Raw genomic sequence first — 112897 nt, 5'->3', positions numbered from 1 at the left:
CTCCGTGAAGGGCTTCACCGCCACCCTTCTCGCCAAGTGGGAACGCTTCACCGACGACCAGAAGCGGCTCATGCTGGAGACCGTCGACGCCGACGCCGACCGTGTCACCCGCCTCATCGCCGAGCTCCTCGACATCTCCCGCATCGACGCCGGACGCCTGGAGGTGCGCCGCCAGCCCGTGGACATCGGGGCCGCCGTGTCCCGGCACATCCAGGCGTACGTCGCCGCAGGCCAGCCCGCCGACCGCTTCCTGCTCCGCGTCGAACAGCCGCTGCCCGCCCTGTGGGCCGACCCCGACAAGATCGACCAGGTCCTCAGCAACCTCATCGAAAATGCCGTGCGGCACGGGGCGGGAACCGTCACCATTGACGTCACGCCCTCGGCGTCCCCCCGCGAGGGCGAGGACGGCGAGCACGCAGCCACGTCGGTCACGGTGAGCGACGAGGGGCCCGGCATCCCGGAGGAGTCCATGAACCGCGTCTTCACCCGCTTCTGGCGGGGCAGCAAGCGCGGCGGCACCGGCCTCGGGCTGTACATCGTCAAGGGCATCGTCGAGGTCCACGGCGGCACCATCACGGTCGGCCGCGCCCCCGGCGGCGGCGCCGAGTTCCGCTTTACGCTGCCCGTGGCGGCCCCGGCGTATCTCGCCTAGTGGCCCACGGGCGCATCCGCACACCTCCACCCCGTTAGACTCGGCCTTTGGCACCTTTGTGTCCCAAAGGCCAGACGCACTGTCCATCAGCCGGTGACGGGGACCATCCGCCAGCCAATCGGAAGTACGGGAAGAGATGTCGGCACCGAATAAGTCGTACGACCCTGTCGAGGTCGAGGCGTTGAAACCGGAAGAGATCGAGCGCATGCGGGACGAGGCGCTCGCCGCCTTCGCCGCCGCGGACTCCCTCGACGCGCTCCACGAGGCGAAGGTCGCCCACACCGGCCCGGCCTCCCCGCTCGCCCTCGCCAACCGCGAGATCGGCGCCCTGCCCCCGCACGCCAAGGCCGAGGCCGGCAAGCGCGTCGGCATGGCCCGCGGCGCCGTGAACAAGGCCCTCGCCGCGCGCCAGGTGGAGCTGGAGGCCGAGCGGGACGCCCGCGTCCTGGTCGAGGAGGCGGTGGACGTCACACTCCCGTACGACCGCGTCCCGGCCGGCGCCCGGCACCCGCTGACCACCATGATGGAGCGGGTCGCGGACGTCTTCGTGTCCATGGGGTACGAGATCGCCGAGGGCCCCGAGGTCGAGGCGGAGTGGTTCAACTTCGACGCCCTCAACTTCACCCCGGACCACCCGGCCCGGCAGATGCAGGACACCTTCTTCGTCGACGGCCCTCAGGGCGAGAACGGCGACTCCGGTGTCATCCTGCGCACCCACACCTCGCCCGTGCAGGCCCGCGCCCTGCTGGAGCGCGAGCTGCCGGTCTACATCGTCTGCCCCGGCCGCGTGTACCGCACCGACGAGCTGGACGCGACCCACACCCCGGTCTTCCACCAGATCGAGCTGCTGGCCGTGGACGAGGGCCTGACCATGGCCGACCTCAAGGGCACCCTGGACCACATGGTCCAGTCGCTGTTCGGGTCGGACATGAAGACCCGGCTGCGTCCGAACTACTTCCCCTTCACCGAGCCGAGCGCCGAGATGGACATGCTCTGCTACGTGTGCAAGGGCGAGTCCGTCGGCAACCCCGACCGGCCCTGCCGCACCTGCTCCAGCGAGGGCTGGATCGAGCTGGGCGGCTGCGGCATGGTCAACCCGCGGGTCCTCACCGCCTGCGGCGTCGACCCCGAGAGGTACAGCGGCTTCGCCTTCGGGTTCGGCATCGAGCGGATGCTGATGTTCCGCCACAACGTCGAAGACATGCGAGACATGGTCGAGGGTGACGTCCGGTTCACCCGGCCGTTCGGGATGGAGATCTGATGCGGGTCCCGCTTTCTTGGCTGCGGGAGTACGTCGACCTGCCGGCGACGGAGACCGGGCGCGACGTCCAGGAGAAGCTGATCTCGGTCGGCCTCGAGGTCGAGACCGTCGAGCAGCTCGGCACCGACCTCAAGGGGCCGCTCGTCGTCGGCCAGGTGCTCACCATCGAGGAGCTGGAGGGCTTCAAGAAGCCGATCCGCTTCTGCACCGTCGACGTCGGCCGGGCCAACGGCACCGGTGAGCCCCAGGAGATCGTCTGCGGCGCCCGCAACTTCGCCGTCGGCGACAAGGTCGTCGTGGTTCTCCCGGGCGCCGTGCTGCCCGGCGGCTTCGCGATCTCCGCGCGCAAGACCTACGGCAGGACCTCCCACGGCATGATCTGCTCCGCGGGCGAGCTGGGCATGGGGGACGACGGCACGCACGGCATCATCGTGCTCCCGCCGGAGTACGAGGCGGGCACCGACGCCATCGAGCTGCTCGAACTGGTCGACGAGGTCCTGGACATCGCCGTCACGCCCGACCGCGGCTACTGCCTGTCGCTGCGCGGCGTCGCCCGCGAGACCGCCATCGCCTACGGCCTCCCGCTGCGCGACCCGGCCCTGCTGGACGTGCCCGCGCCGAACGCCTACGGCTACCCGGTCCAGGTCTCCGACCCCTTCGGCTGCGACCGGTTCACCGCCCGCACCGTCTCCGGTCTCGACCCCGAGGCGCGCTCCCCGATCTGGCTCCAGCGTCGGCTCCAGAAGGCCGGCATGCGCCCGATCTCCCTCGCGGTGGACGTCACCAACTACGTGATGCTGGAGCTGGGCCAGCCCCTGCACGCGTACGACCGCGCCCGCGTCCAGGGCCCCATCGGCGTGCGGCGCGCCGAGGCCGGCGAGCAGCTCACCACGCTCGACGGCGTCACCCGCACCCTGGACGCCCAGGACCTCGTCATCACCGACGAGCGCGGCCCCATCGGCCTCGCCGGCGTCATGGGCGGCGCCCACACCGAGATCGACGACACCGAGGGCAGCACCAGCGAGGTCGTCATCGAGGCCGCGCACTTCGACGCGATCTCCATCGCGCGCACCGCCCGCCGCCACAAGCTGTCCTCCGAGGCCTCCCGCCGCTTCGAGCGCGGCGTCGACCCGCAGGCCGCCGCGGCGGCCGCCCAGCGGACCGTCGACCTGCTCGTGCTCCTCGCGGGCGGCACGGCCGACGCGGGCGTCACCGAGGTGCTCGCGCCCTCCGCGCCGCGCACCATCACCATCCCCGCCGACCATCCCGACCGGGTCGCGGGCGTGGAGTACGGCCGCGAGACCGTGGTCCGCCGCCTCCAGGAGATCGGCTGCGACGTCTACGGGCAGGACGAGCTGGTCGTCACCGTGCCGTCCTGGCGTGGCGACCTGACCGACCCGAACGACCTGGCCGAAGAGGTCATCCGCCTGGAGGGCTACGAGAACCTGCCCTCCACGCTGCCCAAGCCCCCCGCGGGCCGCGGCCTGACCGAGCGGCAGCGGCTGCACCGCCGTGTCGGCCGCGCGCTGGCCGGCGCCGGCTACGTCGAAACACCGAACTACCCGTTCATCGGCGAGCAGGTCCTGGACCGGCTGGGCCTGGCGGCGGACGACCCCGAGCGCGCGGTCGTCACGCTGGTCAACCCGCTCTCCGACGAGGAACCGGCGCTGCGTACGACGCTGCTGCCGGGCCTGCTGAGCGCGCTGCGGCGCAACGACGGCCGGGGCTCGCACGACCTGGCGCTCTTCGAGACGGGCCTGGTCTTCCATCCGCGTGCGGAGGCGAAGGCCGCGGTCCGGCTGCCCGTCGACCGGCGTCCCACGGCAGAGGAGATCGCCTCCCTGACCGAGGCGCTCCCCGTCCAGCCCCGGCACGCCGCCGTCGTCCTCGCCGGCGCCCGCGAGCAGGCCGGCTGGTGGGGTGCGGGCCGCCCGGCCGGCTGGGCCGACGCGGTCGAGGCGGCGCGGTTCATTGCCCGGGAGACCGGCACCGAACTGATCGTCCGCAAGGGCCAGTACGGGCCGTGGCACCCCGGCCGCTGCGCCGAGCTGGCGGTCACGGCGGACGGCACCGAGCGGGTCGTCGGGTACGCCGGCGAGCTGCACCCGCGGGTCGTACAGGCCCTGGGCCTGCCGGCGCGCACCTGCGCCATGGAGCTGGACCTGGACGCGCTGGAGGAGGCGAGCGCGGGTCCGGTGAAGGGGCCGCGGATCTCGGCCTTCCCGGTGGCCACGCAGGATGTCGCCCTCGTGGTCGACGAGTTCGTGCCGGCCGCCGACGTCGAGGCCGCGCTGCGTGAGGGCGCGGGTGAACTCCTCGAGTCGATCCGGCTGTTCGACGTGTACGAGAACCTCGAGCAGCTGGGTGACGGGCGGAAGTCGCTGGCGTACGCGCTGCGGTTCCGGGCGTCCGACCGCACGCTGACCGTGGACGAGGCGTCCGCCGCGCGGGACGCGGCCGTCGCCCTCGCGGGCGAGCTGACCGGAGCAACGCTGCGCAGCTGAGCACGCACACCGACGCGGCCGGCCACGGGTTCCCCGTGGCCGGCCGCGTCGTTCGCCACCCCCTCCGGGAGCGCGCGGAACCCCCTGTCAGCTGCATAAATGCGGCCCGGCCCGCGGAGTCTCACTCGTTCGGGTGGGAATCGCAGGTGATCCGGTCCCACCGGCTCATGGCGTCGACAGAATCGGACCGGCCTCACGGGGCCGGTCCGTCTGCTCTGTCAGGGCCCATATGGGGGACCAGAGGCATGATCCGCATCAAGGCACGGGCGCCCACCGCGCGAGGAACCCTACTGCCCACGCTCTGGGGAGCGGTGGCCGTCGGCTACAGATACGGCTGCCCGCTCGCCCGGCAGGACGGGCTCGGGGCGCGCCTGGTCACCAGCGCCGTGTTCGTCGCCGTCGGCACCGCCCTCATCTTCCACGTCCGGTGCGCCCTGCTGCGGGAGCTGCGGTTCGCCCGGCGGGCGGCGTGCGCCGCGCAGAGCGTCGTCCTGCGTCCGCTGCCGCCCTGGCTGGACGGGCTCAACGTCGGCGCCGCCCAGCTGTCCGCCGACCGGGGCGCGAGTGTCGGCGGCGACCTGTACGAGGCCATCGCCACCGAGCACGGGGTGCGGGTGGTGATGGGGGACGTACGGGGGCACGGTCTGGCCGCCCTCGGCACCGTCGCCGCCCTCCTCGGCAGCTTCCGCGAGGCCGCGCACGACGAGCCCCGGCTCGGCGGGGTGCTGCACCGGCTGGACCGCACCCTCGGCCGCCATCTGCACGAACGCGCCCGCGCCGAACACCCCGCGTGCGGCATTCCCGCCCCGGACAGCCCGGTCGCCGAGGAGTTCGTCACCGTCCTGCTCCTGGAGATCGACCGGGACGGCACGCTCCGCGCCCTCAACTGCGGCCATCCATGGCCGTACGTGCTGCGGGGCACGCGGGTCGAGCCGCTCACCCGCACGGATCCGCTGCCGCCGCTGGGTCCGTTCCCGCCGCCCGCGGAGCCGGTGCCCCAGCCCTGCGGCCGGCTGCTGCCGGGCGAGTCCCTGGTCCTCTTCACGGACGGCGCGGAGGACGCCCGGGACGGCCGGGGACGGTTCTTCTCCCTGCCGGACGTGCTCAGCGAGGCGGTGCGCGACCAGCCGGCCTCCCCGCAGGCGGTGCTGCGTACGGTCTTCGGCGCGCTGCTGCACCACACCGGCGGAAGACCCACGGACGACGTCGCACTCCTGGTCCTGCGCAACGACCGGAAGGACAGACGGCCGCCGGGCGCGCGGGGAGCCGCCTGCCCGGCCTCGACGCGTCCGCAGCCGACGACGCGCCGTTGACGCCCGGCGCGCGCACTGACGTCCGGCGCGCACTGACGTCCGGGGCGCCGCCCGGCCGGGCCGCCGCTGTCTGAGGGGGAGCCGGCGGCCCGGCCGGTCTCTCGCGAGGCAGCCCAGTGAACCGGCGCGGCCCCCGCGGCGACAGCGCGTGCGCCCCGCGGACGCGGGCACTGCGTTCACACCCCGTGTGAAGGCGTACCCACTACGCTGACGGCACCAGGTCACTCGGGGGGCATCCCATGCAGCCCAACACTCTGCTCGACGCCATCCTGGACGAGGCGGGGATCTCGCACGCCGGTCTAGCCGCCCACGTCAACCAGGCGGGACGCGCCCGCGGTCTCGCGCTGCGCTACGAACACACCGCCGTCGCCCGGTGGCTGAAGGGGCAGCGGCCCCGCGGCCAGGTGCCCGACCTGATCTGCGAGGTGCTGGCGGCACGGCTGCACCGGTCCGTCACGCTCGACGACATCGGCCTCGGGGTGCCCGGCGGGCCGAGCACCCCGCACACCGGTTCCCTCAACGGGTTCGTGGAGCGGGCCACCGCGTTGTGGCGGTCCGACGAGCAGCAGCGGTCCCACGTGCTCGGCGCGCCCGCCGTCACCGGGACCCCGGCCGTGATGCCGGTGTGGGAGTGGGAGAACCCGCCCGAGGACGTCGACGTCTCGCGGGGCGGCCGGCACGCGGTCACCGCGTCCGACATCGAGATGCTCCGGGCCGCCCGCGCGCACTACGAGCAGATGTACCGCAAGGCGGGGGGCATCGCGACGCGGAGCCGGGTCGTCGGCTTCCTCAACGCCGAGGCCGCGCCGCTGCTGCGCGGCGGCTACACCGACGCCACCGGCCGCCAGCTGCACCGGGCGACCGGCGGGCTGGTGGCGATCGCGGGCATCTGCGCGTACGACTCCGACGCGCACGGACTCGCCCAGCGCTACTTCCACCAGGCGCTGCGCCTGGCCAAGGCCAGCGGGGACCGGGGACTGGGGGCGTACGTGATAGCCCTGCTGGTCAACCAGTCGCTGTTCATGCGGGAGTACCGGCAGGCCGTCGCCTTCGCCGAGGCCGCGCTGCGCACCGCCGGCCGGCACATCACCCCGGCGCTCGCCTCCGACCTGTACGCGATGCAGGCCAAGGCGTACGCGCACCTCGGGGACAGCGGCAGCGCGCTGTTCTGCATCCGGCGCGCGGAGACGGCGGCCGGGCGGATCCGGCGGGGGCACGAGCCGGCCGAGACCGGGTACGTCCAGCCGGGCCTCGTCAACGTGCAGGTGGCCGAGGCGCTCCTCAGTCTCGGGGACCTCAGCGGCGCCCGGGAGCACGCGGCGGCGGCCGTCGACAACCCCGCGCACGACCGGGGGCGGGTGCACCGGCTGGCGATGCTGAGCACCATCGAACTGCGCCGGGGCAACGCCGACCGGGCGGCGGCCACCGCCGTGCAGATGGCCGAACAGGCCCGCGGGATGGAGTCCCAGCGGCTGCGGGACAGACTCCGCGCGGTGCGTGACCACCTGCTGCGCTGCGGCTCGGCCGGCACCGCCGAGGCCGCCGAACTCATCGACGGAGCACTGCGCGTGCCGCTGTAGGCGCACTGTAGGCGCACCGTCCCTGCTGCGATATTGCCACTTACTCAGCGGAAGGTGGCAATACCGTGCAGTGGACGAAACAGAACGAACAAACTGTGTACGAGAACCGCTGGTTCAGCGTCAATCTCGCCGATGTCGAGCTGCCGGACGGCCGGCACCTCGACCACTTCGTCATCCGGCTGCGGCCCGTGGCGGTGGCGACGGTCGTCAACGAGGCGAACGAGGTGCTGCTGCTGTGGCGGCACCGGTTCATCACCGACAGCTGGGGGTGGGAACTGCCCGCGGGCGTCGTCGAGGACGGCGAGGACATCGCGCGCGCGGCGGCCAGGGAACTGGAGGAGGAGACCGGCTGGCGGCCGGGACCCCTGCACCACCTCATGAGCGTGGAGCCGTCCAACGGCCTCACCGACGCCCGGCACCACATCTACTGGTCGGAGCGGGGCGAGTACGTCGGACACCCCGTGGACGACTTCGAGTCGGACCGGCGGGAATGGGTGCCCCTCAAACTCGTCCCCGACCTGATCGCCCGCGGGGAGGTCCCGGCCGCCAACATGGCGGCCGCGTTACTCCTGCTGCACCACCTCAGGCTCGCCCAGGACTAATGGGCCGTCAGCGCCTGCCAGATCGTCGCCGCGAGCGCGCCCAGCGCGGTCAGCGCGGCGAGCGAGGGCAACGGCCAGCGCGCGTGTTCCAGCGAGGCCAGCCGGGAGTTCAGCTCGTCCAGTTCCTTGGCGGTCTCCTCGGTACGGTGACGCAGCAGCGCCAGTCCGCCCTCGACGCGGGCGTAGGCCACGTCGAGGCGGCGCCGTAACTCTGCGAGTTCTCCATGGATCACGGGATGCTCCGGATCGACCGTCACGGGTCCGTTCCTCTCGGTAGTCGAAATGGATGGTTCCGCTTCCCTTGCATGCGCATGGAGAGTCAACTCGCCTGGTGGGCGCGTGGGGAGCGTGTGCGAGGGGCATATGCGTGCCCGGCGCGCACACGGTGTGTGAAACAGACGGGCCCGGCACCGCATCCGGTGCCGGGCCCGCAGGGCGTCGCTCTGGGTGATCAGCCGTAGGTGTAGAAGCCGGAACCGGCCTTCCGGCCCAGCCGGCCCGCCTCGACCATGCGCTGGAGCAGCGGGGGAGCGGCGTACAGCGGCTCCTTGTACTCGGCGTACATGGAGTTGGCGATGGAGACGATGGTGTCCAGACCGATCAGGTCGGACAGCTTCAGCGGGCCCATCGGATGGGCGCAGCCCATCTCCATGCCGTTGTCGATGTCCTCGCGGCTCGCGATGCCCGACTCGAACATCCGGATCGCCGACAGCAGGTAGGGCACGAGCAGCGCGTTCACCACGAACCCGGAGCGGTCCTGGGCGCGGATGGCGTGCTTGCCCAGCACCTTCTCGGCGAAGAGCTGGGCGCGGCTGAGGGTGCCCTCGGAGGTGGTGAGCGCCGGGATCAGCTCGACCAGCTGCTGCACCGGGGCCGGGTTGAAGAAGTGGATGCCGACGACGTGGTCCGGCCGGGAGGTGGTGACCGCCAGCTTCACCAGCGGGATGGAGGAGGTGTTGGAGGCCAGGATCGCGTCGGGCCGGGTCACCACCTGGTCGAGCACCTGGAAGATCTCGGTCTTGACCTGCTCGTTCTCGACGACGGCCTCGATCACCAGATCCCGGTCGGCGAACTCGCCGAGGTCGGTGGTGAAGCTCAGGCGCGCCTGCGTGGCGTCCCGGTCCTCCTCGGTGATCTTGCCGCGTTCGGCCGCCTTGCCCAGGGAGTTGAACAGCCGGGTGCGGCCGATCTCCAGGGCCTCGCCGGTGGTCTCGGCGACCTTCACGTCCAGTCCCGCGCGGGCGCACACCTCGGCGATGCCCGCGCCCATCTGGCCGCAGCCCACGACTCCGACGCGTGCAATGTCTCCCCCTGGGATGCCCGTCACATCGTCCCCTTCGCTTCTCCGGCTCGCTCGACAGGCCTCCGGGTTCGGTGCCTGCTCCGATCGTGCACGTTACCGCCAAGTATCGATGATCGATCGCTCGGGTGGGGGCATTCTGGAGCGCGGAACGATCCGTGACGAGGCGGATCCGAAGGGTATGGGGGTGTGCGGATGGGACGCATGTCACGGCGAACCTTCACGCTGGCCGCGCTGTCCACGCTGGCCACGGCATCGGGCGGCGTCGCGAGCGCCGAGGGAGAGGCCGCCGCCCCGGGGCCGGGCGCGCACCCGGCGCCGTACCGCCTGCCGCGCGCCGGCGCCGAGATGCGCGGCGTCTGGCTCGCGACGGTCGCCAACCGGGACTGGCCCTCGCGGCCCGGCCTCCCGGCGAGCACCCAGCGCAAGGAGCTGATCGCCCACCTCGACCACGCGGCCCGCCGCCGGCTCAACACGGTCGTCTTCCAGGTGCGGCCCACCGCCGACGCCCTCTGGCCGTCGCCGTACGAGCCCTGGTCCGAGTACCTGACCGGAACCCAGGGCGGGAACCCCGGCTGGGACCCCCTCGGCACCGCCGTGCGGGAGGCCCACGCCCGGGGCCTGGAACTGCACGCCTGGTTCAACCCGTACCGGATCGCCAACCACACCGACCCCGGCCGGCTGGCCCCGTCCCACCCGGCCCGCAGGCACCCGGACTGGGTGGTGCCCTACGGCGGCCGGCTGTACTACAACCCCGGTCTGCCCGAGGTCCGTGCCTTCGTGCGGCGGGCCATGCTCGACGCGGTCGCCCGGTACCCCGTCGACGCCGTCCACTTCGACGACTACTTCTATCCCTATCCGGTCGCCGGCCAGACCTTCGACGACGAGGACGCCTACGACCGGTACGGCGGCGCCTTCCCCGGCCGGGCCGCCTGGCGGCGGGACAACATCGACAAGCTGGTGCGGGAGACGGCGGCGGACATCCGGCGCGTCCGGCCCGGCACCCGGTTCGGGATCAGCCCCTTCGGGGTGTGGCGCAACGCCTCGACCGACGCGCGCGGCTCCGAGACGCGGGCGGGGGTGCAGACGTATGACGACCTGTACGCGGACACCCGCAAGTGGGTCCGCGGCAACTGGATCGACTACATCGTGCCGCAGCTGTACTGGCACATCGGCTTCGCCGCCGCCGACTACGCCGAGCTCGTGGCCTGGTGGGCGGAGGTCGCCCGGGGCACGCGGACGCGGCTGTACGTCGGCGAGGCCCTGTACAAGGCGGGTGCCGCCGGGCAGCCCTCGCCCTGGCAGGACCCGGTCGAGCTGTCCCGGCACCTCACCCTCGCCGCGCGGTACCCGCAGGTGCGCGGGCACGTGTTCTTCGCCGCCGAGGAGGTCGCGGCCGACCCGGTCGGGGCGATGGCGCGGGTGGTCGCCGACCACTACCGGCGGTCGGCGGTGCCACCGCGCTGACCTACTGCTGTGTCCGGTCCTGCGGATGACGGACCTCGCAGTCGGGGCCGGGGGACATGACGGCCTCCCGCCCGTCCGCGAAACGGACCCGGTAGGGCGGATTGCCCTCCTGGCCCATCACTTCGACGACTTCCGTGACCTGGTCGTGCTGGCCGACCACCCTGCCGTGCTGGACAAGGCGGTCGCCCTTGGATGCGTGCATGGACGGGCCCTCCTCACGATCACGACCGCTGTGTGACGGCGATGCACACGAGCACCGCGACGGCGGTCAGCGGAGCGGCCGCCGTGAAGCGCTCGCCCAGCAGCAGCGCCGACCACACCAGTGTGAGCAGGGGCTGTGCCAACTGCAACTGGCTGGCCCGGGGGATGCCGATGGCCGCCATGCCCCGGTACCAGACGACGAGCCCGAGGAACTGCGAACCCAGCGCCACCCACAGCAGACCGGCGATGCCGTGCCCGGTGAGGTGCACGGGCTCGTAGGCCAGCGCGAGCGCGACGGCCGGCAGGCTGAGCGGCAGGCACAGTACGAGCGCCCAGCCGATGACCTGCCAGCCCGGCATGACCCGGGCCAGCCGGCCGCCCTCGGTGTAGCCGGCCGCGCACACCAGCAGGGCCGCGAAGAGGAAACCGTCGGCGACGGTGAGCGTGCCGCCGCTCTGGGCGAGGGTGAAGGCGATCACGGCCGCCGCGCCGGCGACGGCCGCCAGCCAGAACCGGCGGGAGGGGCGGGCGCCGGTGCGCAGGGCCGAGAACACGGCGGTGGTCAACGGCAGCAGCCCCACCACCACGGCCGCGTGCGCGGTGGTGGAGGTCTCCAGGGCGAGCGTGGTCAGCATCGGGAAGCCCAGCACCACGCCGGCGGCGACCACGGCGAGACCGGCGAGGTGGCGGCGGGCCGGAAGCCGTACCCGCAGGGCCAGCAGGCAGCCGCCGGCCACGACCGCGGCCAGGACGCCGCGCACCGCCACCAGGGACCAGGGACCGAAGCTCTCCAGCCCCCAGGCGGTCGAGGGGAACGTCAGCGAGAAGGCGACCACACCGAGGGCGGCCTGGAGGGTGCCGAGGCCCCCGGACTCCTCCCGGGGAGCGGTGACTGCTATCGGGCTCGCCGTAGTAGCGCTACTCTGGGTTCTCATGCATCAGCGTAGCAGTGTGGCGGAACTGGCCGAGCAGTTGCGGGGAGAACTCAACCGCTATCCGCTGGGTGGAAAGCTCCCGTCGAGCCGGGCGCTCGTCGAGCGGTTCCGGGTGAGTCCGGTGACCGTCTCCCGGGCCCTCGCCCAGCTCGCCGCCGAAGGCCTCGTGGTCACCCGGCCCGGCGCCGGCGCCTTCCGGGCCCGGCCGCACTCCGCGCAGACCCCCGCCGGGGACACCTCCTGGCAGGAGGTGGCGCTGAGCGCCGACGGCGCCGCCGACCTCGTCCCCCGCACGGTGGACGCCGCCGGGGTCACGGTGTCGCTGGCCGCGCCGCCGCCCGGGGTGCTGGAGTTCAACGGCGGCTACCTCCACCCCTCGCTGCAACCCGAGCGGGCCATGGCGGCGGCCCTGGCCCGGGCCGGGCGGCGGCCCGGCGCCTGGGGGAGGCCGCCCCTGGAGGGACTGCCCGAGCTGCGGGAGTGGTTCGCGCGCGGGATCGGCGGGACCGTCGGCGCGGCCGAGGTGCTGATCGCGGCGGGCGGCCAGGCCGCGCTGGCCACCGCCCTGCGCGCACTCGCCCCGCCCGGCGCCCCGGTCCTCGTGGAGTCGCCCACCTACCCGGGCATGCTCGCCCTGGCCCGCGCGGCAGGCCTGCGCCCCGTCCCGGTGCCCGTGGACCCCGACGGGGTACGCCCCGGCCTGCTCGCGGACGCCTTCCAGGCCACCGGCGCCCGGGTCTTCGTCTGCCAGCCGCTGTTCCAGAACCCGACCGGCGCCGTGCTGGCACCCGACCGGCGCGCCGAGGTGCTGCGCATCGCCCGCGAGGCCGGCGCGTTCGTCGTCGAGGACGACTTCGTCCGCCGGCTGGTGCACGCCGACGCGGGACCACTGCCCCGCCCGCTGGCCGCCGACGACCCGGACGGCGTGGTCGTCCACGTCGGCTCGCTGACCAAGGCCACCTCACCCAGCTTCCGGGTCAGCGCCCTGGCGGCCCACGGCCCCGTCCTGGAGCGCCTGCGCGCCATCCAGGTCGTGGACAGCTTCTTCGTGCCCCGGCCGCTCCAGGAGGCCGCCCTGGAACTCGTCGGCTCCCCGGCCTGGCCGCGCCATCTGCGCGCCCTCTCGGCCGAGCTGCGCACCCGCCGGGACGCCATGACGGGCGCGCTCGCCCGGCAGCTGCCCGAGCTCGCCCTGCCGCACATCCCCTCCGGCGGCTACCACCTGTGGCTGCGCCTGCCCGACGGCGGCGCCTCCCCGGCGCTCGGCTCCGGGGTGGAGGCGGCACTGGCCGCCGCCGCCCTGCGCGCGGGCGTCGCCCTGACCCCCGGCCGCCCCTACTTCAGCGCCGAGCCCCCCGCCGCCCACCTCCGCCTGAGCTTCGCCGCGGTCGCCGGCACGGGGGAGATCGCGGAAGGGGTACGGCGGCTGCGGGCGGCCTGCGACGAGGTGCTGGGCTGACCCGCCGGCCCGGCACGGCCGCACCGGTGAGATCACCGCGCCCCGGCACCCGCGGGACCGGCGGGCGGTGCGCGTGCGCGGGTGACCGGCCGAGCGCGTGCTGTTCGCCCGGCTCGCGGACGGGTGCGTCGACCCGTCCCCGCGCGGCGGGGCATCGGCACGGTGTTCGTCGGCCGGGTCCGCGGCCACCGGGCGCTCCTCGGCGTGCGCCGGCCGCCGCTCGCGGCGCGGGGCGCGCACGGCGGCCGGCGGAAGCTTGGATTCCGGGAACTGGACCGTCCCGGTGGGGTGGATGGTCCACCCCTTCCGGCAGGAAGCCGGGCAAAGTGCCGTGCCCTTCGGTAACTCCCGGGTAACCCCTCTTGACCCGCCCCCCGGCGCGGCTCACCATCACCGCATGCCACTCAGGGTCACGTTCGTCGCCGCCGCGCGCAGTGCCTCCCTGCTCGCGGAGCGCTTCGAGGACGACCGGCCGCTGGACGGGGCCGGCTGGGACGAGGTGCAGCGCGTCGCCGGGGACCTGCTGCCGCTGGCGGCGGCCGAGCTGCGCTACTGCTCGCCGACCCCGCGCAGCCGGGCCACCGGCGACGCCCTGGGGTACGCCCCGCTGGTCCAGCCGGCCCTGCGGGACTGCGACATGGGCCGCTGGCGCGGCCTGACGCTGGGCGAGGCGATGGCCCGGGAGCCGGCCGCGGTCGACGCCTGGCTGGCCGATCCGTGCTCCACCCCGCACGGCGGTGAGTCCCTGCTGGTGTTCATCTCGCGGGTCGGTGGCTGGCTGGACACCCGGCCGGCGGACGACGGCGGCCGGATCGTCGCGGTGGCCGAACCGTCGGTGATCCGCGCGGCCCTGGTCTACGCCCTCAAGGCGCCCCCGTCGAGCTACTGGAACATCGACGTCCGCCCGCTGTCCACGACCACCGTCACGGGCCGCTCGGGCCGGTGGAACCTCCGCTTCGACGGGGGCGGCGTTCAGGGCTCGCGCACGTAGTCGGTGACGAGGACCAGGTCCTTCGCCGGTCCGCCGACCCGCCACACCGTGCGCCAGTGGCCGGCGTCCCGCACGGTGAACTCGCCCCGGTAGAGGTCGGCCGCGCAGGGGTGGTCGGCGACGTGCCGCCCGGAGGTCAGGTCCAGCGCGTGGAAGGGCCGCCCGTCCGCGAACCGCACGTCCGCCCGGCCCGGCGTGGCCCCCGGCAGGAACCGCAGGGTCCGTGTGGCCGGCCGCGTCACGCCCTGCCAGGTGAAGGTGCCGGACTCGGTGTGCAGCAGGCCGCCGCCGTCCAGCGGACCGAAGACGGTCTCCCCGGTGAAGTGTCCCGTGTCCCCGCTCGCCAGGTCCCGCACGCTGCGCTCGGCCCGCCAGCGTCCGGCGAGATGGGCCAGCAGGTCGGCCACGGGCCAGAACTCGTCCATCGTGATCCCTCTCCGCCCGTCCCTCCGGGCCCGCCCCGTCCACGTGTTCATGCCCCTCGGTCCGCACCGAAGCCGCCGGCCGGTGCGCGTACACCTCCTCGGGGCGCCCCGTCACCTTCCTCGGGATCAGGGAGAAGCGGGCGACCCGTCCGCGGTCTGCTGCCGCCCCGCCGGCAGCAGACCGCGCTCGGCGAACACCTTCTTCGCCACGAAGGTGGCGTTCAGCGCCCGGGGGAAACCGCAGTAACCGGCCGAGTGCAGCAGCGCCTCCACGATCTGCTCCGGGGTGAGTCCCACGTTCAGGGCCGCGTTGACGTGCACCTCCAGCTGGGCCTCGCAGCCGCCGAGGGCGGTCAGCATGCCCAGGGTGACCAACTGGCGGTCCCGGGGCGCCAGCTGGGGCCGGGCGTAGATCTCGCCGAACCCCCAGGCGACGATCTGGTGTCCCAGCTCGGGGCTGATGTCGGCGAGCGAGTCGACGACCCGCCGGCCGGCCTCGCCGTCGACGGACTCCAGTACCTCCAGGCCATGGGCGAAACGCTCGTCACGGGTGGTGCTGCGCTCGTTGCTCATGACCGGAACCGTAGAAGGTGGAGCCCACTCCAGGTCAAGCCCGCCGTGGCGCCACTGTCCGCCGGCCCCCGCTTCACCCCGGGAACACCTTCCGTAAATCCCCGGTTCTCCGGAGCGGCGCGGAATTCACACACTGTTCTCCTTGTCCGGAAGATCCCGCCCCACTTTTCGATGAGTACACAACCATCGGGAAATGCCTCCCGTCTCACTCGGCGAAAACCGCGAAGTGAATTCCGCTGGGGGCCTTGCCGCAATGGACCGTCCGACCCCGCCCGACGTGCCGCGCCGGGCCGCCGCGCTGCTCGCCGCGGCCGTCACCGTCACGGCCCTGTGCGCCGGTGACACGCTGGCCCGCAGCTACCCCTTCGGCCCCCGCACCCGCAGCGTCAACGACCTGGGCAACCAGTACGTGCCCTTCCACGCCCACCTGTGGGACCTGCTGCACGGCAGGGCCGACGGCGGCCTCCTCGTCAACTGGCAGTCCGGCTACGGCACCAGCTTCCTGCCCGACCTGGGCACCTACCTCGGCAGCCCCTTCGCCCCGCTCGTCGCCCTCTTCCCCCGGGACCGGATCGACCTCGCCGTCTACGCCGTCACCCTCCTGAAGACCGCGTCCGCCGCCGCGGCCATGGCCTGGCTGCTGCTCGCCCTGCGGCCCGGCCGCTGGTGGGCGGCGGCCCTCCTGGGCAGCTCCTACGCGCTGTGCGGCTGGAGCGTGGCCGACGCCTCCTACAACCCGATGTGGCTCGACGGCCTGATCGCCCTGCCCCTGCTGTGCCTGGCCGGCGAGTGGGCGCTCGACGGACGCCGGCGCGTCCTCGGTGTCCTGACCGTCGCCCTCGCCTGGACCGCGAACTTCTACACCGCCTACATGGCCACCCTCGGCGCCGCCCTGGTCCTGCTGCTGCGCCTGCTGCTGGCCCGTCCGCCCCGCCGGCAGGCGCTCGCGGCGGCCGGCCGCGCCACCCTCACCACCGTGCTCGGCGTGGGCCTGGCCGCCCCGCTCGTGACGGTCGTCTACCTCGGCACCCGGCACGCCTACCCCGGCCGCGTACGGCGGTTCGCGCCGGTCCCCACCGAGGACGTGGCGGCCCGGCTGCTCCCCGCCACCTACGGCTTCGGCTCCCCGGCCCTCTACGTCGGCGTCACCGCCCTCCTCCTCGCCCTCGCCCTGCCCTTCCACCGGGCGGTCCCCGTACCCGTCCGCACCGGCTGGACCACGCTGGTGCTCGCGGTGGCCCTGTCCCTCCAATGGGGCCCCACCCACCTGCTCTGGCACGCCTTCGCCACGCCGCAGGGCAGCTCCTACCGGCAGGCGTTCGTGCTGTGCGGGCTGCTGGTCCTCGCCGCCTGGCACGCCCTGGCGTACGGCCTCCCGGACCGGCGCGCCCTCGGCGCCGCGACCGCGCTGCTCGCCCTGATCACGGCCGTCGCGGCCCGCAGCAGCCTGGTGCGGGTCTGGACCTGGCCGGTGCTGCTGCTCGCCGTCGCCGGGTCGCTGGGCGGGCTCCTCCTCCTGGCCCGCCCCGGGCGGCGCGCCCGGCTCGCCGGGCTGGCCGTCGTCCTGCTGCTCGGCGCACAGTGCGGCGAGGCCGCCGCCACCTCCGCCGTCGCCGCCCGGCTGCGCCTGGGGCACCTGGACGACTACGCGCCCTGGGGCGGGCGGCAGGAGCGGCAGGCGGCGGCGGTCGCCGGGGCCGACGGCTGGCCCCGGTACCGCACCGACCCCGGCCGCGAACAGACCGTCGGCAACGACCCGATGCTGGTGGGCGGTCAGGGCGCGGCCTACTACAGCAGCCTGACCCCGGACGTCCTCAGCCGCACCCTCACCGCCCTCGGCGGCGGCTGGACCTCGCGGGGCCGCAGCGTACAGAGCCTGGACAACGCGGTCACGGACGTGATCTTCTCCGTCGGCGCCCGGGTGCACTCGCCGCCCGACCCGCACCGGACGCGTCTGCCGGAGGACGGCGGCCCGGTGACCGTGACCCGGCAGGACGTGCCGCCCCTGGTGACCGTCCGGGCCGCCCCCGACACGAGGGCGTTCGGGCCGTCGCCGTACCGCAACCAGGAACTGCTGCTCGGCAGCCGTGTCTACACCGTGCCCCGCGTCACCGTCCACGACGACGGCGGGCGGCCGGTGCGGTCCGGCCGGGTCGGCACCGGCACCGCCGTGTCCGCGCCGACGCTCACCGCCCGGTGCCCGGCCGGCACCCGGGTCCACCTGTGGGCCCCGCACTTCTCCGGCACCGCACGGCTCACCGGCGCCGGGAGCACGGTGCCGTTCCGCTACGTGTTCCCACGCAACCGGGCCGCCATGGCACCCCTCGGCCGGGCCCCGGCCACCGGACGGGTCCGTGTCGAGCTGACCCCGGACCGGCCGGGGCGCGTCCCGGCCGGTGCCGTCGGCTGCCTGGACACCGCCCGGCTGCGCACCGCCGCCGCCCGACTGACGGCCACCGGCGCCACCGAGGTCACCGTCACCGACGGCACCGTACGGGCCAGGCTGCCCGCCGGCAGCAAGGGCGTCGCGGTCCTCGCCGTCCCCCGGATCGCCGGCTGGCGGTGCGCCGCGGGCGACGGCCCCGAGCGGCCCGCCGCCGGCTTCCACGGCCTGACCGCCGTACCGCTCGACGCCCACTCAACGCGTTTGACCTGCACCTTCCACCCACCCGGCCTGCGGCTGGGCGCGACGGCCGGGGCCGCCTCGCTGACGGCCCTCGTCCTGCTCACCGTCCTCACCGCCGTCCGCCGCCGGCGCGTCCGGGCACCGGCCACGACCACATCACCGCGCGAGCGCGTGACCACCGCTCTCCGACCGCGCCCAGGGGGAGACCCGCCATGCTGATATCGATCGTCGCGCCCTGCCACAACGAGGAGGACGTCCTCGCCCGCTTCCACGAGGAGGTCCAGCGGGTCGCCGAGGAACTGCTGCCGCTCGGCCACGACATGGAGTTCGTGTACGTCGACGACGGCAGCCGCGACCGTACCCTCGCCGTCCTGGAGCACCTGGCCACCGCCGACTCCCGGGTGCGCTACGTCTCCTTCAGCCGCAACTTCGGCAAGGAGGCGGCCCTCCTCGCCGGTCTCCGGCACGCCTCGGGCGACTCGGTCGTCGTCATGGACGCCGACCTCCAGCATCCGCCGGCGCTGATCCGGCGCATGGTGGAGCTGCGCGAGCAGGGCCACGACCAGGTCATCGCCCGGCGCACCCGCACCGGCGACGGGCTCACCCGCACCCTGACCGCCCGCCTGTACTACCGGGTCGTCAACCGCCTGGTCGACGTCGAACTCGTCGACGGCGTGGGCGACTTCCGCCTGCTGTCGCGCCGCGTGGTGGACGCCGTCCTCGGCCTCACGGAGTACAACCGCTTCTCCAAGGGGCTGTTCGCCTGGGTGGGCTTCCCGAGCGTCACCTTCACCTACGGGAACGCGGCCCGCGGGGCCGGCCGCAGCTCCTGGTCGATGCGCGGCCTGCTCAACTACGGCCTCGACGGCCTGCTGTCCTTCAACAACCGCCCGCTGCGCGCCGCCCTCTGGCTCGGCCTGGCCCTGCTGCTGTGCGCGGGCCTGTACACGGCCTGGATCGTGGGCGCGGCGCTCGTCAACGGGGTCCGGACGCCCGGGTATGTCACCATCATCACCGCGGTCACCGCGCTCGCCGGGGTGCAGATGGTCATGCTCGGTGTCATCGGCGAGTACACCGGCCGCATCTACTACGAGGTGAAGGGCCGCCCGCACTTCCTGGTGAAGGCGACCAACGTGGAACGGACAAAGGACCTCATCCCCTGATGCCGAGTCGCTCGCTGTCCCGCCAGATAGTGGCGTTCGCCGTGGTCGGTGTGGTGAACACGGCCACCTACTACGGGCTTTACCTGCTGTTCCTGATATGGCTGCCGTACCTCGCCGCGCACACCCTGGCATTCACGCTCAGCATGACCGGTTCCTTTTTCCTCAACGCCCGTTTCACCTACCGGACGCGGCCGACCTGGCGGAAATTCCTGATGTTCCCGCTGACGAACGTGACCAATTTCGTGATCACGACGGCCGGGGTCTATGTGATCGTGGACGTCCTCCGCGCCGGCCACCGCTTCGCCCCCCTCCTGGCCTCGGCCGCGGCGATCCCGGTGACGTTCGTCGTGTCCCGCCGGGTGATGCTGCCGGGAGCGAGGCCCGCCGCGCCCGTCACGACCGGTGACTGCGGCACGCGGCCCGACACGGCGGGCGACTCCGGAGAGGTCCGCGGCACCGCCGACGCCGCGTGAGCGGACCGCGGGCTACGGGCCCGGGCGTGTCACGGCCGTCCGGTTGCGCCCGCGGCGCTGGCACCGTTCCCCCCTGTCGCCTTGCCGAAGCGTCCCCGCACACCTTGTGCCGAAGCGTCCCCGCACACCTTCCACGGGCTGCTCCCGGTCTTCGCGCTCCCCCTGCTCGCGGTGCGTTGCATACTCCTGCATGGTTGCGTATAGTCATGCCATCCTGAGGAGGGTGGACATGGCGGTACGTGTGGCAGTGGCCGGAGCGAGCGGATACGCGGGCGGAGAGGTCCTGCGCCTGCTCCTCGCACACCCCGAGGCGGAGATCGGCGCGCTGACCGGAAACTCGAACGCCGGGCAGCGGCTCGGCGCGCTCCAGCCGCACCTGCTGCCGCTGGCCGACCGCGTCCTGACCGAGACCACGCCCGAGGCGCTCGCCGGACACGACGTGGTCTTCCTGGCGCTGCCGCACGGGCAGTCCGCGGCCGTCGCCGAACAGCTCGGCCCCGATGTCCTCGTGGTCGACATGGGCGCCGACTTCCGGCTCGCCGACCCGGCCGACTGGGAGGCCTTCTACGGCTCCCCGCACGCCGGGACCTGGCCCTACGGCCTCCCGGAACTGCCGGGTGCCCGCACCGCGCTGGCGGGGTCCCGGCGCATCGCGGTGCCCGGCTGCTACCCCACCGCCGTCACCCTCGCCCTCTTCCCGGCCTACGCGGCCGCACTCGCCCGGCCGGAAGCGGTGATCGTCGCCGCGTCCGGCACCTCCGGCGCGGGCAAGGCGCCCAAGCCGCACCTCCTCGGCAGCGAGGTGATGGGCTCCATGTCCCCGTACGGCGTCGGCGGCGGCCACCGGCACACCCCCGAGATGATCCAGAACCTCAGCGGCGTCGCGGGGCAGCGGGTCGCGGTGTCCTTCACGCCGACCCTCGCGCCGATGCCCCGCGGGATCCTCGCGACGTGCAGCGCCGCCGCGGAGGAAGGAGTGAGCGCGGAGTCCCTGCGGGCCGCGTACGAGAAGGCCTACGCCGACGAGCCCTTCGTCCACCTGCTGCCCGAGGGCCAGTGGCCCGCCACGGCGTCCGTCCACGGTTCCAACGCCGTACAGGTGCAGGTCGCCTACGACGCCGCCGTGGGCCGCATCATCGCGATCAGCGCCATCGACAACCTGACCAAAGGCACCGCGGGCGGCGCCGTCCAGAGCATGAACCTTGCCCTCGGTCTCCCCGAGACCACCGGCCTTTCCACGATCGGAGTCGCACCGTGAGCGTCACGGCAGCCAAGGGATTCACGGCGGCGGGCATCGCCGCCGGGATCAAGGAGAACGGCAACCCCGACCTGGCCCTCGTGGTCAACAACGGGCCCCGCCGTGCCGCCGCCGGCGTCTTCACCTCCAACCGTGTGAAGGCCGCGCCGGTCCTCTGGTCCGAGCAGGTCCTCAGCAGCGGCCAGGTCTCCGCCGTCGTCCTCAACTCCGGCGGCGCCAACGCCTGTACGGGCCCCAAGGGCTTCCAGGACACCCACGCCACCGCCGAGAAGGCCGCCGAGGTGCTCGGCCGCGGCGCCATCGAGGTCGCCGTCTGCTCCACCGGGCTCATCGGCGTGCTGCTGCCCATGGACAAGGTGCTCACGGGCCTGGACACGGCCGCCGCCCAGCTGTCCGAGCACGGCGGTGAGAAGGCCGCCATCGCCATCAAGACCACCGACACCGTCCACAAGACCGCCGTGGTCAGCGGGGACGGCTGGACCGTGGGCGGCATGGCCAAGGGCGCCGGCATGCTCGCGCCGGGCCTCGCCACCATGCTGGTCGTCCTCACCACCGACGCCGACCTCGACAGCGCCGCCCTGGACAAGGCCCTGCGCGCCGCCACCAGGGTCACCTTCGACCGGGTCGACTCCGACGGCTGCATGTCCACCAACGACACCGTGCTCCTGCTCGCCTCCGGCTCCGCCGGCGTCACCCCCGGGTACGCGGAGTTCGCCGAGGCCGTACGGCAGGTCTGCGACGACCTCGGCCGGCAGCTCATCGGCGACGCCGAGGGCGCCGCCAAGGACATCAGGGTCGAGGTCGTCAACGCGGCCAGCGAGGAGGACGCCGTCGAGGTGGGCCGCTCCATCGCCCGCAACAACCTCCTCAAGTGCGCCCTGCACGGCGAGGACCCCAACTGGGGCCGTGTGCTCTCCGCGATCGGCACCACCCGGGCCGCCTTCGAGCCGGACCGCCTGAACGTGGCCATCAACGGCGTCTGGGTCTGCAAGAACGGGGCCGTGGGCGAGGACCGCGACCGGGTCGACATGCGCTACCGCGAGGTGCACATCGTCGCCGACCTCGCCGCGGGCGACGAGACCGCGACCATCTGGACCAACGACCTGACCGCCGACTACGTCCACGAGAACAGCGCCTACTCCTCATGAGCACTCGCAAGCACACGGCCCTGCCGAAAGCCCAGATCCTCGTCGAGGCGCTGCCCTGGCTCACCCGGCACCACGGCAAGACCGTCGTCATCAAGTTCGGCGGCAACGCCATGGTGAACGAGGAACTGAAGGCCGCCTTCGCCCAGGACGTCGTCTTCCTGCGGCACGCCGGCCTCAAGCCGGTCGTCGTCCACGGCGGCGGCCCGCAGATCAGCGCCGCTCTCGACCGGCACGGCATCGTCAGCGAGTTCAAGGCGGGCCTGCGCGTCACCACCGAGGAGGCCATGGACGTCGTCCGCATGGTCCTCGCCGGGCAGGTGCAGCGCGAACTGGTCGGTCTGCTCAACCGGCACGGCCCGCTCGCCGTCGGCATCACCGGCGAGGACGCGCACACCATCACCGCCACCCGGCACACCCCCGAGATCGACGGCGAACTCGTCGACATCGGACGGGTCGGCGAGATCACCGCGATCGACACCGGCGCGATCGAGGCCCTCCTGGCCGACGGCCGCGTCCCGGTCGTGTCCTCCATCGCCCGCTCCCAGGACGACGGGCACGTCTACAACGTCAACGCCGACACGGCGGCCGCGGCGCTCGCCGCGGCACTGGGCGCCGAGACCCTCATGGTCCTCACCGACGTCGAGGGCCTTTACGAGGACTGGCCGCGCTCCGACGAGGTGATCAGCCGCCTCACCGCTTCGCAACTGGAGAAACTGCTGCCGGACCTCAGCGCCGGCATGGTGCCGAAGATGGAGGGCTGCCTGCACGCCGTACGCAACGGCGTGACGACCGCCCGCGTCATCGACGGCCGGGTCCAGCACTCGATCCTGCTGGAGATCTTCACCGACGAGGGCATCGGCACCATGGTCGTGCCGGACGAACAGGGGGAGTCATGAGCAACCAGGAGCTGACCGGGCGCTGGCAGGGCGCGCTCATGAACAACTACGGCACCCCGCGCCTGCCCCTCGTCCGTGGCGCGGGCCTGAAGGTGTGGGACACCGACGGCCGGGAGTACCTCGACTTCGTCGGCGGCATCGCCACCAACGCCCTCGGTCACGCCCACCCGGCGATCGTCGAGGCCGTCAGCGGACAGATCGCCTCCCTCGGCCACATCTCCAACTTCTTCATGGCCGAGCCCACCGTCGCCCTCGCCGAACGGCTCCTGACGCTCTTCGGCCGGGAGGGCCGCGTCTTCTTCTGCAACTCCGGTGCCGAGGCCAACGAGGCCGCCTTCAAGATCGGCCGGCTCACCGGGCGCACCCACATGGTCGCCACCGGCGGCGGCTTCCACGGCCGTACGATGGGCGCCCTCGCGCTCACCGGCCAGCCCGCCAAGCAGGACCCGTTCATGCCGCTGCCCGGCGACGTCACCCATGTCCCCTACGGCGACGCGCAGGCGCTCGCCGCCGCGGTCACCGAGGACACCGCCCTGGTGATCCTCGAACCGGCCCAGGGCGAGAACGGCGTGGTCGTGCCTCCGGCCGGCTACCTCAAGGCGGCCCGCGCGATCACCGCCGCCACCGGTGCCCTGCTCGTCCTGGACGAGGTGCAGACCGGCGTCGGCCGTTCCGGGAACTGGTTCGCGTACCAGGCCCACGAGGGCGTGCTCCCCGACGTCGTCACCCTCGCCAAGCAACTCGGCGGCGGACTGCCCCTCGGCGCCACCGTGGCCTTCGGCCGGGCCGCCGAACTGCTCCGGCCCGGCCAGCACGGCACCACCTTCGGCGGCAACCCCGTCGCCTGCGCCGCCGGGCTCGCCGTCCTGGACACCATCGCCGACGAGGGACTGCTGGACAACGTCAAGCGGCAGAGCGAGAAGTTGCGGGACGGCATCGAGTCCCTGAACCACCCGTTGATCGACCATGTCCGGGGCGTGGGCCTGCTCCTGGGTATCGTGCTCACCGGGCCGCGCGCACCCCAGGTGCAGCAGGCGGCCCAGGACGCCGGGTTCCTGGTGAACGCGCCCGTCCCCGACGTCGTACGGCTCATGCCGCCGCTGAACCTCCGCGACGACGAGGCGGGTGCCCTGCTCCAGGCACTGCCCGGCATCCTCGAGCAGGCCAACGGGGACGGACTATCCGGGGAATGAGACGACGATGAGCCACGCGCAGGACCACGAGCAGGCGGCGGGAGCCGGACCCGGCGTGCCGCAGACCCGCACCGCACGGCACGGCCGGATCGTGGACATCCTCAACCGGCAGCCCGTGCGGTCGCAGAGCCAGCTGGCGAAGCTGCTCGCGGACGACGGGCTGAGCGTCACGCAGGCGACGCTGTCGCGGGACCTCGACGAACTGAACGCGGTCAAGATCCGCAACGCCGACGGTGACCTGATCTACGCGGTGCCGAGCGAGGGCGGCTTCCGTACGCCGCGGGCTCCGCTGGGCGGGTCGGCGAAGGAGGAGCGGATGCGGCGCCTGTCGCAGGAGCTGCTGATCTCCGCGGAGGCCTCGGCGAACCTCGTGGTCCTGCGTACGCCGCCCGGCGCGGCCCAGTTCCTCGCCTCGGCGATCGACCAGGCGGAGCTGCATGACATCCTCGGCACGATCGCCGGGGACGACACGTTGCTGTTGATCAGCCGGGATCCGGGTGGGGGGCAGGCGTTGGCGGACCATTTGCTGCGGCTGGCCCAGAACAGCCACTGAGCGCTCCGCGGGGTGGCGGGGGCGGGGGTGGCTGTTTGTTGCCGGGTGCGGGTCCGTGGGGGCTGGTCGCGCAGTTCCCCGCGCCCCTGGGGGGTGGGCGTCCGTTTTCGGGTGCGGGTCGTTGTGGGCTGGTCGCGCAGTTCCCCGCGCCCCTGTGGGGGTGGGCGTCCGTTTTCGGGTGCGGGTCGTCGTGGGCCGGTCGCGCAGTTCCTCGCGCCCCTGAGGGGGGTGGGGGTCAGCCTAGTTTTGTGGGGAGGCCTGCTGTGCAGCGGACCTCGTCGCCTGCTGTGATCAGGAGGGCCTCTGTGTCCGGCAGGGACTCCAGCCAGGTCAGGGCCGCGCGTGAGCCCATCGCGAAGGCCGCCGTGGCCCAGCAGTCGGCCCAGGTCAGGCGTGGTCCGACCACGGTCACGGCGACCAGGTCGGTCACCGCCGGCCGGCCCGTGCGCGGGTCGATGATGTGCGCGCCCCGTTCCGCCGTACCGGACGTCGCCACCGACAGCTCCTCCGCTCCGGCAGCCGAGATCACCGCCGCCAGCCCGCCGGGCCGCAGCGGATCGGCCACTCCGGCCCGCCAGGGCCGCCGCGGCTCCGGCGCGCCCAGCATCTGTACGTCGCCGCCCCCGTTGACGCTGACCCCGCACACCCCCTCGACCGCGCCGATCAGCCGCGCCGCCCGCTCGGCGGCCCAGCCCTTGACGATCCCGGTGGGGTCGAGGGAGCCCTGGTACCGGGTGCTGAACCACCCCTCGCTCACCCGTTCCGCCTCGGCCGCCAGCTCCAGCACCTGGGCCACCTCGGGAGCGCACCGGGCGACGTCCAGCTCACCGCGGGCCAGCCGGGACACCTCGCTGTCCTCCCGGTACGTGCTGAAGAGCGTGTCCGCCCGGTGCAGCCCGGCGACGGCCTCGTCGAGCGCAGCCCGGACCGCGGACGGTGCCCCGCCACGGATGTCGAAGGAGAAGACGGTCCCCATGACCTCCTCCGCGTGACGCACCGCGGCGGGGGTCCGCGCCGGCCCGGTCACCGTGTCAGCCACCGGCCTGGTCCAGGGCTGACTGGAGCGATGTGCGGTAGCCCTCGCTGGTGTAGGTGGCGCCGGAGACGGTGTCGATGTGTGCGGTGCCCGCGGTGACGGCTTCCTGGTTGAGGCGGGGGACGGCGAGCTGGGTCTTCTGGTCGCTGAGGCCGCCTTTGGGGGCCTGGACCGCCTCGGCTTTGGTGATCTTCCCGCCGGTCACGGTGATCCGTACCTGCACGGCCCCGTACTGGGTCTGTGCCGCCTTCCCGGTGACCGTACGGGCCTGCGCCGAGCCGGTGGCGCCCGGGGACGCGGACTTCATCCGGTCCAGGGCTGACTGGAGCGATGTGCGGTAGCCCTCGCTGGTGTAGGTGGCGCCGGAGACGGTGTCGATGTGTGCGGTGCCCGCGGTGACGGCTTCCTGGTTGAGGCGGGGGACGGCGAGCTGGGTCTTCTGGTCGCTGAGGCCGCCCTTGGGGGCCTGCACCGCCTCGGCTTTGGTGATCTTCCCGCCGGCGACGGTGATCCGTACCTGCACGGCCCCGTACTGGGTCCGCGCCGCGTCCCCGGTCACCGTGCCGGAGCCCGCCCGGGCCTGTCCGCCGCCCTGCGGCTCCTGCCCCGCCACCGGCTGCCGCGGGGCCGCGCCCGCCGCCGACGCGGCGGCCGGGTCCGACGCGGGTTTCAGCGCCAGCAGCAGCACGACACCGGACACGGTCGCCGCGGTGGCCAGTACGACCCGCCGAACGGGATGGCTCTTCCTCATCGCTTCGCTGCTCCGCTCACATCTCGAACGACTCGTGGTGGATACGGCGGGCGGGAACCCCGGCGCCGCGCAGTGCCTCGTACACCGACTGCGCGAACCCCGGCGGGCCGCACATGAACACGTCGTGCCGGTCGATGTCCGGGATCTTCCGCTGGAGGCTCTCCGCGGAGATGTCCGGCCGCTCGCCCTCCGGGCTGTTCACCGCGTACATCAGCCGGGCGTCCCGCTCCGTGGCGATCGACGCCAGCTCGTCCCACAGGGCCAGGTCCTGGGTGGTGTTGGCCCGGTAGAGGAGGGTGATGTCACCGGCGGCCCCGGGCAGCGTCTCGAACAGCGCGCGCATCGGCGTGATGCCCACCCCGCCCGCGACCAGCAGCACCTTGCCCCGGCTGCGGCGCTGGGCGGTGAGCGCGCCGTACGGTCCCTCCGCCCACACCTTCGTCCCGGGCGTCAGCTCGCGCAGCCGGGCGCTGTGGTCGCCGATCGCCTTCACCGTGATCCGCAGCATGCCGGGACGCGGCGCGGCGGAGAGGGAGTACGGGTGGGAGCTGAAGCGCATCCCGGGGGCCAGGAACCGCCAGCGGAAGAACTGGCCCGCCTCCGCGCCCATCCGGTGCAGTCTCCGCCCGCCGATCAGCACCGACACGATGCCGGGCGTCTCCTCGATGACGGCCTCGACCCGCATGCGGTGCCGGAGGTTCAGGCGGAGCGGGGTGAGCACGCGGTACCAGAGGACGAGCGCGGTGACCACGCCGTACAGCCCGTACCAGAAGGTCTTGGCGGCGGGCTCGACCGCGAAGTCGTTGCCGGTGGTGATCTGGTGCCAGAACGTCAGGAACACGGCCGCGTACGTCAGCAGGTGCACGTGGTACCAGCCGTCGTACGGCAGCCGGCGGCGGACCGGGCCGACGGACGACAGGCCGATGACGACGAACAGGCCCGTGCCGATCGCGGCCTTGCCCATGTCCGGCAGCTGTTCGACTGAGTCGACGGTCTGCCGCACGATGTCACCGAGCGACCTGCCGGCCTGGAGCGCGTACCCCCACATGGTGAGGAAGACGTGCGCGACGATCAGGCACAGCGTGTACCGGCCGCTCATCGCGTGCCAGCGGGCCACCCGGTCGGAGCCGACCCGCCGCTCCAGGGCCGGGACCCGCGCCATCTGGAGCACGACCAGCGCCATCAGATAGCCGGCCAGCAGGCCGGTGATCCGGCCCGCGTTGAGGATCCGGCCGGTGTCGTCGCCGATGGCGGGCGTGTCGTGCCACCAGAGCCACAGCACGGCCGCCGCGCCCGCCCAGACGGCGAGCAGCAGCGGGACGGCCGGGGAGCGGCGCGGACGGATGCGGCGCATGGTCTGTCGGCGGGCGGCACGTCCGCCTGCGAGCGTGGTGGTCACTGTTCCTCCGTGGGGACTTGACCCTTGGCCCACAGATACGTGCCGGCTGCGCCGGGTGTTCAGAGGCCCGCCGAGTCCAGCGCGGACTGGAGTGACTGGCGGTAGCCGTCACTGGTGTACGTGGCTCCCGATACGGTGTCGATCTGCGCGCTCTGCGCGGTCAGCGCCTCCCGCCGCAGCTGGGGGAGGGCGTAGCCGTTGATCTCCTGGTCGCGCGGGTTGTCCTGCGGGTAGCTGACGGCGGTGACGTCCGTGAGCCTGCCGTTCCCCAGCGTCACGCGCACCTGGACCGGACCCCAGCGGGTCCGGACGGTGTCGCCGGTGACGTTCCTCGTGCCGGTGACGGGCGCCCGCGTCGCCCCCGGGGAGGCACCGGCGGCGCTGCTCACCGGCGCCGGTGCGTGCGAGCCGGCGGTGAGGACCGGGCTCGTGTGCGGCTTCAGCGACAGCAGCAGCACCATCCCGGAGACGGTCGCGGCACCGGCCAGCACGATCCGGCGGAACGGACGGTTCTTCCTCAGCGGATGCACGGTGTCTGCCTCACAGTTCGAACGACTCGTGGTGGATACGGCGGTCGGGCACCCCGGCCGTCCGCAGTGCCCGGTACAGGTCCTGCGCGAAGCCGTGCGGGCCGCAGAGGTAGACGTCGTGGCCGGCCAGCCCGGGGAAGGCCGCGCTCAGCGACCCGGCGGTCAGGTCCGGGCGCTCGCCGTGGGGGCCGTTCAGCGCGTACCGCACCCGCGCCCCGCGCCGGCGGGCGATCGCCTCCAGCTCGCCGCCCAGCGCCAGGTCCTCCACCGAGCGCGCCCGGTAGAGCAGGGTGACCTCGCCGGGCAGCGTCTCGAAAAGCGCCCGCAGCGGGGTGATGCCGACACCGGCCGCTATCAGCAGGGTGGGCCGGCCGGTGGCCCGGTCGGCGGTCAGGGAACCGTACGGGCCCTCGGCCCACACCCGGGTGCCGGGGCGCAGCAGGCAGACGGCCGCGCTGTGGCCGCCGAGCGCCTTGACGGTGATGCGCAGCAGCCCGGGGCGCGGCGGCGCCGACAGGGAGTACGGCGTCGACGTCCGGCTCAGGCCCTCTGCCAGGAACCGCCAGCGGAAGAACTGCCCCGGCCGCGCCCCCAGTTCCTCCAGGAACCGGCCGCGTACGACGACGGAGTACACACCCGGTGCCTCCTGGTGCACCGAGTCCACCCGCAGCTGGTGGCGCAGGTTGAGCCGGACCGGGGTGAGGACGCGGAACCACAGCACCAGGGCGGCCACGCCCAGGTACAGCGCGTACCAGGCGGCGGTGGCGGCCGGCCCGCCGCTGAACTGCTCACCGAGCGCGAGCTGGTGGCCGAAGGCGAGGAAGACGGCCGCGTACGTGAGCAGGTGGACGTAGTACCAGAACTCGTAGCCGGTGCGGCGGCGCACCGCACGGGCCGAGGTGACGCCGGCCGCCAGGAGCATGACGGTGCCGGCGGTGGCCTTCAGCATGTCCGGGTAGTCCAGGACGACGGTGACCGTCTCGTGCCAGAGCGAGGCCCGGTCCTGGGCGGCGTATCCGGCGAGGATCAGCACGATGTGCACGACGAGCAGGCACACCGTGTACCGGCCGGCCATCGCGTGCCAGCGCGCCACCCGGTCCGAGCCGACCCGCGTCTCCAGCAGCGGGACCCGGGCCATCAGCCCGACCAGCACCGCACAGGTGTACCCGCACAGCAGCCCGGCGATCCGCCCGGCCCCGGTCAGCCCGCCGGCCGCGCCGACCACCGCCCCGGTGTCCGTCCACCACAGCGCGATCACCGCCGCGGCCCCCGCCCACAGCAGGGCCAGCACGGCTCCCGCGGGGGAGCGCCGGCCCGTCACGAGCGGCGGCGGAGCCGTCCGCCGCGCATCCACCGTCGTCATCGGCCCTCACCGTCCGTCGTCATCCGTCCTCGCCGTCCGTCGTCCGTCCTTCCGGGCCACTGTGCGGGCCGAACCTCTCAGGGACCTTTGAGCGGGCCTCTCCTGAGCGGACTCAGAGGAAACTCAGAGGGGGCCGGCCCGCCCGCGCCATCGGCGACGAGCGATGCTGGAGACGCGATGAACACCACCCGCTCCGGCCGCCCGGCCCTCACCCGCCCCGACGGCACCCCGTTGCGCGTCCTCGTCGTCGATGACGACCCCGACCTCGCCGAGGTCCTCACCGGCGCCCTGCGCTACGAGGGCTGGCAGGTCCGCGCGGCCGGTGACGGCGCCGCCGCCCTAGCCGCCGCCCGCGAACTGCTGCCCGACGCCGTCGTCCTCGACGTGATGCTCCCCGACACCGACGGCTTCGCGGTGCTGCGCCGTCTGCACGAGGTCAAGCCCGACGTGTGCGTGCTCTTCCTGACCGCCCGGGACGCGGTGGAGGACCGGATCGCCGGGATCACGGCGGGCGGCGACGACTACGTCACCAAACCGTTCAGCCTGGAGGAGGTCGTGGCCCGGCTGCGGGGCCTGCTGCGCCGCGCCGGCATGGCCCGCCGGCCGGACGAGGGACCGCGGCTGACCGTCGGCGATCTCGTGATGGACGAGGACGCCCGCGAGGTGACCCGGGCCGGAGAGCTGATCGAGCTGTCGCCGACCGAGTTCGAACTCCTCCGCTTCCTCATGCGCAACCCGCGCCGGGTGCTCAGCAAGGCGCAGATCCTCGACCGGGTCTGGTCCTACGACTTCGGCGGCCGGGCCCATGTGGTCGAGCTGTACATCTCCTACCTGCGCAAGAAGCTCGACGCGGGCCGCGACCCCATGATCCACACGGTGCGCGGCGCCGGTTACGTCCTCAAGCCGGTGACCAGGTGAACGCCGTACGCGGGCTGCCCCGCGCCGTACGCCGCCTGCCCCGCCCCCGTTCCCTGCGGGCCCGGCTCACCGCCGGCCTGGTGGTCCTGCTGGCCGTGAGCTGCGCGGCCGTCGGACTGGCCGCCGTCGTCGAACTCGACGGCTTCCTCACCCAGCGCCTGGACGAGCAGCTCAGCCAGGTCGGCACCCGCTTCCCGGCCAGCCTGGAACACCCCGGCCGCCTCCCCGACGACCACGACGGCGACGAGAACGCCGACACCCGCCGGACGGCGACCGGCACCTTCGGCGCCCGTCTGGTGAACGGCACGGTCACCCACCGGGGGCTGATCCGCTCCGGCGACCCCTCCGCGGACCTGCGCGTCGACCTGACCGCCGGGGACGCCGCGCGGCTGGCCCGGGTGCCGGTCGACGGCAGGCCCCACACCGTCCCGCTCTCCGCCCTGCACGACTACCGTGTCGTCGCCTCCGCCGGCCGGGACGGCGACGTGCTGATCGCCGGGCTGCCGCTGGAGCCGGTGGAGGCCACGGTCCACCGGCTGGAGCTGGTCGCCGGGATCGTCTTCGGCCTGGCCCTGGTGGTGACCGGGGTGGCCGGGGCGTGCTGGGTGCGCTGGTCGCTCCGGCCGCTGAGCCGGGTCGCGGCCACCGCCACCCGGGTCAGTGAGCTGCCGCTGGCCAGCGGCGAGGTCACGCTCCCGTCGCGGGCGCCGGACGCCGATCCGCGCAGCGAGATCGGGCGGGTGGCCACGGCGTTCAACCGCATGCTCGGCCACGTGGAGGACGCGCTGACCAAGCGGCACGCGGTCGAGGAGCGGCTGCGCCGCTTCGCCGCCGACGCCAGCCACGAACTGCGCACCCCGGTCGCCTCGGTCCGCGGCCACGCCGAGCTGGCCCTGCTGCACCCCGGCCCGGTGCCGCCCGAGGTGTCACGCGCCCTGGAACGCATCGCGGCCGAGTCCGCCCGCATGGGCGGGATGGTCGACGAGCTGCTCCTGCTGGCCCGCCTGGACGCCGGCCGGCCGCTGGAGCGCGACCCGGTCGACGTGACCCGTCTGGTCCTGGACGCGGTCACGGACGCCCGGGCCGCGGGCCCCGGCCACCACTGGGTCCTGGACCTGCCCGAGGAGCCGGTGACGGTGCCGGGGGACGCGCACCGCCTCCACCAGGTGTTGGCCAACCTGTTGGCCAACGCGCGTGGGCACACACCCGTGGGCACGACGGTGACGGTCACCCTGGCGACCGACGGGGCGACCGACGCGACCGACGACGCGACCGACGCAGGCACGGTCCGCCTCCGCGTCCACGACGACGGGCCCGGCGTCCCCGACGACATCCGGTCCGCCGTCTTCGAGCGCTTCACCCGCGCGGAACACCGCCGCCACCCGGACGCGTCCGGCGGGGGAGCGGGACTCGGCCTCTCGATCGTGTCGGCGGTGGTGGAGGCGCACGGCGGAAGCGTGGACCTGGACAGCGCCCCGGGCACCACGACGTTCACGGTCCGCCTGCCGGCCTGAGAACCGCGCCGGGCGACGCTGTCGGGACGGCACCGGGTGTCGTCAGCATCCGGACGGCGCCCTCGACGCCCGGTGGCCGGCACCTCAACGACCGATGACCGGCACCTCAGTACCGGGTGACCGGCACCTCGGCGCCGGGTGACCGGCACCTCAGTACCGGGCGACCGCCGTCGCCCCGCTCACCGTGCTGATGGCGAGGTGCGGGCGTTGGTCCGGCCGGGCCCACCGCAGGATCTGCCGCATGGCGTCCTCCGGGACCGACACACAGCCGGCCGTCGCGCCCTGCCCGTTGACGTGCAGGAAGATGCCGGCGCCCCGGCCCCGCACCGGCCGGTCGTAGTTGAAGCCGACGACGAGGCCGTACGCGTACTGCGTCCCGTAGGAGATCAGATGCTCGGACCGGTCGGCACGGCAGTCGTCCGGCAGCGGGTCCGTCCACCGGTTGTACGCCGCCGACTCGTTGTCCTCGCACCACCAGGAACTCTCCCGCACGCGACGGTAGGTGACGCTCGTCCCGGCCGGTGCCGGCTCGATCCCGAAGCCGAAGGGGAGGCCGTACAGCCCGGTCGGTGTGGTGTTCGTGCCCTGGCTGCGGGCGCCCCCCGCCACCAGCCCGTGGGCCCCGAACCGCGCCGGTGCGGACCCGGCCCGGATCCACTGCCCCTCCCGCAGGTCCCACCAGGTGACCGTGCCCGCCGTGGCGTCGGTGTCCGGAGCCTCGGCGGTGATCAGCTGGCCGCCGCCGCCCGTGTCGGCCATCCGCGCGGGCAGCGGCACCGGCCCGGGCACGGGCGCGACGCCGAGCAGGGCGAGGCAGGAGGCCGGGACGAGGGCGAGGACCACACCGGGGCGCATGGCTCAGACGGTAGACGGCGGCAGCGGCAACGGCAGCCCGGGTAGTCCGTCCAGGCTTGTAGCGATGTGTTCCTTCTTCGCGAAGTAGGCGCTCAGGGAGGTGTCGTCCTCGCGCGCGAACCGCTTTCCGTGCAGCTCGCGGTCCTCCTCGTACGCCATGTGGGGGACGGCGTAGCCGCAGCTGTCGCGGATCCGTTCCGCGTGGACGACGATGACCGCGCGCAGGCCGTGCGCGCTCGGGTCGATGTCGGGGAAGCGGGCGAGCAGCTCCGGGAAGCGCGGGTCGTCGCGGAAGACCGGCTCGCCGCGGCCGTGCACGCGCACGATGTTCGGCGGCCCCTGGAAGGCGCACCACATCAGCGTGATCCGCCCGTTCTCCCGCAGGTGCGCGATCGTCTCGGCGGTGGACCCGGCGAAGTCCAGGTAGGCCACGGTGAGTTCGTCCAGCACGACGAAGGAGCCCCGCAGGCCCTTGGGGGAGAGGTTGACCGTGCCGTCGCCGGAGAGGGGGGCGGTCGCGGTGAAGAAGAGGGGCTGCCGTTCGATGAACGTGCGCAGCCTGCCGTCTATGCGTTCATAGGTTTTTCCCATGGCAGCCGAGTATCGCCGTGAGGCGTCTGCCTGTCAGAGGAATTGACCGGCCGGCGAGGGGTCCCGCCACGGCCGCCCCGGCCGGCGTTCGTCGGGGCGGCCACGCTCTGCGCTACCTCACTTCGTGAGGGTGCAGGCGGCCAGGGAGCCCAGGCCGGTGGGCTTGGTGCTCTTGCGGCCGATGCTGATGGCGATGCGGTCGATGGTGGAGGCGCGTTTGTCCTTGAGGGGTCCGAGGATGGCGTTGTCGACGAAGTTGGGTCCGCCCTGGCCGACGGTGTTGCGCAGGCGTGTGTTCGCTTCCTGGATCTGGGTCTGGAGGAGGGTGAGGTTGCGGTCGACCTCGGCCTTGGCGGAGGCGGGCACGGCGGGAAGCTTCGAGGCGACGTCCGGGCACGTGATCGTGCCCGCCCCGGTGCTCCCGCCGGAGCCGGCCGTCGCCCCGGTGCCCGCGCCGGTGTCCGCCTGCCCGGTGCCCGACTGCCCGGTCGCGCCCGTGCCGGGCGTGGCGGCACCGGTTCCCGCGCCGCCGGCCGTGTCGGTGCCGCCCGCGTTCAGCGCGCAGGCGGCCAGGGGGTCCAGGCCGGTGGGCTTGGTGCTCTTGCGGCCGATGCTGATGGCGATGCGGTCGATGGTGGAGGCGCGTTTGTCCTTGAGGGGTCCGAGGATGGCGTTGTCGACGAAGTTGGGTCCGCCCTGGCCGACGGTGTCGCGCAGGCGTGTGTTCGCTTCCTGGATCTGGGTCTGGAGGAGGGTGAGGTTGCGGTCGACCTCGGCCTTGGCGGAGGCGGGCACGGCGGGAAGCTTCGAGGCGACGTCCGGGCACGTGATCGTCCCGGGGCTCGCGAGGGTGCGCGCGCCCGTGGCGCCGTCGCTCTTGGCGGGGGTGCCGGCGAGGGCCGAGCCGGCGATCACCGCGCCGGACAGCACCACGGCGGCAGCGCCGCCGATGACCGCCACGCGACGCTGGTTGTACTTCGGGAGAGCCCTGGACATGCGATGCCTCACTCGGGTCGGAGGTGGGTCGGGTCGGCCCCTGGTGACGGGGCCCGGGCAACGCGGCGCCTGCGTGCGCAGGGGAGTACGGGAAAGCGGTTTCATCCGTTCAGCCTCCCCGGCGATCTCTCTCAGCGGTCGTGCTCATTGACGAATCATGCAGAACACTGCATACTCATGCAGGTAGTCAGCGAAAGCAGTGTGAGGAGAAACCCGTGACCGAGCGCGTCGTACTCGCCTACTCGGGCGGTCTGGACACCTCCGTCGCCATCGGCTGGATCGCCGAGGAGACGGGTGCCGAGGTCATCGCCGTCGCGGTGGACGTCGGCCAGGGCGGCGAGGACCTGGACGTCATCCGCAAGCGCGCCCTCGCCTGCGGGGCCGTCGAGGCCGAGGTCGCCGACGCCCGGGACGAGTTCGCCGACGGGTACTGCCTCCCCGCCATCAAGGCCAACGCCCTCTACATGGACCGCTACCCGCTGGTCTCCGCCCTGTCCCGGCCGGTGATCGTCAAGCACCTCGTCGCCGCCGCCGAGAAGCACGGCGCCACCACGGTCGCCCACGGCTGCACCGGCAAGGGCAACGACCAGGTCCGCTTCGAGGCCGGCATCGCCGCCCTCGCCCCCGGCCTCACCTGCATCGCCCCGGTCCGCGACTACGCGATGACCCGCGACCGGGCGATCGACTTCTGCGAGCGCAAGCAGCTCCCCATCGCCACCACCAGGAAGTCCCCGTACTCCATCGACCAGAACGTCTTCGGGCGCGCCGTCGAGACGGGCTTCCTGGAGGACATCTGGAACGCCCCGACCGAGGACGTCTACGAGTACACCGCCGACCCGGCCGTCCCGCGCGAGGCCGACGAGGTGGTCATCACCTTCGAGGCGGGCGTCCCGGTCGCCCTCGACGGCCGGCCCGTCACCGTGCTCCAGGCCGTCCAGCAGCTCAACGAGCGCGCCGGCGCCCAGGGCGTCGGCCGGATCGACATGGTCGAGGACCGCCTCGTCGGCATCAAGTCCCGCGAGGTGTACGAGGCGCCCGGCGCGATCGCCCTGATCACCGCCCACCAGGAGCTGGAGAACGTCACCGTCGAGCGGGAACTCGCCCGCTACAAGCGCCAGGTCGAGCAGCGCTGGGGCGAACTGGTCTACGACGGCCAGTGGTTCTCCCCGCTCAAGCGCGCCCTGGACGGCTTCGTCGACGAGGCCAGCCGGCACGTCAGCGGCGACATCCGGATGACCCTGCACGGTGGCCGCGCGGTCGTCACCGGCCGCCGCTCCGAGGCCTCGCTGTACGACTTCGACCTCGCGACCTACGACACCGGTGACACCTTCGACCAGTCCGCGGCCAAGGGCTTCATCGACATCTACAGCCTGTCGTCGAAGATCGCCGCCAAGCGCGGCCCGGCGTAACCGCCGTACGGCCTTCGGGTCGTCCCGCACGCAACAGCCTGACAGCCGCCCGACCGCCTGGAAGAGTCGGGAGACGGTGGCCCACCGAGACTTCGAGGAGCAACGCAAGTGAGCAGCAACAGCGGTGACGTACGGCTCTGGGGCGGCCGTTTCGCCGACGGTCCCGCCGAGGCCCTGGCCAGGCTGTCCGCGTCCGTCCACTTCGACTGGCGGCTCGCGCCCTACGACATCGCCGGTTCGCGTGCCCACGCGCGCGTGCTGCACACCGCGGGGCTCCTCACCGAGGACGAGCTGGCCCGCATGACCGACGGTCTCGACCGGCTGGAGGCGGACGTGGCCTCAGGCGCCTTCGTGGGCACCGTCGCCGACGAGGACGTCCACACGGCGCTGGAGCGCGGGCTGCTGGAACGCCTCGGTCCCGACCTCGGCGGCAAGCTGCGGGCCGGACGGTCCCGGAACGACCAGGTCGCCACCCTCTTCCGGATGTACCTGCGCGACCACGCCCGGATCATCGGCGGCCTGATCGCCGACCTCCAGGACGCGCTCGTCGGCCTCGCCGAGGCGCACCCCGACGTGGCGATGCCCGGCCGCACCCACCTCCAGCACGCCCAGCCGGTGCTCTTCGCCCACCACGTCCTCGCCCATGTGCAGTCCCTGTCCCGGGACGCCGAGCGGCTGCGTCAGTGGGACGAGCGGACGGCGGTGTCGCCGTACGGCTCCGGCGCCCTCGCGGGTTCCTCCCTCGGCCTGGACCCGGAGGCGGTCGCGCGTGACCTCGGCTTCGAGCACGGCAGCGTCGGCAACTCCATCGACGGCACGGCCTCCCGGGACTTCGTCGCCGAGTTCGCGTTCATCACCGCGATGATCGGCGTGAACCTCTCCCGGATCGCCGAGGAGATCATCATCTGGAACACGAAGGAGTTCTCCTTCGTCACCCTGCACGACGCGTTCTCCACGGGCTCGTCGATCATGCCGCAGAAGAAGAACCCCGACATCGCCGAGCTGGCCCGCGGCAAGTCCGGCCGCCTGATCGGCAACCTGACGGGCCTGCTGGCCACGCTGAAGGCACTGCCCCTCGCCTACAACCGCGACCTCCAGGAGGACAAGGAGCCGGTCTTCGACTCCTGCGACCAGCTGGAGGTGCTGCTCCCCGCCTTCACCGGCATGATCGCCACCCTCACGGTGCACCGCGAGCGCATGGCGGAGCTGGCCCCGGCCGGCTTCTCGCTCGCCACCGACATCGCCGAGTGGCTGGTCCGGCAGGGCGTGCCGTTCCGGGTGGCGCACGAGGTGGCCGGCGAGTGCGTGAAGGCGGCCGAGGCCGAGGGCAAGGAGCTGGACGACCTCACGGACGAACAGTTCGCGAAGATCTCAGCCCACCTCACCCCGGAGGTCCGCACGGTCCTCAGCGTCCCCGGCTCCCTCGCCTCCCGCAACGGCCGCGGCGGTACGGCGCCCAGCGCGGTCGCCGTCCAGCTGGCCGAGGTCAAGGCGGACCTCGCGCGCCAGCACGCCTGGGCGACGGCCGGGAAGCAGGGCTGAGGACGGCGCCGCCCCCGGCACGCGCCGAGCCGCACACCCCGCGTCCCCGAGCCGCACGCCCCGCGTCCCCGGGCCGCACCACCCCGTCCCGAGCCGCGCACCACCCCCCGTCCCCGAGCCGCACCACCCCGTCCCGAGCCGCACACCACCCCGTCCCGGGACGAACCGCGCACGCCCCGGGCGGCACGGCGGCCGTACCAAGGTCATCGCGGGTTACGTTGGTCGAAAGCCCCTCCCGGAGCCGACCCCACGGAGCCCGCGATGCCCTTCGCCCGTCTCGCGACCGCCACCACGCCGACCTGCCACCTGGGGCTCGGCCTGGCCGCCGTCGGCCGCCCCGGCTACATCAATCTCGGCCGCGAGGAGGACCTCGGCCCGGACCGCGGTGTCGAGGCGATGCGCGCCCGCACCCACGAACTCCTGGACGCCGCCTACGCACAGGGCGTGCGCTACGTCGACGCGGCCCGCTCCTACGGCCGCAGCGAGGAGTTCCTCGCCGACTGGCTGAACGCCCGCCCCGGCACCGACGACGTGGTCGTCGGCAGCAAGTGGGGCTACACCTACACCGCCGGCTGGTCCACCGACGCCGACCGGCACGAGGTCAAGGACCACAGTCTCGCCGCCTACGAACGTCAGCGCGCCGAGACCGACGCCCTGCTCGGCGACCGGCTCGACCTCTACCAGATCCACTCGGTGACCCCGGACAGCCCGGCCCTCACCGACAAGGATCTCCACGCCCGGCTGGCGGACGCCGCCGCCGGCGGTCTCACCGTCGGCTTCTCCACCAGCGGCCCCGCCCAGGCCGACGCGGTCCGCGCCGCGCTCGCCGTGACGGTCGGCGGCGAGCCCCTCTTCCGTACCGTGCAGTCGACGTACAACGTCCTGGAGACCTCGGCCGGTCCGGCCCTCGCCGAGGCGCACGACGCCGGGCTCACGGTGATCGTCAAGGAGGGCATGGCCAACGGCCGGCTGGCCGGACCGCACGCCCCGGACGCGCTGAGGGAGGTGGCCGCCGCGACGGGACTGGGCTGTGACGCCGTGGCCCTCGCCGCGGTCCTGCGGCAGCCGTGGGCCGGCGTGGTCCTCTCCGGCGCAGCGACCGTCGCCCAGCTGACGTCCAACCTGCACGCCCCCGCCGTCGACCTCGGCGAGGAGCGGCTCGCCCGCTTGGCCACGCTGGCGGAGGACCCGCGCGCCTACTGGGAGCGGCGCGGACAGCTGCCCTGGCACTGACCGCGACCCAATGCGCGACCCACCGGGATGAGCCGCGCGTGCCCATGGTGAGACATTCATGTCTCATGTGGGCTACTCTTGTCTCATGGCCCTCGACCGTGACCATGTGCTGCGCAGCGCAGCCGCCCTGCTGACCCGCAAGTCCACCGCGACCATGGACGAGGTCGCCCGCGCCGCCGGGATCAGCCGGGCCACGCTGCACCGCCACTTCGCCGGCCGCGACGCGCTCGTCCGGGCGCTGGAGTCGCTCGGCATCGCGGAGTGCGAGGCCGCGCTGGAGCGGGCCCGGCCCGAGGAGGGCCCCGCGCCCGAGGCCGTGCGCAGGCTGCTCCGCGAGATCCAGCCGGCCGCCGGACTGCTCGCGTTCCTCTACGGCGAGAACCAGCTGTGGGAGGGCGACCGGCAGCACGACGGCTGGCAGCGCCTGGACACCCGCATCGGCGCCCTGTTCCAGCGCGGACAGCGCGACGGCGCCTTCCGTATCGACCTCACCCCGGCCTGGCTCACCGAGGCGCTGTACGGCCTGATCGCCTCCTGCGCCTGGGCCACCCTGGACGGCCGGGTGGCCGCCCGCGACTTCCCGACCATGATCGCCGAGCTGCTGCTCGGCGGCGCACTGCGAAGAGAGGAACCATGACCAGCACCCTGCGGCCGGCCGACGTGACCGAGGCGGTGAAGCGCCCGGGCCGCTGGCTCGCGCTCTCCGTCCTCGTCCTGGCCGTGCTGCTGGTGGCCGTCGACGCCACCGTCCTCGGCCTGGCGACCCCCTACATCAGCGAGGACCTGCGCCCCTCCGGCACCCAGCTGCTGTGGATCGGCGACGTCTACTCCTTCGTCATCGCCGGTCTTCTGGTCTCCATGGGCAGCCTCGGCGACCGCATCGGCCGCAAGCGGATCCTGCTGTGCGGCGCCACGGCGTTCGGCGCCCTGTCCGTCCTCAACGCCTACGCCACGACACCCGAGCTGATGATCCTCGCCCGGGCGCTGCTCGGCGTCGCGGGCGCCACCCTGATGCCCGCCACCCTGGCCCTGATCCGCAACATCTTCCACGACCCGCGCGAGCGCAGCCTCGCCGTCGGCGTCTGGGGCGCCACCGCCTCGGCCGGTACGGCGGTCGGCCCGATCACCGGCGGTTTCCTCCTGGAGCACTTCTGGTGGGGGTCGGTCTTCCTCATCAACCTGCCGGTGATGGCCGTCCTGGTCCTGGTCGGCATCCGCACCCTGCCGGAGTCCCGCAACCCCCGCCCGGGCCCCTGGGACCTGAGCAGCGTCCTGCTGTCGCTGACCGGCATGATCGCCCTGGTCTACGCGGTCAAGGAGGCCGCCACCCACGGCTTCGGCCCGACCCCCCTCGCCGCCGGCCTGCTGGGCGCCGCGGCCCTGTACGGCTTCGTCCACCGCCAGCTCACCATGCCGATGCCGCTGCTGGACATGCGCCTGTTCCGGCGCCGGGGCTTCAGCGGTGCGGTCCTCGCCGACCTGCTGACCGTCCTCGGCATGTCCGGCCTGGTGTTCTTCCTCTCCCAGTATCTGCAACTCGTCCAGGGCCGCCGCCCGTTGGAGGCGGGTCTGGCCGAACTGCCCGCGGCCGTGGGCGCGGTGGCGGCCGGCCTGGTCGCCGGCCGCGCCGCCCGGCGCTTCACGGTCCGTACGGTGGTCTCGGGCGGCCTGGCCGCCGTCGGCATCGCCCTGGCCGTCCTGACGATGCTCGGCCGGTCCACCGGTTACCCGGTCCTCGGTGCCGCCCTGCTGGTCGTGGGCGTCGGCGCGGGCTTCTCGTTCACGGTGACGGCCGACGTCATCCTCTCCAGCGTCCCCAGGGACCAGGCGGGCGCCGCCTCGGCGGTCTCCGAGACGGCGTACGAACTGGGCGCGGCCCTCGGCATCGCCCTGCTGGGCTCCATCGTGACCGGCGTCTACCGCGGCTTCGAGGGCCCGGCCGGCACCCCGGCCGAGGCCCACGAATCCCTCGGCGCTGCCACGCAGGCGGCGGCGCACCTGGCCCCGCACCAGGCGGAGGCGCTGCTGGACGCCGCCCGGACGTCCTTCGTCCACGGCCTGCACCTGGCCTCGGCGGCGGGGGCGGTGGTCCTGCTGACGGCGTCGGCGGTGTCCTGGTTCCTGCTGCGACACCAGGAACTGGAGACCACCGGCTGAGGCCACCCGTCCGGGGCGCGGGGCGCCGCGCGGCCGGCTTCCCGGCGCCCGCGCCCCGTCAGCGCCGGTATCCCAGCACCGTCATCATCCCGGTCTCCGAGTGGTACTGGTTGTGGCAGTGCAGCATCCACAGCCCGGGATTGTCGGCGTCGAACTCGACGACCAGCTTGCGGTGCGGCAGCACCACCGCCGTGTCCTTGAGCGCCCCGGCGGCGTCCAGCCCCTTCATCGAGAACGTGTGCCCGTGCAGATGCAGCGGGTGCCACATGTCGGTGGCGTTGATGAGGGTGAGCCGCACCCGCTCACCTGCCTTGACCGGATGGCGGCGGCGCACGTCGAAGCCCTGGTGGTCGAAGCCCCAGTCGTACTTCTCCATCGTGCCGGTCACCCGGATCCGCAGTTCCCGGTCGGGCTTGCGGTCGCGCAGCGCCACGGACTCGGCCGGCACCAGGCGCCGCGCCGGGACGACCTTGCCGTCCAGCTCGTCCGGCCGGACGTCCGGCTTCGGCACCTCCCTGCCCTTGCCGGTGCGCAGGACGGCGAGTGCCTGGCCCTTCTTGCCCTCGGCGAGCGCGACGAGGGGGAAGACGCCGTCCTTGGCGGTGACGAGGACGTCGTAGCGCTCGGCCATGCCCACGAGCAGGGCGTCGGTCTCCTTGTGCCGTACGGGGTAACCGTCGGTGTGCGTGACCGTCATCGTGTGGCCGCCGAGTGCCACCCGGAAGGCGGTCTCGGAACCGGCGTTGATGATGCGCAGCCGGATGCGGTCGCCGGGACGGCAGCGGAACGCCGAGGGACTGGTGTTCACGCGCCCGTTGACCAGGTAGTGGGGGTAGTCGACGCTGCCGCCGTCGCCGTGCAGGATGCGGCTGTGGGACTCGCGCAGCACCCGGGAGGGGCCCGCCGATTTCCTGGACGGGGACGCGTGCGGGCTCGCCGACCGGTGCGGGCCCGGACTGCCGTGGCCCGGACCGGCCATGCCGGCCATGCCGGCCATGGACATGGAGCCGTCCGCGCCGGGCTTGAGCTGGCGCAGCACCTCGTCGGGGGTGGAACCCTGCACGCCGTCGACCCAGTCGTCCAGGACGACGAGCCACTCCTTGTCGTAGGACAGGGGCTCCTTGGGGTCGTCGACGACGAGCGGCGCGTACAGCGCGCGGTCGGGCTGCATCCCGACGTGGGAGTGGAGCAGATAGGTGCCCGGATGGCGGACGGTGAAGCGGTAGCGGAAGTCCGCCCCGGGCTTGATGCCCGCCTGGGTCACGTCCGGGGTGCCGTCCATGTCGCAGCGCAGCCGCACCCCGTGCGAGTGCAGCGTGGTCGTCGCCGGCAGCCGGTTGGTGAGCGTCAGATCGAGCACGTCACCGGCGGTGACCCGCACCAGCGGGCCGGGGAGCGACTCGTTGTACGCCCAGCTGCGCACGGAACGCCCGCCCAGGTCCAGCGTGCTCTCGGCAGCGGTGAAGCGGTGCGTGCGTACGGGGCCGGAACCGCGTTTCCGCTCGGCGGCACGCACTTCCGGGTCCGAGGGGTTGACGTAACCCCGGGGACCCGGCGGGACGAAGGGAGCCTGGACGCCGCTGTCTTCGGGGCCCGAGCGGGGCCCGGAGCCGGACCGGGAGCTGGTGCAGGCTGCCAGGAGCCCCGCGCCCGCGCCGGCGACGGGTGCACGGAGCAGGGTACGCCGAGAAGGAGTGGACATATCTGAATGAGACATGTCGTGTGGTCATATGGCCGGGAAACAGGGCCGAATGCCCCATGTGTCGGGGGAAGATTCCTCCGGCAGGCGGACGGACGCGTGTCGCCGCGCCCCCTCGGGCCGGAACCCGGCTAGGCCGCCTTCGCCTTCGTGGCGTACATGTCGACGTACTCCTGACCGGACAGCCGCATCACCTCGGTCATCACGGAATCCGTCACCGCCCGCAGCACGTACCGGTCCCGGTCCATGCCCTCGTAGCGGGAGAACTCCATGGCCTCGCCGAACCGGACGGTGACCCGCCCGGGCCGCGGGATGCCCTTGCCGCCCGGCTGGAGCTTGTCCGTGCCGATCATGGCGAACGGGACCACCGGCGCACCGGTCATCAGCGTCAGCCGCGCGATGCCGGTGCGCCCCCGGTACAGCCGGCCGTCGGGCGACCGCGTGCCCTCCGGGTAGATGCCGAAGACCCGGCCCTCCTCCAGGATCCGGCGCCCCGTCATCAGCGCGGCCACGCCGCCGTTCGCCCCGTCCCGGTCGACCGGGATCATGCCGACGCCGGTGAAGAACCACGCCATCAGCCGGCCCTTGAGGCCCTTGCCGGTGACGTACTCGTCCTTGCCGATGAAGCACACCTGCCGCTTGGTGACCACGGGCAGCACGATCGAGTCGATGAAGGTGAGGTGATTACCGGCCAGGATCACCGGCCCGTCCCCGGGGATGTGCTCCGCGCCCTCCACCTGTGGGCGGAACATCAGACGCATGATCGGTCCGAGCACTGCCTTGATGAGCGCGAAGCGGGACAACGGGTCCTCCGACGGCGAGGGAAGCGATATGAGTCTGTGCAGGTGAGGACATTACTCGCGGGTCCGGCCCGGGCGCACATCGGGAAGGCCCGGTTCACCGAGGCCTTACGAAGAGTTGACGCGGGTTTACCTGCGGTTGCGTGCCGGTGGCGGCCCGTCACACCCCCGCGCCGGTGTGACGCACATCGCGCGCTCCGGGGACCCGCCACGCCGACGCTCCGTCACCCCGAGCCGCCCGAGCGGACAGACGACCGCACCCCGGTGTTCGCGCCGGGGTCTCCCTCCCGTCATGTGCCCGCCCCTACGATCGGGCCGCACCGAGGCGCGGCCCGGCAGACGGAGCGCCGAGATCAGGACACAGGGCGAAGGCGGCAGGAGAGCGCTCATGGACAGCGACCAGGCGAACGGGCAGACGCGGGGAACGGGACGGCGGGCGCTCCTCGGCGCCGCGGTGCTCGGCGCGGGCGGAGCGGCCCTCGGGCTGCCCGGCACGGCCCGGGCCGCCGGGACCCGGACGGCGGGGCACGGGGGCCGCGGGCTGAAGAGCCTGCCGGTGCCGACGATCATCGGCCACCGGGGTGCCAGCGGCTACCGCCCCGAGCACACCTTCGGCTCGTACGAGCTGGCCCTGGACCTGGGCGCCGACGTCGTCGAGGCGGGCGACCTGGTGCCCACCAAGGACGGCCATCTGGTCTGCCGGCACGAACCGGAGATCGGCGGCACCACGGACGTCGCCTCGCACCCCGAGTTCGCCGACCGCAGGACCACCAAGGTGCTGGACGGCGTCTCCACCACCGGCTGGTTCACCGAGGACTTCACGCTCGCCGAACTGAAGACGCTGCGCGCGGTCGAGCGCATCCCGGCCAACCGGCCGCACAACACCCTCTACAACGGCCGCTGGGAGATCCCCACCTTCGAGGAGGTCCTCCAGTGGCAGGACGAGCAGACCCGCAGGCGCGGCAGGCAGGTCTGGATCTATCCCGAGACCAAGCACCCCACCTACTTCCGCGGGCTGGGCCTCCCCCTGGAGGAGCGGGTGGCGAAGCTGCTGCGCAAGTACGGCAAGGACGGCAGGAACGCGCCGGTCATCCTCCAGTCGTTCGAACCGACCAGCATCCAGCGGCTGAACCGGCTGGTCGACAACCCGCTGGTCGTCCTGCTCTCCTCGGCGGACAGCCGCCCGTACGACTTCGTCGCGGCCGGCGACCCGCGTACGGTCGCCGACCTCGTCACCCCCAGGGGCCTGCGGGAGATCGCCGGCTACGCGCAGGGCATAGGCCCGACCCTGGACCTGGTCATCCCCCGGAACACGGACGGCACCCTGGGCCGGCCCACCACGCTGGTCACCGACGCGCACAAGGTGGGCCTGGTCCTGCACCCCTACACCATGCGCAACGAGAACCCGTTCCTGCCCGCCGAGTACCGCAAGGGCGGCGCGGCCGACGGGTACGGCGACGTCTTCGGCGCCTTCAGGACGTACTTCGCGACCGGCATCGACGGCGTCTTCACCGACAACGCCGACACCGGGCTCCTGGCCCGCGAGGACTTCCTGAACCACTGAGCGCGTCAACCTGGGCACGCGCCGGCCCCCCGTTCGGGGTCACTCCGAGCCGCCCCGGCAACCTGCCGCCGGGGCGGCTCGTCGTTCCGCATATGACGCCCGACCTGGTAGCCGCCCTGCACCCCCTGCTGACTGCCGAGGCCTCCGCCGAGGCATATGCCTCCGGGAGCGAGCCGGGCGATCTGGAACAGGCCGTCTGGCTCCGGCTGCTGGAGCGGCTGGAGAGCGACGGGCCGCCGCCGGACCCGCACGGCTGGCTGCGCAGGGCCGTGCGCGCGGAGGCCCGCCGTACCCGCCGCACCACCCGCCGCGAACGTCCGTACGGCGTCGAGCCGGCCGACGACGCCCGCCCCGGCCCCGAGCAGGACGCCCTCACGGCCGCCCGGTACCGCGCGCTGCGGGACGCCGTCCGCCGCCTGCCCGGCCGCTGCCCCCGCCTCCTGGAGGCCCTGCTCTCCCCGAAGGACCCCACCTACCGGGAAATCGCGGGGGAGTTGGGTATCTCACAGGGCAGTCTCGGGCCGGAACGCTCCAGATGTCTGGGATGTCTTCGGCGTTTGCTCAGCCCGGAGGTTGCTTCCCGTGGAGCGCGGGGATAGGAGTGAGGGACGACAGGTGATCAGGTGAGCGGGAGGCGTGCGCACATGGGCATGAGCGTGACCATCTCGGTGGCGACCGGGCAGGACGCGGAGCAGATCTTCAGGCTCCAGTACCTGTGCTTCCAGAGTGAGGCGGCGCTGTACGGCAACTACCGCATCGACCCGCTCGTCCAGACCCTGGAGTCCGTCCGCCAGGAGGTCGACGGCGACTGCGTCTTCGTCGCCCGGCTCGGCGAGGAGGTGGTCGGCTCCGTGCGCGGCAGGGTCACCGACGACGGCGCCGCCGCCATCGGCAAGCTCTGCGTCCACCCGCGTCTCCAGGGCCACGGCATCGGCGCCCGGCTGCTCCGCGCGGCCGAGACGGCACTGGCCGGGGAGCGCGGCGCCACCCGGTTCCGCCTCGTCGCCGGCCACCGCAGCGAGGGCAACCTGCGGCTGTACCGCCGGGTGGGATACGAGACGGTGGGCAGGGCCAGGGGCGCCGACGGCGTCGACATGATCATCCTGGAGAAGCCGGCCGGGGAGTACGCGCAGACGGCCTGAGGCGCGGCGCCCCGCGAGGGGCGCGGAATCGCGCGGCCCGGCCCGTACGGCCTCCGGGCCGTCGCCCTCAGGCGCCCCTGCGGTCCCGCGCCCTGCGCAGCCAGTACAGGGCGGACAGCGGCAGCAGCACGGGAATGAAGACGTAGCCCATGCCGTAGTCGGACCACACGGTGGCGTCCGGGAAGGCCGAGCGGTCGACCAGCGTCCACGTACCGACGATCAGCACCCCGGCCAGCTCGGCGGCGCAGCACACCGACGCCGCCCGCCGGGCCGTCTCCCCGCCCCGCACCAGCGTGTACGTGATGAACGCGTACACGACGCCGGCCACGGCCGACAGGGAGTACGCCAGCGGCGCCCGGTCGAACTCCGTGGCGATCTGGTACGCCGACCGCGACAGCGCGCCGACCACCATCACGCCGTAGAACCAGACGAGCAGCAGGCCCGGCCCGCTGATCAGCCGGACCGGCTTCTCCTCCACCGCGGTCACCTCAGCCTCCCCAGATGTCGTAGAGCCGCACTTCCAGCACGGCCAGCACCACACCGCCCGCCGCGACCGTCACCGAACCCCAGCGCGTGCGCTCGGCCAGTGACATGAAACCCGCCGCCGGGACGCACGCGAACGCGCCCAGCAGATACGACACGAAGATCGTCGTGCCCTGTTCCGGCTTCTCGCCCCGGGCCAGCAGCACGATCCCGGCCACCAGCTGGATCACGGCCAGCAGCGACACCACCGCCATGCCGATGAAATGCCAGTCCTTGGTCGGCTGGTCGCGATACGCGGCCCAGCCGCACCAGGCGGCGAGCAACAGCGCGGCGACCCCGGTCACCAGCATCAGGACGTTGAGCATGCCGTGACCCTATTACGGCGGAAAAGGCCCACCGCCGCCGACCCCGGCGTACACCGTAGGGTCGGAACCATGACGATCCACGCACACGCCCTCCTGTTCGACAACGACGGCACCCTCGTCTCCTCCCTCGACTCCGTCGAGCGCTGCTGGACGCGCTGGGCGCGGGAGTACGGGATCACCGCGGAGGAGTTCGGGCGCGTGGAGCTGCACGGACGCACAGCGGTCGAGATAGTCGGCGACCTGCTGCCCGCCCGCCTTGTCCCCGAGGCCGTCGCCCGGGTCGAGCAGCTGGAGGTCGAGGACGTGCCCGACGGCGGTGTGCGCCTGCTGCCCGGCACCCGGGCCTTCCTGGACTGCCTGCCGGCCGACCGCTGGGCCGTGGTCACCTCCGCCACCCGCCGCCTGGCCGAGGCCCGCCTGGACGCCGTCGGCATCGCGCCGAAGGCCCTGGTCTCGGCGGACGACGTCACCCGCGGCAAGCCCGACCCCGAGCCCTATCTGCTCGCCGCCCGGCAGCTCGGCGTAGACCCGGCCCGCTGCGTCGTCTTCGAGGACGCCCCCGCCGGACTCCGGGCGGGCCGCGCGGCCGGCATGACCACCGTGGCATTGGCCACAACCCACCCGGCGCACGAGCTGGACGCCGACCTGGTGGTACCTGACCTGTCGGCCTTGTCGGCCCTGGTCAACGACGAAAGCGTGGAGATCGCCGTCCGCGGCTGAACCCTGTCCGCGGCTGTCCACTATCCGGACAGCGGCGACCGGTCAGGACCGTACGTCTGCTTTACTGATCGCATGACCACGACGAGCAGCCGCATCCTTGCGACCGAGGCGACCGGCACGCCCGGTGCTCGTTGTATGTGTCCGTGTCGAATGTGCGCCTTCTAGAGGGCCCCCGCACCAGCCGAGCCTCGCGCCCCGAAGCGAGAGCCGTGGCCCGTCCCGCGCCGGCACCCCGGCGTACGTGACCGAGGCCGCCGCGCGCACACTCCGTTCTCCCCGGTTCCCCCGCCACCCGAGAACCGTGCCGCGTCCCTGACCGAACGCACACCACGCATTCGTGCCCGGGCACACCCGCGCCCGCGCACTCGACAGTGACGGAAACCCACGTGATCACCACCTCGGGCCTGACCAAGGTCTACCGCTCCCGCGGCCGTGAGGTCACCGCCCTCGACGGCGTCGATCTGCACGTCCGCGAAGGCGAGGTCTACGGCGTCATCGGCCAGTCCGGCGCCGGCAAGTCCTCCCTCATCCGCTGCGTCAACCTGCTGGAGCGTCCCACGTCCGGCACCGTGACCGTCGCCGGGCAGGACCTCACCGCCCTGGCCGGCCGCGGCCCGCGCGCCGGCCGGGAACTGCGCCGCGCCCGCAGCCGGATCGGCATGGTCTTCCAGCACTTCAACCTGCTCTCCTCGCGGACGGTCCAGGACAACGTCGAACTGCCGCTGGAGATCCTCGGCACGTCCGGCAGGGAACGCTCCCGCAAGGCCCTGGAACTGCTCGACCTGGTCGGCCTCGGCGACAAGGCCAAGGCTTTCCCCGCCCAGCTCTCCGGCGGGCAGAAGCAGCGCGTCGGCATCGCCCGCGCCCTCGCCGGCGACCCCAAGGTGCTGCTCTCCGACGAGGCCACCAGCGCCCTCGACCCCGAGACCACCCGCTCCATCCTCCAGCTGCTGCGCGACCTGAACCGGCAGCTCGGCCTCACCGTCCTGCTCATCACCCACGAGATGGACGTCGTGAAGTCGGTCTGCGACTCCGCCGCCCTGATGGAGCGGGGCCGCATCGTGGAATCCGGCACGGTCGGCGAACTGCTGGCCACCCCGGGCTCCACGCTCGCCGCCGCGCTGTTCCCGGTGGGCGGCGAGGCCACCGGCACCGACCGGACCGTCCTCGACGTCACCTTCCACGGCGAGGCCGCCACCCAGCCGGTCATCTCCCAGCTCTCGCGCACCTACAACATCGACATCTCGATCCTCGGCGCCGCCATCGACACCGTCGGCGGCCTCCAGATCGGCCGGATGCGCATCGAACTGCCCGGCCGCTACGAGGACAACGTGGTGCCCGTCGGATTCCTGCGCGAACAGGGCCTTCAGATCGATGTCGTCGGCCACGAGGGCGACGAGTCCCCGCTGGTCAAGGAGGGTGCGAAGTGACCTGGTCCGAGATGTGGGAGCTGCTGGAGCCCGAGTGTTGGAACACCCTCTACATGGTCGGGTGGTCCACGCTCATCGCCGTCGTCGGCGGTCTGCCGCTCGGCATCCTGCTCGTCCTCACCGAACGCGGCGGCCTGCTCCAGAACGTCGTGGTGAACAAGGTCCTCGGGCAGGTCGTGAACATCACCCGCTCGATGCCGTTCATCATCCTCATGGTCGCGCTGACCGACGTCACCCGCTTCGTCACCGGCACCAGCATCGGCCGTGACGCGGCCATCGTGCCGCTGGCCATCGGCGCCATCCCGTTCTTCGCCCGGCTGGTCGAGACGGCTGTCCGCGAAGTGGACGGCGGGCTCGTCGAGGCCGTGCAGTCGATGGGCGGCAGCACCTTCACCATCGTCCGCAAGGTCCTGGTGCCCGAGGCCCTGCCCTCCCTGATCGCCTCGGCCACCACCACCCTCGTCGCCCTCATCGGCTACTCCGCGATGGCCGGCACCGTCGGCGCCGGCGGTCTCGGCGACCTCGCCGTCCGCTACGGCTACCAGCGCTTCGAGACCGGGCTGATGTGGGTGATCGTGGCGATCCTCGCCGTCGTCATCACCGTCATCCAGTTCGCCGGCGACCTCGCGGCCCGCTCGCTGCACCGCCGCGGCGCCCGCTCCGGCCCCGGCCCCAGGCTGCGCCTGCTCAAGGCCAAGGAGCCCGCGGCGGCCGACATCGGCAAGGTCGCCTGACCACACCCCGAAGACCCCCCGTAACCCGACACGGGGTCGCACCACCCATAAGGAAAGGCACTTTTCGTGCGTAACACCGCCAAGCTCACCACCGCCGTCCTCGCCGCCGGAGCCCTCACTCTCGGGCTCACCGCCTGCGGCTCGGACAAGGACTCCGGCTCCTCCGACCACAACGGTCCGCTGGTCGTCGCCGCGAGCCCCACCCCGCACGCCGAGATCCTCGACTACGTCAAGAAGAACCTGGCGAAGAAGGCGGGCCTCGACCTGGAGGTCCGGGAGTTCACCGACTACATCACGCCGAACACGGCGACCGAAGACGGTGACGTGGACGCCAACTACTTCCAGAACCAGCCCTACCTCGACGACTTCAACAAGAAGCGCGGCACGCACATCGTGCCCGTCGTCACGGTGCACCTGGAGCCGCTCGGCCTCTACTCCCACAAGATCAAGAAGGCCGACGCCCTCAAGAGCGGTGCGACCGTCGCCGTCCCGAACGACGCCGTCAACGAGGCCCGCGCCCTCAAGCTGCTCGCCTCCCACGGGCTGATCACCCTCAAGGACGGCGTCGGCACCGAGGCCACCCCGCAGGACATCGCCAAGAACCCCAGGAACCTCAAGTTCAAGGAGGTCGAGGCGGCCCAGACCGCGCGCTCCCTGGACGACGTTGACGCGGCCGTGATCAACGGCAACTACGCCATCTCCGCCGGCATCAAGCCCGCGAAGGAGGCCCTGGTCCTGGAGTCCGCGAAGAACAGCCCGTACGGCAACTTCCTCGCCGTGAAGAAGGGCAACGAGACGGACCCGCGGGTCAAGAAGCTCGCCAAGCTCCTCACCTCGCCCGAGGTCAAGAAGTTCATCGAGGACAAGTACCAGGGTTCGGTCATCCCCTCCTTCTGATCTCCCGGTTCCGGCCCCCGGATCTGATCCGTCGCGTCCGGTCCCCCGCTTCCGATCGCACGGGCGGTGGCACCCTCGGCCCCTCGGCCGCCGGTGCCACCGCCGTCCTATGCTGGCAGTTCAGCAGGCCTGACGGTCTTTCGAGAACCACCGAAGGTTACGGAGCGGCGCATGACGAGCACCTTCCCCAACATCTCCATCAGCACGGAGCGGTTGGTGCTGCGCCCCTTCGACGAGGACGACATCCCCGCCCTGGCCGAGATGATGAACGACGAACAGGTCATCGCCTGGACCACCGTCCCGCACCCCTACACCGAGGCCCACGCCCACGAGTGGATCACCCGGTCGGCCCCCGACGAGCGCACCGAGGGCCGCGGCATCGTCCTCGCCGTCACCGAGTTCCTCACCCAGCGGCTCGTCGGCACCGTGCACCTGAAGAACACGGACCGGCGCATCCGCTCCAGCGAGATCGCCTACGTCATCGCCCCTTGGGCCCGCGGCGAGGGGTACGCCTCCGAATCCGTCCTCGCCATCGCCGAGTGGCTCTTCCACGACCAGAAGTTCGAACGCCTCGAACTGCGCACCGCCGCCGGCAACACCGCCTCCCAGCAGGTGGCCCAGCGGATCGGCTGCATCAGCGAGGGCGTGCTCCGCAACGCCTGGATAGCGCGCGCCAGGACCGGGAACGGTCACTGGACCGAGGTGCGTACGGATGTCATCCTCTGGAGCCTGCTGCCGGAGGACCTCGCCGGAGTCGGTGAGCAGCAGGCGGCCGCCGACGGATTCACCTCGTACCCGGACTGGAACTGAGCCTGCCGGCGCCCGGCCCCCGCACCCCACCGGGTACCCTCACGGAGCCCGCCCCGGGCCCTCTTGGAAGAGCCGCACAACCCACTGGAGACTGACGACGATGGCCGACCGGGTCACGGTGATCGGCTGGGACGGCTCGCCGCTGACCGCCGCGGCACGCGCCGCCCTCGGCGCCGCCACACTGGTGGCCGGCGCCGCCCACCATCTGGAACTCCCCGAACTGCCCCCCACCGCCGAACGCGTCCGCCTCGGCAGCCTCGCCCTGGCCGCCCGCCGCATCGCGGCCCACCGCGGCACCGCGGTCGTGCTCGCCGACGGCGACCCCGGCTTCTTCGGTGTCGTACGCAGCCTGCGCGCGCCGGAGTTCGGCCTCGAGGTCGAGGTCGTCCCCGCGGTCTCCGCCGTCGCCGCCGCCTTCGCCCGCGCCGGCATGCCCTGGGACGACGCGCAGGTCGTCGTGGCCCACCCGCGCACCCTGCGCCGGGCGGTGAACGTCTGCCGCGCCCACACCAAGGTCGCCGTCCTCACCGCGCCGGGCGCCGGACCCGCCGAACTCGGGCTCCTGCTGGAGGGCGTGCACCGCACCTTCGTCATCTGCGAGGAACTGGGCACCGCGCGCGAACAGGTCAGCGTCGTCACCTCCGACAAGGCCGCCGACCACATCTGGCGCGACCCCAACGTCGTCATCGTCATCGGCGGCGGACCGGCCGGCGCAGGGGAGGGCGGCGGCTGGATCGCCGGACGCGACCCGGGCGCCGGCCCGCGCGGCTGGGTGCAGCCCGACGAGACCTACGGCGGCGGACTGGGCGAGGGCGAGACGGAACTGCTGCGCGCCGCCCAACTCGCCCGGCTCGGGCCCCGGGCCGGCGACCTCGTCTGGGACATCGGCTGCGGCAGCGGCGCGTTCGCCACCGAGGCCGCGCTCGCCGGAGCGGCCGTCATCGCCGTCGACCGGGACCCGGCGGCCTGCGCCCGCACCGAGGCCGCCGGCCACCGCGCCGGCATCCAGCTCCAGGTCGTCCACGGCAGCGCCCCGCACGTCCTCGAGGACCTGCCCGAACCCGACGTCGTGCGCGTCGGCGGCGGGGGACCGGCCGTCGTCTCCGCGGTCGCCGACCGGCGCCCGCAGCGCATCGTCACGCACGCCGCGACCCGCGACGCCGCCGAACGCGTCGGCCGCGACCTGACCGAGCACGGATACCGGGTGGAATGCGCCCTGCTCCAGTCCGTCGAACTCGACACCCGGGCCTGGACGGAGACCGAGCGGAGTGTCGCGTTCCTGCTCAGCGGGGTACTGCCGGATCGCGCCCCGTGATCGGGTTGTCGTACCGCGCGCGGTAGGCTGGCCGATCGTTGTACCGCACCGGCGGCCCGAACTTCGTTCACCAATGTCCGGAACGCACGCCCGTTTTGGGGTGGGTGTGGTATGGCGGACCGGAGGACGCGCAACGTGGCGCAGTCCACAGCGGGCTGTCGCGGATCACGCTGTCGCGACGGCGCGACGGCCGGGACAATGCCACTGAATGGCTTTGTCGCCTTTTCCGGCGGGTCGTTCGTGCCGCTGGGCACGGACGCTCGTTCTTCACTGCGGGGCGGGCGGTGCGCCGTTCCGGGTGAGCGGGTCGTAAGAGCATCAACCGATGGGCGAGGGGTACGCATGACGGACACCGGCCAGGTCCCGGGCGAGGGGCAGCCGGAGAGCGCAGGCATGGTGGAGCAGCCGGGCGTTCCCCCGCACGGTGCGTACACCTACCTCTCCGAGGCTCCCGCCGAGGACGAAGACCTGCTGCTGCCGGGTGCCCAGGGCGCGTGGGGCAACGAAGTGCCGCCTCCCGCCCCGGAACCGGTGGTGGAGGCCGTCCATGAACCGGGCCCGCACGAGACGGCCGGCCGGGACACCGGCTCGGTCGACCTCAACGGTGTGCGCCTGCCCAGTTCGGGCCCGGCGTCCGTGCCGCCGTCGCCCATCCTCTCGGCGCCGCACGACCCCGCGTCCGCGTCCCAGCCGCCGCGCCGCCCGCTGCACCTCGGCCCGCCGATCCCGGACGCCTCCGCGAGCCCGGTCCGCTCCCTCGCCGACCGGGGCCCCGCGGGAGCGCCGGTACGGCAGCCGGGGCCGGCCGTCGCCGCCGGTCCCGAGTACCTCGACGCACAGCCGCTGCGGGACATGGTTCCCCAGCCCGCGGCTCCCTGGGGGGCGGCACCGGCCCAGGTCCCGGCTGCCGAAACGGTTGACCCGGCCGAGCCGGCCGACGCGGCCCAGGCCGCGATGGCCCGCCTCGCCGGCCAGGCGGCGGCCCGGACCCAGCCGGCCGACGCCCACCGGAGCCCGGAGCAGGCATCTGTCGTGCACGCCCACGACGGCGTGCAGCCGGCGCACGGCCACGACGGCGTGTCCACCACGACCGCCGGTCAGGACGGCGGGGACGCACAGGCACCGGTGGCGGCTGGTCCCGAGGGCGCGCAGCTGCCCCCGGCGGAGGCTGCCGGCGGGGTTCAGGCGCCGGTGGCGCAGGACGCCGAAGGAGTCCACGCGCCGGTGGCGCAGACCGTCGGCGTCCCGGTCCCGGTGGCGCAGGGCGTCGACGCTCCCGTCGCCGAGGCCGCGCACGTGCCGACGGCGCCGGACGCCGACGGCGTGCACGCCGCCGACGATGCGCAGACGCCTGTGGCCGGTGCGGAGGTGCCGGACGGCACCCTCCCGGCCGAGGTGTTCCCGGCGGCCCGGACCGAGCCGGCTGCCGGTGGCGCCGCGACCGAGGGCCCGGGGTCCGCGCCGGACGAGGCCGCCGAGGCGCCGGGCGGCGCTCCCGGCCCGGTGCACGTTCAGGGCGCCGGGACGGCCGCCGGGCAGGAGACCTCCGGCCAGCTGCCCCCGGTCGCGCAGGCGCCCGTGGCGGAATCGACCGCCCAGGACCTTCCCGTCGAGGACCTTCCCGCCGAGGACCTTCCTGCCGAGGAGGTGCCGGGACACGCCGTACCGGCCGAGGCGCCGGACAGCGCGCAGCCGGCGCAGTCCCCGGAGGCCGCTCCGGTTGCCGCGGACGCCTCGGAGGCCGCCCCGGTGACCGAGACGGCCCCGGCCGGACCGGCCCCGGCCGAGACGGTGGCCGCCGAGGCGGTGGCTGCTGAGGCGGCTCAGCCCGTCGCACCGGCCGAGCCGCACGAGGAGACCCGGCCGGACGCCGGTACGGAGCACAGCGACGCCGCGCCGGCCGAGGCCACCGGGCACATCGACGGCGCCGCGCAGCCCACCGGCGATTTCCAGCCGACCGACGCCGAGCAGGCTGCCCACGCCGGGCAGGCCGCCGAAGCCGCGCACGCCGCCGATGCCACGCAGCCCCGGCTTCCCGCCGCCGCCCAGGCGCAAGCCGACACGCAGGCACCGCCCGTCGCCGTCGAGGCCCTGGTGGAGCCCGCCGAGGCGGCTGGTGCCCGCCATGCCGCCCAGGTCCCCGACGCGGTGGCAGCCCCGGGCGTCGCCCAGATCCCCGGCACGGCTCCCGCACACGAGGCTGCCGGCGTCGCCGACCCGACGGCCGCCCAGGCTGCCGAGGCCGTCGCCCCGCAGGGTGCGGCCGGGAACCCCGGGGCGTCCGCTGCGGACCAGCCGAACCCGAACCAGGCCCCGCAGGCAGTGGAGGCAGTGGAGGCAGTGGAGGCAGCGGAGTCCGTGGCGCCCGCGCCTGCCGCCCCGGCCCAGGACGCCGTACCCGCCCAGGCCATGGGCGACAGTGCCCCCGAGGCCGCCGCCCCGGCCGAGCCGGTGGAGCCCGAGCCGGTGGAGCCCACCGTGTTCCAGGCGCAGGGACCGCAGCTCGTCGAGTACGCCCCGCACGGCACCGGGACCCCGGCCGCCCCGGCCGCCGACCGGCCCGCCGGCCCGCAGCCTCTGCCGCAGGTTCCGGACACCGCTGTACCGGACACCGCGCACCCCGAACCCACGGACCCCGCCCCGGCCGCCGCGCACACGCAGAACCCGGAGCAGCCGCTGGCCCCCGCCGTCCCGGACCAGCCGCAGCCCCCCGCCGTCCCGCAGCAGCCGTACGCGGACCAGCCGCTGCCCCCCGCCGTCCCGGACCAGCCGTACGCGGACCAGCCGCTGCCCCCCGCCGTCCCGGAGCAGCCGTCGCCCCCCGTCATCCCGCAGGACACGCACCCGGAGCAGTCGTTCGGGCAGTTCGTGCCGGTGCAGGGGCAGGTGCCCACCACCCCGCACCTGGCGCCGACCCCGCCCCACCCCCTCGTCGTGCCCAGCGACGAACAGGCCCCGCAGGGGCCACAGGAGCAGCCGGAGGCGGTGGCCACCGTGCCCGCGCCCCGCGAGGGTGAGCCGGCCGCGCCGGAGACGGAGCCCGCCCCCGATGTCGTACAGCACGCGGAGGACCTGCCGACCAGGGCCGCCGACCAGGAAGAGAGCACGGCCGCAGTGGCAGAACCACGACAGTCCACCGGCCCGGCCGCCCCCGGCTACGCCGACGCCGAGCGCGAGGCCGTCCTGAAGGTGATGCGCGAGCGCCGCGACATCCGCAACGGCTTCCGCAGCGACCCGATCCCGCACGAGGTGCTGCTGCGCGTCCTGGAGGCCGCGCACACCGCGCCCTCCGTGGGGCACTCGCAGCCCTGGGACTTCGTCGTCATCCGGTCCGCCGAGACCCGCCGGACCATGCACGAACTGGCGATGCGCCAGCGCGAGGCGTACGCCAAGTCGCTGCCGAAGGGCCGGGCGAAGCAGTTCAAGGAACTGAAGATCGAGGCCATCCTCGACACCCCGGTCAACATCGTCGTCACCGCCGACCCCACCCGCGGCGGCCGGCACACCCTCGGCCGTCACACCCAGCCGCAGATGGCGCCCTACTCCTCGGCGCTCGCGGTGGAGAACCTCTGGCTCGCCGCCCGCGCCGAAGGCCTCGGCGTCGGCTGGGTCAGCTTCTTCGACGAGCGGGAGATGGTCCGCGCGCTCGGCCTGCCCGAGCACCTGGAGGTCGTCGCCTACCTGTGCGTCGGGTACGTCGACGAGTTCCCGGACGAGCCCGAGCTGATGCAGGCCGGCTGGTCCAAGAGACGCCCCCTGTCCTGGGTGGTGCACGAGGAGACGTACGGCCGCCGCGCCCTGCCCGGAGAGGACCCCCACGACCTGCTTGCCGAGACCGTCGCACAGATCCGCCCGCTCGACGCCAAGGCGCTCGGCGAGGCGTGGGAGCGGCAGAAGCGCATGACCAAGCCGGCCGGCGCCCTCGGCATGCTGGAGATCATCTCCGCGCAGCTGTCCGGGCTGTCCCGCCAGTGCCCGCCGCCGATCCCGGAGCCCGCCGCCGTGGCGATCTTCGCGGGTGACCACGGCGTGCACGCCCAGGGCGTCACCCCCTGGCCGCAGGAGGTCACCGCCCAGATGGTGGCCAACTTCCTGGGCGGGGGAGCGGTCTGCAACGCCTTCGCCGCCCAGGTCGGTGCCGAGGTGTGCGTCGTGGACGTGGGCGTCGTCGCCGACCTGCCCGCCACCCCCGGCCTGCTGCCCCGCAAGATCCGCGCCGGCACCTCCGACATGACCACCGGCCCCGCGATGAGCCGCGAGGAGGCCAGGGCGGCCATCGAGGTGGGCATCGAGACCGCCCGCGACCTGGTGGCGGCCGGGAACAAGGGGCTGCTCACCGGCGAGATGGGTATCGCCAACACCACCGCGTCCGCCGCGCTGATCTCCGTCTTCACCGGCGCCGACCCGGCGGAGGTGACCGGCCGCGGCACGGGCATCAACGACGAGACCCTGGCCCGCAAGACCGAGGTGGTCCGGCGCGCGCTGGAACTGCACCAGCCGGACCCGGCCGACCCGATCGGCGTCCTCGCCGCCATCGGCGGCTTCGAGCACGCGGCCATGGTCGGCCTGCTCCTCGGCGGCGCGTCGCTGCGTACGCCGGTGATCCTGGACGGCGTCAGCGCCGGTGCCGCCGCGCTCGTGGCCCGCGCCATCGCCCCCGAGGTGCTGGCGGCCTGCATCGCGGGCCACCGCAGCGCCGAGCCGGGCCACGTCGCCGCGCTGAACAAGCTGGGCCTGCGCCCGCTGGTCGACCTGGACCTCCGCCTCGGCGAGGGCACGGGCGCGCTGCTGGCCCTGCCGCTGGTGCAGAGCACGGCCCGGGCGATGCACGAGGTGGCCACGTTCGACTCGGCGGGAGTCACCGAGAAGTAGGCGTCACGGACATCACGGGTGGTCCGGTGTTCAACTGCCGGACCACCCGTGTCGCCTGCCCGGCCCACACCGTAAAATCCGCACGTCAGGGCCGCTCCGCAGTCGCAGCGGGCCCACCGCACCGCCGCAGGAGGAGCCGCCCCTCATGGCTGAACACCCCGCCTACCCCGTAGGCCTCCGCCTCTCCGGCCGCCGCGTGGTCGTCCTCGGCGGCGGCCAGGTCGCCCAGCGCCGGCTCCCGGCGCTCATCGCGGCCGGCGCGGACATCGTCCTCGTCTCCCCGCAGGCCACCCCGTCGGTGGAGGCCATGGCGGACGCGGGCGAGATCGCCTGGCTCCGGCGCCCGTACGAGGACGGCGACCTCGCCGAGGCCTGGTACGCCCTCATCGCCACCAGCGACTCCGGAGCCAACACGCGGGCCTCCGCCGAGGCCGAACGGCACCGGGTCTGGTGCGTGCGCTCCGACGACGCCGAGCAGGCGACGGCGTGGACCCCGGCGACCGGTCACAGCGAGGGCGTCACCGTCGCCGTGCTCACCACCCACGCGCGCGGACGCGACCCCCGGCACACCGCCGCCATCCGGGACGCGGTCGTCGAGGGCCTGCGCGACGGCACCCTCGTCGCCCCGCACCACCGCACCCGCACCACCGGTGTGGCCCTGGTCGGCGGCGGTCCCGGCGACCCCGACCTGATCACGGTCCGCGGCCGCCGGCTGCTCGCCGAGGCGGACGTCGTCATCGCCGACCGGCTGGGCCCGCGCGACCTGCTGGCCGAACTCCCGCCGCACGTCGAGGTGATCGACGCGGCGAAGATCCCTTACGGCCGGTACATGGCACAGGAAGCCATCAACAACGCGCTCATCGAGCACGCCAAGCAGGGCAAGGCGGTCGTCCGGCTCAAGGGCGGCGACCCGTACGTCTTCGGCCGGGGCATGGAGGAGGTCCAGGCGCTCGCCGAGGCCGGCATCCCGTGCACGGTGGTCCCCGGTATCTCCAGCTCGATCTCGGTGCCGGGCGCGGCCGGCATCCCGGTCACCCACCGGGGCGTCGCCCACGAGTTCACCGTGGTCAGCGGCCATGTCGCCCCGGACGACGCGCGCTCCCTGGTCGACTGGCCGTCGCTGGCCAGGCTCACGGGCACCCTGGTGGTCCTGATGGGCGTCGACAAGATCGGGAAGATCGCCGAGACGCTCGTCGCGCACGGCAAGTCCCCCGAGACGCCGGTCGCCCTGGTCCAGGAGGGGACCACGGCGGCGCAGCGGCGCGTGGACGCCACCCTCGCCACGGTCGCGGAGACGGTACGGACCGAGGACGTCAGGCCCCCGGCGGTCATCGTCATCGGCGAGGTCGTGCGCGCCGGCTCCAAGCCCGGAACATGACAGTAGCCGGATCACCCCCCTGACCCGCGGTAGCCCCAGCCGTTCCCAGCCGTTCCCACCCCACTCAGGACGAGGCAGTATCACCCTGTGGCCGAACTCATCACCCTCGACGATCCGGACGACCCCCGCCTGGCCGACTACACGGGCCTGACCGACGTCGAACTGCGCCGCAAGCGTGAGCCCGCCGAGGGCCTGTTCATCGCCGAGGGCGAGAAGGTCATCCGCCGGGCCAGGGAAGCGGGCTACGAGACGCGCTCGATGCTGCTCTCGGCCAAGTGGGTCGACGTCATGCGCGACGTCATCGACGAACTCCCGGTCCCGGTGTACGCCGTGAGCCCCGAACTCGCCGAACGCGTCACCGGCTACCACGTGCACCGCGGCGCCCTCGCCTCCATGCAGCGCAAGCCGCTGCCGACGGCCGCCGAACTGCTCCGCACCGCCCGCCGGGTCGTCATCATGGAGTCGGTCAACGACCACACCAACATCGGCGCGATCTTCCGCTCGGCGGCGGCCCTCGGCATGGACGCGGTGCTGCTGTCACCCGACTGCGCCGACCCCTTGTACCGGCGCAGCGTCAAGGTCTCCATGGGCGCGGTGTTCTCGGTGCCGTACGCCCGCCTGGAGGCGTGGCCGAAGGGGCTGGAGTCCGTCCGCGAGGCCGGCTTCACACTCCTCGCCCTCACCCCGGACGAGAAGGCCCTCACCCTCGACGAGGCCGCCCCGCACACCAGGGACCGGGTCGCGCTGATGCTGGGCGCCGAGGGCGACGGGCTGTCCGGGCGGGCGCTGGCCGCCGCCGACACATGGGTACGCATCCCGATGTCGCACGGCGTCGACTCGCTCAACGTGGGCGCGGCCGCCGCGGTCGCCTTCTACGCGGTGGCGACAGGCCGACCGGGCGTCTGATCCGTCGGGGCGGTGATCAAGGCGGACCGGCCGTCACCTGCCGTGCCCGGCGGGCCACCGCGAAGCCTCTCTCCGGCGGCCCTTCATGCCTGGCGTGACCGCAGGGCAGCCGGCGTCCGGGCGGGCCGTCATGCCGGGGCGGCCGTCATGCCTGGCCGGTCGCCCGGGAGTCCCGCCTGCGACGGCCGTCCGCCCTGCCCGACCGCCAGGAAGCCATGCCGGGGCGGCCCGTCACGCCTGCCCGACCGCCTGGGAGCTTCTCCGGCGGCCGTCCGCCGTCCCGCCCCGGGGCCGCTGTTCCGGGAGGCGCTCACTTGCCGGCGTCGCGGCTCAGCGTCGACGTGTACCGGTCGGACATGAGCTTGCCGTTCTCCAGCGGCGGGTAGCTCGGCTGCGCGTCCTGCTGCCGCTGTACGCCGCCGTCACGGCCGTCGCCGCCCAGTCCGCGCGCCGGCCCCTGGCAGCCCTGGGCCACCGCGATCCCGAGCGCCACCAGCAGCGTCACCACCACGAACACGAACAACCGCTGCCGCAGCAGCCGCGGATTGGCCGGCCGCCGCCCGGTCCGCGACGGACGCTGCCCCGGCCGCCGGGAATCGCCGCGCGGAGCGGGCCGGCCGCCACTGCCGGAGCGCGGGGCACCACCGCGCGGCGCCGGCGTGGGGCGTGCCCTGCCCGGCCGGGCTGCTGCCCCCGCGCCGCGCGCACCACTGCCCCCGCGCGAGGCGACCCCGCCGCGGAACGGCACGTCTCTCCGCGAGGGCATCCCGCCGCGCGCCGGCTCACCGCTCCGGGAGGGGGCGCCTCCGCGCGGCAGCGGCGTACCGGAGGAGGTACGCCGCTGGACGCGCTGCTGTTCGGGATAGGTGTCGGTGAGCCGCCCGGTGGGCCGGTCCGCCTCGGCGGCGCGCGGCGCGGGCGGCCGTGCGCCGTCCAGGCCCTGCGCCTCCCGCGCGGCGATCTCCTTGAGCCGCAGCGACAGCTGGAGGGTGCTGGGCCGGTCCTCGGGATCCTTGGCCAGGCAGGCCCGGATCAGCGGGGCCAGGGCGTCCGGTACGCCGTGCAGCTGCGCCTCCTCGTGCACCACCCGGTACAGCATCACCTCGGAACTGCCATGCCCGAAGGGCGAGTCACCGGTCGAGGCGTACGCCAGGGTCGCGCCGAGGGAGAACACGTCCGTCGCCGGGGTGACCGCCGCGCCGCGGACCTGCTCGGGCGCGAGGAAACCGGGGGAGCCGACCGCGGTGCCCACGTGGGTGAGGGTGGAGGCGCCGGTGGCCCAGGCGATGCCGAAGTCGATGATCCGCGGCCCCTTGGGGGACAGCAGAATGTTGGACGGTTTCAGATCCCGGTGGACGACACCCGCCTCGTGCACGGCGACCAGCCCCTCGGAGAGGGCCGCGCCGACCGCCGCGGTGTCCACCGCGGAGAGGGGGCCCTCGTCGGCGACCTTGTCGTGCAGGGAGGGGCCGGGCACGTACTGGGTGGCGAACCAGGGCCGCTCGGCCTCCAGGTCCGCGGCGACCAGCCGGGCCGTGCATCCGCCGCGGATCCGCCGGGCCGCCGACACCTCGCGCGCGAACCGCGACCGGAACTCCTGGTCCTCCGCCAGGTCGGGCCGGATCACCTTCAGCGCGACGCGCTGCCCCTTCTTGTCGGAGCCGAGATAGACCACGCCCATCCCACCCGCGCCGAGCCGTCGGTGAAGCCTGAACGAGCCGACGACGCGCGGGTCCTCGCGCCTCAGGCGCATCATCGCCATGTTCATCCCCGCTGCCCGGTCCCTGTGACGTGGCACAGCTTACGTTTCCACGGCCGCCCGCGCGCAGAGGCCGCGCCCTCTCGACCCGGCGGATTGTGTACGCCGTTCGGGGGAGGTGAAACCCGGTCAGCAGACCCCGGGGCGCGGCCCGTTGACCGTGCGTACCACAGCAACCCGCGCGTACGGCAGGGAAGTTGGGTTCCTGTCAGGGTGCCGGGTGTCGCGCGGTACGGTCGCCGGTGAGGTGCCGCGGGCAGCCCTCGGGCCGCGCCGCGCACCGGATCACGCTGCACCTCCCGCCCCCCTCCGAGCCCCGTCAGGGGTGATCGAAGTCTCACTCCACCGGGCGTGCCGGACGCGTCGGACATGCCCGGACACAGCGGGCAGTCCCCTCCGGGAAGACCCCGAGACGCGCCCCCGCGCCTCCACCCAGGGGAGTAGTCCGCAGGTCGTGGCTCATCCTCGGGGAGGCCCGGCAATCGGTACGAGGGCATGACGCCCGGTGTCCGCCGCGCGCCTAGATTTGAGGTCAAGCGGCGGGTGCAGCACTCGTCCCCCGAGGTCAGACACCCGCCGCTGCCGATGACAACCGAAACGGTCAGGAGAGGGACCATGGCCCACCCGGCACCGCGACGCACCGCGTTCGCCTCCCGCCGGACGGGCCGTCGCCACCCACTGGTGGCGACGCTCATGGCCCTTCCCCTGGCGGCCCTGCTCCTGCTCGTCTTCGACGGCTGGGAGACGGTGGCCACACAGGCGTCGTCCGTGGGTGCGATGCTGGGGCGCTGAGCGGCGCCCCCAGGCCCGGAAGAGCGGTCCGGGCGGGGACATCTATCCATGAAACCCCGTGGGGACGGGGGTACGGCGGACGGCACAGATGCCGGCGCAGCTGGGGAGCTGCGCCGGCATTAGCCGTTCCCCGGCACACGAACAAGCGGCGCCGACATCAGCGATCCTCGTGCCCGAACGAGGCGCACCGCCATGACCGTCGCTCGCCCGCGCGAGCGAGCTGCGCCGCCTGAGCCGCTTCCCCTCCCACGAGCGCGCCGCGTCGGCGTCGGCCTTCACCCCTCCCGCGCCTCCCGTGGCAACGGGGCACCGGCCCAGACACGCCGGCCCGGTGACGGTCGCCCCTCCGCATCCCGCCTCTGTCCCCGGCGGCGCCCGCTGCTCCGTGAGCGACACCCCGTCCGGCGAGGCCGGCTGCCGGGCAAGACGCCTCTGCCTGAGGCGCCCCCCGGCCCTGCGAGCCGTTATCTGTCTGCGGGCACCCGGAGCTGCGAGCCGTCTTCTGCCTGCGGGCACCCGGAGCTGCGAGCCGTTCTCTGTCTGCGGGCACCCGCAGCTGCGAGCCGTGTTCAGTCCGGCGGGCCCCGCCCAGGAAGCCGCCTTCCTCCTGGCAAGGCCCGCTCCGCTGCAAGCCGCCTGCCCCCGGGACGTCCGCCGTCCCGCCGTCGTACCCCCGCCCGGACAACCCGTTGTCCCGACGGTGATCTCCTGAGGCGGGGCCCGACTCCGCTGGTGAGCCCCCTTCGCCCGGTGAAGCCCGGCCGTCCCGCCGTCGTACCCGACAATGATCCCCCGAGGCGGGGCACGGCTCCGCTGAAAGCCGCCCCCACCCCGCAAGCCCCCGCCCATCGGACGCGGCCCCCGCCAAGCGCGCCAGCACCACCCGCCACCCCCCGGCGATCTCCCGCCCAGTACCCTCGGCCGAACAGCTCACCCCCCGAGGCAGCCTTGACCGCAGACGCGTCCGCCCCCTCCCTGCTGACCGCGCTGGCCGCGGAAGCGACAGCCGCGGCCCATCCCCGCGTCCTCACCACCCCGTGCGCCTGCGTCAGCACCCCCCTGGCCGAGCGGGAGGACGCCACGGTCGTGCGGCATGCCGGTACCGTCGCCAAGGCCCACGCCCCGGACACCGACCGTGCCGCGCTGGTCCGGCGCCTCGCCACGGCCGCCGGTCACCCGGACGTGCTGCTTCCCCCGCTCACCCTCACCCCGGCCCCCCTGCGCGACCGCCCGGTGACCTTCTGGCCGTACGGCGTACCGGTGGACCCGGAGGATCCGGACGCGGCCCCCTGGGAGGCCGCCGCCACCCTCCTGGCGAACCTGCACCGCAGACCCCTCCCCGCCGGCCTGCCCCCGATGCGCGGTCCGGCCAAGGCCGCCCGCGCCCTCGCCCGGCTCCACGCGGCCCTCCGTACCGCCGCCCCCACCGGTCATCCGGCCGCCCGTCCCGTCCTGGACGCCTGGGCCGGCCTGCCCGCCTGGGCCCGCGGGAGGGCGCCGATGCCCGGCCCGCAGTCCCTCTGCCACGGTGATCTCCACCTCGGCCAGCTGGTCCGGCACCCGGCACCGGACGGCCCCTGGAAGCTGATCGACGTCGACGACCTGGGGTCCGGCGTCCCGGCCTGGGACCTCGCCCGCCCCGCCGCCTGGTACGCCTGCGGGCTCCTTCCGCCCGACGAGTGGACCCGCTTCCTGACCGCCTACCGGCATGCCGGCGGCCCGGCCGTACCCGCGGACGGCGACCCCTGGGCCGCCCTGGACGTGCCGGCCCGCGCCCTCACCGCGCAGACGGCCGCGCTCGCGCTGACGAAGGCGCTCGCGGCGGACCGCCCGCTGGACGAGGTGGAGCAGGCCCTGGTCGACGCCTGCGCCCGGATGCCCTCCGTACCCCCTCGGCCCGCGCCCGTTCCGCCGGACTAGGCTGCAACCGCCCGGGGCCGGACGGAGTCTGTCCTGGGGAAACGCGAAACAGGACCGACCGGCGAGGAGTTGAGCCGACCATGCAGTGTCCGAAGTGCCATGCGCCGATGCACACCTACAACCGCAACGGCGTTCAGATCGAGCAGTGCAGCGGCTGCCGCGGCATCTTCCTCGACTACGGCGAGCTGGAGGCGCTGACCCGGCTGGAGAGCCAGTGGTCCCAGCCCGCTCCGCCGCCCCCGCCGGCCCCGCAGTCGTACCCGGCCCCGTCCGCGCCCGCCTGGGGCGCCCCGCACGGCGGTCACCACGGTGGCGGTCACGGTCACTACGAGCACCACCGCCACAAGAGCTTCGGTCACATGCTCTTCTCCAGCTGAGCGCACGAAGAAGCCCCCGGCCGTACGAGACGGTCGGGGGCTTCCTGCTGTGTGGACGATACTGGGATTGAACCAGTGACCTCTTCCGTGTCAGGGAAGCGCTCTCCCGCTGAGCTAATCGTCCGCGGGCCGTGACTGACGTGTCACAGACGGTGCGCGATACTGGGATTGAACCAGTGACCTCTTCCGTGTCAGGGAAGCGCTCTCCCGCTGAGCTAATCGCGCGGGACGGATCATGCCGTACAGACCGGCGGATCCAGTGGACGATACTGGGATTGAACCAGTGACCTCTTCCGTGTCAGGGAAGCGCTCTCCCGCTGAGCTAATCGTCCTTGGAGGTGGAGACGGGATTTGAACCCGTGTAGACGGCTTTGCAGGCCGTTGCCTCGCCTCTCGGCCACTCCACCAGGAGTGTAGGGGATCGGGACGACCCCTTCTTCCTTCGAGCGGACGACGAGGCTCGAACTCGCGACCTCAACCTTGGCAAGGTTGCGCTCTACCAACTGAGCTACGTCCGCCTGTCGTTTCGGGGCGCTCCCGCGTCCCGGCGACGTGTTGAACTCTAGCGGATTCCCGGGCCAGTACAAAAACGCGTTTGCGCAGCGTGCCGCGGTGCGCCCGCCGGAGCCGCCGGTCCCGGCCCCCTCCGGGACATCCCGAGGTCGGCTTTCGGATACCCGTCCTAGACTCGACCACGTGTCCCACCACCCTCCTCTGGCCCGCTTCGGCGACCGCGTCGCCACCGGCCTCCTCGACGTCACCAGCGATCCGGCCGCCCTGGACTCCGCCGGCTTCTGGGCCGTGTGCGCGGACTTCGAGGGCCGGCTGACCTGCGCCCGCTTCGCGGAGGTACGCGAGGAGCCGGTGCCCGCCCCGGTGCCCGGCGTCTGGCGCGGCCCGGCACCGGGGGACTGGACCTCCTCCCTGGACCGCGCCGCGTACACGGCGGCCGTCCGCGGGATCCGCGAGCGCATCGCCGCCGGCGACGTCTACCAGGTCAACCTCTGCCGGGTGCTCGGCGCGCCCGTCGCCCCGGACGCCGACGTGGACGCCCTGACCGCCCTGCTGGCCCGCGGCAACCCGGCGCCGTACGCGGGCACGGTCCGCCTGCCGGAGCACGGTGTGGAGATCGCCACCGCCTCGCCCGAGCTGTTCCTGCGCCGCGACGGCCGCGTCGTCGAGTCGGGGCCGATCAAGGGCACCGCGCACACCGAGGCGGACCTCCTGGAGAAGGACTACGCCGAGAACGTGATGATCGTGGATCTCGTCCGCAACGACCTCGGGCGCGTCTGCGCGACCGGCAGCGTGACCGTCCCCGACCTGTGCGCCGTGGAGAAGCACCCGGGCCTCGTCCACCTCGTCTCCACCGTGCGCGGCGAGCTGCGCGAGGACGCCGGCTGGCCGGAGCTGCTGGCCGCCGCCTTCCCGGCCGGCTCGGTCACCGGCGCGCCCAAGCCGAGTGCCCTGGGGATCATCGCGGAGCTGGAGCCGGCACCGCGCGGTCCGTACTGCGGCGGGATCGGCTGGGTCGACGCCGACCGCGGCACCGGCGAGCTGGCCGTGGGCATCCGCACCTTCTGGATCGACCGCGCCGACGGCACCCTGCGCTTCGGCACCGGTGCCGGCATCACCTGGGGCTCCGACCCCGAGGGGGAGTGGGGAGAGACCGAGCTGAAGGCGTCCCGGCTGCTCGCGGTAGCGTCGGGATCGTACGAGGACACGGAAAGGGCGCTCACATGAGGATCTGGCTGGACGGCGGGCTGCGGGACTCGGACGCCGCCCGGGTCTCCGTCTTCGACCACGGGCTGACCGTCGGTGACGGCGTCTTCGAGACCGTGAAGGCGGTCGACGGCAGGCCGTTCGCACTCACCCGGCACCTCGACCGGCTGACCCGCTCGGCCCGCGGCCTCGGCCTGCCCGACCCCCGCCACGACGAGGTCCGCGAGGCCTGTACGGCCGTGCTCGCGGCCAACCCGATGCCGCTCGGCCGGCTGCGGATCACCTACACCGGCGGCCACGGCCCGCTCGGTTCCGACCGCGGCGCGCACGGCCCGACCCTCGTCGTCGCCCTCGGCGAGGTCACCCGCCGCCCGGACACCACCGCGGTGATCACCGTCCCGTGGACCCGCAACGAGCGCGGCGCCCTCACCGGCCTGAAGACGACCTCGTACGCCGAGAACGTCGTGGCCCTGGCCCGCGCCCACGGGCACGGCGCCTCCGAGGCCTTGTTCGGCAACACGGTCGGGCAGCTCTGCGAGGGCACCGGGTCCAACGTCTTCGTCGTCCTCGACGGCGAGATCCACACCCCGCCGGTCGCCTCCGGCTGTCTGGCCGGCATCACCCGCGCCCTGACGGTCGAGTGGACGGGCGCCAGGGAGACGGACCTGCCCCTGGACGTCGTGCGGCGCGCCGACGAGATCTTCCTGACCTCCACCTTGCGGGACGTGCAGGCCGTGCACCGGGTCGACGGCCGTGAACTGCCCGGCACGCCCGGCCCGGTGACCGCCAAGGCCATGCGGATCTTCGACGAGCGGTCCGGGCAGGATCTGGATCCCTGACCCCGGTCGGGGAGGCTGACCCGACGGGGCCGTCGCGGGTAGAACAGTTGTGATGACGACGACCCTGCGGCCGGCCGAGCCGCTCCAGCAGCACCCCGACGGCACGCGTTCACGCCGCTACCAGGTGTGCGTCAACAGCCGTCCCGTCGGCGAGATCCGTCTCGGCACCTCGCCGGACCTCGGTGACTCGATGGCCCGCATCATCGATCTGCGGATCGCCGAGCCCGACCGGCGGCGCGGCCGGGGCACCGTGGCCGCGCTCGCCGCGGAGGAGGTGGCACGCGGCTGGGGCTGCACCCGGATCGAGACCACCGTGCCCGCCACGGCGGACGCCGGGCTGCGCCTGCTCGCGGCCCTCGGCTACACCCTGCGCAACCGCCGCATGGAAAAACGCCTAGGCACCACCCCGCCCGCACTGCCGTCGGACGGCCGTGCGCGGCCCATGACCGAGGCCGAGTTCGACGCCTGGCGGAAGACGGAGAGCGAGCGGTACGCGCGCACCTGGAGCGAACGGGGCGTCCCCGAGGCCGCGGCCCGCGCCAAGGCCCGCGACGACCACAGACGGCTGCTGCCGCACGGGCTCGCGACCGACGGCATGCTCTTCAGCGTGCTGGAGCACGAGGGCAGCCGGGTGGGCATTCTCTGGGTGGCCCTGCGGGAGGACGGGGCGTTCGTGTTCGACGTGGAGACCGACGCGGCCCACCGCGGCCGGGGACACGGCCGTACGCTCATGCTGCTGGCGGAGCGCCAGGCGATCGAGGCCCGCCTGCCGGTCCTCGGCCTCAACGTGTTCGCGGGCAACACCCCGGCCGAGCGGCTGTACGCGTCACTGGGCTACGAGCCGGTGACCCACTCCCTGACCAAGCCCTTGCTGTAGGGGAGTCGGGCGGCCCCGCCGGGGAGTCCGTCCCTCCGGGGCGGCGGGACGGGCCCGGGACGTGCCGGAACGTGTGGGTCCGCGGGCGGGGCGGACGGGTTCGGGCAGGCCCGGGCGTGTGGGTTCGCGGGCGGGGCGGACGGGTTCGGGGGGCCCGGGCGTGTGGGTCCGCGAGGTGTGCCGGAACGTGCCGGCTCCCGGGGCGTACCGGCAGGGGTGCCGGGGCGGGGCGCGCCGCTCAGGCCGGCCCGTCGGCCAGCAGCCGGTCCGCGATGCCCTCGATGCGTTCGCGCAGCCCCTCCTGGCTCTTTCCGCCGTCGAGGCGCTCGCCGCCGATGACGTACGTGGGGGTGCCGGTCACGCCGATCGCCTTGCCCTCGGCCTGGTCGGCGTCGACGACCAGGATGTGCCGGCCGTCGATCAGCGCGGTGTCGAACTCCTCGGCGTCCAGGCCGAGCTCCCGGGCCACCTCCACCAGGAAGGCTTCGCCCCCGCGGTCCAGCTCCTCCACCCGCTCCAGCACGGCCTCCACGTACGCCCAGCCCTTGCCCTGCTCCAGGGCCTCCTCGGCGGCCTGGGCGGCGGCGAAGGCGTGCTGGTGCTTCTCCAGGGGGAAGTGCCGCAGACGCAGTTCCAGCCGGTCGCCGTAGCGGGCGCGCAGGGCGCGGACGTCGTCGAGGGCGCCACGGCAGTCGGGGCACTGAAGTTCGCACCACACGTCGAGGACGAGGGCGTCGGTGCGCACGGGTGAGGAGTCGCTCATGGGCCCCAGTCTTCCAGGCGGGACCCGGGCGGCCCAATCGGGACGCCGGGGCCCCGGCCGGGCCCGGGTCTCCGGGGCCGCGTCCGGCACTCCAGGAGGAGCCGACCCGGAGATGTCCCTGAGGTGTGCCCGGAGCATGGCATCGCGGGGACGCGGCGGTGCAGGATGGAAGGAACGAACGAGCCCTGCCAGGAGGACCGGATGATTGCCGAGACCGTCTGCTCCGCCGTGTCCGCGGCGGGCCTGGGCATCGCGGTGGTCACGGCCTACCGCAAGCGGTATCTGGCCGCCGCCCGCCTCGCGGCCTACTCCCTCGTGCCGGTCGCCCTGGTGATGACCGGGATCGTCGGCTGGCTCGCGGGCACCGCCCTGAGCCCCACCGCCTGGGCGGGCTTCGGCCTGCTGGGTGCGGCCTGGCTGCTGTTCGCCGGCACGCGGGCCGTGGAGCGCCGGCGCGCCGGTGGCGGTTCCGGGCGCAAGGCGGCCCGGCAGGCCGGACCGGATGCGGTGGCCCCTGAGGCCTCGGCGCCCTCCCTGGGCCAGGGCCGGGCACCGCGCCCCGCCGCCACGCCTCGGCCGGCCGGCCAGGGGGATGACTTCAGCGACATCGAGGCCATCCTCAAGAAGCACGGCATATGACAGTCACATGACTCGCTGAAACGACACAGTGGGTCCGGGGACGTCCGGAATCGTTCACCAGCCGAACGAGACCTCACGGCATTGACGCACTCCCGCAAGATCCGTGAGCGGTGATCGCGTAGGAGGTCCCGGGTACGCCATCATCTGCCGCGAGATGCTGGACACACCCCCACAGAGCGAGGCCGCGCCGCCGAAGGACGAGCCGCGCGGATGCCTCTTCGCCCTTTCCCAGCCACCGCTGATGATCTTCCTAGCGGTGATCGGGTGCCTCATCCTCATGGCTGCGCTGCACGACCTGCTGTTGCTGTGAGCCGTACACGTCCGTCCCGGCGCCACCCGCCGGGACCGACGTCGCACCGGAGGCCCTGCATCTCCTCCCGCTCAGCCCGTCGCCTCCTTGCGCCGGGCCCGGTAGGCGGCGACATGCAGCCGGTTCCCACAGGTCCGGCTGTCGCAGTAGCGGCGCGAGCGGTTGCGGGAGAGATCGACGAAGGCACGCCGGCAGTCCGGTGCCTCACAGCGCCGCAGCCGCTCCTGCTCCCCGGCCACCACGAAGAAGGCGAGCGCCATCCCGCAGTCGGCGGCGAGATGGTCGGCGACCGAGGCGCCCGGCGCGAAGTAGTGCACATGCCAGTCGTAACCGTCGTGGTCCGTGAGACGGGGGGTGGTGCCCGCCCCGGCGACCAGCTCGTTGATCAGCGTGGCCGCCGACCGGGCATCGGGGGCCGCGAAGACCGAGGCGAACCGCCCGCGGATGCGGCGCACCGCCGAGAGGTCGAACTCCGACAGCACGCCGACGTCGCTGATCTGGTGGTTTCGTACGAACTCCGCGAGAGCCCGGAGGTCGGGCAGTCCGTCCGCCGCGTCCTCCTCCGGCGCGGAGTTCACCAGATCCACCACGGTGTCGAGGGCGCACCGGGTGTCGTGGGTGATCAGCACGTTTCGCTCCCTGGCCTGGGGGGTCGGGCGGACGCCCGCCGATGCTGGCCGATGGTAGCGACAACCGCGCCCGGTGCACCGGTCCCCGTCCGTCCCGGTTGCAGGAGGCGCCGCCCCCCCGCCCTCCGTGGGCGGGCCGGCCGTCCCGCGATCTGGCCCGCACAGGCCGGCGCCGTCCCCGCGATCGCTCACGGTGACGGCGCCGGCCAGTGCCGTATGCGGTTGTCTTGGCCCGAGCCGTCTCCCCGAGTGGACGGCACCGGGCTGCTTCGAGGGGCCGCGACCTAGCTCTCCGCCAGGATGTGCGACAGCTCCTGGTCAAGATCGAAGTGCCGGTGCTCCGTGCCGGGCGGCACGGCGGCGTCGGTTCGCTTCAGGAAGGACTCGAGGGCCCGCGCCGGGGCCTCGAGCAGGGCCTCCCCCTCCGGGGAGCTGAGGGCGATGCACACGACGCCCTGACCATGACTGCGCGATGGCCAGACGCGGACGTCTCCGGTGCCGGTGGGCCGGTGCAGCCCCTCGGCGAGGAGGTCGCGGGCGAACACCCACTCGACGGTCTCCTCGGCTCCGGTGTGGAAGGTGGCGTGCACGGCGTAGGGGTCGGCCGTGTCGTACCGCAGGCCTGCGGGGACAGGCAGGGAGGACTCGCTCGACACAACGAGGCGCAGGTGCAGCTCGCAGCTGACCGTGGTGTTCATAAGCGCCAGGGCCTTTCGCTCAGTGTGCGCTCGGGGATTCGCACGTCGGCGAAATCGACATGCCACCTACGGTGCCGTTGTAAACCCCTCTGAGGGTTTTGCGTCGGTTTACGTAACTCTTCCGGCCGAGAACTCGTACCGGATCCAGGACCATTCCGGTGACCGATTCACTACGGTAGGGTTTGTCTGTATGAATACGGGGAGTGACGACCTTGGCGAGGTCGCGGTGGCGGTGGACGAGGCGAAGGCGGACGGGCACGTGGGCGAGGAGGGTGTCGAGCGGGGGCTCGGCTCCCGGGCGCCGGAATACGTCAAGGAGCGCCGGCTCCTGCACCTGAGCTGGCAGGTCGGTGTCTTCGTGATCGGGCTGGCGGTCGTCGCCGCCGGCATCGTCATGCTGCCCCTGCCGGGTCCCGGCTGGGTGGTGATCTTCGGCGGCATGGCGATCTGGGCGACCGAGTTCGTCTGGGCCCAGCTCGTGCTCCGCTGGACCAAGCGCAAGGTCACCGAGGCGGCCCAGCGGGCCCTCGACCCCAAGGTGCGGCGCCGCAACATCACCCTCACCGTCATCGGGCTCGTGATCATCGGCGTACTCGCCGGGTTCTACCTGTGGAAGTTCGGCGCCGTCGTGCCGTGGAAGATCAAGGACCAGTGACACGGCCGCGGGGCGGGCGGCCCCGCCGTCCCGTCCCGGGTTCGGAAGCACCCCCTGACTTGGGGTAATGTTCTTCCTGCGCCCGGGCGATTAGCTCAGTGGGAGAGCGCTTCGTTCACACCGAAGAGGTCACTGGTTCGAACCCAGTATCGCCCACCCGGACCGACGGCCCACCTGCGACAAGCAGGTGGGCCGTCGACGTATGCGTCCCCTTCCGGGCGGCCGGGCGACCGACGGGCACGCCGAGCCGGAGGTTCGGACTGGCACCCCACCCAGTGCCTCGGGTGGCGAGCGGTGGCAGGCCCCGTCCCGAGCGGCAGCCCAGCGCCACGGGCCCCGCGGCGGGCGGCTGACCGCGCGATGCCCCCGACCACTCGCCCACCCCTGGCTCGAACGGGTTGAACGGCCCCACAGGAACGGAGCCAGGCCCCACCCTCCCGAACGTCGGGCGACCGTTTTCCCGAGCCCGGACGGCCTCTTGTCGCTGGCTGCGCCGACGCGTGGACCACCGACGGGCCGCCGGTCGAACACCTGGCGGAGCCGGAGGACCCGGCGGAGCGGAGCCGGAGCGACCCGGCGCAAGCGTCGGACTGCCTTCCCTTGTGCCGGCGAGCGCTTACCCCCTTGGTGGCCGGGGCCGGGGCCGGGTTCGTCCCGGTGACCGGGTGCAGGGGTGGTAGCGGTTGCGGAACGGGACGGTGACATTCCGTTACGCCCCGTGGGGTGCCGAGGGGCGGGTCAGGAAGATCGACCGGAGCGTCGCGTTGTTCGAGAAGAAGTGCCCGAAGGTTACGGTCAAGACCGACTTTCAGACGTACGAGTCCTTCTCGGAGAAGTTCCAGACGCGGACCGCTGGTGGAAATCCCCCGGACGTTTTTCCAAAGCGCCGTCACATTCCTTCGGAAATACGACAAACGCGGAATTCTCCTCGGTCTGCGGCCGCAGGTGCAGTCCGGAAATCTGAGCCTGCGTCACTTCCGGGAGAACGTCACGAAGGTGGGCGAGGCCGACGGCAAGCAGCTCGGAATTCCCGTCGGTTCGAACACCATGACGCTCCATCCACAAGAAGGTCCTCGGGAACCCAGGTCGTCCCGGTGCCGGACGTGATCCGCGCCGACGGCCGGCACCGCACACGGGCGGCGCTCGTGCCGGGTCTGGCCGTCCTCCGCTGCGGGCGGCCACCGCGGGCACACTCACCCCATGGACTGGAACCACTACCGCTTCCGCAGCCTGTGGCCCCTGCCCGCCCCGCCGGCCGCCGTGTACGCGGCACTGGAGCGCCCCGAGGACTACCCGCGCTGGTGGCCGCAGGTGCGGGCGGTGACCCGGCGGGACGGCCGCACGGGCGTGATCACCATCCGGTCCGCGCTGCCGTACGGCATCACCCTCACCGTGCGGGAAACCCGCCGGGACCCGGCCGTCGGCGTCCTGGAGGTCGCCCTCTCCGGCGACATGGAGGGCTGGGCGCGCTGGACGGTCACCGCCGGCGGCCCCGGCGCGCTCGTCCGCTACGACCAGGAGGTCGACGTGCGCAAACCCCTGCTCAGGCTGCTCGCCGTCCCCGGACGGCCCGTCTTCCGCGCCAACCACCGGCTGATGATGCGCGCCGGACGGCGGGGACTGCGGCGGCACCTGGGAGCGGTTTGAACGAAGGGCGCCCGGACCTGTATGGTTCAGTGCGTTCCCGGGCGATTAGCTCAGTGGGAGAGCGCTTCGTTCACACCGAAGAGGTCACTGGTTCGAACCCAGTATCGCCCACCGGGAGAGAGCCGGTCCGCAGTAGCGGACCGGCTCTTCGCGTATCCCGGGCCCTGCCGCCCCGCCCGGTGGTCACGCCGCCGCGGGAAGCTCCGGCCTGAGCGGCCAGTCCGTGCACACCGTCTCCTCCGAGCCGCTGCGCGCGAACCACGCCTGCAACCCCCGCGCCTGCGCCGCGTGCCAGTTCGTCTGGAGCGCGTGCAGCTCGGTGGGGGACAGCCGCTCCAGCCGGGCCGCGAAACGGCGGCCCAGCGCCCGCACGACGTCCAGCGCGGCCAGCGCGTCCGCCGCCGCGTCGTGCGCGTCCTGGAGCGGCACGTCGTAATGCGCGCACAGGTCGGTCAGCGTCCGGCGGCCCTTGCGGTACCGGTCCAGATGCTTGTCCAGCACCCGAGGGTCCAGCACCCTCAGCGGCACCGACTCGAACCAGCGGTCCAGCGGCGACGCCCGGTGCCGGCGCAGCTCCCGGTCCAGCAGCGTCAGGTCGAACGGCGCGTTCATCACCACCAGCGGCCTGCCCAGTGCCGCGTGCTCGGCCAGCTGCTCCGCTATCTCGTACATCACCGGCGCCGGCCACCGCCCGTTGCGGTGCAGGTGATCCTCCGTCAGCCCGTGCACCGCGGTCGCCGCCTCGGGCACCGGCACCCCCGGGTTCACCAGCCAGCGGAACACCCGGGGCCGGGCCCCCGGCGTGTCCTGGACGACGACGGCGGCCGACACGATCCGGTCGGTCTCGACGTCCACGCCCGTCGTCTCCGTGTCGAAGGCGGCCAGCGGCCCCTCGTACCAGGTCGTCATTCCCACCCAACTCCTCGTTCTCCCGCGACAGATGACTCTCCGTCCGCTGTCCGGTTCGGTGATACCCGGGCTGTTTGCGCCGTACGCCGGGAGGAGACAACAGGAGTACGGGTCTTTGCAGTTCAGCGGCCCGCCGCAGGAGAACACCGGGCTGGGAGGGCTGTTGGTCATGGCCGTAGCGCAGCCCGAGCGGGGCGGGTTGCTGCCCGACCGCCCGGGCACCCTCCGCGGCACGCTCGCCACCACCGCCTGCATGGAGACGTTGCAGGTCGGCTATCTGCACGCGGTCGCCGCCGCGGCCGGCTGCTCGCTGTCCCAGCCCTTCCCCGACAACGGCATCGACTGGCACGTCAGCCATAGCGCGCCCGGGCACACCGTCGACGACGAGGTGACCGTCAAGGTGCAGCTGAAGGCCACCTACCAGGTCGCGCCCGACCCCCCGGGCCCCTTCTTCTCCTTCACCCTCGACAACGCCCACCTGCGCAAACTCGCCCGCACCCCGGTGTCGGTCCACAAGATCCTGGTGGTCATGCTCGTCCCGCGCTCCCCGGACGACTGGCTGCGCGCCGGCCACGAACGGCTCGAACTCAGACACTGCTGCTACTGGATCAACCTCGCCGGCCACCCCGTCACCGGCCGGCACCGGACCACTGTGCGGATACCGACCTCGCGCATCTTCGACGACCGGGCGCTGTGCGCGATCATGGCGCGGGTCGGGACGGGAGGCAGGCCATGAGGAACCGTCCCTCCGACGAGCCGCCGGTACGGCAGATCCTCGGCGAGCCGGTACGGCGGGTCCGGCCGGAACCCGGCGACATCCCCCGGGACCCCCCGCCGCGGCCCGCCGACGTCGACCCCGCCGTCCTCGGCGCCCTGCTGCACCGGCACGGCTGGCAGCGGCGCGGGGGAGCGGCCGGGCACTACGGCCGCTGGACCCCGCCCGGGCCGGGCGCCGCCGCGACCAGCCTGCTCGTACCGGAGAGCCGCGCCTTCCCGGACTGCGACGACCTGCTCGGCGAGGCCCTCGAAGCCCTCGCCCGCAGCGACACCCCGTCCGCCCGCGAGGTGCTGCTCTGCCTCGCCGTACCCAGCGACGAGATCCGCTGGTGGCGCGACACCCCGGCCGGGCCCGCCGGAGCCGCGCCCTGGACCGCCGACGCACATCTGCGCGGCGCCGCCCGCCGGATCCTGCTCGCCGCCGCACTCGCCACCCGCGCCCCCGCCGGCTACCACGGCGCCCGCCACCGCCGCTCCGCCGCCGCGCTGGTCGGGGACGTCCTCGTCGGCCCCGCCGCCGACGGCCACGCCCTCACCGCCTTCGTCCCCGTCCCCGCGGGACGCGCGCTCTCCGTCCGCCTCCACCAGGCCCTCCACGCCGCCCGCGAGGCCATCGACTACCAGCGGGCCACCGGCGGCATGGACGCCTTCGACGGCGCCGTCGAGGCCGGCGTCAGCCACGAGCTGACCGAGGCGCTCTCCGCTCTGGTGCGCGGCACCGAGGGCGCCCGCGTCGCCGTCGCCTGGGCCCCCGGCACCGGCGTCCCGGACGGCTGCGCCGCCTTCGCCGAACCCGTCGAGTTCTCACCCGGCGACCTGCCCGTGCTGCGCGAGGCCGCCGCCCGCTACCTCCGCGCGGAGCCCTCCGTCCCGGTCAGCGTCACCGGCGCCGTCGTCCGCATGCGCCGCTCCGGGCCCGGTGGCCAGGGCACCGTGCGCCTGCGCGTCCTCGCCGGCGCCGAGGTGCCGCACCTCCGCGTCACCCTGGACGAGGAGGACTACCGCGTCGCCGGCCACGCCCACCTCGTCGGACTCCCGGTGCGCGTGCACGGCCGGCTGGAGCGGCGGGGCGGCTTCCGGCGGCTCACCGGCGCCCGCGGGGTCGTCCCCGTACAGGTCGACGACGCCGAACGCGACCGGCTGCTGAAGTCCCTCCACGAGAACCTCGACTTCTTCGACGAGACCTGCGACGAGCCAGGTGAGGAGGCGTACGGGCAGGCCGACTGAAGGTAACCGTTTCGCGGTGGGTGCCATCGGGTCGGTACGATCGCCTGAGCGCGCGCTCCTCGTACGGCGCCGCACCCACCTTCAGTCAGGAGAGACCGGTGTCAGACGTCCGTGTGATCATCCAACGCGATTCCGAGCGGGAAGAACGCGTGGTGACGACGGGCACTACGGCTGCCGATCTCTTCGCGGGCGAGCGCTCCGTCATCGCCGCGCGCGTGGGCGGCGAGCTGAGGGACCTCGCGTGGGAGCTGTCCGACGGTGACGAGGTCGAGGGCGTCGAGATCTCGTCCGAGGACGGCCTGAACATCCTGCGCCACTCCACCGCGCACGTCATGGCGCAGGCCGTGCAGGAGCTGTTCCCCGAGGCCAAGCTGGGCATCGGCCCGCCCGTGAAGGACGGCTTCTACTACGACTTCGACGTCGAGAAGCCGTTCACGCCCGAGGATCTCAAGGCCGTCGAGAAGAAGATGCAGGAGATCCAGAAGCGCGGGCAGAAGTTCGCCCGCCGTGTCGTCACCGACGAGGCGGCCCGCGCGGAGCTGGCCTCCGAGCCGTACAAGCTGGAGCTGATCGGCCTCAAGGGCTCGGCGTCGCACGACGACGGCGCGGACGTCGAGGTCGGCGCCGGCGAGCTGACGATCTACGACAACCTGGACGCCAAGACCGGCGAGCTGTGCTGGAAGGACCTCTGCCGCGGTCCGCACCTGCCCTCGACCCGGCTGATCCCGGCGTTCAAGCTGATGCGCAACGCCGCCGCCTACTGGCGCGGCAGCGAGAAGAACCCGATGCTCCAGCGCATCTACGGCACCGCCTGGCCGTCCAAGGACGAGCTCAAGGCGCACCTGGAGTTCCTCGCCGAGGCCGAGAAGCGCGACCACCGCAAGCTCGGCAGCGAGCTGGACCTCTTCTCCATCCCCGAGCAGATCGGCTCCGGCCTCGCCGTCTTCCACCCCAGGGGCGGCATCGTCCGCCGGGTCATGGAGGACTACTCGCGCCGCCGCCACGAGGAGGAGGGCTACGAGTTCGTCTACACCCCGCACGCGACGAAGGGGAAGCTCTTCGAGACCTCGGGCCACCTGGACTGGTACGCCGACGGCATGTACCCGCCCATGCAGCTCGACGAGGGCGTGGACTACTACCTCAAGCCCATGAACTGCCCGATGCACAACCTGATCTTCGACGCGCGTGGCCGGTCGTACCGTGAACTGCCCCTGCGCTTCTTCGAGTTCGGGACCGTGTACCGGTACGAGAAGTCCGGTGTCGTGCACGGCCTCACCCGGGCCCGCGGCTTCACCCAGGACGACGCGCACATCTACTGCACCCGCGAGCAGATGTCCGGGGAACTGGACAGCACGCTCACCTTCGTGCTGAACCTGCTGCGCGACTACGGCCTGACCGACTTCTACCTGGAGCTGTCCACCAAGGACCCGGAGAAGTTCGTCGGCTCCGACGAGGCATGGGAAGAGGCGACCGAGACCCTGCGCCAGGTCGCCGAGAAGCAGGGCCTGCCCCTCGTGCCCGACCCCGGCGGCGCCGCCTTCTACGGCCCGAAGATCTCCGTGCAGGCCAAGGACGCGATCGGCCGCACCTGGCAGATGTCGACCATCCAGCTCGACTTCAACCTGCCCGAGCGGTTCAACCTGGAGTACACCGGCCCGGACGGCTCCAAGCAGCGTCCGGTCATGATCCACCGGGCCCTGTTCGGCAGCATCGAGCGGTTCTTCGCGGTGCTCCTGGAGCACTACGCGGGCGCCTTCCCGGCCTGGCTGGCCCCCGTCCAGGCGCTCGGCATCCCGGTCGGCGACGCGCACGTCGAGTACCTGGAGAAGTTCGCCGCCGCGGCCCGGAAGAAGGGTCTGCGGGTCGAGGTGGACTCCTCCTCGGACCGTATGCAGAAGAAGATCAGGACGGCCCAGAAGCAGAAGGTCCCGTTCATGGTCATCGTCGGTGACGAGGACATGAACGCCGGCACCGTGTCCTTCCGCTACCGGGACGGCTCGCAGGAGAACGGCATCCCGTTCGACGAAGCCATCGCCAAGATCGTGAAGGTCGTGGAGGAGCGGACCCAGGTCTGATCCGCCCGGGAGATCCCGGGAGTGAGCGTGACGCCGGCCGTCACGACCCGTCGCGGTCGTGACGGCCGCCGCCGTGTCCGGCGGGGGGCACCCGGCGTCACCGCGTCCCGGACCGGCGGGCCGACGGCGTTGCCGTGACGCACGGTGAGGTACTAGGGTCAGCCAGGTGACTGCCGGGTCGGCCAGAGGCCATGCACGAGCGGGGCACCCGGCCCCGGCGTGAGCACGAGGCGGGCGAGAGCCCCGCCGTTTCTCCGCGTCCCCTTCCCAGCGCCCGCACGCGGCGCTCCACAGCGGATCCAAGACCGGAGACACCCTCGCATGACACCTGATCAGCAGCGCCACGCCCCCGGATCAGCGGCCACCGTCCAGCTGAACCACACCGCCGTCTACGCCACGGACCGACAGCTGTCGGCCGGCTTCGTGGCGGCGATACTGGGGCTGGAGGCCGGTGCCCCCTTCGGGCCGTTCCTCCCCGTCGACCTGGGCAACGGCGTGACGCTCGACTACTACGAGAAACGCGATGAGCCGATCCAGTCGCAGCACTACGCGTTCCTCGTGCCCGACGACCGGTTCGACGCCGTGATCGCCCGCCTGGAGACGGCCGGGGTCACCTATTACGCCGACCCCCACCACACCGAACCCGGCCGGGTCAACCGTCTGTTCGGCGGTCGGGGCGCCTACTTCGACGACCCGGACGGCCACAACATGGAGATCATGACCCGCCCCTACGTACGGCCGTAGCAGCCGTCGGGCCTCTTCCCCAGCAGACACGGACGGCCCCCGCAGGGATCACCTCCGCGGGGGTCGTTCATCGCTCTCCCGGGAGAACGTCTGCATCAGCCAGGACGAGAACGAACCCGTCACCGCGCCGAGCAGGCCCAGCCCGCAGGCCATCATCCCGGTCGCGATCACCCGGCCGAGCGGGGTCACCGGGGTGATGTCGCCGTAGCCGACCGTGCTGAGGGTCGAGGCGGCCCACCACACCGCGTCCCCGAAGGTGCGCATATCGCTGCCCGGTGCTCCGCGTTCCTGCTGGTAGACCGCGAGGGCGCCGGAGAGGCCGAGCAGCAGCGTGGACAGGCTCGCGTAAGCGATCACCCGCGCGTACAGGGACAGCCGGGGATCTCCCTGCCGGCGCTGGATGGCGTCGTACAGCGGGACGATCCGCAGCGGGCGCAGCAACGGCAGCAGCACCACGGCCGTGTGCAGCAGATGCGTGGTGGCGAAGCGCAGGAAGCGCTGTCCGCCGAGCCGCCAGCGCACCGCGTAGTCGAGGGCGAACAGCACCCACAGGGCGAGCATCACCGCCCCGCACAGGTTGCGCCAGCCCCAGGGCAGGCTCACGGCCAGGACCCGGGTGGCATAGGCGGCCATGAAGACCAGGGACGCCAGGAACAGGGGGATCTCGGTGCGCTGCTCCCAGCGAACCGCGGGGCTGTCGTCGTCCACCGGCCAAGCTTCGCCGGAGACCACTGCCGGGGTCCCCCGGCGACACGCCGGGATCGGGCGAAGCCATATGCTGCCTAGCATGACGAGTGAGCCGGAACAGCAGATCGGAGTGGGGACGCAGGACGCGTTCCAGCGCCTGTGGACGCCCCACCGGATGGCCTACATCCAGGGCGAGAACAAGCCGAGCGGTCCGGGGGCCGACGACGGCTGTCCCTTCTGCTCCATCCCGGCGAAGTCGGACGAGGACGGGCTCGTCGTCCGGCGCGGAGAGCACGTGTACGCCGTCCTCAACCTGTACCCCTACACCGGCGGTCACCTGATGACCGTGCCGTACCGGCACGTGGCCGACTACACCGACCTGACCCCGGCGGAGACCGTCGAGCTGGCGGAGCTGACCAAGCAGGCGATGACGGCTCTGCGCGCGGCGTCCGGTGCGCACGGGTTCAACATCGGCATGAACCAGGGCGCGGTGGCGGGCGCCGGTATCGCGGCCCATCTGCACCAGCACATCGTCCCCCGCTGGGGCGGCGACACCAACTTCATGCCGGTCGTGGGCCACACCAGGGTGCTGCCGCAGCTGCTGGCCGACACCCGCGGGATGCTCGCGGAGGCGTGGCCGGCCGGCTGATCCGCCGGGGCCCGCCGGACCGGCGCGGGCCTACGCGTCGTACAGGTCGGCCTTCCGGGGCGTCGGGTCCTGGACGTTGCCGCTGAGGAACGCCGAGCGGGCGCCGAACTTCTCCGTGTCCACGCCGTTCTCCCGCAGCACCTTGATCGCGGCCGAGTGCACCACCCGCAGCACCGGTGTAGCCGCGCGCAGGGCGTCGTCGGCCATGAAGCGGTGGCGCCAGGGCTGGTCGGCCCAGGCGTGCCGCAGCCCGAACGGCTCGGGCAGGCCGAGGGAGCCGCCGAGCCAGTTGAGCAGCGGCGGGTACCACGTCAGCGGGGCGCGCACGGCGAGCCGGACGACCTCGTCGGTGCCGACCAGGGGCAGCTTGACCGTGCGGGTCTCCCAGGGCTTGAAGGACTTGGTGACCTCCTTGGCCGGCGCCTCGGGTTTCGTGGTGAACAGGGAGTTCACCGGCCCCAGCGCATGACCCGTGACCTCGATGCGCAGCGTCTCGTGCAGCACGGTGACGGTGATCAGCATCGTGATGACCAGCTGTCCGTCCCACAGCGTCCACTGCACGCCCAGATAGTGCCGGTCACCGCTGCCGAACTGCTGCTTGTTGCAGATGTCCTGTATGGCGTGCGGTTTGATCTGGAAGGCCTCGACGTCGGTGCCCTCGGGGCGGGAGACGGCCGTGGCCTTCTCACCGATCGGGGTGACGATCCAGTGCCGTATCGACGGCTTCGGGAAGCCGCCGGTGTTCAGCGGGCCGCGCTCCAGGAGGGCCAGCTGGTCGTGGATCGCGCGTATCACGTCCCAGCTGCGGAACGGGTGGATCTCCCGGGTGGGGTCGGCGGGCACGAGGTCCTCGGCGAGCTGCCACGAGCCCCAGCGGGTGCCCATGCCCAGTATGCCCTTGGGGCCGGCGTAGAAGACGGAGTTGGACCGCTGTTCCGCCCGGAGCCGGGCCAGGGACTGCCGCAGATCCTCGGCGGCGGTCTGGCCGGGGGCGCGGGGCACGGCCTCCGGGACCTTGGCGCCGACACTGCTGCCGGACAGCAGTCCCGCCCAGCGGCCCCGCAGGTCCTGGGCGGTGCGCTCGCAGATCTGCTTGGCCCAGAACCAGCCCAGCACGGGCACGACGACCGTCGCGCGGGCGTACCACGCCCAGAAGCCGGAGAACGGCATCTTGATCAGGAACAGCGCGGCGAGTATGCCGACGCCCAGCAGCAGCACGGTGCCCAGCGCCCCGGCCCGCCGGTCGTCGCGCCGGACGACGAGGCCGCGCAGCTGGAAGACGAGCAGCCAGCAGAGCATCCCCGGCAGGAAGAGCAGGCCGCACACGACGGTGACGACGGTGAGCCGGTTGTCGCGCTCCCGGCGGATGTTGTTGGCGGCGAGGGCGTGTTCCACGACGAACTGGGGCTCGGAGCCGAAGGACTGGATGAGCGGCTTGCGGCCGGGAGCGAGCATCCGGTCGACCACGGCACGCGAGAACGCCTCACCGAGATTCGGCCGGAACATCTTCATCCTGCCGGCCTTCACGGCCGACTGGTGCCATTCGTTGTCGGCCTTCTTGATCTCCTCGACCGGGCTGTCCCGGTACGCCGCGGACGCCAGCGCGGAGGTCGCCGCCTGCCCCTCGTCGCCCGAGACGGGCACCTGGGGCCCGTCCCACTCCGTTCCAAACGACATTCCCGCCCCCATCGCCGCCGGTGTCGCTCCTGCGGCCTTCCCGACTTCCCTGCCCCGCACACCTGTTGGACGGCTCGTCCTGCCGGTACCGGACGAATGCCGGACGGCCGCGGCACGACGCGCTCCGGTGATCAGCGTATCCGCCGGCACCGACAGCCCGCGGGCGGACGGCCGAAGCCGCCCGCCCGCACATCCGCGCCGGTACCCCCTCGCCCGCCGGACTACCCGTCGTCCCCCGCCTGTTCGCGGATGCGCTCGGCGATCTGCGGCGGCATCGGCTCGTGCCGGGCGTAGTTCCGGTCGAAGCGGGCCGTGCCGTGGGAGAGCGAGCGCAGGTCGACCGCGTACCGGCCGATCTCGAACTCCGGCACCTCGGCGCGGATGAGGGTCCGCCCCGAGCCGACCTGTTCGGTGCCCAGCAGCCGGCCGCGCCGGCCGGACAGGTCGCTCATCACGGCGCCCACGTAGTCGTCGCCGACCAGCACGGTGACCTCGGCGACCGGCTCCAGCAGATGGATCCGCGCCTCGGCCGCGGCCTCCCGCAGGGCGAGCGCGCCCGCCGTCTGGAACGCGGCGTCGGAGGAGTCCACCGAGTGCGCCTTGCCGTCCACCAGCGTGACCCGCACGTCGACGAGCGGATAACCGGCGGCGACGCCCCTGGCGGCCTGCGCCCGCACGCCCTTCTCGACGGACGGGACGAACTGCCGGGGCACCGCGCCGCCGACGACCTTGTCCACGAACTCGATGCCCGAACCGCCAGGCAGCGGCTCCACCTCGATCTCGCAGATCGCGAACTGGCCGTGCCCGCCGGACTGCTTGACGTGCCGGCCCCGCCCGGCGGCCCGGTCCGCGAACGTCTCGCGCAGGGACACCCGGTGCGGTACGACGTCGACCTGGACGCCGTAGCGGCTGCGCAGCCGTTCCAGGGCGACGTCGGCGTGGGCCTCGCCCAGGCACCACAGGACGATCTGGTGGGTGTCCTGGTCGTGCTCCAGGCGCATGGTCGGGTCCTCGGCCACCAGCCGGGCCAGGCCCTGGGAGAGCTTGTCCTCGTCGGCCTTGCTGTGCGCCTGGATGGCGAGCGGCAGCAGCGGGTCCGGCATCTGCCAGGGCTCCATCAGCAGCGGATCGTCCTTGCCGGAGAGCGTGTCGCCGGTCTCGGCGCGGCCGAGCCTGGCCACGCACACCAGGTCGCCGGCGACGGCATGGGTCACCGGGCGCTGCTGCCGGCCGAAGGGCATGGACAGGGCGCCGGTCTTCTCGTCGACGTCGTGGTCCTCGTGGCCGCGGTCGGCGAGGCCGTGCCCGGAGACGTGCACGGGCTGGTCGGGACGCAGGGTGCCCGAGAAGACGCGGACCAGCGAGATCCGGCCGACGTAGGGGTCGGAGGAGGTCTTGACGACCTCGGCGACCAGCGGGCCGTCCGTGTCGCACGGTTTCAGCTCGCGCGGCTCCCCGTCGACGGTGGTGACGCCGGGCAGGGGGTGTTCGAACGGGGTCGGGAAGCCGCCGGTGATCAGCTGGAGCAACTCGACCGTGCCGAGACCCTGCCGGGCGCCCTCGGCCGCGGGGGCGGCGGCCAGGACCGGGAAGAAGCTGCCGCGGGCGACGGCCCGCTCCAGGTCCTCGATCAGGGTCTTGGTGTCGATCTGCTCGCCGCCCAGATAGCGGTCCATGAGGGTCTCGTCCTCGCTCTCCGAGATGATCCCCTCGATGAGCCGGTTGCGGGCCTCCTCGATGTCCGGCAGCTGGTCCTCGCCGGGCTCGGACTCCTTGCGCTCCCCGGACGCGTAGTCGAACAGCTTCTTCGACAGCAGCCCGACCAGTCCCGTCACGGACGCGTGCCCGTCGGGGCTCTCGGGGCCGCGCAGCGGCAGGTACAGGGGCAGTACGGCGTCGGGATCGTCGCCGCCGAAGGCCTCCGCGCAGATCCGGGTCATCTCCTCGAAGTCCGCGCGCGCGGCCTCCAGATGCGTCACCACGATCGCGCGGGGCATGCCGACGGCCGCGCACTCCTCCCACACCATCCGGGTCGTGCCGTCGACGCCGTCCGAGGCCGAGACGACGAAGAGGGCCGCGTCCGCGGCGCGCAGACCGGCCCGCAGCTCCCCGACGAAGTCGGCGTACCCGGGGGTGTCCAGCAGGTTCACCTTGATGCCGTCCCAGGCGACCGGCACCAGGGAGAGCTGGACCGAGCGCTGCTGGCGGTGCTCGATGTCGTCGTAGTCGGAGACGGTGCCGCCGTCCTCCACGCGGCCCGCCCGGTTAACCGCCCCCGCGGTCAGTGCGAGGGCCTCCACCAGGGTCGTCTTGCCCGAGCCCGAGTGGCCGACCAGCACCACGTTCCGTACGGACGCGGGCCGGTCGGCCGCCAGAGCCCTGCCGGCGGCCCCGGGGTGGTGTGTCTGTGCCTTGTCGCCCATGATCCTGCCTCCCGTGCACGGTGAGGTCACTGTGGGCGCGGACGTGCCGCATCCGCGTGCTGGGGCGGTTGTGACGACGCCCGCGGTCATTCGAGCTTTCCACTCCCGTCACGCCGCGTCCATACGAAGGGCTACGAAGGGTGCGTACGGGACATCGATCGCGTCACGAACGCCCCGCGCACCGTGGCGTACACCGCTTCCCGGCGCGGCAGCGGGTGCCCGCCCGCCACGCGCGCGCGTGCCTGGCTACGATGGGCCAGCCGGCGGCCACCAGGGGCCGCGGCGACACCGACCGTCGGGAAGGCCATGCTGAACAAGTACGCGCGTGCATTTTTCACGCGTGTCCTCACACCGTTCGCCGCGTTTCTCATCCGCCGGGGCGTGAGCCCCGACACGGTCACACTCCTCGGCACGGCCGGTGTGGTCGCGGGCGCGCTGGTCTTCTACCCCCGGGGCGAGTTCTTCTGGGGCACGGTCGTGATCACCCTGTTCGTCTTCTCCGACCTGGTCGACGGCAACATGGCCCGTCAGCTGGGCCGTTCCAGCCGCTGGGGCGCCTTCCTGGACTCCACCCTGGACCGGGTCGCCGACGGCGCGATCTTCGGCGGGTTCGCGCTCTGGTACGCGGGCCACGGCGACGACAACATGCTGTGCGCGGTGTCGATCTTCTGCCTGGCCAGCGGACAGGTCGTGTCGTACACCAAGGCGCGCGGCGAGTCGATCGGGCTGCCGGTCGCCGTCAACGGGCTCGTCGAGCGCGCCGAGCGGCTGGTGATCTCGCTGGTCGCGGCCGGTTTCGCGGGCCTGCACAAGTTCGGCGTGCCGGGCATCCAGTGGCTGCTGCCGATCGCCCTGTGGGTCGTCGCCGTCGGCAGCCTCGTCACGCTGGTCCAGCGGGTCGTCACCGTGCGCCGCGAGTCCGCCGAGGCGGAGGCGGCGGCTCGGCCGACCGCCGGCGAGGCGGCGCAGTGAGCGGCGCCGACCGGCTCACCGACGCCCTGTACGGCGCCGGCTGGGGCACCGTCAAGAAGCTCCCCGAGCCCGTCGCGGCGCGCCTGGGCCGGACCATCGCCGACCTCGCCTGGAAACGGCGCGGCAAGGGCGTACAGCGCCTGGAGTCCAACTACGCGCGCGTGGTGCCCGGCGCGAGCCCCGAGCGGCTCGCCGAACTGTCCCGCGCGGGCATGCGGTCCTACCTGCGCTACTGGATGGAGTCCTTCCGGCTGCCGGCCTGGAGCGCCGAGCGGGTCAGGTCGGGCTTCGAGCCCAAGGACCTGCACCACCTGACCGACGGCCTGGCCGCCGGCCGGGGCGTCGTCCTCGCGCTGCCGCACCTGGCCAACTGGGACCTGGCCGGCGCCTGGGTCACCACCGCCCTTGGGACGCCGTTCACGACGGTCGCCGAACGCCTCAAGCCCGAGACGCTCTACGACCGCTTCGTCGCCTACCGCGAGGGCCTCGGCATGGAGGTCCTGCCGCACAGCGGCGGCTCCGCCTTCGGCACCCTGGCCCGCAGGCTGCGCGACGGCGGTCTGGTCTGCCTGGTCGCCGACCGCGACCTGTCCGCCTCCGGTGTCGAGGTCGACTTCTTCGGCGAGCGGGCCCGGATGCCCGCGGGCCCCGCCCTGCTCGCCCAGCAGACGGGCGCGCTGTTGCTGCCCGTCACCCTCTGGTACGACGACTCGCCTGTCATGCGGGGCCAGGTGCATCCGCCCGTCGAGGTTCCCGCGTCCGGCACGCGCACCGAGAGGACGGCCGTCATGACGCAGGCGCTGGCCGACGCCTTCGCCGGCGGGATCGCCGACCACCCCGAGGACTGGCACATGCTCCAGCGCCTGTGGCTCGCCGACCTCGACCCCTCGAAGGGACCCGCGTGAGAATCGGGATCGTCTGCCCGTACTCCTGGGACGTGCCCGGTGGCGTCCAGTTCCACATCCGCGACCTCGCCGAGTACTTCCTCCGCCTCGGCCACGAGGTGTCCGTCCTCGCCCCGGCCGACGACGACACCCCGCTGCCGCACTACGTCGTCTCCGCCGGCCGCGCCGTCCCGGTGCCGTACAACGGCTCGGTCGCCCGGCTGAACTTCGGGTTCCTGTCGGCCGCGCGGGTGCGGCGCTGGCTGCACGAGGGCAAGTTCGACGTGGTCCACATCCACGAGCCGACCTCGCCCTCGCTCGGCCTGCTGACCTGCTGGGCGGCGTCCGGCCCGATCGTGGCCACCTTCCACACCTCCAACCCGCGCTCCCGCGCGATGATCGCCGCCTACGCGATCCTCCAGGCCGCCCTGGAGAAGATCAGCGCGCGGATCGCGGTGAGCGAGTACGCCCGCCGCACCCTCGTCGAGCACCTGGGCGGGGACGCGGTGGTCATCCCCAACGGCGTCGACGTCGACTTCTTCGCCAAGGCCGACCCCGACCCGCGGTGGCAGGGCGACACCATCGGCTTCATCGGCCGCATCGACGAGCCCCGCAAGGGCCTGCCGGTGCTGATGAAGGCCCTGCCGGACATCGTGGCGGCCCGGCCGGGCACGCGGCTGCTGGTGGCGGGCCGGGGCGACGAGGAGGCGGCCGTCGAGGACCTGCCCGAGGAACTGCGCTCGCGCGTCGAGTTCCTCGGCATGATCAGCGACGAGGACAAGGCACGCCTCCTGCGCAGCGTCGACCTGTACGTCGCGCCCAACACCGGCGGCGAGAGCTTCGGCATCATCCTCGTCGAGGCGATGTCCGCGGGCGCCCCCGTCCTCGCCTCCGACCTGGACGCCTTCGTACAGGTTCTCGACCAGGGCGAGGCCGGCGAGGTCTTCGCCAACGAGAACGCGACCGCGCTGGCGGAGGCGGCCGTACGGCTGCTGGCGGACCCGGCGCGCCGGGCACTGCTGCGCGAGCGCGGCAGTGCCCACGTGCGGCGGTTCGACTGGTCCACGGTCGGCGCGGACATCCTGTCCGTCTACGAGACGGTGACGGCCGGCGCGGCGGCGGTCGCCGCGGACGAGCGGACGACGGGCCTGCGGGCCCGCTTCGGCCTGACCCGCGACGGGAGCGGCAACACCCGCGAACAGCCGACCGCTCCGGGGCTCAGGGACTGAGACGGGGCGATGCACCCGGGCTCGGTGACCGGGCAGGCGGGCGATGCTCCCGGGTTCCGGGACCGAACCAGGGGCGCGCGGAGCGGCACCGGCCTGCCGCCGACCTCGGGCTGAGGCACGCCGGTACGGGTCGGCCGACGGCGCTCGGGCTGCGGTGCGGCGGGCTGTGGGAAGTGAAGCGGGAGCGGTCGGTGCGGTAGGTGGATGGCCAGTGGCTTCCGGCTGGGGCGCGCCGGTATGGGTCGGGCTGCGGCGCTCGTGCTGCGGTGCGGCGGGCTGCGGAAGTGAAGCCCGGTCGACCGGATCGGTAGGCGGATCGCCGGTGGGTTCGTGGGGGTCGGCCGACGGGTCTTCGAACGGCGGACGCCGGGGCCGGAGGCAGCGGTGCCGGGGGTCAGCGGCGGACCGCGCCGGGTTCCGGCCCGGTGGGGCGGCCGGCAGCCCCCGGGCGCCGGGCGGGCGGACGCCCGGAGTGCGGCGGAGGAGTTCCGGAGCAGCCGATAGCCTTCCGCCGTGACCGTAACCCTCATCTGGATCCTCCTCGCGCTCGTCGCCGTCGGCGTGTACCTGAGCTGGACGGCAGGACGGCTCGACCGGCTGCACGTGCGGATGGACGCCGCCCGGGCCGCCCTCGACGCCGAGCTGCTGCGGCGGGCCTCCGTGGCGCAGGAACTGGCCACCTCGGGCGTCCTGGACCCGGCGGCCTCGATCGTGTTGTACGAGGCGGCGCACGCCGCCCGGCAGGCCGAGGAGGAGCACCGGGAGGTCGCCGAGAGCGAGCTGAGCCAGGCACTGCGCGCGGTCTTCGCGCATCCGGCGCAGGTGGAGGCCGTACGGGAGGCGCCGGGCGGCGAGGAGGCGGCCCGGGAGCTGGCCGAGGCCGTCCGCCGGGTGCCGATGGCCCGCCGCTTCCACAACGACGGCGTCGGAGCGGCGCGCAGGCTGCGGGAACACCGTAAGGTGCGCTGGTTCCGGCTGGCCGGCCACGCCCCGTTCCCGCTGGCCGTCGAGATGGACGACGAGCCGCCCGCGGCCCTGGTGGAACGGATTCCTGACCGCCCGCCGACGGCCCGGTGAACCCAAAACGATCCACCGGCTTGCCATTGGCCCTTGCTGTGGACTGGTCCGCTCGCGTTTCCTCAGCGGTGCAGAAGCCTTCTTTCCCATCAGTGAGGTCACCCGTGTCCACCATCGACAACCAGGCTCCCGAGACCGGCACCGCGCGCGTGAAGCGCGGCATGGCCGAACAGCTCAAGGGCGGCGTCATCATGGACGTCGTCACGCCGGAGCAGGCGAAGATCGCCGAGGACGCGGGCGCCGTCGCGGTCATGGCCCTGGAGCGGGTCCCCGCGGACATCCGCAAGGACGGCGGCGTGGCCCGCATGTCCGACCCGGACATGATCGAGGGCATCATCGACGCCGTCTCGATCCCGGTCATGGCCAAGTCCCGCATCGGCCACTTCGTCGAGGCCCAGGTGCTCCAGTCCCTCGGCGTCGACTACATCGACGAGTCCGAGGTGCTGACCCCGGCCGACGAGGTCAACCACTCCGACAAGTGGTCGTTCACCACCCCCTTCGTGTGCGGTGCGACCAACCTGGGCGAGGCCCTGCGCCGCATCGCCGAGGGCGCCGCGATGATCCGCTCCAAGGGCGAGGCCGGCACCGGCAACGTCGTCGAGGCCGTCCGCCACCTGCGCCAGATCAAGAACGAGATCGCCCGGCTGCGCGGCTACGACAACCACGAGCTGTACGCGGCGGCCAAGGAGCTGCGCGCCCCGTACGAGCTGGTCAAGGAGGTCGCCGAGCTGGGCAAGCTCCCGGTGGTCCTCTTCTCCGCCGGCGGTGTCGCCACCCCGGCCGACGCCGCTCTGATGCGCCAGCTCGGTGCCGAGGGCGTGTTCGTCGGCTCCGGCATCTTCAAGTCGGGCGACCCGGCCAAGCGCGCCGCCGCCATCGTGAAGGCCACCACCTTCTACGACGACCCGAAGATCATCGCGGACGCGTCCCGCAACCTGGGCGAGGCCATGGTCGGCATCAACTGCGACACCCTCCCCGAGACCGAGCGCTACGCGAACCGCGGCTGGTAAGGCACGGAACACATGAACACCCCCGTCATAGGCGTCCTGGCCCTCCAGGGCGACGTACGGGAGCACCTCATCGCCCTGGCCGCGGCGGACGCCGTGGCCAGGCCGGTGCGGCGCCCCGAGGAACTCGCCGAGGTCGACGGCCTCGTGCTGCCCGGCGGCGAGTCCACCACCATCTCCAAGCTGGCCGTCCTCTTCGGAGTGATGGAGCCGCTCCGCGCGCGCGTGCGCGCCGGCCTGCCCGTCTACGGCACCTGCGCCGGCATGATCCTGCTCGCCGACAAGATCCTCGACCCGCGCTCGGGCCAGGAGACCATCGGCGGCATCGACATGATCGTGCGCCGCAACGCCTTCGGGCGGCAGAACGAGTCGTTCGAGGCCGCGGTCGACGTACGGGGCGTCGCGGGCGATCCTGTGGAGGGCGTCTTCATCCGCGCCCCCTGGGTGGAGTCCGTGGGCGCCGGTGCCGAGGTGCTCGCCGAGCACGAGGGCCACATCGTCGCGGTGCGCCAGGGCAACGTGCTCGCCACTTCCTTCCACCCGGAGCTGACCGGCGACCACCGGGTGCACTCCCTGTTCGTCGACATGGTGCGCGCCGTTCGGACACCGGAGTCCTTGTAGGATCTCTGCCGTTCGTACAGAGATGGGTTACGCGAAGGAGACAGGCAGATGTCCGGCCACTCTAAATGGGCCACGACGAAGCACAAGAAGGCCGTGATCGACGCCAAGCGCGGCAAGCTCTTCGCGAAGCTGATCAAGAACATCGAGGTCGCCTCGCGGACGGGCGGCGGCGACCCGGACGGTAACCCGACGCTGTACGACGCCATCCAGAAGGCGAAGAAGTCGTCGGTCCCGAACAAGAACATCGACTCCGCGGTCAAGCGCGGCGCGGGTCTCGAAGCGGGCGGCGCCGACTACGAGACGATCATGTACGAGGGCTACGGTCCCAACGGGGTCGCGGTGCTCATCGAGTGCCTCACCGACAACCGCAACCGCGCCGCCTCCGAGGTCCGCGTCGCCATGACCCGCAACGGCGGCTCCATGGCGGACCCGGGTTCGGTGTCGTACCTGTTCAACCGCAAGGGCGTGGTGATCGTCCCCAAGGGTGAGCTGTCCGAGGACGACGTGCTCGGCGCGGTGCTCGACGCCGGCGCCGAGGAGGTCAACGACCTCGGCGACACCTTCGAGGTCATCAGCGAGGCCACCGACATGGTCGCGGTCCGCACCGCCCTCCAGGACGCCGGCATCGACTACGACTCCGCCGAGGCCAACTTCGTCCCCACCATGCAGATCGAGCTGGACGAGGACGGCGCGCGGAAGATCTTCAAGCTGATCGACGCGCTGGAGGACAGCGACGACGTGCAGAACGTCTTCGCCAACTTCGACGTGAGCGACGAGATCATGGAGAAGGTCGACGCGTAACGCGCACGGCTGATCACGGGCCGACGGGTAACCCCCGTCGGCCCGTCGCGTTGCCGGGCGCCGGCTGCCCGGGCGGTGGGTGCGGGGCGTTGTCGGTGGCACCCGATAGCCTGCACGAACAGGCCGTCGAAGGGAGGGGGCGCGGTGCGCGTACTGGGGGTGGACCCCGGGTTGACCCGGTGTGGTGTCGGTGTCGTGGAGGGGGTAGCGGGCCGCCCGCTCACGATGCTCGGCGTCGGCGTCGTACGGACACCCGCGGACGCCGACCTCAGCCACCGGCTGCTCGGTGTCGAGCAGGGCATCGAGCAGTGGCTGGACGAGCACCGGCCCGAGTTCGTCGCCGTGGAGCGCGTCTTCAGCCAGCACAACGTGCGCACGGTCATGGGCACCGCCCAGGCCAGCGCCGTCGCCATGCTGTGCGCCGCCCGGCGCGGCATCCCCGTCGCCCTGCACACCCCCAGCGAGGTCAAGGCCGCCGTCACCGGCAGCGGTCGCGCCGACAAGGCGCAGGTGGGCGCCATGGTCACCCGGCTGCTGCGGCTGTCGGCGCCGCCCAGGCCCGCCGACGCCGCCGACGCCCTCGCGCTCGCCATCTGCCACATCTGGCGCGCCCCCGCGCAGAACCGGCTCCAGCAGGCCGTCGCCCTGCACACCGCCCACGCAACGAAAGGCCGTACGGCATGATCGCCTTCGTCAGCGGCACGGTCGCCGCACTCGCCCCCGACGCAGCGGTCGTCGAGGTCGGGGGCGTCGGCATGGCCGTCCAGTGCACGCCGAACACCCTCTCGACCCTCCGGACCGGCCAGCCGGCCAGACTGCACACCTCCCTCGTCGTCCGCGAGGACTCCCTCACCCTCTACGGCTTCGCCGACGACGACGAACGCCAGACCTTCGAGCTGCTCCAGACCGCGAGCGGGGTCGGCCCCCGTCTCGCTCAGGCGATGCTCGCCGTGCACACCCCGGACGCCCTGCGCCGCGCGGTCGCAGGCGGCGACGAGAAGGCCCTCACGGCCGTCCCCGGCATCGGCAGGAAGGGTGCCCAGAAGCTGCTGCTGGAGCTCAAGGACCGGCTCGGCGCGCCGGTCGGCGCCCCCGCCGTCGGCGCGCCCGCCGGCCAGGGCTGGCGGGACCAGCTGCACGCGGCCCTGCTCGGCCTCGGCTACGCCACCCGCGAGGCCGACGAGGCGGTCGCCGCCGTCGCCCCGCAGGCCGAGGCCGCCGAGGGCACCCCCGAGGTGGGCCGGCTGTTGAAGGCCGCCCTCCAGACGCTGAACCGAGCCCGCTGACCGAGACCGTCGTAAGGCACACACATGAACTGGGACGATCCGACCGGCACCCCCGCCCCCGACCGGCTGGTGGGCCCGGCCGCCGACGGGGAGGACCAGGCCGTCGAGGCCGCCCTGCGCCCCAAGGACCTCGGTGAGTTCATCGGCCAGGAGAAGGTCCGCGAACAGCTCGACCTGGTGCTGCGCGCCGCACGCGCGCGCGGCGCCACCGCCGACCACGTCCTGCTCTCCGGCGCGCCCGGCCTGGGCAAGACCACCCTGTCGATGATCATCGCGGCCGAGATGGGCGCCCCCATCCGCATCACCTCGGGCCCCGCCATCCAGCACGCCGGCGACCTCGCCGCGATCCTGTCCTCGCTCCAGGAGGGCGAGGTGCTCTTCCTCGACGAGATCCACCGCATGTCCCGGCCCGCCGAGGAGATGCTGTACATGGCCATGGAGGACTTCCGCGTCGACGTCATCGTCGGCAAGGGCCCCGGCGCCACCGCGATCCCGCTGGAACTCCCCCCCTTCACCCTGGTCGGCGCCACCACACGCGCGGGCCTGCTGCCGCCCCCGCTGCGCGACCGCTTCGGCTTCACCGCGCACATGGAGTTCTACGAGCCGCACGAACTGGAGCGGGTCGTGCACCGCTCGGCGCACCTGCTGGATGTCGAGATCGACCCGGCCGGCGCCGCGGAGATCGCCGGCCGCTCCCGCGGTACGCCCCGCATCGCCAACCGCCTGCTGCGCCGCGTCCGCGACTACGCGCAGGTCAAGGCCGACGGCGTCGTCACCCGTGACATCGCCGCCGCCGCCCTCGCGGTGTACGAGGTCGACGCGCGCGGCCTGGACCGGCTCGACCGCGCCGTCCTGCAAGCTCTGCTGAAGCTGTTCGGCGGCGGCCCGGTCGGCCTGTCGACCCTCGCGGTCGCGGTGGGGGAGGAGCGGGAGACGGTGGAGGAGGTCGCCGAACCGTTCCTGGTCCGGGAGGGCCTGCTCGCCCGGACCCCGCGCGGCCGGGTCGCCACCCCCGCCGCCTGGGCCCATCTCGGCCTGACCCCGCCCCGCTCGGCTCCCGGCGGCGCCGCGGGAGGCGCACAGCAGGACCTGTTCGGGGCGTGACGGCGGCCTGATGCCCGCCCGGGGGCGGCCGGGCGACCTCCCGACGACCACGTGATGCCGTGGTGACGGCGGGGACATTGGCCTCAGCAGGAACCCTGGTGCCATGCTGAGCGTTGTTCCATGCGCGCGGACTCGCTTAGACTCCGCCGATGCCGCCCTTGCGGGTGGCGCCGACCACACCCCCATCCCAATGGCCGCTGTCCGTCGCGGTCGCGCGAAGGAAATCCCGTCCCGTGAATACCTTGACCCTTCTCCCCTTCATCGTGCTCATCGCGGCCATGTTCCTGATGACGCGCTCGGCCAAGAAGAAGCAGCAGCAGGCCGCCCAGATGCGGAACGAGATGCAGCCCGGCTCCGGTGTCCGCACGATCGGGGGGATCTACGCGACGGTCAAGGAGGTCAACGAGGAGACGGTCCTCCTCGACGCCGGTCCCGGCGTGGACCTGCTGTTCGCGAAGAACTCCATCGGTGCCGTCCTCTCCGACGACGAGTACAACCGCATCGTCCACGGCGCCGAGCACGACCTGAAGTCCGACGCCGCCGTCGTCCCGGACGACGCGTCCTCCCTCACCGAGACCGACGAGACCGACGGGCCCGCCGCTGCCGCCGCCTCCGACGACAAGATCGACCTCGGTAAGAAGGACGCCGCCGAGCGCGGGGACGACGCGATCCGGGCCGCCGAGGACAAGGCCCAGGCTGCCGAGGCCAGGACGGACGACGAGCCGAAGAAGACCGACGGCGACTCCGGCACGAAGTAGTCACGCCCCGGGACGCGCGGCGGGGGCACCACCAGCCCCGCCCCGCGCACCCCGGGCGCGGCTGTCTCGCACGGGAGCCCGACACCATGTCATGGCCGACCGCGCCGACCGGGCGCGGGGCGGCCCGAGAGGGAGTACGAGAAGGTGGCAGCACCTAAGAGGGGCCGGAGCGCGAGCGCCCAGAGCAAGCCAGGGCGCTCGCTGGCCCTCATCCTGATCGCCATCGTGGCGCTCACCGGAGGGATGTTCGCCTCCGGGCACACCACTCCGCGTCTCGGTATCGACCTCGCCGGTGGTACGAGCATCACGCTCAAGGCGAAGGCCGACCAGGGGTCCGCGATCAACAAGGCCAACATGGACACCGCGGTCGACATCATGAACCGCCGTGTCAACGGCCTCGGCGTCTCCGAGGCGGAGGTGCAGACCCAGGGGACCGACAACATCATCGTCAACATCCCCAAGGGCACCAACTCCGCGGAGGCCCAGCAGCAGGTCGGCACCACCGCCAAGCTGTACTTCCGCCCGGTCCTGGCCAGCGAGCCCAGCGGCGCCCCCGCGCAGAGCCCCTCGCCGAGCGCCTCCTCCAGCGGCGGCTCCTCGCCCAAGCCGGGCGCGAGCCCCTCGGGCAGCGCCTCCCCGCAGCAGGCGACGTCCGGCTCCGCGTCCCCCACGGGCACCGCGACCTCCCAGGGCCGCGCCGTCACCGACGCGCTCAAGGCCGGCTCCACCCCCTCGCCGAGCGGCTCCGCCTCCGGCAGCGCCAAGCCGTCGGCCACCCCCTCGGCCCCGTCGAGCGGCAAGCCCTCCGGCGACACCGCCGCCCTCCAGGCCCGCTACGCGGCCCTGAACTGCGCCAAGCCCGCCGACCGCGCCAACGCCGGCAAGAACGCCAAGCCCGGCCAGCCCACCGTGGCCTGCGGCGAGAACGACGGCGCGTGGTTCAAGTACCTGCTCGGCCCGGCCGCCGTGGACGGCACCGAGGTGAAGAAGGCACAGGCCGTCTTCGACACCCAGGGCGCCTCCGGCTGGCAGGTCCAGATGACCTTCACCTCCGGCGGAGGCAAGAAGTTCGCGGACATCACCGGCGAGCTGGCCAAGAACCAGACCCCGCAGAACGAGTTCGGCATCGTCCTGGACGGCCAGGTCGTTTCCAGCCCGTTCGTGCACGAGGCCATCACCGGTGGCAGCGCCTACATCTCTGGAAGGTTCACCCAGACCGAGGCCCAGAACCTCGCCAACATGCTGTCGTACGGCGCTCTCCCGCTCTCCTTCCGCGAGGAGTCCGTCACCACCGTCACCGCCGCGCTCGGCGGTGAGCAGCTGCGCGCCGGCCTGCTCGCCGGCGCCATCGGTCTCGCGCTGGTCGTGATCTACCTGGTGGTGTACTACCGCGGCCTGTCCCTCGTGGCCATGGCCTCCCTGGTGGTCTCCGCGATCCTCACCTACCTGATCATGACGCTGCTCGGCCCGGCCATCGGATTCGCGCTGAACCTGCCCGCAGTGTGTGGTGCCATCGTCGCGATCGGTATCACCGCGGACTCGTTCATCGTGTACTTCGAACGCATCCGTGACGAGATCCGCGAGGGCCGCTCGCTGCGCCCCGCCGTGGAGCGGGCCTGGCCGCGCGCCCGGCGCACCATCCTGGTCTCGGACTTCGTGTCGTTCCTCGCCGCCGCGGTGCTGTTCATCGTCACCGTCGGCAAGGTGCAGGGCTTCGCCTTCACCCTGGGCCTGACCACCCTGCTCGACGTGGTCGTCGTCTTCCTCTTCACCAAGCCGCTCATGACGCTGCTCGCCCGCCGCAAGTTCTTCGCGGACGGCCACAAGTGGTCCGGGCTCGACCCGAAGGGCCTGGGCGCCAAGCCGCCGCTGCGCCGTACCCGCCGTTCCGCCGGTCCCGCCGGCCCTGTCGACCCGAAGGAGGCATGAGCGATGTCGAAACTCGGCAACCTCGGCGCTCGACTGCACCGCGGCGAGATCAGCTACGACTTCGTCGGCAAGCGCAAGATCTGGTACGGCGTCTCGATCCTCATCACCATCACGGCCATCGTCGGCCTGGCGGTGCGCGGCCTGAACATGGGCATCGAATTCCAGGGCGGCGCGGTCTTCACCACGCCGACCAAGATGAGCACCTCGGTGGCCCAGGCCGAGACGTACGCCAAGGACGCCGCCGGCCACGAGGCGATCGTGCAGAAGCTCGGCAACGGCAGCCTGCGCATCCAGATCGCCGGCATCGAGACCGACCAGTCCGACCGGATCAAGAAGGACCTGGCGAAGGACCTGAACCTCGACCCCGAGAAGCTCGCCGCCGACCTGGTCGGCCCGAGCTGGGGCGAGCAGATCGCCAACAAGGCCTGGGAGGGCCTGGCGATCTTCATGGTCCTCGTGGTGATCTACCTGGCGATCGCCTTCGAGTGGCGCATGGCCATCGCGGCGCTGGTCGCGCTGATCCACGACATCACCATCACGACCGGTATCTACGCCCTGGTCGGCTTCGAGGTCACGCCCGGCACCGTCATCGGCCTGCTGACCATCCTCGGTTACTCGCTCTACGACACGGTCGTCGTCTTCGACAGTCTCAAGGAGCAGACCAAGGACATCACCAAGCAGACCCGCTGGACCTACAGCGACATCGCCAACCGGTCGATCAACGGCACCCTGGTCCGCTCCATCAACACCACGGTCGTCGCCCTGCTGCCGGTCGCCGGTCTGCTCTTCATCGGCGGCGGCTTCCTCGGCGCGGGCACGCTCAACGACATCTCGCTGTCGCTGTTCGTCGGTCTCGCGGCCGGTGCCTACTCCTCGATCTTCATCGCCACCCCGCTCGTCGCCGACCTCAAGGAGCGCGAGCCGGCGATGAAGGCCCTCACCAAGCGGGTCCTGGCCAAGCGCGCCCAGGCCGCGGCCGGCGGGGACTCCGCGGAGACGCCCGCCGGTCCGGGCGACGACGCCGATGACGCCGCCCCGGCCGTGGTGGGTCCGCGCAACCAGCCCGCGTCGCGCGGCCGGGGCCGCGGCCGGACCTCGGGGAAGCGCCCATGACCGAGCTCGCGGACATCTCGACGCTGCTGCTCAGCCGCATCCGTGACGTCGCCGACTACCCGGAGCCGGGCGTGATGTTCAAGGACATCACCCCGCTGCTGGCCGACCCGACGGCCTTCGCGGCGCTCACCGACGCCCTCGCCGGGATCGCCGCCGCCACCGGTGCGACCAAGGTCATCGGCCTGGAGGCCCGTGGCTTCATCCTGGGCGCCCCGGTCGCCGTCCGCGCGGGACTGGGCTTCATCCCCGTCCGCAAGGCCGGCAAGCTGCCGGGAGCCACCCTGCGCCAGGCCTACGACCTGGAGTACGGCTCGGCCGAGATCGAGGTGCACGCCGAGGACCTGGCCTCGGGGGACCGCGTCCTGATCGTGGACGACGTCCTGGCCACCGGCGGCACCGCCGAGGCCGCGGTCCAGCTCGTCCACCGGGCCGGCGCCGAGGTCTGCGGGGTCGCCGTGCTGATGGAGCTGGGCTTCCTCGACGGCCGCGCCCGCCTGGAGCCGGCTCTGGGCGGCGCGCCGGTGGAGGCGCTCCTCAGGATCTGACCGGTCCGCACACCGAACGGCCGTCCCGGTGACACCGGGGCGGCCGTCGCCGTACCGGGCCCGGCACCGCACCGACGCGGACCGCCCGGGGCGGCCGTGGAATCCTCCGTGGGCTCCGTCCGTCGCACGGGTGGACGGTCCTCACAGCGGCCTGGAGGCGATGACCGGGCGCAGGATGGCTACCATGGGATGTCCGGAGCCTGACCGGGGGACCCGGATCGCGCACGAGGAGCCCTCTTGCCAGACGAGGCCCAGCCACTGACCGCCGCCAAGCCCGAGCCCGCCTCGGCACCCGCAGCGAAGCCCGCGCCGAACGCGTCCCAGGTGAAGAACGACACCCGCGGACCGGTCGAGCACGCCCAGTCCGCCCCCGTCGAGAAGAGCGCCGAGGCCTCGCGTCCCAAGCCCGCCCCCGCGGAGCGCCCCGCGCAGCCGCCGGTCGTGCGCCAGCCCCCCACCCCCTCGGCCCGCACCGGCTCCTCCAACCGCGTCCGGGCCCGCCTCGCCCGCCTCGGCGTCCAGCGCGCGAACCCGTACAACCCGGTCCTGGAGCCGCTGCTGCGGATAGTGCGCAGCAACGACCCCAAGACCGAGAACTCCACGCTGCGCCAGATCGAGAGCGCCTACCAGGTCGCCGAGCGCTGGCACCGCGGCCAGAAGCGCAAGAGCGGCGACCCGTACATCACGCACCCGCTCGCCGTCACCACCATCCTGGCCGAGCTGGGCATGGACCCGGCCACGCTGATGGCCGGCCTGCTGCACGACACCGTCGAGGACACCGAGTACGGCCTCGACCAGCTGCGCCGCGACTTCGGCGACACCGTCGCCCTGCTCGTCGACGGCGTCACCAAGCTGGACAAGGTCAAGTTCGGCGAGGCCGCGCAGGCCGAGACCGTGCGCAAGATGGTCGTCGCCATGGCCAAGGACCCCCGCGTCCTGGTCATCAAGCTCGCCGACCGCCTGCACAACATGCGCACCATGCGCTATCTCAAGCGTGAGAAGCAGGAGAAGAAGGCGCGCGAGACGCTGGAGATCTACGCGCCGCTCGCCCACCGCCTCGGCATGAACACCATCAAGTGGGAGCTGGAGGACCTCGCGTTCGCGATCCTCTACCCCAAGATGTACGACGAGATCGTACGGCTGGTGGCCGAGCGCGCGCCGAAGCGTGACGAGTACCTGGCCATAGTGACCGACGAGGTCCAGGCCGACCTGCGGGCCGCCCGCATCAAGGCGACCGTCACCGGCCGCCCGAAGCACTACTACAGCGTCTACCAGAAGATGATCGTGCGGGGCCGCGACTTCGCCGAGATCTACGACCTGGTGGGCATCCGCGTCCTCGTCGACACGGTCCGCGACTGCTACGCCGCCCTCGGCACCGTCCACGCGCGATGGAACCCGGTCCCCGGCCGGTTCAAGGACTACATCGCGATGCCCAAGTTCAACATGTACCAGTCGCTGCACACGACGGTCATCGGGCCCAACGGCAAGCCGGTCGAACTCCAGATCCGCACGTTCGACATGCACCGCCGCGCCGAGTACGGCATCGCCGCGCACTGGAAGTACAAGCAGGAGGCCGTCGCCGGGGCCTCCAAGGTCCGCACCGACGTGCCGAAGGCCTCCGGCAAGGACAAGGACGCCATCAACGACATGGCGTGGCTGCGGCAGCTGCTGGACTGGCAGAAGGAGACCGAGGACCCCAGCGAGTTCCTGGAGTCCCTGCGCTTCGACCTGTCCCGCAACGAGGTCTTCGTCTTCACGCCCAAGGGCGACGTCATAGCGCTGCCGGCCGGGTCCACCCCGGTGGACTTCGCGTTCGCGGTCCACACCGAGGTCGGCTACCGCACCATAGGAGCGCGGGTCAACGGCCGCCTCGTACCGCTCGAATCCACCCTGGACAACGGCGACCTGGTGGAGGTCTTCACCTCCAAGGCGACCGGCGCCGGCCCGTCCCGCGACTGGCTCGGCTTCGTCAAGTCGCCGCGGGCACGCAACAAGATCCGCGCCTGGTTCTCCAAGGAACGCCGCGACGAGGCGATCGAGCACGGCAAGGACGCCATCGTGCGGGCCATGCGCAAGCAGAACCTGCCGATCCAGCGGATCCTCACCGGCGACTCCCTCGTCACGCTCGCCCACGAGATGCGGTACTCGGACATCTCCGCCCTGTACGCGGCGATCGGCGAGGGCCATGTCTCCGCGCAGAACATCGTCCAGAAACTGGTGCAGGCCCTGGGCGGCGAGGAGGCCGCCACCGAGGAGATCGACGAGTCGGTCCCGCCGGCCCGCGGACGCAGCCGCAAACGCCGCTCCAGCGCCGACCCGGGCGTCGTCGTCAAGGGCGTCGACGACGTGTGGGTCAAGCTGGCCCGCTGCTGCACACCGGTCCCCGGCGACCCGATCATCGGCTTCGTCACGCGCGGCAGCGGCGTCTCGGTGCACCGCAGCGACTGCGTCAACGTCGACTCGCTCTCCCGTGAGCCGGAACGCATCCTCGACGTCGAGTGGGCACCCACCCAGTCCTCGGTCTTCCTGGTCGCCATCCAGGTCGAGGCGCTGGACCGCTCGCGCCTGCTGTCGGACGTCACCCGAGTCCTGTCCGACCAGCACGTCAACATCCTCTCCGCGGCCGTGCAGACCTCCCGCGACCGGGTCGCCACCTCCCGGTTCACCTTCGAGATGGGCGACCCCAAGCACCTCGGTCACGTCCTGAAGGCCGTCCGCGGCGTGGAGGGCGTGTACGACGTGTACCGCGTGACCTCGGGACGCAGCCGGTCCTAGCCGGGCACGCGAAAGGGCCCCGTACGCGTGTACGGGGCCCTTTCGCGCAAGCGGCGGGCGATCAGCCGCCGAACTCCTGCAAGCCCTTCAGGGCCTGCTCCAGGAGCGCCTGGCGGCCTTCCAGCTCACGCTGGAGCTTGTCGGCCCTGGCGTTGTTGCCCTGGGCGCGCGCCTGCTCGATCTGCTTGCCCAGCTTGTCCACGGCGGCCTGGAGCTGACCCGTCAGACCCTCGGCACGCGCGCGTGCCTCCGGGTTCGTCCGGCGCCACTCGGCCTCCTCGGCCTCCTGGATCGCCCGCTCGACGGCGTGCATCCGGCCCTCGACCTTCGGCCGCGCGTCCCGCGGGACGTGGCCGATGGCCTCCCAGCGTTCGTTGACCGAGCGGAAGGCGGCCCGAGTGGCCTTCAGGTCCTGGATCGGCAGGAGCTTCTCGGCCTCCTCGGCCAGCTCCTCCTTCAGCTTCAGGTTCTCCGACTGCTCCGCGTCGCGCTCGGCGAACACCGAGCTGCGGGCGGCGAAGAAGACGTCCTGGGCGCCGCGGAAGCGGTTCCACAGGTCGTCCTCGTGCTCGCGCTGGGCACGGCCCGCGGCCTTCCACTCCGCCATCAGCTCGCGGTAGCGGGCCGCCGTCGGACCCCAGTCCGCCGAACCCGACAGGGCCTCCGCCTCGGCGACCAGCCGCTCCTTGACGCGCCGGGCGTCCTCGCGCTGCGCGTCCAGCTGCGCGAAGTGCGCCTTGCGCCGCTTGGAGAACGCCGACCGGGCGTGGGAGAAGCGGTGCCACAGTTCGTCGTCGGACTTGCGGTCCAGCCGCGGCAGGCCCTTCCAGGTGTCCACCAGCGCCCGCAGCCGCTCACCGGCGGCCCGCCACTGGTCGGACTGCGCCAGCTCCTCCGCCTCGGTGACCAGCGCCTCCTTGGCGTGGCGGGCCTCGTCGGACTGCTTGGCGCGCTGCGCCTTGCGCTCCTCGCGGCGTGCCTCGACGGTCTCCACCAGCTTGTCCAGCCGCGTGCGCAGGGCGTCCAGGTCACCGACCGCGTGGTGCGCGTCCACCTGCTCGCGCAGGTGGCCGATCGCGGTCTGGGCGTCCTTCGACGACAGGTCGGTGGTCCGCACCCGCTTCTCGAGGAGGCCGATCTCGACAACCAGGCCTTCGTACTTGCGCTCGAAGTAGGCAAGCGCCTCCTCGGGGGAGCCGGCCGCCCAGGAGCCGACGACCTGCTCGCCGTCGGCCGTACGCACGTACACGGTCCCCGTCTCGTCGACGCGTCCCCACGGGTCGCTGCTCACAGCGCCTCCTCCACATGATGCCTGCGGGGGGCCTCAGCGCCCCCGGGCATCGTCCACAGTTTCGTCACGGCCAACATAGGCGACCGGCGGGCGGCCTGTCCGCATCCAGCGCGACCGAAATTCCGCAGTCGGCCGTCCCGCGCCACCCCGGCCGTCAGGACTTCGTCACCGTCGCCTTGTTGATCACCACGGTGGCGTTCGGGGCGGTGTTCTGGGTGCTCGGGTCGGCCGGCTGGGCGCCCGCCGCGGCGATCTTGTGCAGCACCTTCATGCCCGACGCGGTGATCGTGCCGAACGGCGTGTAGCTGGGCGGCAGGGGGCTGTCCTTGTAGACGAGGAAGAACTGGCTGCCGCCGGTGTGCTTCTGTCCGGTGTTGGCCATCGCGACCGTGCCCGCCGGGTAGGTGTTGCCCTTGAGGACCTTGTCCTTCAGGTTCTCGTCCGGGAGGGTGTAGCCCGGCCCGCCCATCCCCGTGCCCTGGGGGTCGCCGCACTGGAGGACGAAGATCTGCGCGGTGGTGAGCCGGTGGCACTTGGTGTGGTCGAAGTAGCCCTTGCCCGCCAGGAAGCCGAACGAGTTAACCGTGTGCGGGGCCGCCGCAGTCTTCAGCGCGATGCCGATGTCACCGCACGTCGTCGCGAGCTTCATCGTGTACTTCGCCGACGTGTCGATCGTCATCGCCGGCTCCTTCTTCCAGCTGAGCTTCTTCGCCGAGCCGGCCGCCGGCTCGGCGCACGGGTCGGGCGCCTTGCTGGTGGGCGTCGCGCTCGGCGTGGTGCCGGCGCTCGCGTTCTCCTTCTTGCCGTCGTCCTTCAGGACCCCGGTCGTGTACAGCGCGACACTGCCGATCACGACCACGCCCAGGACCGACGCGATCACGGAGTTGCGCAGACGGGCCTTGCGCCGCGCCTGGGTGCGCCGCTGCTGCTGCCGCAAGAACTTCTCCCGGGCGAGCTGACGCCGCCGCTGCTCCTGGCTGACCACCGGGTTATCTCCTCATGCGTGTCGTGGCGGGCGGTACGCGTGCGTCCTCGTGAGCCGACCGCAGTGTGTAGCCCCGTACCGTATATGGGTTCGCTGAGGAAACGGCAGCGCCGGTAGGCTTCTGACCGCAGCTGAAGCAGCCCGTGACCGACACAACGAAGGACGACCGTGCTCATTGCCGGGTTCCCCGCCGGGGCCTGGGGGACGAACTGTTATCTCGTCGCCCCCGCCGCCGGTGCGGAGTGCGTGATCATCGACCCCGGCCACCAGGCCGCCGAAGGCGTCGCGGAAGCGCTGCGCAAGCATCGGCTCAAGCCCGTCGCCGTCGTCCTCACCCACGGCCACATCGACCACGTGGCCTCGGTCGTCCCCGTCTGCGGGGCGCACGACGTACCGGCCTGGATCCACCCCGAGGACCGGTACATGATGAGTGACCCCGAGAAGGCGCTCGGCCGCTCCATCGGCATGCCGCTGATGGGCGAGCTGACCGTGGGGGAGCCGGACGACGTCAGGGAGCTGAGCGACGGCGCCACCCTCGAACTGGCGGGGCTGGAGTTCTCCGTCGCGCACGCGCCCGGCCATACCAAGGGGTCGGTGACCTTCCGGATGCCCGAGAGCGCCGACATCCCGTCGGTGTTCTTCTCCGGGGATCTGCTGTTCGCCGGCTCCATCGGACGCACCGACCTGCCGGGCGGATCCATGACGGACATGGTCGAGTCGCTGGCCCGCGTGTGCCTGCCGCTCGACGACTCCACCGTGGTGCTGTCCGGACACGGCCCCCAGACGACCATCGGCCAGGAGCGCGCCACCAACCCCCATCTGCGGCAGGTGGCGGCCGGCCAGGGAGCCTCCCCGGCTCCCCGACGAGGAATGTGACGAGAGACCTTCGGTGAGCACCTTCAAGGCCCCCAGGGGCACCTACGACCTGATCCCGCCCGACTCGGCCCGGTACCTGGCGGTCCGCGAGGCGATCGCCGCTCCGCTGCGCACCGCCGGGTACGGCTACATCGAGACGCCCGGCTTCGAGAACGTCGAGCTGTTCGCGCGCGGTGTCGGCGAGTCCACGGACATCGTGACCAAGGAGATGTACGCCTTCGAGACCAAGGGCGGCGACCGGCTCGCCCTGCGCCCGGAGGGCACCGCCTCGGTGCTGCGCGCGGCCCTGGAGGCCGGCCTGCACAAGGCGGGCAACCTCCCGGTCAAGCTCTGGTACTCCGGCTCCTACTACCGCTACGAGCGCCCCCAGAAGGGCAGGTACCGTCACTTCTCCCAGGTGGGCGCCGAGGCGCTCGGCGCGGAGGACCCGGCCGTCGACGCCGAGCTGATCATCCTGGCCGACCAGGCGTACCGCTCACTGGGCCTGCGCGACTTCCGCATCCTGCTGAACAGCCTGGGCGACAAGGAGTGCCGCCCGGTCTACCGGACCGCGTTGCAGGAGTTCCTGTACGGCCTGGACCTGGACGAGGACACGCGCCGCCGCATCGAGATCAACCCGCTGCGGGTCCTCGACGACAAGCGCGAGTCGGTCCAGAAGCAGCTGACGGGCGCCCCGCTGCTGCGTGACTTCCTGTGCGACGCGTGCAAGGCGTACCACGAGGAGGTCCGCGAGCTGATCACCGCCGCGGGCGTCTCCTTCCAGGACGACCCGAGGCTGGTGCGCGGCCTGGACTACTACACGCGCACCACCTTCGAGTTCGTGCACGACGGGCTCGGCTCGCAGTCCGCGGTGGGCGGCGGCGGCCGGTACGACGGCCTGTCCGAGATGATCGGCGGCCCCGCGCTGCCGTCCGTCGGCTGGGCCCTGGGCGTGGACCGCACGGTCCTCGCGCTGGAGGCCGAGGGAGTGCGGCTGGACCTGCCCTCCGCGACCAGCGTCTTCGCGGTCCCGCTCGGCGAGGAGGCCCGCCGGGTGCTGTTCGCCAAGGTCACCGAGTTGCGCAAGGTAGGCATCGCGGCGGACTTCGCGTACGGCGGCAAGGGCCTGAAGGGCGCCATGAAGAACGCCAACCGCTCGGGCGCCCGCTACGCCATCGTCGCCGGCGAGCGTGACCTCGCCGAGGGAGTCGTCCAGCTCAAGGACATGGAGTCGGGCGAGCAGACGGCGATCGGCGTCAACGAGATCGTGGCCGAACTGGAGTCCAGGCTCGGCTAGCCGCACCCGCGCGCGTGGGCGCCGGACGCTTCCCGCGGGGGCGTCCGGCGCCCTTTGTCGTACCAACATGCTTATCCGGAGCGAACGGTGCGCACCCGTGCGCGTGCGGCACAATGGCCCCTGCCCGAAGCAGGTCCCGACTCTCAAGTGACGGAATCGGCGTGATGAGCAAGACGACAGTCAACGACGTCTCCACGGCTCCCGGTCCCGGGCGCGCCGCCGACGCCCCGCGTACCGAAGGCGCCGGCCGCGCCCTCGCCCTGCTGCTGGTGATCACCGGCGCGGCCGGACTGCTGGCCGCCTGGGTCATCACGATCGACAAGTTCAAGCTCCTGGAAGCCAAGGTCGAGGGGAAGACCTTCACCCCCGGATGCAGCCTGAACCCGGTCGTCTCCTGCGGCAGCGTGATGGAGAGCAAGCAGGCCGCCGTGTTCGGCTTCCCCAACCCGATGCTCGGCCTGGTCTGCTACGGCATCGTCGTCTGCGTCGGCGTGACCCTGCTGGCCCGCGCCCGCTTCCCGCGCTGGTACTGGCTGACCTTCAACGCCGGCACCCTCTTCGGCGTCGCCTTCTGCACCTGGCTCCAGTTCCAGTCCCTGTACCGGATCAACGCCCTGTGCCTGTGGTGCTCGCTGGCCTGGGTCGCCACGATCGTCATGTTCTGGTACGTCACCTCGTTCAACGTCCGCAACGGCTTCCTGCCGGCCCCCCGCCCGCTGAGGTCCTTCTTCGGCGAGTTCACCTGGGTGCTGCCGGTCCTGCACGTCGGCATCATCGGCATGCTCGTGCTGACCCGCTGGTGGGACTTCTGGACCGGCTGACGGCGGTTCCCGCGTTGTCAGTGCCGTGTTCTAGGGTTTTGACGTGGAACCCGACCTTTTCACCGCTGCGGCGGAAGAACGCCAGGAGAAGGACCCGGCAGGCAGCCCCCTGGCCGTGCGCATGCGCCCGCGCACGCTGGACGAGGTCGTGGGCCAGCAGCATCTGCTGAAACCCGGCTCGCCGCTGCGCCGGCTGGTGGGCGAGGGCTCCGGCGGCCCCGCCGGGCCCTCCTCGGTGGTCCTGTGGGGTCCGCCCGGCACCGGCAAGACGACCCTCGCCTACGTCGTGTCGAAGGCGACCGACAAGCGGTTCGTGGAGCTGTCCGCGATCACCGCGGGCGTCAAGGAGGTCCGCGCGGTCATCGACGGCGCCCGCCGCGCCGTCGGCGGCTTCGGCAAGGAGACCGTCCTCTTCCTCGACGAGATCCACCGCTTCAGCAAGGCCCAGCAGGACTCCCTCCTGCCGGCCGTGGAGAACCGCTGGGTGACCCTGATCGCGGCCACGACGGAGAACCCGTACTTCTCGGTGATCTCCCCGCTGCTCTCCCGCTCCCTGCTCCTGACCCTGGAACCGCTCACCGACGACGACGTCCGCGGGCTGCTCCGCCGGGCCCTCGCCGACGAGCGCGGCCTGAAGGACGCCGTCGCCCTGCCCGCGGACACCGAGGAGCACCTGCTGCGGATCGCCGGCGGGGACGCCCGCCGCGCCCTGACCGCCCTGGAGGCCGCCGCCGGGGCCGCCCTGGCCCAGGGCGAGAGCGAGATCAGCCTGCGGACGCTGGAGCAGACCGTCGACCGCGCAGCGGTGAAGTACGACCGCGACGGCGACCAGCACTACGACGTCGCCAGCGCCCTCATCAAGTCCATCCGCGGCTCCGACGTCGACGCGGCCCTGCACTACCTGGCCCGCATGATCGAGGCCGGCGAGGACCCCCGGTTCATCGCCCGCCGGCTGATGATCTCCGCCAGCGAGGACATCGGCCTCGCCGACCCGAACGCGCTGCCCATCGCCGTCGCCGCCGCCCAGGCCGTCGCCATGATCGGCTTCCCCGAGGCCGCGCTCACCCTCAGCCACGCCACGATCGCCCTGGCCCTCGCCCCCAAGTCCAACAGCGCGACCACCGCGATCGGCGCCGCGCGGGAGGACGTACGCAAGGGTCTGGCCGGGCCCGTCCCGCCGCACCTGCGCGACGGGCACTACAAGGGCGCCGCCGACCTCGGTCACGCGCAGGGGTATGTGTACCCGCACGACCTGCCCGAGGGCATCGCCCGGCAGCAGTACGCCCCGGACGCCCTCCGGGACCGCGCGTACTACACGCCGACCCGGCACGGCGCCGAGGCCCGGTACGCGGACGCGGTCGAGTGGACCCGCGAACACCTCGGTCGCAAGCGGTCCTGACCACCCTGTAGACTGCTCCGAAGTGCTGACTCCCGTGCCGTCAGAGCGGGAGAGCCAGCCGGAGCTCCGGTCCCTCGCGGACCGGCTCCAGGAGCGTCGCGCACCGTCGAACGGTGTCGCGGGCAGCCCACCACCACCCGCGGTTACGGGACGGTCGGTGGGCCACTCGCGTGCTGCACGTATGTGCCCAGACCAGGGAAGCGGCTGCCCGGCAGGTCCCCTGCGGACCCGACGGGTTCTCCCGGCTGCGGATGCGACCTCCCTAAACGCTGACAAGCCGGAATTTCACGAAAAGAGACACAGACAGTGGCGAACCAGTCCCGCCCCAAGGTCAAGAAGTCGCGTGCCCTCGGCATCGCGCTGACCCCGAAGGCCGTCAAGTACTTCGAGGCCCGCCCCTACCCGCCGGGTGAGCACGGCCGCGGCCGCAAGCAGAACTCGGACTACAAGGTCCGTCTGCTGGAGAAGCAGCGTCTGCGCGCGCAGTACGACGTGTCCGAGCGCCAGCTCGTCCGCGCCTACGAGCGTGCCTCCAAGGTCCAGGGCAAGACCGGTGAGGCCCTGATCATCGAGCTCGAGCGCCGTCTCGACGCGCTGGTCCTGCGTTCGGGCATCGCCCGCACGATCTACCAGGCCCGCCAGATGGTCGTCCACGGCCACATCCAGGTCAACGGCCAGAAGGTCGACAAGCCGTCCTTCCGCGTCCGCCCGGACGACGTCGTGCAGGTCCGCGACCGCTCCAAGGACAAGACGCTCTTCCAGGTCGCCCGTGAGGGTGGCTTCGCCCCCGACGGCGAGACCCCGCGCTACCTCCAGGTGAACCTCCGCGCCCTGGCCTTCCGCCTGGACCGCGAGCCGAACCGCAAGGAGATCCCGGTGATCTGCGACGAGCAGCTCGTCGTCGAGTACTACGCCCGCTGATCCCGGTCACGGCGTAAGTCCTCAGCCCGCCGTCTCCCCGCCCTTCCGGGTGGGCGAGGCGGCGGGTTCGCGTTTACCGGCCGCCCCGCGCCTCCCGTCCGCGCCGCCGCCCGCGCCGCCGTCCCCGGGCACCGGCCCGCGCGGCCCCGGGAGCCCGGCCGGCGGCCGTGCCCGGCCGTGTCCCAGCGCCCGGGCCACCGCCGCCTCCCGGTCCAGCCCGGCTCCCTCCCGTACGTACGCCTCGTACCGCGCGTCGCCGAGCGCCTGCCGTGCGGACGCCTCGCACCTCTCGTGCGGGGCGTTGTAGTGTGCCGAGCCGAACAGCGGCAGTCCCACCGACGGCCACAGCCGGCCCGCCGCGCCCTGGAGCACGGCCGCCTCCGCCGCGTCGCCCTCGGTCACCGTCACCAGTGCCAGCAGTTCGATCACCAGGACACAGGCCAGCAGGTCGCGGAAGGCGTGCGCGTGGCCCAGACAGTCCGCCAGCAGCGTCCGCGCACCGGCACTGTCCCCGTCGAGCCAGGCCGCGTACGCCAGTACGTACAGGGCGTACGACCGGGTCCACCGCTCCCCGTGGTCGTCGCACACCCGGCGCACGTCCTCGCACAGGCGCACCGCGTCCGGCAGGTCCCCCTGGAACGCCCGGGTCATCGCCAGCTCCACCTGGCCCATCAGCACATTGCTGTTCAACTCGCCGATCTCCTGGTAGCGGGCCAGCGCCGACCGCAGCAGCGTCTCCGCGCGGGCCAGGTCGTCCGTGACCAGCGCCAGACAGCCGGTGCGGTGCTCCGCGTACGCCAGCGCCGTCGGGTCGGCAGCCCGTTCCGCCTGTTCACGGCACGCCCGGAGGGCCTTCAGCGCGGGCACGGCGTCGCCCTGGAGGACCGCCACGTAGCCGAGCACCCACAGCGCCTTCAGCCGGGACCGCTCGTACCCCGACTCCAGTTCCACGCTGCGCTCCAGCCAGCGCCGCCCCTCCGCGAGCCGCCCGCAGCCCACCCAGCAGAACCACAGCGAGGCCGCCAGGTACTGGCCGAGGTGCGCGTCCTCCGGGTCGGTCAGGGACACGTCCAGCGCGGCCCGCAGATTGGGCAGCTCGGCGTCCACCCGCGCGGCCACCTCCCGCTGCCGGGGCGAGAACCAGTCCAGCTCACACATGGTGGCGAGACCGAGATACCAGTCGCGGTGCCGCCGCCGCAGGCGTTCCGCGTCCCCGGTCGCCTCCAGCCAGTCGGCGCCGTAGGCCCGGACGGTGTCCAGCATCCCGTAGCGCGGGCCCGCCGGGGTCTCCTCGCGGGAGACGACCGACTGGGCGAGCAGCTCCGACAGCACGTCCAGGACGTCCTCGGCGGCCAGACCGTCCCCGCTGCACACGTACTCGGCCGCCTCCAGGTCGAAGGTCCCGGCGAACACCGACAGCCGCGCCCACAGCAGCCGCTCGGCCGGCGTGCACAGCTCGTGGCTCCAGCCGATCGCCGTACGCAGCGTCTGGTGCCGGGGGAGCGCGTTCCGGCCGCCGCCGGTCAGCAGCCGGAACCGGTCGTCCAGCCGCTGGAGCAGCTGCGCGGGGGACAGCGCCCGCAGCCGCCCCGCCGCCAGCTCCAGCGCCAGCGGGATCCCGTCCAGCCGGCGGCACAGCTCCCGTACCTCCGTGCCGTCGGCCACCGTGAGGCCCTGCTCGCGCGCCCGGTCCGTGAACAGCTCCACCGCCTCGTCCTCGCCGAGCGGGGCCAGCGGGAACAGCCGCTCGCCCACCAGGCCCAGCGGGCGCCGGCCCACGGCCAGCACTCCGAGCCGCGGCAGCTTCCGCAGCAGCTCCGCCACCAGCTCGGCACAGGCCGGCGCCAGGTGCTCGAACCCGTCCAGCACCAGGAGCATCGGCCGGCCGGCCAGGTGCTCCAGCAGCGCCTCGCGGGGCAGGCGGCTGGTCCGGCCGGTCAGGCCCAGCGCCTCCATGACCGCGTACTCCACGAACTGCGGATCGCGCACGGCCGCCAGGTCCACCCGCCCCCAGCCCCCGGCCCCCGGCGCACCGGCCTGCCGGCGCGCCGCCACGCGCACGGCGAGCCGGGACTTGCCGACCCCGCCCGTGCCGGTCACGGTCACCAGCCGCGCCCGGCCGAGCGCCGCCGTCAGCGCGGCCAGTTCGGCCGACCGCCCGACGAAGGCGGTGAGTTCGAGGGGCGGATCGGCGTCCGCCCAGGGGCCGGGGACCTGAGGACCTCGCATGGGACACGGAGCGTACTGAAGTGTGTTCATTCCGTACAATCGCTTCCCGCAAGTCCGCCGGTGGCGCCCGCCTGATCCGGTGCGGAGCCCCGGCCCCGGCGCGATAGGCTCGGGGCACTGCTTTTTTCATGGTTCCGATGTTCAGAGCACGTTTCAGGGAGCGGGTGCGCACAGTGTCCGGTGGAGAGGTGGCCGGGATTCTGGTGGCCGTCTTCTGGGCGATCCTGGTCTCCTTCCTCGCCGTGGCACTGGCGAGGCTGGCCCAGACGCTCAAGGCGACCACCAAGCTCGTGGCGGACGTGACCGACCAGGCGGTCCCGCTGCTGGCCGACGCCTCCCAGGCGGTGCGCTCCGCGCAGACGCAGATCGACCGGGTCGACGCGATCGCCTCGGACGTCCAGGAAGTCACGTCCAACGCCTCCGCGCTGTCCACCACCGTCGCCTCCACCTTCGGCGGCCCGCTGGTCAAGGTCGCGGCCTTCGGCTACGGCGTCCGCCGGGCGCTGGGCGGCCGCAAGGAGGACGCGCCCGCCGCGCCGTCCCGGCGTACCGTCATCGTGGGCCGGACGGTGCCGGCCGCACGGCGCAGCAGGCGGAACCGCGGAAACACCGAAACGTAGGAGAGCCGGTCACATGTTCCGCCGTACGTTCTGGTTCACCACGGGTGCCGCCGCCGGTGTGTGGGCCACCACCAAGGTCAACCGCAAGCTCAGGCAGCTGACCCCGGAGAGCCTGGCCGTCACCGCGGCGAACAAGGCCCTGGAGACCGGTCAGCGGCTGAAGGACCGCGCGGTCGGTTTCGCGCTCGACGTGCGCGACAACATGGCGCGGCGCGAGGCCGAACTGGGGGAGGCACTGGGCATCGACGCGCCCCCCGGACCGGCCGCCCCCCGGCGGTACGCCGCCATCGAGAACGACCGCAGCAACCCGAAGTACATCGAGAACCCGACGTACACGCACAACCGGAATGAGGACTACTGATGGAGTCGGCCGAGATTCGCCGCCGCTGGCTGAGCTTCTTCGAGGAGCGCGGGCACACCGTCGTCCCTTCGGCGTCGCTCATCGCGGACGACCCGACTCTGCTCCTCGTCCCCGCCGGCATGGTCCCCTTCAAGCCCTACTTCCTGGGTGAGGTCAAGCCTCCGTTCAGCCGTGCGACCAGCGTGCAGAAGTGCGTGCGCACGCCGGACATCGAAGAGGTCGGCAAGACCACGCGCCACGGCACGTTCTTCCAGATGTGCGGCAACTTCTCCTTCGGCGACTACTTCAAGGAAGGCGCCATCGAACTCGCCTGGGAGCTGCTCACCAGCCCCCAGGAAAAGGGCGGTTACGGCCTCGACCCCGAGCGCCTGTGGATCACCGTCTACCAGGAGGACGACGAGGCCGAGCGGATCTGGCACGAGGTCGTCGGTGTGCCCAAGGAGCGCATCCAGCGCCTGGGCATGAAGGACAACTACTGGTCCATGGGCGTCCCCGGCCCCTGCGGCCCCTGCTCCGAGATCAACTACGACCGCGGCCCCGAGTTCGGCGCCGAGGGCGGCCCCGCCGTCAACGACGAGCGGTACGTGGAGATCTGGAACCTCGTCTTCATGCAGTACGAGCGGGGCGAGGGCATCGGCAAGGACAACTTCGAGATCCTCGGGGACCTGCCGAGCAAGAACATCGACACGGGCCTCGGCCTGGAGCGGCTCGCCATGATCCTCCAGGGCGTGCGGAACATGTACGAGATCGACACGTCGATGGCCGTCATCGAGAAGGCCACCGAGCTGACCGGTGTCCGCTACGGCGACGCCCGGGCCTCGGACGTCTCCCTCCGTGTCGTCACCGACCACATGCGTACCGCCACCATGCTCATCGGCGACGGCGTCACGCCCGGCAACGAGGGCCGCGGCTACGTGCTGCGCCGCATCATGCGCCGCGCCATCCGCAACATGCGCCTGCTCGGCGCCACCGGCCCGGTCGTCCACGACCTGATCGACGTCGTGATCGCCATGATGGGCCGGCAGTACCCCGAACTGGTCACCGACCGCGAGCGCATCGAGAAGGTCGCCGTCGCCGAGGAGAACGCCTTCCTCAAGACGCTGAAGGCCGGCACCAACATCCTCGACACCGCCGTCACCGAGACCCGGCAGTCCGGCGGCACGGTCCTCTCCGGCGACAAAGCCTTCCTGCTCCACGACACCTGGGGCTTCCCCATCGACCTCACCCTGGAGATGGCCGCCGA

102 protein-coding genes, 7 tRNA genes and 2 pseudogenes (2 of these 111 cut by a window edge) are annotated in these 112897 nt (G+C 72.8%); 77 read left to right on the top strand and 34 right to left on the bottom strand.

Annotated features, from left to right (window positions below):
- The 6 genes from AB0F03_RS08650 to AB0F03_RS08625 all read left to right on the top strand — a co-directional run.
- Positions 1-652: the 3' portion of an ATP-binding protein gene (locus AB0F03_RS08650; RefSeq protein ID WP_361987866.1), read on the top strand. Its footprint begins 494 nt before the window's first position; the window shows 652 of its 1146 coding nt (coding positions 495-1146); the start codon falls outside the window, past its left edge; the stop codon is at positions 650-652.
- Positions 653-788: 136 nt separating this feature from the next.
- Positions 789-1913: a phenylalanine--tRNA ligase subunit alpha gene (pheS, locus tag AB0F03_RS08645; protein WP_361987865.1), complete on the top strand. Its 1125-nt coding sequence runs from the start codon at positions 789-791 to the stop codon at positions 1911-1913.
- Positions 1913-4417 (top strand): phenylalanine--tRNA ligase subunit beta, encoded by a 2505-nt coding sequence (gene pheT / locus AB0F03_RS08640; protein ID WP_361987863.1) that lies wholly within the window; start codon positions 1913-1915, stop codon positions 4415-4417. The genes pheS and pheT overlap by 1 nt, the downstream gene beginning before the upstream one ends.
- A gap of 245 nt (positions 4418-4662) precedes the next feature.
- On the top strand, positions 4663-5730 hold the full coding sequence (locus AB0F03_RS08635) for a PP2C family protein-serine/threonine phosphatase (RefSeq protein WP_361987861.1): 1068 nt from the start codon (positions 4663-4665) through the stop codon (positions 5728-5730).
- 239 nt (positions 5731-5969) lie between these two features.
- Entirely contained in the window at positions 5970-7310 is a 1341-nt protein-coding gene (locus tag AB0F03_RS08630) for a transcriptional regulator (RefSeq protein WP_361987860.1), read from the top strand.
- A gap of 65 nt (positions 7311-7375) precedes the next feature.
- Positions 7376-7912: an NUDIX hydrolase gene (locus AB0F03_RS08625; RefSeq protein WP_361987858.1), complete on the top strand. Its 537-nt coding sequence runs from the start codon at positions 7376-7378 to the stop codon at positions 7910-7912.
- On the opposite strand, the gene AB0F03_RS08620 is transcribed toward AB0F03_RS08625, so the two are convergent.
- Positions 7909-8169 carry a hypothetical protein gene (locus AB0F03_RS08620; RefSeq protein ID WP_361987856.1) on the bottom strand — a complete coding sequence of 87 codons (261 nt, stop codon included), beginning with the start codon at positions 8167-8169 and terminating at the stop codon, positions 7909-7911. The genes AB0F03_RS08625 and AB0F03_RS08620 overlap by 4 nt on opposite strands.
- A gap of 194 nt (positions 8170-8363) precedes the next feature.
- Entirely contained in the window at positions 8364-9239 is an 876-nt protein-coding gene (locus AB0F03_RS08615; protein ID WP_361987854.1) for a 3-hydroxybutyryl-CoA dehydrogenase, read from the bottom strand.
- Between the two features lie 177 nt (positions 9240-9416).
- Here AB0F03_RS08615 and AB0F03_RS08610 point away from each other — a divergent pair, with 177 nt between their 5' ends.
- The gene (locus AB0F03_RS08610; RefSeq protein WP_361987852.1) at positions 9417-10679 is read left to right on the top strand and encodes a family 10 glycosylhydrolase; all 1263 of its coding nucleotides are present in this window, start codon (positions 9417-9419) and stop codon (positions 10677-10679) included.
- Between the two features lies 1 nt (position 10680).
- On the opposite strand, the gene AB0F03_RS08605 is transcribed toward AB0F03_RS08610, so the two are convergent.
- Complete coding sequence (locus AB0F03_RS08605; RefSeq protein WP_356824687.1) at positions 10681-10881, bottom strand: DUF1918 domain-containing protein; 201 nt, start codon at positions 10879-10881, stop codon at positions 10681-10683.
- Positions 10882-10900: 19 nt separating this feature from the next.
- Positions 10901-11815: a DMT family transporter gene (locus AB0F03_RS08600; RefSeq protein WP_361987851.1), complete on the bottom strand. Its 915-nt coding sequence runs from the start codon at positions 11813-11815 to the stop codon at positions 10901-10903.
- On the opposite strand from AB0F03_RS08600, the gene AB0F03_RS08595 reads away from it, so the two are divergent.
- Positions 11814-13274: a PLP-dependent aminotransferase family protein gene (locus AB0F03_RS08595; RefSeq protein ID WP_361987850.1), complete on the top strand. Its 1461-nt coding sequence runs from the start codon at positions 11814-11816 to the stop codon at positions 13272-13274. The two genes, AB0F03_RS08600 and AB0F03_RS08595, sit on opposite strands and share 2 nt — an antisense overlap.
- A gap of 397 nt (positions 13275-13671) precedes the next feature.
- The gene (locus AB0F03_RS08590) at positions 13672-14265 is read left to right on the top strand and encodes a histidine phosphatase family protein (RefSeq protein ID WP_361987848.1); all 594 of its coding nucleotides are present in this window, start codon (positions 13672-13674) and stop codon (positions 14263-14265) included.
- On the opposite strand, the gene AB0F03_RS08585 is transcribed toward AB0F03_RS08590, so the two are convergent.
- Positions 14247-14690 carry a DUF6314 family protein gene (locus tag AB0F03_RS08585; RefSeq protein WP_361987846.1) on the bottom strand — a complete coding sequence of 148 codons (444 nt, stop codon included), beginning with the start codon at positions 14688-14690 and terminating at the stop codon, positions 14247-14249. The genes AB0F03_RS08590 and AB0F03_RS08585 overlap by 19 nt on opposite strands.
- 126 nt (positions 14691-14816) lie before the next feature.
- Positions 14817-15263, bottom strand: a complete 447-nt coding sequence (locus AB0F03_RS08580; RefSeq protein ID WP_361987844.1) for a carboxymuconolactone decarboxylase family protein — start codon at positions 15261-15263, stop codon at positions 14817-14819.
- Positions 15264-15516: 253 nt separating this feature from the next.
- On the opposite strand from AB0F03_RS08580, the gene AB0F03_RS08575 reads away from it, so the two are divergent.
- The 8 genes from AB0F03_RS08575 (at position 15517) to AB0F03_RS08540 (ending at position 24573) form a co-directional block, all read left to right on the top strand.
- Positions 15517-18108, top strand: a complete 2592-nt coding sequence (locus tag AB0F03_RS08575) for a YfhO family protein (RefSeq protein ID WP_361987842.1) — start codon at positions 15517-15519, stop codon at positions 18106-18108.
- Positions 18102-19052: a glycosyltransferase family 2 protein gene (locus tag AB0F03_RS08570; RefSeq protein ID WP_361987841.1), complete on the top strand. Its 951-nt coding sequence runs from the start codon at positions 18102-18104 to the stop codon at positions 19050-19052. Before AB0F03_RS08575 ends, AB0F03_RS08570 begins: the two co-directional genes overlap by 7 nt.
- Entirely contained in the window at positions 19052-19525 is a 474-nt protein-coding gene (locus tag AB0F03_RS08565) for a GtrA family protein (protein WP_361987839.1), read from the top strand. The genes AB0F03_RS08570 and AB0F03_RS08565 overlap by 1 nt, the downstream gene beginning before the upstream one ends.
- 229 nt (positions 19526-19754) lie before the next feature.
- Positions 19755-20783 (top strand): N-acetyl-gamma-glutamyl-phosphate reductase, encoded by a 1029-nt coding sequence (gene argC / locus AB0F03_RS08560; protein ID WP_361987837.1) that lies wholly within the window; start codon positions 19755-19757, stop codon positions 20781-20783.
- Positions 20780-21931: a bifunctional glutamate N-acetyltransferase/amino-acid acetyltransferase ArgJ gene (argJ, locus tag AB0F03_RS08555; RefSeq protein WP_361987835.1), complete on the top strand. Its 1152-nt coding sequence runs from the start codon at positions 20780-20782 to the stop codon at positions 21929-21931. The genes argC and argJ overlap by 4 nt, the downstream gene beginning before the upstream one ends.
- Positions 21928-22827 (top strand): acetylglutamate kinase, encoded by a 900-nt coding sequence (gene argB / locus AB0F03_RS08550; protein WP_361987833.1) that lies wholly within the window; start codon positions 21928-21930, stop codon positions 22825-22827. Before argJ ends, argB begins: the two co-directional genes overlap by 4 nt.
- Positions 22824-24020, top strand: a complete 1197-nt coding sequence (locus AB0F03_RS08545) for an acetylornithine transaminase (protein WP_361987831.1) — start codon at positions 22824-22826, stop codon at positions 24018-24020. The genes argB and AB0F03_RS08545 overlap by 4 nt, the downstream gene beginning before the upstream one ends.
- A gap of 7 nt (positions 24021-24027) precedes the next feature.
- Positions 24028-24573, top strand: coding sequence for an arginine repressor (locus AB0F03_RS08540; RefSeq protein ID WP_356824674.1), 546 nt, complete (start codon positions 24028-24030; stop codon positions 24571-24573).
- A 235-nt stretch (positions 24574-24808) separates the two neighbouring features.
- Here AB0F03_RS08540 and AB0F03_RS08535 read toward each other — a convergent pair whose 3' ends face one another.
- The 5 genes from AB0F03_RS08535 to AB0F03_RS08515 are packed head-to-tail and all read right to left on the bottom strand — an operon-like array spanning position 24809 to position 29652.
- On the bottom strand, positions 24809-25612 hold the full coding sequence (locus AB0F03_RS08535; RefSeq protein ID WP_361987829.1) for an FAD:protein FMN transferase: 804 nt from the start codon (positions 25610-25612) through the stop codon (positions 24809-24811).
- Positions 25605-26360: an FMN-binding protein gene (locus AB0F03_RS08530; RefSeq protein WP_361987828.1), complete on the bottom strand. Its 756-nt coding sequence runs from the start codon at positions 26358-26360 to the stop codon at positions 25605-25607. Before AB0F03_RS08530 ends, AB0F03_RS08535 begins: the two co-directional genes overlap by 8 nt.
- 16 nt (positions 26361-26376) lie before the next feature.
- Positions 26377-27759, bottom strand: a complete 1383-nt coding sequence (locus tag AB0F03_RS08525) for a ferredoxin reductase family protein (protein WP_361987826.1) — start codon at positions 27757-27759, stop codon at positions 26377-26379.
- A 59-nt stretch (positions 27760-27818) separates the two neighbouring features.
- Complete coding sequence (locus tag AB0F03_RS08520) at positions 27819-28289, bottom strand: FMN-binding protein (protein WP_361987824.1); 471 nt, start codon at positions 28287-28289, stop codon at positions 27819-27821.
- A 10-nt stretch (positions 28290-28299) separates the two neighbouring features.
- The gene (locus AB0F03_RS08515) at positions 28300-29652 is read right to left on the bottom strand and encodes a ferric reductase-like transmembrane domain-containing protein (RefSeq protein ID WP_361987822.1); all 1353 of its coding nucleotides are present in this window, start codon (positions 29650-29652) and stop codon (positions 28300-28302) included.
- Between the two features lie 177 nt (positions 29653-29829).
- Between AB0F03_RS08515 and AB0F03_RS08510 the strand changes: the two genes are divergently transcribed.
- Positions 29830-30570: a response regulator transcription factor gene (locus AB0F03_RS08510; protein ID WP_361987820.1), complete on the top strand. Its 741-nt coding sequence runs from the start codon at positions 29830-29832 to the stop codon at positions 30568-30570.
- The gene (locus AB0F03_RS08505; protein ID WP_361987818.1) at positions 30567-32084 is read left to right on the top strand and encodes a HAMP domain-containing sensor histidine kinase; all 1518 of its coding nucleotides are present in this window, start codon (positions 30567-30569) and stop codon (positions 32082-32084) included. Before AB0F03_RS08510 ends, AB0F03_RS08505 begins: the two co-directional genes overlap by 4 nt.
- Before the next feature lie 150 nt (positions 32085-32234).
- Here AB0F03_RS08505 and AB0F03_RS08500 read toward each other — a convergent pair whose 3' ends face one another.
- The 3 genes from AB0F03_RS08500 to AB0F03_RS08490 form a co-directional block, all read right to left on the bottom strand.
- Entirely contained in the window at positions 32235-32939 is a 705-nt protein-coding gene (locus AB0F03_RS08500; RefSeq protein ID WP_361987816.1) for a L,D-transpeptidase family protein, read from the bottom strand.
- A gap of 3 nt (positions 32940-32942) precedes the next feature.
- Positions 32943-33530: a pyridoxamine 5'-phosphate oxidase family protein gene (locus AB0F03_RS08495; protein ID WP_361987814.1), complete on the bottom strand. Its 588-nt coding sequence runs from the start codon at positions 33528-33530 to the stop codon at positions 32943-32945.
- A 117-nt stretch (positions 33531-33647) separates the two neighbouring features.
- Entirely contained in the window at positions 33648-34526 is an 879-nt protein-coding gene (locus AB0F03_RS08490; RefSeq protein WP_361987812.1) for a hypothetical protein, read from the bottom strand.
- Positions 34527-34741: 215 nt separating this feature from the next.
- On the opposite strand from AB0F03_RS08490, the gene AB0F03_RS08485 reads away from it, so the two are divergent.
- The 5 genes from AB0F03_RS08485 (at position 34742) to AB0F03_RS08465 (ending at position 40867) form a co-directional block, all read left to right on the top strand.
- Positions 34742-35935 carry an argininosuccinate synthase gene (locus tag AB0F03_RS08485; protein ID WP_361987810.1) on the top strand — a complete coding sequence of 398 codons (1194 nt, stop codon included), beginning with the start codon at positions 34742-34744 and terminating at the stop codon, positions 35933-35935.
- A 108-nt stretch (positions 35936-36043) separates the two neighbouring features.
- A complete protein-coding gene (gene argH, locus AB0F03_RS08480; RefSeq protein WP_361987808.1) occupies positions 36044-37477 on the top strand; it encodes an argininosuccinate lyase in 1434 nt (477 codons plus the stop codon).
- A gap of 261 nt (positions 37478-37738) precedes the next feature.
- The gene (locus tag AB0F03_RS08475) at positions 37739-38710 is read left to right on the top strand and encodes an aldo/keto reductase (RefSeq protein ID WP_361987806.1); all 972 of its coding nucleotides are present in this window, start codon (positions 37739-37741) and stop codon (positions 38708-38710) included.
- 85 nt (positions 38711-38795) lie between these two features.
- Positions 38796-39347, top strand: a complete 552-nt coding sequence (locus AB0F03_RS08470; RefSeq protein WP_361987804.1) for a helix-turn-helix domain-containing protein — start codon at positions 38796-38798, stop codon at positions 39345-39347.
- Complete coding sequence (locus AB0F03_RS08465) at positions 39344-40867, top strand: MFS transporter (protein ID WP_361987802.1); 1524 nt, start codon at positions 39344-39346, stop codon at positions 40865-40867. The genes AB0F03_RS08470 and AB0F03_RS08465 overlap by 4 nt, the downstream gene beginning before the upstream one ends.
- A gap of 58 nt (positions 40868-40925) precedes the next feature.
- Here the strand turns inward: AB0F03_RS08465 and AB0F03_RS08460 are convergent, their stop codons facing one another.
- Positions 40926-42569, bottom strand: a complete 1644-nt coding sequence (locus AB0F03_RS08460) for a multicopper oxidase family protein (protein WP_361987800.1) — start codon at positions 42567-42569, stop codon at positions 40926-40928.
- 128 nt (positions 42570-42697) lie between these two features.
- Positions 42698-43369 (bottom strand): lysophospholipid acyltransferase family protein, encoded by a 672-nt coding sequence (locus tag AB0F03_RS08455; RefSeq protein WP_361987799.1) that lies wholly within the window; start codon positions 43367-43369, stop codon positions 42698-42700.
- 385 nt (positions 43370-43754) lie between these two features.
- On the opposite strand from AB0F03_RS08455, the gene AB0F03_RS08450 reads away from it, so the two are divergent.
- The 3 genes from AB0F03_RS08450 to AB0F03_RS08440 all read left to right on the top strand — a co-directional run bounded on the left by AB0F03_RS08450 (position 43755) and on the right by AB0F03_RS08440 (position 46072).
- The gene (locus AB0F03_RS08450; RefSeq protein ID WP_361987797.1) at positions 43755-44930 is read left to right on the top strand and encodes a glycerophosphodiester phosphodiesterase; all 1176 of its coding nucleotides are present in this window, start codon (positions 43755-43757) and stop codon (positions 44928-44930) included.
- A gap of 92 nt (positions 44931-45022) precedes the next feature.
- Positions 45023-45529, top strand: a complete 507-nt coding sequence (locus AB0F03_RS08445; RefSeq protein WP_361987795.1) for a sigma-70 family RNA polymerase sigma factor — start codon at positions 45023-45025, stop codon at positions 45527-45529.
- A gap of 45 nt (positions 45530-45574) precedes the next feature.
- Positions 45575-46072: a GNAT family N-acetyltransferase gene (locus AB0F03_RS08440; RefSeq protein WP_361988221.1), complete on the top strand. Its 498-nt coding sequence runs from the start codon at positions 45575-45577 to the stop codon at positions 46070-46072.
- Positions 46073-46139: 67 nt separating this feature from the next.
- Here AB0F03_RS08440 and AB0F03_RS08435 read toward each other — a convergent pair whose 3' ends face one another.
- The gene (locus AB0F03_RS08435; RefSeq protein WP_361987793.1) at positions 46140-46559 is read right to left on the bottom strand and encodes a hypothetical protein; all 420 of its coding nucleotides are present in this window, start codon (positions 46557-46559) and stop codon (positions 46140-46142) included.
- A gap of 1 nt (position 46560) precedes the next feature.
- Positions 46561-46920 carry a hypothetical protein gene (locus AB0F03_RS08430; RefSeq protein WP_361987791.1) on the bottom strand — a complete coding sequence of 120 codons (360 nt, stop codon included), beginning with the start codon at positions 46918-46920 and terminating at the stop codon, positions 46561-46563.
- 69 nt (positions 46921-46989) lie between these two features.
- Between AB0F03_RS08430 and AB0F03_RS08425 the strand changes: the two genes are divergently transcribed.
- From AB0F03_RS08425 to AB0F03_RS08385, 9 genes are all read left to right on the top strand, one after another.
- Entirely contained in the window at positions 46990-47640 is a 651-nt protein-coding gene (locus AB0F03_RS08425; protein WP_361987789.1) for an HAD family hydrolase, read from the top strand.
- Between the two features lie 386 nt (positions 47641-48026).
- The gene (locus AB0F03_RS08420) at positions 48027-49070 is read left to right on the top strand and encodes an ATP-binding cassette domain-containing protein (protein ID WP_361987787.1); all 1044 of its coding nucleotides are present in this window, start codon (positions 48027-48029) and stop codon (positions 49068-49070) included.
- A complete protein-coding gene (locus tag AB0F03_RS08415) occupies positions 49067-49804 on the top strand; it encodes a methionine ABC transporter permease (RefSeq protein ID WP_361987785.1) in 738 nt (245 codons plus the stop codon). Before AB0F03_RS08420 ends, AB0F03_RS08415 begins: the two co-directional genes overlap by 4 nt.
- Before the next feature lie 66 nt (positions 49805-49870).
- A complete protein-coding gene (locus AB0F03_RS08410) occupies positions 49871-50701 on the top strand; it encodes a MetQ/NlpA family ABC transporter substrate-binding protein (protein WP_361987783.1) in 831 nt (276 codons plus the stop codon).
- Between the two features lie 171 nt (positions 50702-50872).
- Positions 50873-51511 carry a GNAT family N-acetyltransferase gene (locus AB0F03_RS08405; protein WP_361987781.1) on the top strand — a complete coding sequence of 213 codons (639 nt, stop codon included), beginning with the start codon at positions 50873-50875 and terminating at the stop codon, positions 51509-51511.
- A 100-nt stretch (positions 51512-51611) separates the two neighbouring features.
- On the top strand, positions 51612-52826 hold the full coding sequence (gene cbiE / locus AB0F03_RS08400) for a precorrin-6y C5,15-methyltransferase (decarboxylating) subunit CbiE (protein ID WP_361987780.1): 1215 nt from the start codon (positions 51612-51614) through the stop codon (positions 52824-52826).
- A 342-nt stretch (positions 52827-53168) separates the two neighbouring features.
- The gene (cobT, locus tag AB0F03_RS08395) at positions 53169-57698 is read left to right on the top strand and encodes a nicotinate-nucleotide--dimethylbenzimidazole phosphoribosyltransferase (RefSeq protein ID WP_361987778.1); all 4530 of its coding nucleotides are present in this window, start codon (positions 53169-53171) and stop codon (positions 57696-57698) included.
- A gap of 145 nt (positions 57699-57843) precedes the next feature.
- Positions 57844-59076 carry a uroporphyrinogen-III C-methyltransferase gene (gene cobA / locus AB0F03_RS08390; protein ID WP_361987776.1) on the top strand — a complete coding sequence of 411 codons (1233 nt, stop codon included), beginning with the start codon at positions 57844-57846 and terminating at the stop codon, positions 59074-59076.
- Positions 59077-59163: 87 nt separating this feature from the next.
- A complete protein-coding gene (locus AB0F03_RS08385) occupies positions 59164-59982 on the top strand; it encodes an RNA methyltransferase (protein WP_361987774.1) in 819 nt (272 codons plus the stop codon).
- A gap of 310 nt (positions 59983-60292) precedes the next feature.
- Here AB0F03_RS08385 and AB0F03_RS08380 read toward each other — a convergent pair whose 3' ends face one another.
- The gene (locus tag AB0F03_RS08380; protein ID WP_361987772.1) at positions 60293-61750 is read right to left on the bottom strand and encodes a serine/threonine-protein kinase; all 1458 of its coding nucleotides are present in this window, start codon (positions 61748-61750) and stop codon (positions 60293-60295) included.
- A 606-nt stretch (positions 61751-62356) separates the two neighbouring features.
- Here AB0F03_RS08380 and AB0F03_RS08375 point away from each other — a divergent pair.
- From AB0F03_RS08375 to AB0F03_RS08365, 3 genes are all read left to right on the top strand, one after another.
- Positions 62357-62533 (top strand): hypothetical protein, encoded by a 177-nt coding sequence (locus tag AB0F03_RS08375; RefSeq protein WP_361987771.1) that lies wholly within the window; start codon positions 62357-62359, stop codon positions 62531-62533.
- A gap of 948 nt (positions 62534-63481) precedes the next feature.
- Positions 63482-64453: an aminoglycoside phosphotransferase family protein gene (locus AB0F03_RS08370; protein WP_361987769.1), complete on the top strand. Its 972-nt coding sequence runs from the start codon at positions 63482-63484 to the stop codon at positions 64451-64453.
- Positions 64454-64533: 80 nt separating this feature from the next.
- Entirely contained in the window at positions 64534-64830 is a 297-nt protein-coding gene (locus AB0F03_RS08365; RefSeq protein WP_361987767.1) for a zf-TFIIB domain-containing protein, read from the top strand.
- A gap of 52 nt (positions 64831-64882) precedes the next feature.
- Here AB0F03_RS08365 and AB0F03_RS08360 read toward each other — a convergent pair.
- From AB0F03_RS08360 to AB0F03_RS08340, 5 genes are all read right to left on the bottom strand, one after another.
- Positions 64883-64954 (bottom strand) — tRNA-Val (locus AB0F03_RS08360).
- Between the two features lie 29 nt (positions 64955-64983).
- A tRNA-Val gene (locus tag AB0F03_RS08355) sits at positions 64984-65055 on the bottom strand.
- Between the two features lie 35 nt (positions 65056-65090).
- Positions 65091-65162, bottom strand: a tRNA-Val gene (locus AB0F03_RS08350).
- Position 65163: 1 nt separating this feature from the next.
- A tRNA-Cys gene (locus AB0F03_RS08345) sits at positions 65164-65237 on the bottom strand.
- Positions 65238-65275: 38 nt separating this feature from the next.
- Positions 65276-65348: transfer RNA gene (locus AB0F03_RS08340), tRNA-Gly, on the bottom strand.
- Positions 65349-65526: 178 nt separating this feature from the next.
- Between AB0F03_RS08340 and AB0F03_RS08335 the strand changes: the two genes are divergently transcribed.
- From AB0F03_RS08335 to AB0F03_RS08325, 3 genes are read left to right on the top strand one after another with little or no spacing between them, the layout of a single operon-like run.
- Positions 65527-66570 (top strand): chorismate-binding protein, encoded by a 1044-nt coding sequence (locus tag AB0F03_RS08335; protein WP_361987765.1) that lies wholly within the window; start codon positions 65527-65529, stop codon positions 66568-66570.
- Complete coding sequence (locus tag AB0F03_RS08330; RefSeq protein ID WP_361987763.1) at positions 66567-67388, top strand: aminodeoxychorismate lyase; 822 nt, start codon at positions 66567-66569, stop codon at positions 67386-67388. Before AB0F03_RS08335 ends, AB0F03_RS08330 begins: the two co-directional genes overlap by 4 nt.
- Before the next feature lie 52 nt (positions 67389-67440).
- The gene (locus tag AB0F03_RS08325) at positions 67441-68265 is read left to right on the top strand and encodes a GNAT family N-acetyltransferase (protein ID WP_361987761.1); all 825 of its coding nucleotides are present in this window, start codon (positions 67441-67443) and stop codon (positions 68263-68265) included.
- A 238-nt stretch (positions 68266-68503) separates the two neighbouring features.
- Here the strand turns inward: AB0F03_RS08325 and AB0F03_RS08320 are convergent, their stop codons facing one another.
- The gene (locus AB0F03_RS08320) at positions 68504-69028 is read right to left on the bottom strand and encodes a DsbA family protein (RefSeq protein WP_361987759.1); all 525 of its coding nucleotides are present in this window, start codon (positions 69026-69028) and stop codon (positions 68504-68506) included.
- A 201-nt stretch (positions 69029-69229) separates the two neighbouring features.
- Here AB0F03_RS08320 and AB0F03_RS08315 point away from each other — a divergent pair, with 201 nt between their 5' ends.
- A complete protein-coding gene (locus AB0F03_RS08315; RefSeq protein WP_361987757.1) occupies positions 69230-69667 on the top strand; it encodes a hypothetical protein in 438 nt (145 codons plus the stop codon).
- Positions 69668-69821: 154 nt separating this feature from the next.
- Entirely contained in the window at positions 69822-69977 is a 156-nt protein-coding gene (locus AB0F03_RS08310) for a hypothetical protein (protein WP_356824637.1), read from the top strand.
- Between the two features lie 71 nt (positions 69978-70048).
- Here AB0F03_RS08310 and AB0F03_RS08305 read toward each other — a convergent pair whose 3' ends face one another.
- Together AB0F03_RS08305 and AB0F03_RS08300 are read right to left on the bottom strand one after the other, a co-directional pair.
- Complete coding sequence (locus AB0F03_RS08305) at positions 70049-70606, bottom strand: CGNR zinc finger domain-containing protein (protein WP_361987756.1); 558 nt, start codon at positions 70604-70606, stop codon at positions 70049-70051.
- 284 nt (positions 70607-70890) lie between these two features.
- Entirely contained in the window at positions 70891-71304 is a 414-nt protein-coding gene (locus AB0F03_RS08300) for an SsgA family sporulation/cell division regulator (RefSeq protein ID WP_004002642.1), read from the bottom strand.
- Between the two features lie 190 nt (positions 71305-71494).
- Here AB0F03_RS08300 and AB0F03_RS08295 point away from each other — a divergent pair, with 190 nt between their 5' ends.
- The 5 genes and pseudogenes from AB0F03_RS08295 (at position 71495) to AB0F03_RS08275 (ending at position 73717) form a co-directional block, all read left to right on the top strand.
- Entirely contained in the window at positions 71495-71959 is a 465-nt protein-coding gene (locus AB0F03_RS08295; protein ID WP_361987754.1) for a TIGR02611 family protein, read from the top strand.
- 84 nt (positions 71960-72043) lie between these two features.
- Positions 72044-72115 (top strand) — tRNA-Val (locus AB0F03_RS08290).
- 542 nt (positions 72116-72657) lie between these two features.
- A pseudogene (locus AB0F03_RS08285) lies at positions 72658-72780 on the top strand (sugar ABC transporter substrate-binding protein); the annotation flags it as partial.
- A 379-nt stretch (positions 72781-73159) separates the two neighbouring features.
- Positions 73160-73606 carry an SRPBCC family protein gene (locus tag AB0F03_RS08280; RefSeq protein ID WP_361987752.1) on the top strand — a complete coding sequence of 149 codons (447 nt, stop codon included), beginning with the start codon at positions 73160-73162 and terminating at the stop codon, positions 73604-73606.
- Between the two features lie 39 nt (positions 73607-73645).
- Positions 73646-73717, top strand: a tRNA-Val gene (locus tag AB0F03_RS08275).
- Positions 73718-73789: 72 nt separating this feature from the next.
- Here AB0F03_RS08275 and AB0F03_RS08270 read toward each other — a convergent pair.
- A complete protein-coding gene (locus tag AB0F03_RS08270; RefSeq protein ID WP_361987750.1) occupies positions 73790-74515 on the bottom strand; it encodes a 3'-5' exonuclease in 726 nt (241 codons plus the stop codon).
- 169 nt (positions 74516-74684) lie between these two features.
- On the opposite strand from AB0F03_RS08270, the gene AB0F03_RS08265 reads away from it, so the two are divergent.
- The 4 genes from AB0F03_RS08265 to AB0F03_RS08250 all read left to right on the top strand — a co-directional run bounded on the left by AB0F03_RS08265 (position 74685) and on the right by AB0F03_RS08250 (position 79338).
- Positions 74685-75251 (top strand): DUF4365 domain-containing protein, encoded by a 567-nt coding sequence (locus AB0F03_RS08265; protein ID WP_356824631.1) that lies wholly within the window; start codon positions 74685-74687, stop codon positions 75249-75251.
- The gene (locus AB0F03_RS08260) at positions 75248-76519 is read left to right on the top strand and encodes a hypothetical protein (protein ID WP_361987748.1); all 1272 of its coding nucleotides are present in this window, start codon (positions 75248-75250) and stop codon (positions 76517-76519) included. The genes AB0F03_RS08265 and AB0F03_RS08260 overlap by 4 nt, the downstream gene beginning before the upstream one ends.
- Before the next feature lie 98 nt (positions 76520-76617).
- Positions 76618-78594 (top strand): threonine--tRNA ligase, encoded by a 1977-nt coding sequence (gene thrS, locus AB0F03_RS08255; RefSeq protein ID WP_361987746.1) that lies wholly within the window; start codon positions 76618-76620, stop codon positions 78592-78594.
- 321 nt (positions 78595-78915) lie between these two features.
- Positions 78916-79338: a VOC family protein gene (locus AB0F03_RS08250; protein ID WP_361987744.1), complete on the top strand. Its 423-nt coding sequence runs from the start codon at positions 78916-78918 to the stop codon at positions 79336-79338.
- 48 nt (positions 79339-79386) lie between these two features.
- Here AB0F03_RS08250 and AB0F03_RS08245 read toward each other — a convergent pair whose 3' ends face one another.
- Entirely contained in the window at positions 79387-80046 is a 660-nt protein-coding gene (locus AB0F03_RS08245) for a potassium channel family protein (protein ID WP_361987742.1), read from the bottom strand.
- A gap of 67 nt (positions 80047-80113) precedes the next feature.
- On the opposite strand from AB0F03_RS08245, the gene AB0F03_RS08240 reads away from it, so the two are divergent.
- On the top strand, positions 80114-80674 hold the full coding sequence (locus AB0F03_RS08240) for an HIT domain-containing protein (RefSeq protein ID WP_361987740.1): 561 nt from the start codon (positions 80114-80116) through the stop codon (positions 80672-80674).
- A 30-nt stretch (positions 80675-80704) separates the two neighbouring features.
- On the opposite strand, the gene AB0F03_RS08235 is transcribed toward AB0F03_RS08240, so the two are convergent.
- Positions 80705-82351, bottom strand: a complete 1647-nt coding sequence (locus tag AB0F03_RS08235) for a hypothetical protein (protein ID WP_361987739.1) — start codon at positions 82349-82351, stop codon at positions 80705-80707.
- A 221-nt stretch (positions 82352-82572) separates the two neighbouring features.
- The gene (locus AB0F03_RS08230) at positions 82573-84774 is read right to left on the bottom strand and encodes an elongation factor G-like protein EF-G2 (RefSeq protein ID WP_361987737.1); all 2202 of its coding nucleotides are present in this window, start codon (positions 84772-84774) and stop codon (positions 82573-82575) included.
- Between the two features lie 251 nt (positions 84775-85025).
- On the opposite strand from AB0F03_RS08230, the pseudogene pgsA reads away from it, so the two are divergent.
- From pgsA to AB0F03_RS08155, 15 genes and pseudogenes are all read left to right on the top strand, one after another.
- Positions 85026-85746 (top strand): annotated as a pseudogene (gene pgsA / locus AB0F03_RS08225) (phosphatidylinositol phosphate synthase).
- Entirely contained in the window at positions 85743-86651 is a 909-nt protein-coding gene (locus AB0F03_RS08220; RefSeq protein WP_361987735.1) for a phosphatidylinositol mannoside acyltransferase, read from the top strand. The pseudogene pgsA and the gene AB0F03_RS08220 overlap by 4 nt, the downstream one beginning before the upstream one ends.
- Complete coding sequence (locus AB0F03_RS08215; protein ID WP_361987733.1) at positions 86648-87859, top strand: glycosyltransferase family 4 protein; 1212 nt, start codon at positions 86648-86650, stop codon at positions 87857-87859. The genes AB0F03_RS08220 and AB0F03_RS08215 overlap by 4 nt, the downstream gene beginning before the upstream one ends.
- Before the next feature lie 513 nt (positions 87860-88372).
- The gene (locus tag AB0F03_RS08210; RefSeq protein WP_361987731.1) at positions 88373-88936 is read left to right on the top strand and encodes a hypothetical protein; all 564 of its coding nucleotides are present in this window, start codon (positions 88373-88375) and stop codon (positions 88934-88936) included.
- 104 nt (positions 88937-89040) lie between these two features.
- The gene (gene pdxS / locus AB0F03_RS08205; RefSeq protein ID WP_361987729.1) at positions 89041-89946 is read left to right on the top strand and encodes a pyridoxal 5'-phosphate synthase lyase subunit PdxS; all 906 of its coding nucleotides are present in this window, start codon (positions 89041-89043) and stop codon (positions 89944-89946) included.
- Between the two features lie 12 nt (positions 89947-89958).
- Positions 89959-90564, top strand: a complete 606-nt coding sequence (pdxT, locus tag AB0F03_RS08200) for a pyridoxal 5'-phosphate synthase glutaminase subunit PdxT (protein WP_361987727.1) — start codon at positions 89959-89961, stop codon at positions 90562-90564.
- A gap of 48 nt (positions 90565-90612) precedes the next feature.
- Positions 90613-91365 (top strand): YebC/PmpR family DNA-binding transcriptional regulator, encoded by a 753-nt coding sequence (locus AB0F03_RS08195; protein WP_361987725.1) that lies wholly within the window; start codon positions 90613-90615, stop codon positions 91363-91365.
- A gap of 144 nt (positions 91366-91509) precedes the next feature.
- Entirely contained in the window at positions 91510-92049 is a 540-nt protein-coding gene (gene ruvC, locus AB0F03_RS08190) for a crossover junction endodeoxyribonuclease RuvC (RefSeq protein WP_361987723.1), read from the top strand.
- Complete coding sequence (gene ruvA / locus AB0F03_RS08185; protein ID WP_361987721.1) at positions 92046-92651, top strand: Holliday junction branch migration protein RuvA; 606 nt, start codon at positions 92046-92048, stop codon at positions 92649-92651. Before ruvC ends, ruvA begins: the two co-directional genes overlap by 4 nt.
- A 24-nt stretch (positions 92652-92675) precedes the next feature.
- On the top strand, positions 92676-93755 hold the full coding sequence (gene ruvB, locus AB0F03_RS08180) for a Holliday junction branch migration DNA helicase RuvB (protein WP_361987719.1): 1080 nt from the start codon (positions 92676-92678) through the stop codon (positions 93753-93755).
- A 233-nt stretch (positions 93756-93988) separates the two neighbouring features.
- Complete coding sequence (yajC, locus tag AB0F03_RS08175; RefSeq protein ID WP_361987717.1) at positions 93989-94513, top strand: preprotein translocase subunit YajC; 525 nt, start codon at positions 93989-93991, stop codon at positions 94511-94513.
- Between the two features lie 144 nt (positions 94514-94657).
- Positions 94658-96442 (top strand): protein translocase subunit SecD, encoded by a 1785-nt coding sequence (gene secD / locus AB0F03_RS08170; protein ID WP_361987715.1) that lies wholly within the window; start codon positions 94658-94660, stop codon positions 96440-96442.
- Positions 96443-96445: 3 nt separating this feature from the next.
- Complete coding sequence (gene secF / locus AB0F03_RS08165; RefSeq protein WP_361987714.1) at positions 96446-97555, top strand: protein translocase subunit SecF; 1110 nt, start codon at positions 96446-96448, stop codon at positions 97553-97555.
- Positions 97552-98100, top strand: a complete 549-nt coding sequence (locus tag AB0F03_RS08160; protein ID WP_361987713.1) for an adenine phosphoribosyltransferase — start codon at positions 97552-97554, stop codon at positions 98098-98100. Before secF ends, AB0F03_RS08160 begins: the two co-directional genes overlap by 4 nt.
- Positions 98101-98337: 237 nt before the next feature.
- On the top strand, positions 98338-100875 hold the full coding sequence (locus AB0F03_RS08155) for a bifunctional (p)ppGpp synthetase/guanosine-3',5'-bis(diphosphate) 3'-pyrophosphohydrolase (RefSeq protein WP_361987711.1): 2538 nt from the start codon (positions 98338-98340) through the stop codon (positions 100873-100875).
- 61 nt (positions 100876-100936) lie between these two features.
- On the opposite strand, the gene AB0F03_RS08150 is transcribed toward AB0F03_RS08155, so the two are convergent.
- On the bottom strand, positions 100937-102166 hold the full coding sequence (locus tag AB0F03_RS08150) for a DUF349 domain-containing protein (protein ID WP_361987709.1): 1230 nt from the start codon (positions 102164-102166) through the stop codon (positions 100937-100939).
- Positions 102167-102320: 154 nt separating this feature from the next.
- A complete protein-coding gene (locus AB0F03_RS08145) occupies positions 102321-103151 on the bottom strand; it encodes a peptidylprolyl isomerase (protein WP_361987708.1) in 831 nt (276 codons plus the stop codon).
- 168 nt (positions 103152-103319) lie between these two features.
- Here AB0F03_RS08145 and AB0F03_RS08140 point away from each other — a divergent pair, with 168 nt between their 5' ends.
- The 5 genes from AB0F03_RS08140 (at position 103320) to rpsD (ending at position 108444) form a co-directional block, all read left to right on the top strand.
- Entirely contained in the window at positions 103320-104027 is a 708-nt protein-coding gene (locus AB0F03_RS08140) for an MBL fold metallo-hydrolase (RefSeq protein WP_361987706.1), read from the top strand.
- Positions 104028-104040: 13 nt separating this feature from the next.
- The gene (hisS, locus tag AB0F03_RS08135) at positions 104041-105303 is read left to right on the top strand and encodes a histidine--tRNA ligase (RefSeq protein ID WP_361987705.1); all 1263 of its coding nucleotides are present in this window, start codon (positions 104041-104043) and stop codon (positions 105301-105303) included.
- A gap of 164 nt (positions 105304-105467) precedes the next feature.
- Positions 105468-106124 carry a vitamin K epoxide reductase family protein gene (locus AB0F03_RS08130; RefSeq protein ID WP_361987703.1) on the top strand — a complete coding sequence of 219 codons (657 nt, stop codon included), beginning with the start codon at positions 105468-105470 and terminating at the stop codon, positions 106122-106124.
- Between the two features lie 43 nt (positions 106125-106167).
- Positions 106168-107523 carry a replication-associated recombination protein A gene (locus tag AB0F03_RS08125; RefSeq protein ID WP_361987701.1) on the top strand — a complete coding sequence of 452 codons (1356 nt, stop codon included), beginning with the start codon at positions 106168-106170 and terminating at the stop codon, positions 107521-107523.
- 306 nt (positions 107524-107829) lie between these two features.
- Positions 107830-108444: a 30S ribosomal protein S4 gene (gene rpsD, locus AB0F03_RS08120; RefSeq protein WP_121789752.1), complete on the top strand. Its 615-nt coding sequence runs from the start codon at positions 107830-107832 to the stop codon at positions 108442-108444.
- 21 nt (positions 108445-108465) lie between these two features.
- Here rpsD and AB0F03_RS08115 read toward each other — a convergent pair whose 3' ends face one another.
- Complete coding sequence (locus AB0F03_RS08115; protein ID WP_361987699.1) at positions 108466-110673, bottom strand: AAA family ATPase; 2208 nt, start codon at positions 110671-110673, stop codon at positions 108466-108468.
- 164 nt (positions 110674-110837) lie between these two features.
- On the opposite strand from AB0F03_RS08115, the gene AB0F03_RS08110 reads away from it, so the two are divergent.
- The 3 genes in view from AB0F03_RS08110 to alaS are tightly spaced (at most 13 nt apart) and all read left to right on the top strand, a layout consistent with a single transcriptional unit that may run on beyond the window.
- A complete protein-coding gene (locus AB0F03_RS08110) occupies positions 110838-111293 on the top strand; it encodes a DUF948 domain-containing protein (RefSeq protein WP_361988219.1) in 456 nt (151 codons plus the stop codon).
- Positions 111294-111306: 13 nt separating this feature from the next.
- The gene (locus AB0F03_RS08105; RefSeq protein WP_361987697.1) at positions 111307-111654 is read left to right on the top strand and encodes a hypothetical protein; all 348 of its coding nucleotides are present in this window, start codon (positions 111307-111309) and stop codon (positions 111652-111654) included.
- Positions 111654-112897, top strand: the 5' portion of a protein-coding gene (alaS, locus tag AB0F03_RS08100; protein ID WP_361987695.1) for an alanine--tRNA ligase. It continues 1429 nt past the right edge of the window; 1244 of the gene's 2673 nt are visible here — the first part of the coding sequence; the start codon lies at positions 111654-111656; its stop codon lies beyond the right edge, outside the window. The genes AB0F03_RS08105 and alaS overlap by 1 nt, the downstream gene beginning before the upstream one ends.

It is taken from the genome of Streptomyces sp. NPDC028722, assembly GCF_040637655.1.
GTDB lineage: Bacteria > Actinomycetota > Actinomycetes > Streptomycetales > Streptomycetaceae > Streptomyces.
Note: the sequence above shows the minus strand (reverse complement) of the source record. Positions and strands in the feature narration are given on the sequence as shown.

Bases quoted from the DNA above. Each gene is read 5' to 3' on its own strand.
- AB0F03_RS08460 (WP_361987800.1), bottom strand. From the start codon at position 42,569: ATGTCCACTCCTTCTCGGCGTACCCTGCTCCGTGCACCCGTCGCCGGC.
- AB0F03_RS08265 (WP_356824631.1), top strand. From the start codon at position 74,685: ATGGCCGTAGCGCAGCCCGAGCGGGGCGGGTTGCTGCCCGACCGCCCG.
- secF (WP_361987714.1), top strand. From the start codon at position 96,446: ATGTCGAAACTCGGCAACCTCGGCGCTCGACTGCACCGCGGCGAGATC.
- AB0F03_RS08375 (WP_361987771.1), top strand. From the start codon at position 62,357: ATGGCCCACCCGGCACCGCGACGCACCGCGTTCGCCTCCCGCCGGACG.
- AB0F03_RS08500 (WP_361987816.1), bottom strand. From the start codon at position 32,939: ATGCGCCCCGGTGTGGTCCTCGCCCTCGTCCCGGCCTCCTGCCTCGCC.
- AB0F03_RS08195 (WP_361987725.1), top strand. From the start codon at position 90,613: ATGTCCGGCCACTCTAAATGGGCCACGACGAAGCACAAGAAGGCCGTG.
- cobA (WP_361987776.1), top strand. From the start codon at position 57,844: ATGGCTGAACACCCCGCCTACCCCGTAGGCCTCCGCCTCTCCGGCCGC.
- AB0F03_RS08585 (WP_361987846.1), bottom strand. From the start codon at position 14,690: ATGGACGAGTTCTGGCCCGTGGCCGACCTGCTGGCCCATCTCGCCGGA.
- AB0F03_RS08545 (WP_361987831.1), top strand. From the start codon at position 22,824: ATGAGCAACCAGGAGCTGACCGGGCGCTGGCAGGGCGCGCTCATGAAC.
- AB0F03_RS08495 (WP_361987814.1), bottom strand. From the start codon at position 33,530: ATGGGAAAAACCTATGAACGCATAGACGGCAGGCTGCGCACGTTCATC.
- AB0F03_RS08295 (WP_361987754.1), top strand. From the start codon at position 71,495: ATGAATACGGGGAGTGACGACCTTGGCGAGGTCGCGGTGGCGGTGGAC.
- AB0F03_RS08565 (WP_361987839.1), top strand. From the start codon at position 19,052: ATGCCGAGTCGCTCGCTGTCCCGCCAGATAGTGGCGTTCGCCGTGGTC.
- cobT (WP_361987778.1), top strand. From the start codon at position 53,169: ATGACGGACACCGGCCAGGTCCCGGGCGAGGGGCAGCCGGAGAGCGCA.
- AB0F03_RS08490 (WP_361987812.1), bottom strand. From the start codon at position 34,526: ATGTCCAGGGCTCTCCCGAAGTACAACCAGCGTCGCGTGGCGGTCATC.
- AB0F03_RS08605 (WP_356824687.1), bottom strand. From the start codon at position 10,881: ATGCACGCATCCAAGGGCGACCGCCTTGTCCAGCACGGCAGGGTGGTC.
- AB0F03_RS08630 (WP_361987860.1), top strand. From the start codon at position 5,970: ATGCAGCCCAACACTCTGCTCGACGCCATCCTGGACGAGGCGGGGATC.
- ruvB (WP_361987719.1), top strand. From the start codon at position 92,676: ATGAACTGGGACGATCCGACCGGCACCCCCGCCCCCGACCGGCTGGTG.
- AB0F03_RS08440 (WP_361988221.1), top strand. From the start codon at position 45,575: ATGGGCATGAGCGTGACCATCTCGGTGGCGACCGGGCAGGACGCGGAG.
- AB0F03_RS08160 (WP_361987713.1), top strand. From the start codon at position 97,552: ATGACCGAGCTCGCGGACATCTCGACGCTGCTGCTCAGCCGCATCCGT.
- AB0F03_RS08580 (WP_361987844.1), bottom strand. From the start codon at position 15,263: ATGAGCAACGAGCGCAGCACCACCCGTGACGAGCGTTTCGCCCATGGC.
- AB0F03_RS08240 (WP_361987740.1), top strand. From the start codon at position 80,114: ATGCTGCCTAGCATGACGAGTGAGCCGGAACAGCAGATCGGAGTGGGG.
- AB0F03_RS08575 (WP_361987842.1), top strand. From the start codon at position 15,517: ATGGACCGTCCGACCCCGCCCGACGTGCCGCGCCGGGCCGCCGCGCTG.
- AB0F03_RS08250 (WP_361987744.1), top strand. From the start codon at position 78,916: ATGACACCTGATCAGCAGCGCCACGCCCCCGGATCAGCGGCCACCGTC.
- AB0F03_RS08115 (WP_361987699.1), bottom strand. From the start codon at position 110,673: ATGCGAGGTCCTCAGGTCCCCGGCCCCTGGGCGGACGCCGATCCGCCC.
- argC (WP_361987837.1), top strand. From the start codon at position 19,755: ATGGCGGTACGTGTGGCAGTGGCCGGAGCGAGCGGATACGCGGGCGGA.
- AB0F03_RS08590 (WP_361987848.1), top strand. From the start codon at position 13,672: ATGCCACTCAGGGTCACGTTCGTCGCCGCCGCGCGCAGTGCCTCCCTG.
- AB0F03_RS08130 (WP_361987703.1), top strand. From the start codon at position 105,468: ATGAGCAAGACGACAGTCAACGACGTCTCCACGGCTCCCGGTCCCGGG.
- AB0F03_RS08320 (WP_361987759.1), bottom strand. From the start codon at position 69,028: ATGAGCGACTCCTCACCCGTGCGCACCGACGCCCTCGTCCTCGACGTG.
- AB0F03_RS08600 (WP_361987851.1), bottom strand. From the start codon at position 11,815: ATGAGAACCCAGAGTAGCGCTACTACGGCGAGCCCGATAGCAGTCACC.
- AB0F03_RS08325 (WP_361987761.1), top strand. From the start codon at position 67,441: ATGACGACGACCCTGCGGCCGGCCGAGCCGCTCCAGCAGCACCCCGAC.
- AB0F03_RS08510 (WP_361987820.1), top strand. From the start codon at position 29,830: ATGAACACCACCCGCTCCGGCCGCCCGGCCCTCACCCGCCCCGACGGC.
- AB0F03_RS08280 (WP_361987752.1), top strand. From the start codon at position 73,160: ATGGACTGGAACCACTACCGCTTCCGCAGCCTGTGGCCCCTGCCCGCC.
- AB0F03_RS08475 (WP_361987806.1), top strand. From the start codon at position 37,739: ATGCCCTTCGCCCGTCTCGCGACCGCCACCACGCCGACCTGCCACCTG.
- AB0F03_RS08330 (WP_361987763.1), top strand. From the start codon at position 66,567: ATGAGGATCTGGCTGGACGGCGGGCTGCGGGACTCGGACGCCGCCCGG.
- AB0F03_RS08230 (WP_361987737.1), bottom strand. From the start codon at position 84,774: ATGGGCGACAAGGCACAGACACACCACCCCGGGGCCGCCGGCAGGGCT.
- cbiE (WP_361987780.1), top strand. From the start codon at position 51,612: ATGGCCGACCGGGTCACGGTGATCGGCTGGGACGGCTCGCCGCTGACC.
- pheT (WP_361987863.1), top strand. From the start codon at position 1,913: ATGCGGGTCCCGCTTTCTTGGCTGCGGGAGTACGTCGACCTGCCGGCG.
- AB0F03_RS08465 (WP_361987802.1), top strand. From the start codon at position 39,344: ATGACCAGCACCCTGCGGCCGGCCGACGTGACCGAGGCGGTGAAGCGC.
- AB0F03_RS08450 (WP_361987797.1), top strand. From the start codon at position 43,755: ATGGACAGCGACCAGGCGAACGGGCAGACGCGGGGAACGGGACGGCGG.
- AB0F03_RS08635 (WP_361987861.1), top strand. From the start codon at position 4,663: ATGATCCGCATCAAGGCACGGGCGCCCACCGCGCGAGGAACCCTACTG.
- pdxT (WP_361987727.1), top strand. From the start codon at position 89,959: ATGAACACCCCCGTCATAGGCGTCCTGGCCCTCCAGGGCGACGTACGG.
- AB0F03_RS08595 (WP_361987850.1), top strand. From the start codon at position 11,814: ATGCATCAGCGTAGCAGTGTGGCGGAACTGGCCGAGCAGTTGCGGGGA.
- AB0F03_RS08540 (WP_356824674.1), top strand. From the start codon at position 24,028: ATGAGCCACGCGCAGGACCACGAGCAGGCGGCGGGAGCCGGACCCGGC.
- AB0F03_RS08270 (WP_361987750.1), bottom strand. From the start codon at position 74,515: ATGACGACCTGGTACGAGGGGCCGCTGGCCGCCTTCGACACGGAGACG.
- AB0F03_RS08235 (WP_361987739.1), bottom strand. From the start codon at position 82,351: ATGTCGTTTGGAACGGAGTGGGACGGGCCCCAGGTGCCCGTCTCGGGC.
- AB0F03_RS08570 (WP_361987841.1), top strand. From the start codon at position 18,102: ATGCTGATATCGATCGTCGCGCCCTGCCACAACGAGGAGGACGTCCTC.
- AB0F03_RS08470 (WP_361987804.1), top strand. From the start codon at position 38,796: ATGGCCCTCGACCGTGACCATGTGCTGCGCAGCGCAGCCGCCCTGCTG.
- AB0F03_RS08610 (WP_361987852.1), top strand. From the start codon at position 9,417: ATGTCACGGCGAACCTTCACGCTGGCCGCGCTGTCCACGCTGGCCACG.
- AB0F03_RS08405 (WP_361987781.1), top strand. From the start codon at position 50,873: ATGACGAGCACCTTCCCCAACATCTCCATCAGCACGGAGCGGTTGGTG.
- AB0F03_RS08105 (WP_361987697.1), top strand. From the start codon at position 111,307: ATGTTCCGCCGTACGTTCTGGTTCACCACGGGTGCCGCCGCCGGTGTG.
- AB0F03_RS08310 (WP_356824637.1), top strand. From the start codon at position 69,822: ATGCTGGACACACCCCCACAGAGCGAGGCCGCGCCGCCGAAGGACGAG.
- ruvA (WP_361987721.1), top strand. From the start codon at position 92,046: ATGATCGCCTTCGTCAGCGGCACGGTCGCCGCACTCGCCCCCGACGCA.
- AB0F03_RS08365 (WP_361987767.1), top strand. From the start codon at position 64,534: ATGCAGTGTCCGAAGTGCCATGCGCCGATGCACACCTACAACCGCAAC.
- AB0F03_RS08445 (WP_361987795.1), top strand. From the start codon at position 45,023: ATGACGCCCGACCTGGTAGCCGCCCTGCACCCCCTGCTGACTGCCGAG.
- pheS (WP_361987865.1), top strand. From the start codon at position 789: ATGTCGGCACCGAATAAGTCGTACGACCCTGTCGAGGTCGAGGCGTTG.
- AB0F03_RS08380 (WP_361987772.1), bottom strand. From the start codon at position 61,750: ATGAACATGGCGATGATGCGCCTGAGGCGCGAGGACCCGCGCGTCGTC.
- AB0F03_RS08260 (WP_361987748.1), top strand. From the start codon at position 75,248: ATGAGGAACCGTCCCTCCGACGAGCCGCCGGTACGGCAGATCCTCGGC.
- AB0F03_RS08425 (WP_361987789.1), top strand. From the start codon at position 46,990: ATGACGATCCACGCACACGCCCTCCTGTTCGACAACGACGGCACCCTC.
- AB0F03_RS08530 (WP_361987828.1), bottom strand. From the start codon at position 26,360: ATGAGGAAGAGCCATCCCGTTCGGCGGGTCGTACTGGCCACCGCGGCG.
- AB0F03_RS08315 (WP_361987757.1), top strand. From the start codon at position 69,230: ATGATTGCCGAGACCGTCTGCTCCGCCGTGTCCGCGGCGGGCCTGGGC.
- AB0F03_RS08430 (WP_361987791.1), bottom strand. From the start codon at position 46,920: ATGCTCAACGTCCTGATGCTGGTGACCGGGGTCGCCGCGCTGTTGCTC.
- AB0F03_RS08515 (WP_361987822.1), bottom strand. From the start codon at position 29,652: ATGACGACGGTGGATGCGCGGCGGACGGCTCCGCCGCCGCTCGTGACG.
- AB0F03_RS08300 (WP_004002642.1), bottom strand. From the start codon at position 71,304: ATGAACACCACGGTCAGCTGCGAGCTGCACCTGCGCCTCGTTGTGTCG.
- argB (WP_361987833.1), top strand. From the start codon at position 21,928: ATGAGCACTCGCAAGCACACGGCCCTGCCGAAAGCCCAGATCCTCGTC.